Source organism: Citrobacter sp. UYEF32, assembly GCF_040546205.1.
Classification (GTDB): Bacteria; Pseudomonadota; Gammaproteobacteria; order Enterobacterales; family Enterobacteriaceae; genus Phytobacter; species Phytobacter diazotrophicus.
In genome coordinates, this window is sequence record NZ_JBEPNI010000001.1 from 56758 (window position 1) to 172100 (window position 115343).

Below are 115343 nucleotides of genomic sequence, written 5' to 3' on the forward strand. Positions count from 1 at the left end.
ATTAGGGTCTTCAAAGCCAAGCAGGAAGGCAATTTCGTAGCCGGACAGGTTGGTATTGCTCAGATAGTGTCGGGCCAGTTTTTCCCGACAGCGATTGATAAGGACGCGGAAATTTTCCCCTTCTTCTTCAAGCCTGCGTTGCAGAGTGCGCTTGCTCATCCCCAGACGTTCTGCCGTTTTCTCAATCGTGGCTTCGTTACCCGGCAGCAGTTCCAGAAGTACCGCACGCACACGTTCGGCAGTGGAAGCCGTTTCATCTAACTGGCTGAGACGGCGGCGCAATTCAGGCTCAAATACCTGCCACATCCCTTCATTTACCGTCAAAAAGGGTCGCAGGATATCCGTGGCGGAAAAACGAATGTACGGCTTTTCTCCATACTGCATGGCGATACCGAAAAAGCGCTCATAGTGGCGCGCCGAAACAGCTTCCGGGCGCTGTGGAATCGCCACGCTTAGTGCCTTAACCGGTTCGCGGGTTGCCAGTCGTAGCAGCCGGAGTAAAAAAGCAAGCTCGGCGACCTGCAACGATATGGGGATGTCTGTGGCGAACAACCACCCCGGAGACACGGTCAGGCTGCCGGTTTGATCCACGGTAGTCTCAAGGGCCATCGGGGCAATGAGCTGTTTATATCTGGCCAGTCGCTGCACGGCCTGCATCATATTTGCACTGCACAGCGCCGCGAAAAGAGGAGGGTCGAAGATTTCTGCAGAGACATGTTCAACCAGGCGCAAGGGAAAAGCCGCATCATTTGCTTCCCTCTCCAGTGCGCGCCAGAAACGAAAATAGTGGTCTGTATCGAGTCTACGATCTGGCCTGGAAAAGAGATCGTCAGGCAGGCCGGCTTTGCGCAGTATTTGTTCAGGCTGGAGACCTGCGTCTTTCAGAAGCGTTCTCCAGCCAATATCAAGAGAGAAAGTGCGGTTACGTGCCATTGTTAAATTTCCGAACGGGAATACTCATCAGGGTTTCGGATGACAGCATAACGTTTCAGTGCGGGCGAAGACATTCAAAAGGCGCCATCTTTGGCGTAAAGCGCGCCAGGTACGGAAATTTAGCCCTGAACCCGACAAATGTCCGCTGCCTGTTTTAACAACTGACCGGTAGGCAGGCCTGCCCCGTGTCTTTATCAGTGTCTGACACGACACGGGCATAATGCAGGTCTGCTATGGTGGTAAATTGGCGATCAACTGGCCTTTACAGGTGGAACGCTTCAACTTCTTTTAAGAGCGTACTGGCCTGCTGACTTAACGAGTTTGCCGCAGTGGCCATCTGCTCTACCATCGCCGCGTTCTGTTGCAGGTTACCTTCCATTTGGCTTACTGCAATATTGACCTGTTCGATGCCATAACTCTGCTCGCCGGAAGAGTGGTTTACCTGATTAATAAGCTGTGTCGTTTCATCCACCATTCCCAGCGCATTATTCATCTTCGTTGTCACACTTGCCGCATACACGACGCCTTTGTTGATATTTTTCAGCGCCTCTTCAATTAAGTCGCGAATATCGCGGGCAGCAACGGAGGAGCGCTGGGATAAAGAGCGCACTTCTCCTGCCACTACGGCGAACCCTTTACCCTGCTCACCGGCACGCGCGGCTTCAACCGCAGCATTGAGCGCAAGAATATTGGTTTGAAAAGCGATGCCGTCAATGATGGATGTAATTTCTGCAATCTTGCTTGAGGATAATGAAATATCGTCAATAGACCCTTTCAGCGCACCGAGTTCCTGGTGGCTTTCATTGACTATCGACTGGACCTGCCCAATATACGCATTCGCTTGTTTAGCGTTATCCATGTTGTGACTGACGGTAACTGACAACTCATTCATACTTGCCGCCGTCTCCTCCAGAGAAGAGGCCTGAGATTCAGTCCGTGAAGAGAGGTCGTCGTTACTGACCGCAATTTCATTCGCGGCGGTATCGACTTCTTTACTTGCATCTTTTACGCTTGATAATGCCCCTCTGATTTTTTCAACCAGCCCGTTAAAACTCTTTGCCGTAATACCCAGCTCATCGTTTTTATCAATATTTAATCGCAGGGTGAGATTCAGCGTATCGCTGATGGTTGCCATGCTTTCCTGAAGAGTACGTAACCCTTTTTTCAGATAGGTCAGGATTTGCCATGAGAAAAGGGCAATAAGTGCCACCGCAACAATAATGATGATGCTCAAAAACCACACTGTTTCGTGATATTGATTGTGGTTCTCTTCGGCATAATTAACAGCGATTTTATAGTTATATTCCAGCATTTCTTGTATCGCCGCGCTAAGCGCCACAGAAGCAGTGGCCGTAGTTCCTCCATCGGATACCATTAATCTCGCCGCATCAATACCTTCTTTCTCATAGACACTTTTCATGTCCATCACTTTTACTTTATAGTCTTCAAACGCGCGGATGGTTTTTTTAATTAATTCACCATCATGTTGGTCTGAAATCAGATTTGACTGGTATTCATTTAATATGCTTTGAACTTTATTTAATTCACTGGTTGCTGTACCTATGTGTTTTTCAAATACATCTATCTGGTTTACCAGCAACGACATGAGAATCTGACGCCTCGCCTCTTCCCTGTGTAGCAACCCCTCACTGAGTTTACTGATACTCGGCATACTATTGGTTGTCACATATTCGAATCTGTTTTGTGCGTTGTTGAGCGCTTTCAGACTAAGTCCACCCAGGGTGATCATTATCACAATTGAAAAAATAAATATTAAGGTCAGTTTTTTAAGAATGGTCATGTTCAGCCTCATCAGCGCATATACAGTTTTATTTTTATCGGCGCCGGTGGGCTTATCTTTATATCTGCAATAGATAAAATTTTAGTTAAGGAGCCCTTACTTAGCATTAAGCAAGGTTAAATAGTTTTGAATGTTATTTATTTTATAAAGAAAAAATCACATATAAAACAGGTTATTATCGCAAAGGGAGGCATTAAATAAATTATCGCCCGGTGAGCGAGCACAACAATCACAACGGGATAACAAAAATATATTATATAAATACTGCTTGCGGATTTAAGCAATCAAAAAGTGATATAGTAGCCATGCTACATCTTTTAGCGCGGCCACCACAGATATTGCATAGTCCGGTTATTCAGTCAAGGACGATATTTATCCCCTCACCTGACCCGGACTGCATTCTTTAAATTCACCAATAACGGGTGGCGTTATTTTCCCGCAAGTTCCCGGCGGATAATTTCCGCACCCGCACTTAATGCGTTGAGCTTACCATTGGCGACCCGACGCGATAACGGCGTCATGCCACAGTTAGTCGAAGGGTAAAGCTTATCGGCATCAACAAACTGGAGAGCTTTACGCAGCGTACTGGCGACCTCTTCAGGCGTTTCAATGGTCGAAGTCGCCACGTCAATCGCCCCTACCATCACTTTCTTACCGCGAATCAGTTCCAGCAGATCCATGGGAACACGCGAGTTATGGCATTCCAGTGAAATGATATCGATATTCGATGTTTGCAGTTTGGGAAACGCCTCTTCGTATTGCCGCCACTCAGAGCCCAGTGTCTTTTTCCAGTCGGTATTGGCCTTAATGCCGTAGCCGTAACAGATGTGTACCGCCGTTTCGCATTTCAGCCCTTCAATGGCTCTTTCTAATGCGGCAACACCCCAGTCGTTCACCTCGTCGAAGAAGACATTAAAAGCCGGTTCATCAAACTGGATAATATCAACACCCGCAGCCTCTAGTTCTTTGGCTTCCTGATTGAGAATTTTTGCAAATTCCCAGGCGAGTTTTTCACGGCTTTTGTAATGGGCATCATAGAGCGTATCGATCATCGTCATCGGCCCGGGCAACGCCCATTTAATGGGCTGTTTAGTCAGTTGCCGCAAAAATTTGGCATCGTCAACAAAAACCGGTTTTTGACGCGCCACCGCACCTACCACGGTCGGAACACTCGCATCGTAGCGATTGCGAATTCTGACGGTCTCGCGTTTTTCAAAATCAACGCCGCTGAGGTGTTCAATAAAGGTCGTGACAAAATGTTGGCGCGTTTGTTCGCCATCGCTGACAATATCAATCCCTGCCCGCAGTTGATCGTAGAGAGATAAACTCAGGGCATCTTTTTTCCCCTCAATTAACTCTTCATTTTGTAATTTCCAGGGCGACCACAGTTTTTCGGGCTCTGCAAGCCAGGACGGTTTGGGTAAACTGCCAGCCGTTGAGGTGGGAAGCAATGTTTTCATAATAAATGACCTTTTAATCCTGGTTAATTAAAGAGCGAAGTTAGCGGACCATTGTTCAAGAATATTTTTGTAGGGTTTAATAAAGTGTTCTTCAGTAAATTTGCCCTGCTCAATAGCCAACTGACTGCGCTCTTCACGGTCATACACAATTTTGGTTAATGAATGATCCTGGTGGTTCAGGTCTGGCTGATAAAAGTGACCGGCGACAGCGTTAGCATTATAGATTTCAGGTCGATAAATCTTCTGGAACGTCTCCATCGTACTGATGGTACTGATAAGCTCAAGACTGGTGTAATCGCGCAGCAAATCACCCGAGAAATAAAAAGCCAGCGGCGCAACGCTATTTTGCGGCATGAAATAGCGAACCTGCAGGCCCATTTTGTTGAAATACTGCTCCGTCAGCGACGTGCCGTTGGGCTGGTATTCAATGCCTAATACAGGGTGCTGATTGCCCGTGCGGTGATAGATATCTTTACTGGACACGCTCAGGCAGATCACCGGTGACTTTTTGAAGTTCTCTTTGTAGGCATGGGAATTGACGAAATGCTTAAATAACTTGCCATGCAAGTCGCCAAAATCATCCGGAATACTGAACGTCCCCTGGCCTTTGTTGTGCTCTAAGAGCAATACGCTAAAGTCATAATCCCGCACATAAGACGAGAAATTATTCCCGACAATGCCCTCTATGCGTTCGTTTGTTTCTTTATCAACGATATTCGTTTTCAATATTTCAATTGCCGGAAACACAATGTCATTGCCTTCATCGCCAATATTCAGTTCAGCGGAGATAATGTCAAGTTCAACAGAATAACGATTGGCGTGCGGGTTATCCCAATAGGCCAGGGCATTGAAGCGGTTATTAATCATCACTAGCGTATTACGCAGATTCTCCTGACGATTGTCGCCTCTGGCCAAATTAGCGAAGTTAGTGGTGATACGGGTATTTTCTGAGGGGTTATAATTTTCGTCGAAACGACTGCTTTTAATGGTAAATGTGAAATCTTTATTCATTGTAATTTTACACCCTGAGTTCTGACATAAAAACTGGCTTATTTTATTAAGCGACCGGGTGTCTCATTCCGCAGTTTTCATGTTATCAATAAGTTAATAATACATATTTATGCCAGAGCCTCTGGATGAGAGAAAGCGAGTTAATTTCATTGCAACATGAGACATCGTCATGTTCGGCTTAGCGTCCGCTCGGGGGCTGGCGCCGGGCGTAAAAGCCCGACACCCTGGCCGCGTGTTAATGGGTGTCGATGAGCAAATTGAGGTTTTGCACGGCAGCGCCCGATGCCCCTTTGCCCAGGTTATCGAAGACGGCAGTCAGCAGTATTTGTCCATTTTCGGGGTTTGAGAAAACGCCAAGCTCCATGTCATTAGTGCCGTTCAGGCGCTCCGGGTTGATGCGCTCTGCATCACCCGCTGTTATGTGGGGCAGCACCTTTACATATTGGCTATGGCTGTAATGCTCTGTAAGGCAGGCATGGATTGCCACGGCACTGGCATTTTTGGGCAGCAAGCGTTGCTGCAACGGCACACTCAGCACGATCCCCTGACGGTACGCGCCGTAGGCAGGCATAAAGACGGGCGGTACAGAGAGCCCTGCGTAGCGCGCAATCTCCGGAACATGTTTGTGCCTGAGCCCCAAACCATAGACCTGAAACGCGGGCGCCAAATCGGTCTGCTTGCCTTCGAACTGTTCTATCGCCGCCCTTCCCCCGCCCGAATAGCCGGAAACAGCATGGATAGAAAGGGGGTAATCGGCAGGCAACAGTCCGGCATTGACCAGCGGGAGCAGAAGACCAATCGCGCCCGTTGGGTAACAGCCAGGGTTCGTAATGCGCGTTGACGTCCGGATGCGTTCGGGCTGGTCGGCACTCATTTCAGGAAAACCATATGTCCAGCCGGGCGTAACCCTGTGGGCTGAACTGGCATCGATAATCCGCACGTGCGGGTTTTCCACCAGGGCCACCGCTTCGCGAGCGGCCTCATCGGGCAAACACAAAATTGCGATATCGCAGTTGTTGAGCATCCCGGCCCGCAGGCGTGTGTCTTTGCGATGCGAAACAGGCAGCGTCATCAGGGTAATGTCTGAGCGACCGCGCAGTCGGTCATGGATCTGTAAGCCTGTGGTGCCCTGCTCGCCATCGATAAATACGTTAGTCATTGTGTTTTCCCGGTCACGGATAAAATTTTATGACATTGATGTTGTGCCAGGTTTTAGTGTGGGTAAAGTTGAATTATCTTTACGTCAAATTCAGTTTTTCTGAGGTATGTTGATGCGTGAGATTAACCTTGATCAGTTACGCACACTGATAACGATTGCCGATACCCGCTCTTTCAATGAGGCTGCCGGACGACTGCACTTGTCGCCGCCAACGGTCAGCCTGCATATTTCCGAACTTGAAAACCGGGTGGGGGCGACATTGCTTTCCCGTACACGAGGCAACGTCAGGCCGACGGCGATTGGCGAAAAGCTGGTTACCCATGCGCGCCGCTTACTTGCTGATGCCGCGTATGTCCTTGACGATATCTCACGCCAGGCGCAGGGCCTGACCGGACAGGTAAGACTGGGGGCGTCTACAGGGGCTATCGCCAATCTGTTGCCACAGGCTATTGAAAAAATGGCGCGGCTTCATCCGAATATCGATGTACAGATTACCGTCCTCACATCTCAACAAACGCTTGAGCAACTGAAATCCGGTTCACTCGATATCGGTATTGTTGCGCTCCCACAACTGCGGGGTAATGGCCTGGAAATTGATGCCTGGCGGCGGGACCCTGTTGTCGCGTTTCTGCCTGCAAACTGGGATCTGCCGGATGTGGTGTCGCCTCAATGGTTGATTGAAAAACCGCTGATTTTGAATGGTTCCGGCACCCACTTATCACAACTGACAAATCAGTGGCTTGCAAAAACGGGACACCGGCCTGTACCGCGAATCAAACTTGATTACAACGATGCGATAAAAAGTCTGGTGGGCGCAGGTTATGGCGCCACGCTGTTGCCGCTTGAATCGGGCACGCCCGTCTCCGCTGATAAGCGTGTCGCGGTTCGTCCTTTAAAGCCTGCATTGTGGCGGGAGTTAGGATTAGCCTGGCGAGAGGGGGAAAATGAGATGTCGACCGCGCACCTGTTGTCAGTTTTGCGGGAATTAAAACAGGAGTGAGTGTGGGGATGGCGCGGTTTGTTCCCTCTCTCCTTTGGAGAGAGGGGGCCAGAACAGTGCGGTTTACTGCTATGCGTCTCCTTTAAGGAATAGGGCATAACGGCAGGTTACCCGCCGGGATAAATTTAGAAGGTTTCCCAGTTACCGTCGCCAACAGCAGGTGCGGTGGAAGCAACGGCCGTGCGCGGGGCGATGGTCGGTTTACCGGGTTTGCTTTGCAACAGCGCGCTGTGACCATTGACGCGGAAGACCGCGACGGCCTGACGCAGTTGTTCCGCCTGCTCTTCCAGTGCGGCTGAGGCCGCAGCGGACTCCTGCACCAGCGAGGCGTTCTGCTGGGTAACGCTGTCCATTTGCGATACCGCGAGGCTCACCTGCTCAATACCTTTGCTCTGCTCGTCCGAGGCAGATGCGATTTCGCCCATAATATCGGTTACGCGCGTTACGGCATTAACAATCTCTTGCATGGTATTACCCGCTTCGGCCACCAGCGAGGTGCCGGAGTTGACGCGGTTAACGGAGTTTTCAATCAGCGTTTTGATCTCTTTTGCCGCCTGCGCACTGCGGCTGGCCAGTGTGCGAACTTCCCCGGCAACCACGGCAAACCCACGCCCCTGCTCACCCGCACGCGCGGCTTCAACGGCGGCGTTCAGGGCGAGGATATTGGTCTGGAAAGCAATGGCGTCGATCACGCTGGTTATCTGGGCTATTTGCTGCGAACTGCTGGAGATCTCGCTCATGGTGCGTACCACATCGCTTACCACACGGCCACCGCGTGCTGCGGTATCGGAGGCATTTTTCGCCAGGTTAGAAGCCTGACGGGCGTTATCGGTGTTCTGTTTCACCGTTGCGGTCAACTGCTCCATACTGGCGGCGGTCTCTTCGAGTGACGAGGCCTGTTGTTCGGTGCGGGAAGAGAGATCGTTGTTGCCGGTAGAGATTTCACTCGCACCGGTATAAATCGAATCGGAGCTGTTACGCACCGCGCTCACGGTTTTGACCAGCGAGGATTGCATCTCGTGCAGGCCACCGGCCAATTGGCTCATCTCATTGCGGCCTTCGGCGGAGATCGGCTGTGTCAGGTCACCGTCGGCGATAGCGCGAATATGTCCCATCACGCTGTGCAGTGGTTTAAGCAGCAGATGTTGCAGCCCCAGCCAGATCACCGTCATGACCGCGATCACCACCAGCAGAATTACGCCCAGGGTCCATTGCATGCTGGTGAAGCTGCTCTGGTTTTCCTGTGCGGCGGCCTGCAGGAAGGTGTTGTTTTCTGTGCGCCATTTCGCATAGCTGGCGTCCATATCATCCTGCGCCTGTTGGGCATCCAGGTTGCCATAAGCTTCGTAGTTGTTTGCCTTCAGGAAGGTGATGGACTGCTGCAGTACGTCGTGCATTTTGGTGATGTTTTGCGAAACTTCATTCGCTAACCCGGCATCCTGCCCTGCGACACGCGGTGTATTTTTATAGTTATTAAAGTACCCCTCGGCTTTATTGAGGGATTCAGTGGCGGTAGTGAGTAGCTTATCGATACTGGCAAGCGATGCCGGATCGCGTTGATTTTTTAAAAAGCGGATCGCAACACGGGTAACGGTGACGCGTGTTTTAATAAGCGTATTGACGCTATCGCCAAGATTTTCCTGCTGTGCGCTAAGGATGCCCGTGTTCTGAAAGTTCACTCTGTCATTATTGACAGCAGAGTAGAAAAGCCCGCCGGTAACTAGCTGAAGCAGACAAAATACCGACAAGGCAATGATGATGCCGGTGATGACGCGTATATTTTTGAGCATATTATGGTCCAGGGAAGAGGCAAAGTTGCTCAATATATATCGACACAACAGGCATTAACTTTATGGTGGCGCACGCCAGACCTGTTAATTTTCGGGGTTGACAAGGGGGCTCATGCGTCTGGTTCCCCCTGCCCTTACCTACAATTTCACACTGACAGCGCCCTCTCTTGTCATGCTCCCTCAAGAGAGGCGATCTGCTGTAACGCATCGTCATGAAGATGTTGTAACTGCCCGTTGAGCGCGGGCGCATGGGCTTCGTATACCGTACCCGCCTCGTTACGCCGGTAAGCGGATCACATAGCGCGTGGGGCTGATAGACCCAGTGCCGATGATCGCTTTATTTTCTGCTCTTCCTACCCAGGCGAATAAGCCACTTGATCATTTCAAATGCCAGAAGTACTGTATATAAAAACAGTATTTTTAAAAGAGGCCAGATCATCATGTTCGCCCTTGTTGACGTGAACTCGTTCTACACCAGTTGTGAAACCGTCTGGCGGCCCGACCTGAGCGGTAAACCGGTGGTGGTGCTCTCAAATAACGATGGCTGTATTGTGTCCCGCTCAGCCGAAGCTAAAGCCCTGGGCATTGGTATGGCGGAGCCTTATTTCAAACAAAAAGATCTGTTGCAGCGGCATGGCGTGGCGGTATTCAGCAGCAATTACGCCTTATATGGCGATATGAGCCAGCGGGTAATGACGACGCTGGAGGAAATTTGCCCGCGGGTAGATCAGTACAGTATTGATGAAGCGTTTGTGGATCTTTCCGGTATTCCCAACCTCAAACGCTTCGGTAAATATATTCGCGATACCGTTTATCAACGCACCATGCTGACCGTCGGGGTGGGCATCGCACCGACAAAAACGCTGGCAAAACTGGCAAATTACGCGGCCAAAAGGTGGCCAGCGCAGAGCGGTGGCGTGGTGGATATCTCAACGCCCACCAGGCAACATCGGTTGATGGCAGCCATCCCCGTAGAAGAGGTCTGGGGCATTGGTCGACGGCTAACGAAAAAGCTGAACACCATGAATATCACCACCGTGCTGGATCTGGCGAAATGCGATTTATGGTTTATCCGCAAAAACTTCAGCGTGGTACTCGAAAGAACCGTTCGCGAACTGCGTGGCGAACCCTGTCTCGGTTTTCAGGAATTCTCTCCGGCAAAGCATGAAATTATTAGTTCGCGATCTTTTGGTCAGCGAATTAGCGATTATTCCTCAGTCCGTGAAGGTATCAGTACCTGGGCGGCCAGAGCAGCAGAAAAATTACGTGCCCAGCATCAATATTGCCGATATATCGGCGCGTTTATAAAAAGTAGTCCACACGATCCTGATGAACCTTATTACAGCAATAGCGCAGGAATTACGCTACTCACCCCCACCCAGGACACCAGAGATATTATTGCCGCAGCAACGCGTAGCCTGGATATTATCTGGAAGCAAGGTCCGCGATATCAAAAAGCGGGTGTTATATTAGGAGACTTCTTTAGTCAAGGCGTTGCACAACTTAATTTATTCGATGAGTATGCCCCCCGGCCAAATAGCCAGACACTGATGGGCGTAATGGATCTCATGAACAAGAAAGGTAATAAAATGTGGTTTGCCGGCCAGGGCGTGACCCCGGCCTGGTCAATGAAACGACACCTGCTCTCGCCAGCCTGGACCACCCGAATTGAGGATATCCCGCTGGCACAGTAGCCGCCAGTTAGCGGCTACGCTTGGCGTGGCGCTCCCAGTTTTCCTGCTTCGCCTCTGCCGATTTGCGTAATGACACATAGCATGCGCCGTTGCCGCCATGACGCGGTTGTGCGACGCAAAATGCCTGAACATCGTCAAATTCGGTTAACCAGCGGGCAAGGTAGCTGCGAATAATATTGGCATGGGCGTTATCGTCGCGCCCTTTCCCATGAATTATCAGGAGATTACGCAATCCGTCTTGCCGCGCCTGATGCACAAAGCGAAATAGCAGTTGTCGACACTGCTCCACGGGCTGGCGTAACAGGCTGAGGCTGGCCTGCTGGGAGTACTTGCCGGTACGAAGCTTATCAATCACCCCGGTTTGCAACCCCTCGCGGCGGAATTCCAGTGGTGTATCAAGGGGTAAGACATCAAGGAACCCGGTGGTCAGGAAGTTATCAAGTTGCAATGTATCGATATGCTGTGGTGCACGCGTGTTTCGGGCCGGATGCCAGTGAACATCGGCACAGCGCTTAAGTGGCTGGACATCCTCCATGGCGTCAAGAAACAGTGATTTGTCATCAGGGTTCATGGTTTTGTCCTCCCGCTACATCTGAGGGACTTACTATAGCGGGCGCGGCAGCCCGCCACAATGCCTGATATTCAATTAATGGCTGACAATTAGTGAGGTATTTGAAGCAATTATCGAAAATTAATTTCGCGTGCTATTTAACTCCACTTAACTACAAGTTTACTGCCATTAACCTCAAAAATTTCAGTTAAATTATCGTGAAACTAATCACCATTTCATACTGGAATTATCTGGCATGGGAACTATAACTATATTTACCGCGCAAGGATGAAGTTTAAAATAATTACCGAACGGACGCGTTGCTGTGTGTACTGTAGAGCCTGACGGATGTCGGCAGGCTCTATTTTTTTATTTCCGCAACAATAAAGAATATATCATCTATTCAGTGACCCAACATTTCCTATAGTGAAAACTATTCACCCCATGAATAATTAATAATCTTTCTCGATTCTCTTTGATTTATTGCGCCTCTAATGGGGTATAGAGTCACTTTCTTGATCGTGCTAGATTGCGCCACTCCCCCTGTGCTATTGCGATATTTGAGAAAGGATTGCCGATGCTTACGCTACTTGAGGATAAAATTGCCACTCCGCTGGGTCCACTGTGGGTACTGTGCGACGAAACATTTCATTTGCGCGCGGTTGAGTGGGAAGAACATAGTGAACGCATGAATGAACTGCTGGATATTCATTATCGCAAGGAAGGTTACACGCGCATTCCTGCCACGAATCCCGGTGGATTAAGCCGCAAGCTTCTGGACTATTTCGAGGGCGATCTGGCGGTGATAGATACTCTGCCAACCGCCACGGCGGGTACCCCCTTTCAACGTGAAGTCTGGAAAGCGTTACGTGAGATCCCGTGTGGCCACGTGATGCATTATGGTCAGTTAGCGGAGAGGCTCGGACGAATTGGTGCCGCGCGGGCGGTAGGTGCCGCGAACGGTTCAAATCCGGTCAGTATTGTGGTTCCCTGCCATCGGGTGATTGGCCGCAACGGCACCATGACCGGCTATGCAGGTGGCGTGCAACGTAAAGAGTGGTTGTTGCGGCACGAAGGCTACTTGCTATTGTGAAAAAAAGAGGCTCTTTGTGCTCTTTTTCGCGGCATTCTGTGGTAAAAGCCTTACTGAAACGATGGAATATCAATGAGATGGTCTTCTCCCCTGTTTCATCGTTTTTCACACCTGTTTTAATTCTACTGAATTGACGTTTCGCCAGGCTTACGTGTTCAAGAAAAAGATGATAAAATTGACTAAAATCAATTACGGCTTGAGCAGACCTATGATCCCGGAAAAGCGAATTATACGACGCATTCAGTCTGGCGGTTGTGCAATCCATTGCCAGGATTGCAGTATTAGCCAGCTCTGCATCCCCTTCACACTCAATGAACACGAGCTCGATCAGCTCGACAACATCATTGAGCGCAAAAAGCCCATCCAGAAAGGTCAAACTTTGTTCAAAGCTGGGGATGAACTGAAATCGCTTTACGCTATTCGTTCCGGCACGATCAAGAGCTACACCATTACTGAACAGGGTGACGAGCAAATCACCGGTTTCCATCTGGCGGGCGATCTGGTCGGCTTTGACGCCATCGGCACTGGCCACCACCCGAGCTTTGCTCAGGCGCTGGAAACGTCAATGGTTTGTGAAATCCCGTTCGAAACGCTGGATGACCTGTCAGGCAAAATGCCGAACCTGCGTCAGCAGATGATGCGCCTGATGAGCGGTGAAATCAAAGGCGATCAGGACATGATCCTGTTGCTGTCGAAAAAGAACGCCGAGGAGCGCCTGGCTGCGTTTATCTATAATCTGTCGCGTCGTTTCGCTCAGCGTGGTTTCTCTCCGCGTGAGTTCCGCCTGACCATGACACGTGGCGATATCGGTAACTATTTAGGCCTGACCGTAGAAACCATCAGCCGTCTGTTGGGTCGTTTCCAGAAGAGCGGTATGCTGGCGGTGAAAGGCAAATATATCACCATCGAGAACAGCGATATCCTGGCTCAGCTTGCCGGACATTCGCGTAACGTCGCCTGATTTTATCCCCCTCCTTTTGACCTTTTGCCGGACGCTTAAATTTTTCTGATTTATTGATCTGGCAAAAGGTTTTCCCTGTTTCATTCAGTACTTATAGGTTATCTTGTATTTACAGACTGTGGTGACAGATGTAAGGAGACCCTGTATGGCTAAGTATCAAAATATGCTGGTCGCCATCGATCCTAACCAGGACGATCAGCCCGCATTACGACGCGCCGTGTATTTACATCAACGGATTGGCGGCCGGATTAAAGCTTTCCTGCCGATCTATGATTTCTCTTACGAGATGACCACCCTTCTGTCCCCTGACGAACGCACAGCCATGAGACAAGGCGTGATCAGCCAGCGTACGGCCTGGATTCGTGAACAGGCAAAGTACTATATAGACGCTGGCGTCCCTATTGATATTAAAGTGGTGTGGCATAACCGTCCCTTCGAAGCCATCATTCAGGAAGTGATGTCCGGCGGCCACGACTTGCTGCTGAAAATGGCCCACCAGCATGACAAACTGGAATCCGTTATCTTCACCCCCACCGACTGGCATCTGCTGCGTAAATGCCCTTGCCCGGTCTGGATGGTCAAAGATCAGCCCTGGCCGGAAGGCGGGAAAGCGCTGGTGGCGGTCAATCTTGCCAGCGAAGAGCTCTATCACAACGCGCTGAACGAAAAGCTGGTGAAAGAGACGCTGCAACTGGCAGAACAGGTCAACCACACCGAAGTTCATCTGGTTGGCGCGTATCCGGTAACCCCGATTAACATTGCCATTGAACTGCCGGAATTTGACCCGAGCGTCTATAACGACGCGATTCGCGGCCAACATCTCATTGCCATGAAAGCCCTACGGCAGAAATTCGGTATTGATGAAAAAGTGACCCATGTGAATAAAGGCCTGCCGGAAGAGGTCATTCCGGATCTGGCGGAACATTTACAGGCCGGGATCGTCGTACTGGGCACCGTCGGGCGCACCGGGATTTCCGCCGCGTTCCTCGGAAATACCGCTGAACAGGTGATCGACCACCTGCGCTGCGATTTGCTGGTCATCAAACCGGACGACTACCAGAGCCCGATTGAACTGGATGACGAAGAAGACGATTAACCCCACACGTAGCAAAACGCCCGCCACTCGCGGGCGTTTTCTTTTTATTGCTGACCTCGCCAGTGCTGCAAATAGTGCCGCAGCCAGCTTCCGGCAACACCGGGCGGCTGTTTTTTATTCCACAACATGTCGACAGGGATGCTTTGCGGCCAGCCTGGTACATCGACACGCGTCAATTTTTTTGCCCCGGAAAACTCATCCACCAGCGCACAGGGTAATGCGCACCAGCCAAATCCCTGTTCCGCCATACTGAGCAACAGCAGATAGCTCGGCGCTGACCATACCGGGCCGCGCGCGGGCGTATTACGGTTTTCCAGATAGGTATTAAGCCGCAGCTCACGCCAGGTGCGTAATTGCTCTTCAGAGACACTCCCCTGCTGCGCCAGCGGATGCCCGTGCGCCACGTAGATATCCATCTGACTCTGCATTGGCAGGCGCATCGCGCTGATGTCCGTCGGATAGGCATTGCGGGCTTCCGTTAAGCCTAACTGCGCCCGCCCTTTTTGCAGGAGATCGATGACATCCTCGTTTTCGCCAATCAGACACTCAAATTCGGTATGGGGATAGCGTTTGTCGAACTCTCCCAACAGATCCGCCAGCGTATCCGGGTTCAACGTATCGGAAAGGATGAACGTCAGCCGCGTTTCCGTTTCCCCCGCCAGCCAGACCGCCAGCTCATCCAGTTTATCGCTGGCGGCGAGAATGGCCTGCACGTAGCTGAGCGCCCTCACACCTTCCGGTGTCAGCACCGGATGACGCGCTGAGCGATCAAAGAGCGCCACGCCCAAGTCTGCTTCCAGATTAGCGATGGCGGTACTGATGGTGGACTGGCTTTTACGCAGTTTCCGCGCAGCAGCAGAGAAGGAGCCAGAGGCAACGGTTTCAACAAAGGCAGTCAGAGCTTCAGGAGAGTAGCGCATGATGTATCTATTTTATCGATGGTATCTATCTTTAATTTATCTCATAAAACGATAAAAATCCTCTCAGCTAAGCCCGTCAAACGACAAAGAGGACCCAAAATCATGCAACAACCTGCCGTACAGCGCCGCACTCTGGCCGAGCGTATCTTTCACGCGGTGAGCTTCGAAGTGATCGCCACCGTCATTTGCGCCCCGGCCAGCGCCTGGATAATGCAGCGTCCGGTGCTGGAGATGGGCGGATTGACATTATTGCTGGCTACCGCGGCGATGATCTGGAACGTGATTTACAATGCGCTGTTTGACAGGCTTTGGCCGGTTCATCGCCTGGCGCGTACCGCGAAGGTCCGCGCCTGCCATGCGCTGGGGTTTGAAGGGGGGTTTATCGTGATTGGCGTGACCATAGCCTCGCTGACGCTTGGCTTCGGCCTGGTAGAAGCATTCTTACTGGAGATCGGCTTTTTCCTCTTCTTCCTTCCCTACACCATGGCGTTTAACTGGATCTACGACATAGTGCGCGCCCGGGTGGTTCACCGTCAGGCGGCGCGCATATGTCAGTAAGATGTTTCGGGTACGCCTGTTTTAACTGCGCGTTCCCGTCATCGTCTCTTGCTGGCTGTCGGCATCCGGCACGCCAGCGGGCCAGGGTCCTTTAACCACGGTAGTCGGCAGCGCCAGTTGCACGTCGTTCGCCGCCAGTTGCTCCATAATGCGGATATTAATCTCCTGCTGGATATCCATATATTTGTTGTAATCCGCGGTATTGACGATATGGACAACTTCAAAGTTGAGTCGATCGGTGCCGAAACCGAGAAAATGAGCGCGGTCGAATTTGGTTTCGCCGACGTCATTAATAATGGTTTTTATCATCTCGCCAATCTGACGGAGTTTATCCGGCGGGGTTGACAAGGCGACACCGAAAGTAAAAACGATACGCCGGGTTTGCATACGCTTATAGTTATGCAGCGTCTGCTGCAGAAGAATGGCGTTACCACAGACAATCTGCTCTCCGCTCAAACTGCGTATGCGCGTGGTTTTGAGGCCAATATGCTCAACCGTGCCGGCGACATCGTTAAACACCACGAAATCTCCAATTTCAAAAGGCTTATCAAAACCAATCGACAGCGAGGCAAAAACATCGCTGAGGATGGTCTGTACCGCCAGGGCGATGGCAATACCGCCGACGCCGAGGCTTGCCACCAGCGCGGTAATATTCACCCCGACATTCGCCAGAATTGACAGCAGCATCACGGTCCATACCAGCATCCGTAGCAGCAGTCCGGTGATGACCAGCGTCACCGGGTTTTTATGCATACCGGGTTCATAACGCAACTGATGCAGCCAGGAGATAATCCCCTGATCAAACCAGAGCGCCATTTGAATGGCGAGCACCAAAAACCAGGCATGACTGATTGTTGCGGAGAGATTTGTGGGGAGCTCAACAAAACGCAGGCTAAAAAGAAACGCGACGATAAAGAGCAGCACCTTGCTGGTTCTGACTAACATATCATTCAGCACCAGACGCATTTTCTGCGTGCTTTGATGCTTATCGCCCCAGCTCTGCACGCCTTTACCAACGATACGCAGTAAACGGTTAAGCAACCAGTAGGCCAATATCGTAATGATGACGACCGTGAAGACAGCAATCCAGAACGATGGCGTCATCATTAAAGATATCAAATCGAAACGTGATAAAAATTCCATTCTTTCCCTCATCAAAGCCGTGAAGAGAAAAAGTATAGACGCAGACAAAAAAAAACCGCTCCGAAGAGCGGTTGAGATACGCGCAGAGAATTACAGCGCTTTCAGAATCGCATCGACGCTGGCTTTGGCATCGCCAAACAGCATCTGGGTATTCTCTTTAAAGAACAGCGGGTTCTGTACGCCAGCATAGCCGGTATTCATAGAGCGCTTGAACACGATAACGTTTTGCGCTTTCCACACTTCCAGAACAGGCATACCTGCGATAGGACTCTTCGGATCGTCCTGCGCCGCTGGGTTAACGGTGTCATTCGCACCAATAACCAGTACGGTGTCGGTATCGGCGAAGTCATCGTTGATTTCGTCCATTTCCAGCACGATGTCATACGGTACTTTCGCTTCCGCCAGCAGGACGTTCATGTGGCCCGGCAAACGCCCCGCAACCGGGTGAATACCGAAGCGCACTTTCACGCCGCGCGCACGCAGTTTCTCGGTAATTTCAGCAACCGGATACTGCGCCTGTGCGACCGCCATGCCGTAGCCTGGGGTGATGATGACAGAGTGTGAGTTTTTCAGCATCTCAGCCGTCTCTTCGGCGTTGATCTCACGGTGCTCGCCCACTTCTTCATCGGACCCTGTAGAGGAACCGTCAGTACCGAAGCCGCCAGCGATAACGCTGATAAAGGAGCGGTTCATCGCCTTACACATGATGTAAGAGAGGATCGCACCGGAAGAACCCACCAGCGCACCGGTGACGATCAGCAGGTCGTTGCTCAGCATAAAGCCCGCCGCCGCTGCCGCCCAACCGGAATAGGAGTTCAGCATCGAGACCACAACCGGCATGTCAGCACCGCCGATAGAGGCCACCAGATGCCAGCCAAACACCAACGCAATCGCCGTCATCACCAGCAGCGCCAGCACCTGCAGGCCCACGCTTTCAGTACGAACAAAGATCACCAGCAGGACAAAAGAAACCACCAGCGCCGCAAGGTTCAATTTGTGACGGTTTGGCAGCATCAACGGTTTTGAGGAGATCTTGCCGCACAGCTTGCCGAACGCCACGATAGAACCGGTGAAGGTGACAGCGCCGATAAAGATGCCGAGGAACACTTCGGTCAGGTGAATATTGACCAGGATCGGTTCCATGCCCGGTTCGTGATAGAGGTAGCTGTTAAAGCCAACCAGCACCGCGGCCAGACCCACAAAGCTGTGCAGTACAGCAACCAGCTCAGGCATCTCGGTCATTTCAACTTTACGCGCCAGGCGAATACCGATAGCACCACCGATGATCATCGCAACGATAATCCACGCTACGTTGCCAGTGTCAGGCCCGAAAATCGTGGCAATCAGCGCAATCGCCATCCCGGCAACGCCGAAACGGTTACCCTGTTGGGACGTTTCATGTTTCGATAGCCCCGCCAGACTGAAAATAAACAGGATCGCGGCAACAATGTATGCAGCTGTAACTAATCCTCCAGACATGTGCTACCCCTTAGTTCTTCCGGAACATTTTCAGCATGCGCTGAGTGACGGTGAAACCACCAAAAATATTAATGCTGGCAATCAGTACAGCGATAAAGCTTAAGAAGCTGACCCAACCACCATGGCCGATTTGTAAGAGTGCGCCAACAACGATAATGCCGGAGATTGCGTTGGTAACCGACATCAACGGAGTATGCAAGGCGTGGGAGACGTTCCACACCACGTAGTAACCGACCACGCAGGCCAGCGCGAAGACGGTGAAGTGACCAAGAAACTCTTTAGGTGCAACGTCGGCCAGCCAGCCGAAGAGAATAATCACCAGCGCCATGATGCCGTATTTCAGCCATGGCGATGTGGGCTTAGCCTCTTCTTTCGCGGTGGCAGGTGCCGCTTTCGCCGCAGCCTGCGGTTGCGCGGAAACCTGAATCGGCGGAGCCGGCCAGGTTACTTCGCCCTCGCGAATGACGGTCACGCCGCGCACGACCACATCCTCGAAATCGACTGTCACATTGCCGTCCTTTTCTTTGCACAGCAATTTCAGCAGGTTGACCAGGTTGGTGCCGTAAAGTTGGGAAGACTGCGCGGCCAGACGGCCTGGCAGGTCGGTATAACCGATGATTTTCACGCCGTTTGGCGTAGTGACGACTTCGTTCGCCACGGTGTATTCGCAGTTACCGCCGTTTTGCGCCGCCAGGTCAACCACCACGCTGCCGGATTTCATGGAATCCACCATCTCGCGGGTGATCAGTTTCGGTGCCGGTTTACCCGGAATCAATGCGGTGGTGACGATGATATCAACGTCTTTCGCCTGGGCGGCAAAGAGTTCCATTTCCGCTTTGATAAACGCTTCGGACATCACTTTCGCGTAGCCGTCGCCGCTACCGGCCTCTTCTTTGAAATCCAGCTCAAGGAACTCAGCGCCCATACTCTGGACCTGTTCCTTCACTTCCGGACGGGTATCAAACGCGCGGACAATTGCCCCAAGGCTGTTGGCGGCACCAATAGCCGCCAGGCCGGCAACGCCTGCGCCAATGACCATCACTTTCGCCGGCGGGACTTTACCTGCGGCGGTGATCTGCCCGGTAAAGAAACGGCCAAATTCGTGGGCTGCTTCCACAATGGCGCGGTAGCCAGCAATGTTGGCCATTGAGCTCAATGCATCCAGCGCCTGGGCACGGGAAATACGCGGCACAGAGTCCATCGCCATGACGGTAATATTACGGGCAGCCAGTTTCTCCATCAGCGGCGCATTCTGCGCAGGCCAGATAAAGCTGACTAATGTCGTGCCCGGATTAAGCAAGGCGATTTCGTCATCCGTCGGTGCATTCACCTTGAGGATAACGTCAGAGTGCCAGACGTTATTTTTGTCCACCACGGTTGCGCCAGCCTGGGTAAACGCGTTGTCATCGAAGCTTGCCAGTTTGCCCGCGCCGCTTTCAATCGCGACGGTGAAACCCAATTTAAGCAATTGCTCTACCGTTTTCGGCGTCGCCGCAACGCGGGTTTCATTGGCCAACCGTTCTTTTGGTACACCAATACGCATAGTTTTCCCTTCCATCGATTTTAGATGATGGTTTGTCAGTGATGCCCGGGCATGATATTGCCTGCCAGAGATAAATAAACAGACTGCATCCCGGAAAATAAAACAGTAACAAACTTTCTATAACCTACTGAAAATAACGCCTGTGATCTACCGCCAGAAAACAGAAATTCTGTTTTTATCTGTGAAAACCGGGCGGGTAGCGGGGCTGACAGGGTTATTTCCCTTTAATTCATTTAAACAAGCCGATATTCCGCTCAGGCGAAGCGGCAAAACACGATTAATCTCCACTACACATTGCTCTTTTAACAATGTATTAACTTAAAAAACTCATATGCTTTATGACTTTTGCAGGTCAACAGCCTGTTTTTTCAACATATCACTAAACGTTATCGTAAAACGTCTGGCGTGTAGCACACTCAGTGAAAAATGACGCAGACAGTCGTGTTGATTAAATGCAATAATCAGCGACGTTTTTAAGTCAACAACAACACCAGTATCTGGTTTGCGCAAGGCGAAGGATCATTTTTATGAAGCTTAAGTACACCCTCCTGGCGTCAGCACTTTTGTCCGTTACGACCCTGTCAGTCAACGCAGCGACAGAGTTAACGCCGGAGCAAGCGTCAGCATTGAAGCCCTACGATCGCGTTGTTATCACCGGTCGCTTTAACTCTATTGGCGATGCCGTTAAAGCCGCTTCAAGCCGTGCTGATAAAGAAGGCGCGGCCTCGTTTTATGTTGTAGACACCTCCGATTATGGTGAGAGCGGCAACCAGCGTGTCACCACGGACCTGTATAAAGCCGATGCGCCGAAAGCCGATGCGCCAAAACTGCGCGTCATCAATGGCGTTACTGAGTTGCCGAAGACCGATGCTATTGAGCTGGAACCGTTCGATACCGTTACGGTACAGGGTTTCTATCGCTCACAGCCGGAAGTAAACGATGCCATCACCAAAGCCGCGAAAGCGAAAGGGGCTGCCTCTTTCTATATCGTGCGTCAGGTTGATGCCAACGAAGGTGGCAACCAGCGAATTACGGCATATATCTATAAAGCTGATGCCAAAAAACGCGTACTGCAGAGCCCGGATGCCATTCCACGCGATTCCGAAGCAGGCCGTGCTGCCTTAGCGAAAGGCGGTGAAGAGGCCAAGAAAGTAGAAATCCCGGGCGTTGCAACTACCGCTGCGCCGAGCGCTGAAGTGGGGCGTTTCTTTGAAACACAATCCTCCACCTCAAACCGTTACACTGTCACGTTACCTGATGGAAAAAAAATCGAAGAAGTGAATAAAATCACGGCTGCGCAGATGGTTCCGTTCGACAGCATCAAGTTCACCGGTAACTACGGCAACATGACCGAGATCTCTTATCAGGTTGCGAAACGTGCCGCGGCGAAAGGTGCCAAGTACTATCACATCACCCGCCAGTGGCAGGAAAATGGTAGCAACATCACCATCAGTGCCGACTTGTACAAATAAGTAACCCTTCATTTTAAAGGCGGCCCTGGGTCGCCTTTTCTATTTTTTTCGCGAAATTAAGCGTCACGCATTGCATGCCATTACGACTCTCCGTAAAATCCCGCGCCTCAGTGATATCCACCATTTTTATGCGCATAAGCAAAATAATTATTCTGGATTGAGCCCGTTCATAACAGGATACCCATGGAAAAGAAACTTGGCCTGAGCGCTTTAACTGCGCTGGTATTAAGCTCAATGCTCGGCGCGGGCGTTTTCAGCCTGCCGCAAAATATGGCGGAAATCGCCAGCCCCGCGGCCTTATTGATTGGTTGGGCGATTACCGGCGCGGGGATATTACTGCTCGCCTTCGCCATGCTTATCCTGACGCGTCTTCGCCCGGACCTGGATGGCGGTATTTTTACCTATGCCCGGGAAGGTTTTGGCGAACTTATCGGTTTTTGTTCGGCCTGGGGGTACTGGCTATGCGCCGTTATCGCCAACGTCTCCTACTTAGTGATTGTCTTCTCTGCGCTGAGTTTCTTTACCGATACGCCAGAACTGCGCTTTTTTGGCGACGGTAACACCTGGCAGGCGATGGTGGGTGCATCCCTGCTGCTGTGGTTTGTTCATGCATTAGTGCTGCGCGGCGTGCAGACGGCGGCGAGTATTAATCTCGCGGCGACGCTCGCCAAACTGGTGCCGCTTGGCCTGTTTATTGTGCTGGCGGCCATGGCCTTCCATTACGATACCTTTAGCCTGGATTTCTCCGGTATCGCCCTGGGTGTACCGGTATGGGAGCAGGTGAAAAACACCATGCTCATTACCCTGTGGGTGTTTATCGGGGTTGAAGGCGCTGTGGTCGTCTCCGCCCGCGCGCGCAACAAACACGATGTGGGACGCGCCACCCTGCTGGCAGTGCTGGCTGCCCTCGGCGTCTATTTGTTGGTTACACTGCTGTCGCTGGGAGTGGTGCCGCGTCCGGAACTGGCGGCGATGCGTAATCCGTCAATGGCAGGCCTGATGGTCAGGCTGATGGGCTCCTGGGGCGATGTGGTCATTGCCGCCGGGCTGATTGTCTCGGTCTGTGGCGCTTACCTGAGCTGGACGATCATGGCAGCGGAAGTGCCGCTACTGGCCGCCACCCATCAGGCGTTTCCACGTATTTTTGCCCGACAGAACAAGAATAATGCGCCCGCGGCGTCGCTGTGGTTAACCAATATCAGCGTGCAGGTCTCGCTGGTGCTGATCTGGCTCACAGGTTCCGATTACAATACGCTGTTGACCATTGCGTCAGAGATGATTCTGGTTCCTTATTTCCTTGTCGGGGCATTTTTACTGAAGATCTCTCGTCGTCCGTTGCACCGCGTCGTCGCTATCGGTGCCAGCCTCTATGGCTTATGGTTACTGTATGCATCCGGTCCGATGCATTTGCTGTTGTCGGTTGTGCTCTATGCGCCGGGGCTGCTGGTCTTTATCTACGCACGCCGCACGCATGACATAGCCAGTCTGCTTAAACGCCGGGAAAGAGTGCTGATTGGTCTGTTACTGATCGCCGCCGTTCCCGCCACGTGGAAGTTGATGGGGTAAGCAGCGCATGCGCCCCGTTGAGAAGGAGAACGCATTCGATGGGAAACTCGAAGACACGCCCGATATTGATTACCGGAGGAGGCCGTCGCATCGGTCTCGCCCTCGCCCACCATTTTCTCAGCCAACAGCAGCCGATTATCGTCAGTTACCGGACGCTCTATCCGGCGATTGAACAGTTAACCGCCGCGGGCGCGTTGTGCATTCAGGCAGACTTCAGCAGCGATGAAGGGGTGCTGGCCTTTGCCGATATCGTGAAGGAGAAAACCGAGGGGCTGCGGGCTATTATTCACAATGCGGGCGACTGGGCGGGTGAAAAACCCGGCGTTGCGCTGCCCGATGTGCTTTCACGGATGCTGCAGATCCACGTTCATGCCCCCTACTTACTTAACCATGCGCTGGAAAGATTATTGCGCGGATTCGGGCATGCCGCTGGCGATATTATTCACTTTACCGATTATGTTGTTGAGTGCGGAAGCGACAAACATATCGCCTATGCCGCCAGTAAAGCCGCGCTGGATAATATGACCCGCTCTTTTGCCAAAAAGCTCGCTCCAGAAGTGAAAGTCAACGCCATTGCCCCGGCGCTGATCCTGTTTAATGACGATGATGACGCGGAATACCGTCAGCAGGCACTCAATAAATCGCTGATGAAAATCGCCCCAGGCGAAAAAGAGATAATCGATCTGGTCGACTATCTGCTGACCAGTTGCTACGTCACGGGACGGACGTTTGGCGTCGATGGCGGCCGCCCGCTGCGCTAGTGGAGGCGGCTCCAGATAAAAATGAGCAGCCAGGCGCTGAGGCACCAGCAAAGTACCGCAGCGCCCAGCGCGTATCCCACCCGCATAAATCCGGTGAAGTACCACAGCGACAGCAGGTAAAGGAAATAAGGGATAATGGACCACATACCAAAAACGATGGTGGTGCGTAGCGCGTCCACGCCCCGCTCGGTCGCCACGATATAATGAGCGATTAAAGCAAAGGTCGGAAATAACGGTATTAGCCCGGCGATATAGTAATTTTTCGTTTTTGACAGCAATCCAATTAATAACACCACCAGCGCGCCAATTGTCGCTTTTATCACCAGCGCCATCACGTTCCCTTTCTCATAATGCCAACAAAGGCCTACAGCATAGCGGATGGGGAGCTTGTTTAGAAAAGATTAATGGCAGGATCAATAAAGGCAGTGTATGTTCATCTTTTTGACTCATCACGATGATATATGAATAAAATCGTTTTTGTGGAAGACGACCCGGAAGTGGGCGCACTTATTGCGGCATATCTGGGCAAACACGATATGGATGTGATAGTTGAACCGCGTGGTGACCGAGCAGAAGAGGTCATCGCCCGTGAAAAACCAGATCTGATTCTTCTGGATATCATGCTCCCCGGCAAAGATGGGATGACACTGTGCCGCGATTTACGCCAGCAGTGGACCGGCCCTATCGTCCTTCTCACCTCTCTTGATAGTGATATGAACCATATTCTGTCGCTGGAGATGGGCGCGAACGACTACATTCTTAAAACCACCCCACCTGCGGTTTTACTGGCGCGTCTGCGGCTGCATTTACGCCAGCAGGCCGGTGCCACACAGCAAGAATCCGCGCCGTCATCGCTAAAGCAGCATAAGACGCTGCAATTTGGCACGCTGACCATCGATCCGGTCAACAGGCAGGTGCTGCTGGCTGGCGAGCAGGTTGTTCTCTCAACCGCCGATTTCGATCTGCTGTGGGAACTGGCCACCCACGCAGGGCAAATTATGGACCGCGATGCGTTACTGAAAAATCTGCGCGGTGTGACCTATGACGGAATGGATCGCAGTGTTGATGTGGCCATTTCGCGCCTGCGCAAAAAATTGCTCGATAACGCCACCGAGCCTTTCCGTATTAAAACCGTGCGCAACAAAGGCTATCTTTTCGCCCCACACGCCTGGGATAACTGAGTCCGGTCCTCTTCGCGGGTGTCGCCATGAAAAAACTTTTCGTCCAGTTTTATCTGTTGCTGTTTGTCTGCTTTCTGGTGATGACCATGTTGGTCGGGCTGGTTTACAAATTCACCGCCGAGCGCGCAGGGCGACAGTCGCTGGACGATTTGATGAAAAGTTCGCTGTACCTGATGCGCAGCGAACTACGTGAAATCCCACCGCACCAGTGGAACAAAACGCTCAAAGAGCTGGACCTCAACCTGTCCTTTAACATGCGCGTGGAACCGATGAGCAAGTTCTCGCTGGAAGCCCCCGCGCAACAGCGGCTACAGGAAGGCGATATTGTCGCGCTGGATTCGCAATATACCTTTATCCAGCGTATTCCACGTAGCCACTATGTCCTGGCTGTCGGCCCTGTCCCCTACCTCTTTTATCTGCATGAAATGCGTCTGCTCGATATGGCGCTGATGGCCTTTATTGCTATCTCACTGGCCTTCCCGGTGTTTATCTGGATGCGTCCCCACTGGCAGGAGATGCTGCGGCTGGAATCCGCCGCCCAGCGCTTTGGCGAAGGTCATCTTGAAGAGCGCATTCATTTTGACAGCACCTCCAGCTTTGAACGGCTGGGGATTGCCTTTAACCAGATGGCGGATAACATCAACGCCCTGATCGCCAGTAAGAAAATGTTGATTGATGGCGTGGCCCACGAGCTGCGCACACCGCTGGTCAGGCTGCGTTATCGCCTGGAAATGAGCGACAACCTGAGCGATAGCGAACGTAGCGCGCTGAACCGCGATATCGGGCAACTCGAAGGACTCATTCAGGAGCTGCTCACCTACGCACGCCTTGACCGTCCGCAGACAGAACTGAAACTGACCACGCCCGATCTCAACGCATGGCTGGACGGTTATATGCTGGATGCCCGCAACGTCAATCCCGACCATCAGCTAGAACTCTATAATCAGCCCGGCGACTATGGTTCGCTGGATATGCGCCTGATGGAACGCGTGCTGGATAACCTCATCAATAATGCCCTGCGCTACTGCCAGAATACGGTAAAAGTGACATTACAGCTTGAAGGCTCGCAGGCAAGCCTGATTGTCGAAGATGACGGTCCGGGGATTGCCCCGGATGAGCGTAGCCGTGTGTTTGAGCCTTTTGTGCGCCTCGACCCCAGCAGAGACCGTGCGACGGGCGGTTGTGGCCTGGGGCTTGCCATCGTGCACTCCATCGCCCAGGCGATGAGTGGCGAAGTGAAGTGTGAAGAGAGCGATGCGGGCGGCGCCCGTTTTTGTTTTCAGTGGCCGGTCTGGCACGACACCTCCCTCACCTGAAAAGCGTGACGTGCACGGTGTTAAGGTGTGGAAGGTTGTGCTACAACATAAGTATGTTGTAACTAAATGAATGATAAAATGGCCGCATACGACCTGATAGAACGCCTTAACACCACTTTTCGCCAGCTCGAACAGGAACTGGCCGTCCTGAAAGGACAACTCTCCGATTGCCGTTTACTGGCGGGCCGCGTCTTCACCCTGCCGGACGTCGCCAAAGGCGCGGAGCATGAGCCGCTGCCCACCATTCAGGTAAAGCAGCGGGTGGGCAAGCGTGCCGCCGACGCGGCCCTGCGCCACTATACCCATCTGTTTATTCAGCAGCAGTCGGAAAACCGCAGCAGTAAAGCCGCAGTGCGTTTGCCAGGTGTCATTTGTTATCAGGCGGATATGGCGACCCGCGCCCGACTGGAGCAGACCATTAACACCATCAATGCCCTGAAAATGACCTTTGAACGCATCGTGACCGTCGACTCCGGGCTGGCACCGACCGCCCGCTTCGAGTGGGTGCATCGCCATTTACCCGGTCTGATTACCCTGAATGCCTACCGCACGTTAACCGCCATTCGCGATCCAGCCACCCTGCGCTTTGGCTGGGCTAACAAGCACATCATCAAGAATTTCACCCGCGATGAGGTGCTTGCACTGCTTGATAAAAGCCGTAAATCGCCGCGCGCCGTCGCGCCGTGGACCCGCGAGCAGTGGCAGGAGCGTCTTGAGCAAGAGTACGCCGCGATTGCCTCTTTGCCGCAGCAGGCTCGCCTGAAAATCAAACGTCCGGTAAAGGTGCAGCCGATTGCGCGCGTCTGGTATGCGGATTCGCAAAAGCAGGTGCAGTACGCCTGCCCGACGCCGCTGATTGCGCTGGTGAGTGAAGAACATGGCGGAAAAGTGCCGGACATCGGCGAGCTGTTGAATTACCAGGAGGATAATATCCAGCACCGTTTTAAACCGCAGGCACAGCCGTTGACGCTAATTATCCCCCGGCTGCACCTCTATCTTGCTGATTAAACGGGCTTCATGCTGCCCACCATCGATTCCGGGCGCACCCAGCTATCGAACTCGGCTTCCGTCAGGTAGCCGAGCGCCAGCGCCGAGGCCTTGAGCGTCAGCCCCTCTTTATGGGCTTTTTTGGCAATTTCTGCCGCTTTGTCATAGCCGATATGGGTATTCAGAGCGGTCACCAGCATCAGCGACTCATTGAGCAACTGGTCGATACGTTCACGGTTCGGCTCAATCCCCACCGCACAGTGCTCGTTAAAGCTTTCCATACCGTCGGCCAGCAGACGCACCGACTGCAGGAAGTTATGAATGACCATCGGGCGGAAGACATTGAGTTCAAAGTTGCCGGATGCGCCGCCCATATTGACCGCCACGTCGTTGCCTAACACCTGACAGCAGAGCATGGTCATGGCTTCACATTGGGTGGGGTTAACTTTACCCGGCATGATGGAGCTGCCCGGCTCATTTTCCGGAATAGAAATTTCGCCAATCCCACAACGCGGGCCGGAAGCCAGCCAACGCACATCATTAGCAATTTTCATCAGTGATGCCGCCAGCCCTTTCAGCGCACCGTGGGCGTGGACTAATGCATCACAGGTGGCCAGCGCCTCAAACTTGTTCGGTGCGGTAATAAACGGCTGCCGGGTAAAGGCGGCCAGTTCTTCTGCCACTCGTCTGGCATATTCCGGGTGGGTATTCAGCCCGGTGCCCACCGCCGTACCGCCGAGCGCCAGTTCACCCAGGTGCGGCAGGCTCAGTTCGATATGTTTGAGGTTATGTTCCAGCATCGCCACCCAGCCGGAAATCTCCTGGCCGAGCGTTAGCGGCGTGGCATCCTGCAGGTGAGTACGACCAATTTTGACAATATCGGCGAAGGCAATCGCTTTTTCGTTGAGCGTTTTTTTCAGTACCAGAAGCTGAGGCAGCAGGTGTTCGCGCACGGCAATCACCGCCGCCACGTGCATCGCCGTCGGGAAAACGTCATTCGAGCTTTGGCTCTTGTTGACGTCGTCGTTCGGGTGCACTTTACGCCCCATGCCACGCTCGCCGCCCAGCAGCTCACTGGCACGGTTCGCCAGCACCTCGTTCATGTTCATGTTGCTCTGGGTGCCGGAGCCTGTTTGCCAGATAGCCAGCGGGAATTCATCCGGGTGTTTTCCGGCAAGCACTTCATCCGCCGCCTCGATAATGGCCTGTGCTTTTTCCGCAGCCAGCAGCCCTAAATCCTGATTGACCTTTGCCGCCGCACGTTTGGTCAGTGCCAGTGCGTGGATAAGCGAGACCGGCATTTTTTCCGTCGAGATGCGGAAATGCTCAAGCGACCGTTGGGTTTGCGCCCCCCACAGCTTGTCTGCCGGGACGTCAATCGCGCCCATCGAATCTTTCTCACTACGATGCGTTGTCATTACTTTCTCCCTGTTACGAAGTGATGTTGAGTACCGACATTGCTCACCTGCAAACAAAGCTTAAGTATTGATGCTTGTTATGACGACGTTTATTGCTTCGTGCGCTTAACCGGCGCAAAAAAAACCGCCCCGAAGGGCGGCAGTTCTTATTTTACACAGCGTGCGCACTGGCCCGACTGGATTTGCTGGAAGAAATCGTTACCTTTGTCATCCACCAGGATAAAGGCCGGGAAATCTTCAACATCGATTTTCCAGATAGCCTCCATCCCCAGTTCCGGGTAGGCCACACATTCAAGGCTCTTGATACTGTTTTGCGCCAGAATCGCCGCCGGCCCGCCGATACTGCCAAGGTAAAAACCGCCGTGTTTATGGCAGGCATCGGTCACCTGCTGGCTGCGGTTGCCTTTTGCCAGCATGATCATGCTGCCACCTTGCGACTGCAACTGGTCAACGTACGAGTCCATACGCCCGGCGGTGGTGGGGCCTAGTGAACCCGAAGCATACCCCTCAGGGGTCTTCGCAGGTCCCGCGTAGTAGATGGGGTGATCTTTCACATACTGCGGCAGCGGCTTGCCTTCATCCATCAGCTCTTTGAGCTTCGCATGCGCAATATCACGCGCCACGATGATCGTCCCGGTCAGCGACAGGCGTGTGGAAACCGGATACTGTTTGAGCTGGCCGAGGATCTCTTCCATCGGACGGTTAAGGTTGACCTTCACCGCTTCGCCCTCACCGGCCTGGCGCAGCGATTCCGGAATGTATTTGCCGGGGTTCTGCTCCAGTTTTTCCAGCCAGATGCCTTCGCGGTTGATTTTGGCTTTGATGTTACGATCCGCCGAGCAGGAAACCCCCATCCCCACCGGACAAGAGGCACCGTGGCGCGGCAGACGAATCACGCGGATATCATGCGCAAAGTATTTGCCGCCGAACTGTGCGCCCAGGCCAAGCTGCTGGGCTTCGAGCAGCAGTTCCTTTTCCAGTTGCACATCACGGAACGCCTGGCCGTGCTCATTACCTTCGGTTGGCAGGCCGTCGTAATACTTCGTCGAGGCCAGTTTGACCGTTTTGAGCGTGGCCTCTGCGCTGGTACCGCCAATCACGAATGCGATGTGGTACGGCGGACAGGCAGCGGTGCCCAGGGTACGCATTTTCTCGACCAGATAACCTTTCAGTTTCGTCGGGGTGATCAGCGCTTTCGTTTCCTGATACAGATAGGTTTTGTTGGCGGAACCGCCCCCTTTGGCGATGCAAAGGAATTTATATTCGTCGCCGTCAACGCTATACAAATCGATCTGTGCCGGCAGGTTAGTCCCGGTATTGACCTCTTTGTACATATCCAGCGGGGCGTTTTGCGAATAACGCAGGTTATCTTCGATAAAGGTGTTATAGACGCCGCGCGCTAAGGCCGCCTCATCGCCGCCCCCCGTCCATACACGCTGCCCTTTTTTACCCATAATGATGGCCGTGCCGGTATCCTGGCAGGTGGGCAAAATACCTTTTGCGGCAATCTCGGAGTTACGCAGGAATTGCAGCGCGACATATTTGTCATTTTCGCTGGCATCCGGATCACTGAGGATATCGGCAACCTGTTGCTGATGCGCCGGGCGCAGCAGGAAGGAGGCATCGTGGAAGGCATGTTGCGCCAGAAGGGTCAGCGCCTGAGGATCGACTTTAAGCACTTCCTGACCATCAAAATCGGCGACGGAAACGTAATCGCTACTGAGTAAATAATATTCGGTCTCGTCCTTTTTCAGCGGAAAAGGCTCTTGATAATAAAAAGGTTTATTCGACATTGTTCTCTCACTTACAGCACGAACTGGTTATTGTTTCGGCAGGACATCCATCTGCCACAAAAAAGCGAGTCTGCATATCCTACACAATTATTTAACAAAAACTGAGACTAGTACGACTTTTTGCCTGCTCTGATTACTTCGAACAAATTTATTGCTTTAATACGTGCAATTAAGTTGAACATGATGAAGGGCGGGATAATGCAAAAACTCATTAACTCAGTGCAGCACTATGCCTGGGGAAGTAAAAACGCGTTAACGGAACTCTATGGCGTCGCGAACCCTGACAACCAGCCAATGGCCGAGTTGTGGATGGGCGCGCACCCCAGGAGCAGCTCAAAAGTGCAGGACGCGCAGGGTAACCTTCACTCGCTTCGCGAGGTGATTGAACAGGACAAAGCAGGCTTGCTGGGCAGCGCAGTCGCCGAACGTTTTGGCGAGTTGCCCTTTTTGTTTAAAGTGCTGTGTGCCGCCCAGCCGCTGTCCATTCAGGTGCATCCGAACAAACAGGCCTCTGAAATCGGTTTTGCGAAAGAGAACGCCGCCGGTATTCCACTCGATGCGGCCGAGCGTAACTACAAAGACCCGAACCATAAACCGGAACTGGTCTTTGCACTGACGCCCTTCCTGGCGATGAACGCCTTCCGTCCGTTCTCCGAAATCGTCTCTCTGCTACAACCGGTGGCGGGCGCCAACCAGGCTATTGCTCATTTTCTGCAAGAACCCGGCGCGGAACGCCTGAGCCAACTGTTCGCCAGCCTGTTGAATTTAAAGGGCGATGAAAAATCGCGGGCGCTGGCGGTGCTGAAAGCGGCACTCAATAGCCAGAGCCAGCAGGGCGAACCGTGGGAAACCATTCGTGTGATTTCCGAGTTTTATCCTGATGACAGCGGCCTGTTCTCCCCGCTGCTGCTCAATGTGGTGAAACTTAATCCCGGTGAAGCGATGTTCCTGTTCGCCGAAACCCCGCATGCCTATCTTCAGGGGGTAGCGCTGGAGGTCATGGCCAACTCTGATAACGTACTGCGCGCAGGGCTGACGCCGAAATACATCGACATTCCGGAACTGGTCGCAAATGTGAAATTCACCCCCAAACCTGCCAGTGAATTACTGACCCAACCCGTAAAACAGGCTTCCAGCCTGGAATTTCCGATCCCGGTTGATGATTTTGCATTTTCGCTGCATGACCTCTCTACCACCGGTAGCGATGTGGCGCAGCAGAGCGCGGCTATCCTGTTCTGCGTGGAAGGCGAAGCCGTGCTCAGCAAAGGGGAAGAGACACTGGTGCTCAAACCCGGCGAGTCGGCATTTATAAGTGCCAGCGAATCTCCTGTGACGGTAAGCGGCGTGGGTAGACTGGCGCGGGTCTACAATAAGCTCAACTAGTTACTGAACTTTTTAGCAAGGATTGCTAAGCTCTACAGAGCCTTTTCACATACCCAGGCGGATGATCCCGCCTGGTTTTATTTTTAGGGATAATAACGATGAAAAAAACGCTGGTTGCTGCCGGAGTTGTTATTGCGCTCGGGATCATCTGGACAGGTGGTGCCTGGTACACGGGGAAACAGCTTGAAAGCCGTCTGGGGGAGATGATCAGCCAGGCGAATGAACAGATTAAACGCACCGCGCCTGAGGCCAGCGTGGAGTTATCTTCTCAAAACTACCATCGGGGCCTGTTCAGCAGCCAGATGGAACTGGTGGTAAAACCGGTCGAGGGTAAGGAAAACCCATGGTTTAAACCGGGCCAGACCATCGTACTGCATGAAAATATTGATCATGGTCCTTTCCCACTGGCGCAACTTAAAAAGCTGAACGTCATCCCATCGATGGCATCGGTACATTCCACCCTCGTCAACAATGAGATGACGAAGCCGCTGTTTGATATCGCCAAAGGGCAATCGCCGTTCGTCGCAGAGACCCGCATCGCTTACAGTGGCGATACCCGTACGGATCTCACGCTGCACCCGCTTAACTCGGAAAAAGAGGGCGAGAAAGTGGCCTTTAGCGGGGGTGAATTCCGCATCAGTTCCGATAAAGACGGCAATGCGGTTACCGTCAGCGGCGAGGCGCAGAGCGCGCTGGTTGATACGGTTAACGAATACGGTCAGAAAATTCAGCTCTCCCTCAATAACCTGAAAACAGAAGGCTCGACCCAACTTGCCAGCTTTAACGAGCGCGTTGGCAGTCAGAAAGTGACGCTGGACAAGCTGGCCATCTCTATTGAAAACAAAGAGATGGCGGTCATTGAAGGGATGAATCTGAACGGCAAATCTGAGGTCGCGAAAGATAACAAAACCATTAATAGCCAGCTCGACTACACCATCCAGAGCCTGAAGATCCAGAATCAGGAGATGGGCAGTGGCAACCTGACGCTGAAGATTGGCCAGATTGACGGCGAAGCCTGGCACCAGTTTAGCCAGCAGTATAACGCTCAGACACAGGCGTTGATGGCACAGCCAGATGTCATGAAGGACCCGGCGCTCTATCAGCAAAAGGCGGCGGAAGCCTTCTTTAATGCCTTCCCGCTGCTGTTAAAAGGTGAGCCTGTCATCACCATTGCTCCGCTGAGCTGGAAGAACAGCAAAGGCGAAACGGCACTCAACCTCTCCCTGTTCCTGAAAAATCCTGCCGCCGATACGGCTGTTAGCGCGCCGCCGCAGACGCTGGCCCAGGAAGTGGACAAAAATGTGAAGTCGCTGGACAGCAAGCTAACTATCCCGATGGATATGGCCGTTGAGTTTATGACTCAGGTTGCGAAGCTGGAAGGCTATCAACAGGATGAAGCAGCCAAACTGGCAAGCCAGCAGGTAAAAGGCCTGGCGGCAATGGGGCAGATGTTCCGTATTACGACCCTCGAAAACAACACCATTGGCACCAGCCTGCAATACGCTAACGGTCAGGTGACACTGAACGGCGAGAAAATGCCGCTGGACGAATTTGTCGGCATGTTTGGCCTGCCCTCAATGCCACAGCAGGAAGATTCACCGGAAACGCCGGATGATCCGACCGCTCCTGTCGAACCTGCGGTGCCGCAGCAGTAACCCTAAAGCCCCTTACCCAAGGGGCTTTTTTTTCAGCTATATACGCCGCTCAACCGTTACGCTTGAAAAATAAAATCGATGCTACGACAAAAGTCGTAATTGTCCTTATTTACCTGGAACTGAAACCAATCACACACTTTTTTTGTGGCTAATGACATACTATTTAACCTGTATGAATTCATACAGGAGGTCTATATGTATCGCTCCATATTAGTACCCATCGACATTTCCGAAAGCGAACTGACCCGACAAGTCATCCCGTATGTTCAGGCACACGCCGTTATTAATATTGCGAAAGTCCATTTTTTGACGGTTATCCCTTCTCATCCTTATTATTCAACGCTGGGACTGGCATATTCAGCAGCATTACCAAAATTAAAAGACCTGCAAGAAGAGGCGTTATCGCGGCTGAATGAAATCGTCAAAGCATTTAAAATTCCAATGGAAAAAGTGCAGACGCATGCTGTTACCGGGACGCCTAAGGATCAGATCCTCAAACTCGCGGATACCATTCAAGCGGATCTCATCATCATTGCTTCACACCGGCCAGATATGACCACCTATTTGTTAGGTTCAAATGCCGCAGCGGTGGTCCGCCACGCAAAATGCCCGGTGCTTGTTGTTCGTTAGTCTGCTGAATGGATAGAAATATAACGTCATGACTCCCCCTGTAATCGTTGCAGGGGGAGGTAAAAAATAGTGCCAACAGTCCACGGCCATTCTGACGTTTCCACGCGTAAAACTTCATCATAAATTCAATCTATTACCACTAATGCTAATACGCTGCTGACATGTGGTATAATGTATCGCACTTTACTTAAAATAAGAGTGCGACCATGATTGATACCAACTTGCCATTAACTGATATTCATCGCCACCTGGACGGCAACATTCGGGCACAAACCATTCTCGATCTTGGCCGTGAGTTTAATCTTCCCCTTCCCGCGCAAACGCTTGAAACATTGCTGCCACACGTGCAGGTTACCGCCAACGAACCCGATCTGGTGAGTTTCCTTGCGAAGCTGGACTGGGGCGTAAAAGTGCTGGCCTCCCTTGATGCCTGCCGTCGCGTGGCTTATGAGAATATGGAAGACGCCGCGCGCCAGGGTCTGCATTACGTTGAGCTGCGTTTCTCCCCTGGCTACATGGCGATGACGCACAATCTGCCTGTCGCAGGCGTGGTTGAAGCGGTTATTGCCGGCGTGCGCGAAGGCAGCCAGGCGTTCGGTGTCGAGGCACGCCTGATTGGCATCATGAGCCGTACTTTTGGCGAAGCCGCGTGTTTACAGGAGCTTGAAGCATTGCTGGCTCATCGTGAGAGCATCACAGCGCTGGATCTGGCGGGTGATGAGCTGGGCTTTCCCGGTAGTCTGTTCCTGCCCCACTTTAACCGCGCGCGCGACGCAGGCTGGCATATCACCGTGCATGCGGGCGAAGCGGCTGGCCCGGAAAGCATCTGGCAGGCGATTCGCGAGCTGGGCGCAGAGCGTATTGGTCACGGGGTCAAAGCGATTGAAGATCCGGCACTGATGGCATTTCTGGCCGAACAACGTATCGGTATCGAATCCTGCCTGACGTCCAATATCCAGACCAGCACCGTGCCGTCACTGGCACGACATCCGCTGAAAACCTTCCTGGAGCATGGCGTGCTGGCCTCGATTAACACGGACGATCCGGCCGTGCAGGGTGTGGAGATTGGTCATGAGTATCAGGTTGCCGCCCCAGCCGCCGGGCTGAGCCGCGAACAGATTCGCCAGGCGCAAATCAACGGCCTGGAAATCGCGTTTCTCTCTGCGGCTGAGAAACAGGCTCTCAAAGATAAGGTGTTACAGGGGTAAAAAAAGCCGCTCATTTGAGCGGCTTTTTTATTCAGGTCAGATTGAGCGTTGAGCGATGTTTTGCCGACTCAATACCCAATTCAATAAGTTCCATTATCTGAATGGCCTGGCTTGCCGGAACCGGGTTTTCTCCCGCACCGTTTAACGCGTCACGAATAGCCGCATAATAGGCCGGATAGTTACCCGGCACCGTGAGCCAGGTTTCTTCAATACGGGCATCGCCATTGACTCGGGTTAAGACCCCGTCGCGCATATCGTATCCCCAGTCTTCCTGCGGCAGTTTTGCGCCCGATTTCAGGCGCTCTTCCTGCGGATCGAGGCCAAACTTCACGTAGCTACCACGGGTACCGTGCACGATATAACGCGCTGATTCCGCCGCGGCCAGCATCGTGCCATGCAGAATAACTCTGCGCTGCGGGTAAGAGAGCACCGCATGGAAATAATCTGTCGCCTGTGCGCCTGGACGCAGTTGCGCCAGATCCACCGTCAGCGAGACAGGCAGACCAAACAGATTGACGGCCTGATCCAGTAAATGCGGGGCCAGATCGTACCAGATACCGCTTCCCGGACCTGCCTGTTCACGCCAGCGGTTACGAATTTCCGGGCGATAACGGTCAAAGTGTGATTCGAAAAAGGTCACCTCGCCTAACGCGCCATCGGCCAGCAAGGCTTTCAGCGTCAGGAAGTCACTATCCCAGCGCCGGTTATGAAACACAGACAGCACGCGGCCACAGCTTTTCGCCAGCGCATCCAGCTCCCTTGCTTGTGACAACGTCACGGTGAAGGGTTTATCCACGACGACATGCTTGCCCGCTTCCAGCGCGGCTTTGGCGAGCGGAAAATGGGTGTCGTTAGGCGTGGGGATGACGATTAAGTCAATTTTCGGATCATTAAATAGATGTTTCGGTTCTGATACGACCGACACTGCCGGCCAGTCCGCCTTCACTTTCGACTCATCGCTACTGGAGATTGCCGCCAGCTCCATTCCCGGCGTGCCGTCAATCAACGGCGCATGAAAGGTTTTACTGGCATAGCCGTAACCAATTAGTCCGACACGGATATTGTCATTCATAAAGCGGCCTCTCGTTATTGGAACGTGTATTTCACACCATCTCTCTTTCAGGGACAACAGCGACATATGCGCTTAAGGAATTTAACCGTGAAAAGAGGGTTCCTCATGCAATTACTTTAATGATACGGAATTTTCCAAAAACAGGTGTTGGTCCCTTGTCGTCCGCTGTTCGCCCAGGTAACATCCCAAATCAGACCTGAGGGAGTTGTAGAGTTATGGCCACTATCATCAATCGGATTATTGAATTAACAGGCTGGGTTGTATTGGGTGTTTCGACCGTTCTTCTGGTGTTCGCCAGTCATATCGATAATTACCAGCCGCCGGAACAGAGTATCGTCGCGCAGAAAAAATAAAATGCGAAGCGAACGCGGGTATACCTAATTATGGTACTGCGTTGCGTATTGCCACGCGTGGCGAAGAGCGCTAATCTTCTTGACGGATGCCGTTCTGGCATCCATTTAACCTTAAAGAAAATTCCTAATTTCATGGCGATACATTCAGAGACAATTTACGTCCTGATAAGCCCGACTATTATTCGAACGAAATACCCGCGAATGTATTAATGCCTTTTTATAACATGGATAACGCTTAAAATGACCGTTCAGGATTATTTATTAAAATTCCGCAAAATCAGCTCACTTGAAAGTCTGGAAAAATTGTTCGATCACCTTAACTACACACTGACCGACAACGAAGAAATCATTAACATGTATCGCGCCGCGGATCATCGCCGGGCTGAGCTGGTTTCCGGTGGCCGCCTGTTCGATATAGGCCGTGTACCAAAGTCCGTGTGGCATTACGTGCAATAACGCCACTGGCATCTGGCGCATAATGCTTTATACTCCTCGGCCGATAAATCAGTGACCGCCTGTGAGGAACAAGCATGATAACGACACCTGCAGAAAGAATCGGCGGCTGGCTGCTTGCGCCTTTAGCCTGGTTGCTGGTCGCGTTATTGGGCCAGACGTTGCGTCTCCTGGATGTCGCTAAAACTCAGGTTCCGCTGGTCATTGCCGCCATCGGTGTACGGCCCCTGGCGGAACTGTTGACCTGGTTTGCCTCTTTTGCCCTGGCGGCAGGCGTCTGGTATTACACGCTATGGCTGATTATCGCCTTTTTTAAACGCCGCCGTAGCGTCCTGAAACATATGATTATCTGGTTACTGATTAGCGTGCTGCTGGCGCTAAAAGCTTTTGCCTTCTCCCCTGTTTCTGACGATGTGGCGGTACGCGGGCTTTTATCGGCATTACTCGCCGCCGCGCTGATCGTGCCCTATTTCAAGCGATCGCAGCGGGTCAAAGCGACCTTTGTGAACCCGTAATAACCTTACAGTTATCCTGTTGTCGCCCGGTGCTGTTTGACCGATAATAGGCGGCTTTTTTTATTTCAGGCCAAATAATGACAGACTATCTGCTGCTATTTATCGGAACCGTTCTGGTCAATAATTTCGTACTGGTGAAATTTCTTGGCCTGTGCCCGTTCATGGGGGTTTCGAAAAAGCTCGAAGCCGCGATGGGCATGGGGCTTGCTACAACCTTCGTTATTACGCTGGCGTCTATCTGCGCGTGGGTAATCGATACCTGGCTGCTCATTCCGCTGGATCTCATCTATCTGCGTACACTGGCGTTTATCCTGGTTATTGCCGTGGTGGTGCAGTTCACCGAAATGGTGGTGCGCAAAACCAGCCCGGCGCTGTATCGCCTGCTGGGGATTTTTCTGCCGCTTATCACCACTAACTGTGCGGTGCTGGGCGTGCCATTGCTGAATATCAACCTCGGGCATAATTTCCTGCAATCCGCGCTGTACGGATTTTCCGCCGCCGTCGGGTTTTCTCTGGTCATGGTGCTGTTTGCCGCCATCCGTGAACGTCTTGTCGTCGCCGATGTGCCCGCACCGTTTCGCGGTAATGCGATTGCCCTCATTACCGCCGGTTTGATGTCTCTGGCCTTTATGGGCTTTAGTGGTCTGGTGAAGTTGTAATGAATGCAATCTGGATTGCCATCGCGGCCCTGAGCGTACTCGGGTTGTTGTTTGGTGTCGTACTGGGATATGCCTCGCGTCGTTTCGCGGTGGAAGACGATCCCGTCGTTGAGAAAATTGACGATCTCTTGCCACAGAGCCAGTGTGGGCAGTGCGGTTACCCTGGATGTCGCCCTTATGCCGAGGCCGTTGGCCTGCAGGGCGAGAAAATTAACCGCTGCGCACCCGGCGGTGAAGCGGTGATGCTGAAAATCGCCGAAATGTTAAATGTGGAGCCGCAGCCTATCGACGGTGACGTCGTCGTGCCCGAACCGGTACGCATGCTCGCCATTATTGATGAAGCGAACTGCATCGGCTGCACCAAATGTATTCAGGCCTGTCCGGTCGACGCCATTGTCGGCGCGACCCGCGCCATGCACACGGTAATGAGTGATCTCTGTACCGGCTGTAACCTCTGTGTGGATCCCTGCCCGACGCAGTGTATTGAACTGCGTCCGGTGGAGACGACCACCGCCAGTTGGAAATGGGACCTACAGGCCATTCCCGTGCGCATCATTCCCGTGGAACAACATGCTTAAGTTATTTTCTGCTTTTCGCAAAGACAAACTGTGGGATTTCCACGGCGGTATCCATCCGCCGGAGATGAAAACACAGTCCAGTGGTACACCGCTGCGCCAGCTTCCGCTGGCGACGCGATTTGTTATACCGTTAAAACAGCATATCGGCGCTGAGGGTGAACTGTGCGTCAACGTGGGCGACAGCGTGCTACGTGGTCAACCGCTGACCCGTGGGCGCGGGCGGATGTTGCCAGTCCACGCGCCAACCTCCGGTAATATTGTCGCCATTGCCCCCCACTCTACCGCGCATCCCTCTGCCCTGCCCGAACTGAGCGTCATTATTGAGGCTGACGGAGAAGATCGCTGGATTGAACGTGACGGCTGGAGCGATTATCGCTCTCGCGATCGCGACGCGCTGATTGAGCGTATACACCAGTTTGGCGTTGCCGGGCTGGGCGGTGCGGGTTTCCCGACCGGCGCGAAGCTGAAAAGTGGCGGCGATCTTATCGAGACCTTGATTATCAATGCCGCCGAGTGCGAACCCTATATCACCGCTGATGACCGCCTGATGCAGGACTGCGCCGCACAGATAGTCGAAGGCGTGCGCATCCTGATGCATATTCTGCAACCGCGCCAGGTGCTGATCGGTATTGAAGATAACAAACCGCAGGCCATTTCCATGCTGCGTGCGGTGCTGGCTGGTTCTCATGACATCCAGCTACGCGTCATCCCGACCAAATACCCGTCCGGCGGTGCAAAACAACTGACACAGATTCTGACCGGCAAGCAGGTTCCGCACGGTGGTCGTTCATCCGATATTGGTGTGCTGATGCAAAACGTCGGCACCGCTTATGCCATTAAGCGGGCCATTATCGACGGCGAACCTCTCACCGAACGTGTAGTAACACTGACCGGGGAGAGCGTCAGCAAACCAGGAAACGTCTGGGCACGTCTGGGGACACCGGTGCGTCACTTGCTGGAACATGCCGGTTTTTGTCCCTCCGCTGAACAACTGGTCATCATGGGTGGGCCACTGATGGGCTTTACCCTGCCCTGGCTTGATGTTCCGGTGGTGAAAATTACCAACTGCCTGTTGGCGCCCTCGGCCAGTGAAATGGGTGAGCAGCAGGAAGAGAAAGGCTGTATTCGCTGTAGCGCCTGTGCCGATGCCTGCCCGGCGGATCTGCTGCCGCAGCAGCTTTACTGGTTCAGTAAAGGCCAGCAGCATGACAAAGCCACTGCGCACAATTTGTCCGATTGCATTGAGTGCGGTGCCTGTGCGTGGGTCTGCCCAAGTAATATCCCGCTGGTCCAGTATTTCCGTCAGGAAAAAGCCGAGATTTACGCCATTGCGCAGGAAGAAAAGCGCAACGCCGAAGCTAAAGCGCGCTTTGAGGCGCGTCAGGCGCGTCTGGAGCGGGAAAAAGCCGCTCGCGCTGAACGCCACAAAAAAGCCGCTGTCCAGCCTGCCGCAAAAGATCAGCAGGCAATTGACGCAGCCCTCGCCCGCGTGCGTGAAAAACAGGCCACCAGCGCGCAACCTATCGTGGTTCAGGCCGGAAGCGTACCGGATAATAGCGAGGTGATTGCCGCCCGCGAGGCGCGTAAGGCGCAGGCGCGCGCACGTCAGGCAGAAAAAGCGCAACAACAAGATGTGCCGGAAAGTAACGCTATCGCCAGCGAAGCTGTCGATCCGCGTAAAGCTGCCGTCGAAGCGGCGATCGCACGCGCTAAAGCCCGTAAAGCCGGAGCCACAGACACGCAAGCGGCTCCCGTCGCCGCTGAACCTGTCGACCCGCGCAAGGCAGCCGTCGAAGCCGCTATCGCACGGGCAAAAGCCAAAAAATTGCAGCAGCAAGCGGCCAGTGACGTCGTCGTGCCCGTGGAAGCCCCGGCCCCCGTCGCCGCTGAACCTGTCGACCCGCGTAAGGCAGCCGTCGAAGCCGCTATTGCGCGGGCAAAAGCCAAAAAATTGCAACAGCAAGGCACCAGCGACGTCATCGTGCCGGTGGAAACCCCGGCCCCCGTTGCCGCTGAACCTGTCGATCCGCGTAAGGCAGCCGTCGAAGCTGCCATCGCGCGGGCAAAAGCCAAAAAATTGCAGCAGCAGGCCGCACCAGCCCCTGCCGCCAATGACGATCCCCGAAAAGCGGCCGTAGCGGCAGCTATCGCCCGGGTTCAGGCAAAAAAAGCCGCACAGCAAGCAGTTAACGAGGATTAAATGGTTTTCAGAATTGCCAGTTCCCCTTATACCCATAATCAGCGCCAGACATCGCGCATTATGCTGCTGGTCGTGCTTGCGACCCTGCCCGGTATTGCAGCACAACTTTGGTTCTTCGGCTGGGGAACGTTGTTGCAGATTATCCTTGCCTGCGTGAGTGCGCTGGCGGCAGAAGCGCTGGTATTACGGCTGCGTAAACAACAAATCGGGGCCATCCTCGGGGACAACTCTGCCCTGTTGACCGGTTTACTGTTGGCGGTCAGCGTTCCGCCCTTTACCCCCTGGTGGATGGTGGTGCTGGGCACGGTGTTCGCGGTTATCATTGCTAAACAACTCTATGGCGGTCTTGGGCATAACCCGTTTAACCCGGCAATGATCGGCTATGTGGTCCTGCTGATCTCCTTCCCGGTACAGATGACCAGTTGGTTACCGCCTTTTGAGATAGCCAAAACGGTTCCAGGCCTGATGGATGCCGTACAAATCATCTTCACTGGACATGCAGCTACCGGCCATACGATGGATAGCCTGCGGATGGGGATTGATGGCATCAGCCAGGCAACACCGCTGGATACCTTTAAAACATCGCTTCATGCCGGGCATCCGGTCGATGAGATCCTCAAATCGGCCATTTACAGCGGCGTGCTGGCGGGCGCGGGCTGGCAGTGGGTCAATCTGGGGTATCTGCTGGGCGGTATCTTCCTGCTGTGGCAGAAAACCATTCGCTGGCATATCTCGGTAGCCTTCCTGGTTTCGCTGACTGTCTGTTCAACGCTGGGCTGGATTTTCTCACCACAAAGTCTGGCGTCGCCGCAACTGCATCTGCTCTCGGGTGCCACTATGTTGGGCGCGTTTTTTATTCTGACCGACCCGGTTACCGCCTCGACAACCAATAAAGGCCGCCTGATTTTCGGCGCCCTTGCGGGATTACTGGTCTGGCTTATCCGTAGTTTTGGCGGTTATCCGGACGGCGTGGCCTTCGCCGTGCTGCTGGCAAACATTACCGTGCCATTAATTGATTACTTCACACGCCCACGCGTGTACGGCCATCGTTAAGGAGTCGCCATGCTAGATACCATGCGTAAATACGGCATGACCTTGACGCTGTTCGCGGCGGCCTCAACCGGAATGACAGCAGCAATTCACCAGTTGACCAAATCGACCATTGCCGACCAGGCGGTGCAGCAGCAAAAGGCATTGTTTGGTCAGGTATTGCCTGGCGACATCTATAATAACGCCTTGCAGGAGAGCTGTTATCTGGTCGATGACCCGGCGCTGGGGAAAGGCAAACATAAAGTCTATATAGCCCGTAGAGACGATACGCCGGTCGCTGCGGTCATTGAAGCGACGGCACCCGACGGCTATTCCGGCGTTATTCAACTGCTGGTAGGCACCGATTTTAACGGTACCATTCTTGGCACCCGCGTGACCGAGCATCACGAAACGCCGGGGTTGGGCGATAAAATAGAGTTGCGTATTTCTGACTGGATCACCCATTTCACGGGCAAGAAAATCGCAGGGGCCAATGACCCGCACTGGGCAGTGAAGAAAGACGGCGGCGATTTTGATCAGTTCACCGGAGCGACCATCACCCCGCGAGCGGTGGTCAATGCGGTGAAACGCGCCGGATTGTACGCGCCGACGCTGCCCGCGCAACTTTCCAGTTTACCGACCTGTGGAGAGTAACCATGAGCGAAATTAAAGACATTATTGTCCAGGGGTTGTGGAAGAATAACTCCGCGCTGGTTCAGTTATTAGGTATGTGCCCGCTGTTGGCGGTGACCTCCACCGCGACCAATGCGCTGGGTCTTGGCCTTGCCACTACGCTTGTGCTGACGCTGACCAATTTTACGATTTCACTGGTACGTCACTGGACGCCGTCTGAAATCCGAATTCCTATTTACGTAATGATCATCGCCTCCGTGGTGAGCATCGTCCAGATGTTGATTAACGCCTATGCCTATGGTTTGTATCAGTCGCTCGGTATCTTTATTCCGCTGATCGTCACCAACTGTATCGTGGTGGGGCGCGCGGAGGCGTTTGCTGCCAAAAAAAGCCCGGGCTTGTCTGCCCTTGATGGCTTTGCCATCGGCATGGGGGCAACCTGCACCATGTTTACACTAGGGTCGATTCGTGAAATCCTCGGCAACGGAACCTTATTTGACGGCGCGGATGGCTTGCTGGGCAACTGGGCGAAAGTTTTGCGTATTGAAGTGTTTCATACGGACTCGTCCTTCCTGCTGGCCATGCTGCCGCCGGGGGCATTTATCGGCCTTGGCATGCTGCTGGCTATTAAATATCTGATTGACGAAAGAACGAAGAAACGTCGCGCAGCGACCGTTGCCGACGAAACTGCCCACACGGTGCCCGGGAAGGCCTGATGAACAAAACAAAGCGACGGGAGATCCTCACCCGCCTGCGGGATGCCAATCCGCACCCGACGACAGAGCTTAACTTCAACTCACCCTTTGAACTGCTGATTGCGGTCCTGCTTTCTGCGCAGGCAACCGACGTCAGCGTGAACAAGGCAACAGCCCTGCTCTACCCGGTTGCCAATACCCCGCACGCCATGCTGGAGCTGGGTGTCGAGGGCGTCAAATCCTATATTAAGACCATTGGTCTGTTTAATACCAAAGCGGAAAACGTCATTAAGACATGCCGTATTCTGGTGGAAAAACACGGCGGCGAGGTGCCCGAAGATCGTGCGGCGCTGGAAGCGCTACCGGGTGTCGGGCGGAAAACGGCTAATGTGGTACTGAATACGGCCTTTGGCTGGCCGACCATTGCTGTTGATACGCATATTTTTCGCGTCTGTAACCGCACCCACTTCGCGCCGGGGAAAAACGTTGAGCAGGTTGAAGAAAAGCTGCTGAGCGTCGTCCCGGCGGAATTTAAGGTCGATTGTCATCACTGGCTGATTTTACATGGCCGCTATACCTGCATCGCCCGTAAGCCACGCTGCGGCTCCTGCATTATCGAAGATTTATGCGAATTCGAGAGCAAAACCGAGCTCTGAATTCGCTTTACTCAGAACGGTCTAAAGACAACCAGCAAAATGATGACCGCCACGGCCACAATGACGATGGTCGTGGCGCGTGGCACCATCCCCGGCACCTTCGTGATTTCACCGCCAGCAAGCCGACGTAAAGTTGCGGATAACATTCCGTGAATACCTGACAGCAACACCACCAGCACCAGTTTGAGAATCAGCCACAGATGCGGCATCTGCCCGTGTGCCAGCACCATCGCCAGCCCCATCACCCACAGCACGATCATCGCCGGGGTGGTGACTTTACGACTCCAGTTGCGCACAAATGCCGCCAGCGCTGTCGCCGTCGGCGCATTTTTGCCCACCGCCTGTGCACACCAGGCCGCAGCCGTGGCCATGACAAAAATTCCACCAATCCAGATTATCGCCGCGATGATATGTAGTGCGTTAAGCCACGAATGCACGTTCATGAAATGACTCCAAAGAGTTACGAAAGAATGACTTTGACAGTATCGCGTAACACTGTCATCGACTTGCTCATTTAAAGGAAAAAATCCGTGAAAACATTGATCTACTGCATTCTGATGAACAAGGCAAGAGGCGTGAGTAATGGGTTCTGCTGTTCATACTTTGCTATAAGCAAAAATGCATACCTGTAATGTTTTCTTGTTAACGCGCTTTATACGGCATAACTCGCATTTTTATCATATTATCTGTTGCTTATTAGCTTTTAATCAGAGCCAATGTTTTTTTATGACAAAAAAATTCTACAGATGTGTGATTTTTATCACATTGATGCAAGCGTGTTAAAAAAAGGATCTTTAGCTGAACAAAAAGAAGGGCAGAGAGTGTCATGCAGGCTTTAAACCAACACATAAGACCATTAATTATAATCAGACCAGGCTGATAAACTGCCATTACCGCTTAACAGCAGAAGATATCACCTTTGACCAAATTTCACCGGCCTGCATTAGTGAAAAAAACTGCCATTAATTACCCTGCAAAATTTAACTCTGAATAACATTTCCACCGCTGGATTATAATATCGCTAAAGATAAATGTAACAGATCATTACAAAAGCCTTGCCTCGAATCCCAGGATCAGGAACATTACCCGCCGTTTTCCCTCCCGCAATAATTATAAGCGCGATGAATACTGGGCATCGCGTCTCGAATCACCCCATTAATATGGGATGTAAAAAAAGAGGTCTATGTGTCAACTGCAAACAAACCAACCGAAAGTGTGAGTCTGAACGCTTTCAAACAACCTAAAGCGTTCTATTTGATCTTCTCCATCGAGCTGTGGGAGCGTTTCGGCTTCTATGGTCTGCAGGGGATCATGGCTGTCTACCTGGTTAAACAACTGGGTATGTCCGAAGCGGACTCCATTACCCTGTTTTCCTCTTTTAGCGCGCTGGTTTACGGTCTTGTCGCTATTGGCGGCTGGCTGGGCGATAAAGTTCTGGGGACAAAGCGCGTTATCATGCTGGGGGCCATTGTGCTGGCCATCGGTTACGCACTGGTAGCGTGGTCTGGTCACGATGCCAGTATCGTATATATGGGTATGGCGGCGATCGCCGTCGGTAATGGTCTGTTTAAAGCCAACCCGTCTTCCCTGCTCTCCACCTGCTACGCAAAAGATGACCCGCGTCTCGACGGTGCATTCACCATGTATTACATGGCTGTTAACGTCGGTTCATTCTTCTCTATGCTGGCTACCCCGTGGCTGGCTGCAGAATTTGGCTGGAGCACCGCGTTTGCCCTGAGCGTCGTCGGTCTGCTGATCACCATCGTGAACTTCGCGTTCTGCAAGCGTTGGGTCAAAAACTACGGTTCTAAACCTGACTTCGAGCCGGTTCGTATGGGCTACCTGCTGGCTACCATCGTAGGCGTTGCTATCCTGATTACCATCGCCACATGGCTGCTGCATAACCAGGGCATCGCACGTATGGTGCTGGGTGTGGTTGCGCTGTGCATCGTGTGCCTTTTCGCAAAAGAGACATTTGCTCTGCAGGGCGCGGCGCGTCGTAAAATGATCGTCGCTTTCATTCTGATGCTGCAGGCCATTGTCTTCTTCGTCCTGTACAGCCAGATGCCGACATCGCTGAATTTCTTCGCCATTCGTAACGTTGAACATACGCTGCTGGGTATCACGTTCGAACCGGAGCAGTTCCAGGCGCTGAACCCGTTCTGGATTATCATTGGTAGCCCGATCCTGGCTGCTATCTATAACAAAATGGGCGATACCCTGCCGATGCCGTATAAGTTTGCCATCGGTATGGTGCTGTGTTCAGGTGCATTCCTGATCCTGCCGCTGGGTGCGAAGTTCGCCTCTGATGCCGGTATCGTCTCCGTAAACTGGCTGGTTGCGAGCTACGGGCTGCAGAGTATCGGTGAACTGATGATTTCCGGTCTGGGCCTCGCCATGGTGGCACAGCTCGTTCCACAGCGTCTGATGGGCTTTATCATGGGGAGCTGGTTCCTGACGACCGCCGGTGCGAACATCATCGCAGGCTACGTCGCAAACCAGATGGCTATCCCGGAAAACGTCACCGACCCACTGATGTCACTGGATGTCTACGGTCACGTCTTCCTGCAAATCGGTATTGTGACTGCTGTTATCGCTGCGCTGATGATCCTCGCCGCGCCGAAACTGAACCGCATGACCCAGAGTGATGATAGCGATAAAGCCGCGAAAGCGTCGGAAACCGCGACAGCATAAGACTGCGCAGAGTTTCAGCAGAAAGCCGTTAACGCACGTTAACGGCTTTTTTTTTATACCCGCAGGTAATAACCTATGCCCGAATTCAACCACCGGAGTGAAGAATGAAACTGTTTTATAAACCAGGCGCCTGCTCACTGGCTTCCCATATTGTTCTGCGTGAAGCAGGTAAAGAGTTTGAACTGGCACGCGTGGATTTAGCAAAAAAATGCCTGGAAAATGGTGATGACTTTTTGGCTATCAACCCGAAAGGACAAATCCCGGCACTGGCCATTAATGCCGATACCCTGTTAACCGAAGGCGTGGCGATTATGCAGTATGTGGCTGACAGCGCGCCGAAAAGTGACCTGCTGCCGCCGGTAGGTTTCCTGAGCCGTTACAAGACGCTGGAGTGGCTGAATTTCGTGGCAACTGAGCTGCATAAAGGGTTTACTCCCCTGTTTCGTCCGGATACGCCGGAAGCGTTCAAACCGACCGCTCGCGCTCTGCTGGAAAAGAAACTGGAGTATGTTGACGCGGCGCTGGCAGACCAGCAGTGGATTAACGGCGAGAACTTCTCCATTGCCGATGCATACCTGTTCACGGTACTGCGCTGGGCGGTAGCGGTGAAACTGAACTTCCCGCAGGCCGGGAATATTGCCAACTATATGCAACGCGTGGCCTCTCGTCCGGCGGTTGCCGCCGCTATGGCCGCAGAAGGGATTTAATCTTCCACGCTTTTGCCATAAAAAAAGGAGTGGTTTCCCACTCCTTTTTCATGTTTCGCGTATCTGGCGATTATTTCCAGCACACCAGACAGTAGTTCTTCTTACCGCGACGTAACAGCGTATAGCGACCGAAGAGAATGTCCGTTTCCTGGAAGAAATATTCCGGGTCAGACTGTTTCTCGCCGTTGATGGTGACCGCATTGGAGGCGATGGTTTTACGCGCCTGACCACGAGATGGCTGCAGCTCCGAGTCTACCAGCGCCTGCATCAGGTCTGCGCCTTTCTCCATTTCGATCATCGGTACGCCATCCTGCGCCAGTTGCTCGAAATCCGCCTCGCTGAGATCGCTCAGGTTGCCGTTAAAAAGGCTTTCGGTAATGCGTTTTGCCGCCACCAGCCCTTCTTCGCCATGAACCAGTTTGGTCACCTGCTCGGCCAGCACATACTGGGCACGCGGTGCTTTGCCGCTGTTCTTGTCTTCTTCTTCCAGGGCATTGATCTCTTCAATGTCCATAAAGGTGAAGAATTTCAGGAAGCGATAAACGTCAGCATCCGCGGTATTGATCCAGAACTGGTAGAATTTGTACGGGCTGGTTTTCTTCGGATCGAGCCAGACTGCGCCACCTTCGGTTTTGCCGAACTTCGTGCCGTCAGCTTTGGTGATCAGCGGAACGGTCAGGCCAAAGACCTGATTCTGGTGCAGGCGACGGGTCAGATCGATACCGGAGGTGATGTTCCCCCACTGGTCGGAACCGCCAATCTGCAGCGCCACACCGTGCAGTTTGTTCAGGCAGGCAAAGTCGTAACCCTGCAGCAGGTTGTAGGAAAACTCAGTAAACGAGATACCCTGATCGTCACGGTTCAGACGCTGCTTCACCGCTTCTTTGTTGATCATCTGGTTAACGGAGAAGTGCTTGCCGATATCGCGCAGGAAAGTCAGCACGTTCATATTGCCGAACCAGTCGTAGTTGTTGGCCGCAATCGCCGCGTTTTCACCACAGTTGAAGTCGAGGAACGGCGCAACCTGTTTGCGAATTTTATCCACCCACTCCTGCACCGTGTCTTCGGTATTCAGTTTACGCTCAGCGGCTTTGAAACTCGGGTCGCCAATCAGCCCCGTCGCGCCGCCCACCAGCGCGACAGGTTTGTGCCCGGCCTGCTGGAAGCGTTTCAGGCATAACAATGGAACAAGATGCCCCAAATGCAAGCTGTCGGCGGTAGGGTCGAAGCCGCAATAGAGCGCGATCGGGCCTTGCGCCAGTCGCTCTGCTAACGCTTCCTCGTCCGTCACCTGGGCTACCAGCCCGCGCTCTTGCAATTGTTTAATCAAGTTACTGCTTGCCATCAAATTCTCCATTTAAAACGACTGCACCTCTGCCGGTACACGACTTTTCGCCAGTTGCGAAAGTTACATAGAATAAAGCGCCGGATGCAGGAGCACCAGCGCTTAGCGCAACATTTTTCAGGGTTTACGGCGCGAGGCGATCAATTTTCCATGCGTCATTTTCACGCTGGTATAAAAAACGGTCGTGGAGACGATGCGCGCCTCCCTGCCAGAACTCCATTTGCTCAATACTGACGCGATAGCCGCCCCAGAAGCTGGGTAACGGCACTTCGCCCTGCTGGAACTTCTGCTTGAGTTCAAGGAATTTGCTTTCAAGAATGCCACGCGCGGAGATCCGGCTGGATTGCTGCGAGACCCACGCGCCAATCTGGCTGTCGCGTGGACGGCTGTGGAAATACTTCACCACTTCGAGGGTAGAAAGGCGCTCAGCTTTACCGATCACCATGACCTGGCGCTCCAGCATGTGCCACGGAAACAGCAGGCTGATAGCCGGGTTTTTCTCGATCTGGTGGGCTTTGCGGCTGCCCAGGTTGGTATAAAACACCAGGCCTTTCTCGTCATAGTGTTTGAGCAGCACAATGCGCTGGTAAGGTTGACCGGTTTCATCAACAGTCGCAACGACCATCGCGGTCGGGTCGGCGAGTTTGGCTTCACACGCCTGACCAAGCCAGCGCTCAAACAGCGGCAACGGTTCGGAGGGAAGATCGGCACGGCGCAAGCCGCCTTTGGTGTACTCACGGCGCAAATGCGCGATTTGCTGCAATTGATCGTTATCAGACATGGCGTTAGCAAGATGAATTATCAGGTGGGGCTATTGTGCCCCCCCCTTGCGAAAATCTCAACGCCGCGGATTTTGTAACTGGCAGTTATTCAGTACGATGCGATCGCGCTTGTAGACCGTGGCGCCATCACCCTTCGACCAGAAAACATAAATACCGTCAGTGTAGCGTGCCCCGGACGCCGACAGACCTTGCTTGAGGATCAGCGGCGTATTGTCATAAATAAAGCTCACTTCCTGGCGGGGATGGTTCAATTTCACCGTAAGCGGCTTTTCGTCACACTGATAGTTAAGCGTATCCGTATTCATGCGCTCAACAAACTGGTTGTAGTAACTACACCCGGCGAGAAGCGCGGGCAGGCAGGCGATTAACACTCTTTTCATTAGGTTTTCCCGAGACTGTCCTGGTCATGGAGGACGCGAATAACGTCCTCCGTAAACCCCGGAGTCTAACGGTACGCAGCCTGGGTGAAAGTCAGTTAACTCTGATTCTGTCGCGGATTAGCCGGATAGATAGCCCCCAGCACGCTGGCCTGCGATGCCCCCGTTACCGAAGGTAAGTTGCCGGGTAAACCGGCCAGCGTACGCCAGGCAAGCCAGGCAAAGGCCAGGGCTTCCATATCATCGCCGCTGATTCCCGCCTCATCCGTCTTGGTGACCTCAGTACCCGGCAGCAGCGCAGAAAGGCGCGCCATCAACAACGGATTACGGCTCCCCCCGCCACAGACCAGCAACCGTTCGCAGCCGCCGCACAACAATACCTGTTCGGAAATCGTCACCGCCGTCAGTTCTACCAGCGTGGTTTCGACATCGCGCGGATCCAGCGCCGGGAAAATAGCCAACTGACGCTCAAGCCAGCCATAGTTAAAATATTCACGTCCGGTGCTTTTCGGCGCGGGTGCAGCAAAATAGGGATCGCTGAGCATGTTTTGCAGCAGCGGCAGGACGACTTTCCCACCACTCGCCCACTGGGCGTCTTTATCGTAAGGCTTGCCAAGTTGACGCCAAATCCAGGCATCCATCAGCATATTTCCTGGCCCGGTGTCATAACCGCGGACCGGCTTGTCCGGGAAAAGTAGCGAGATATTGGCGATGCCGCCGATGTTCAGCACTATCCGGCGCTCGATGGGATGTGCCAGTAACGCATGATGAAACGCCGGGACCAGCGGTGCCCCCTGCCCGCCAAGGGCAATATCGCGGCGGCGGAAATCCCCGACCACGGTCACACCGGTTAACGCGGCGATTTGATTGTTATCGCCAATTTGCAGCGTATGAGGCGCATCGCCGGTGGGTTCATGCCAGATGGTTTGACCGTGGCAACCAATAGCCACGATATCTTTTGCACTGAGTTGTTCTTGCGCCATCAGAGCAAGGACAGCTTCGGCAAAGAGTTTGCCCAGACGCGTATCCAGTTGCCCCAGTTGCGACAGGGTGAGTGGTTGGCCCTGGCAAATGCTCAGAACAGCCTCTTTCAGCGCTATCGGCATCGGCCAGGTGAGACTGGCCTGTTGGGCGACCATCTTGTCATCAATAGCGGCAAGCACAACATCCACACCATCAAGGCTTGTTCCCGACATTACGCCAATATAGCGACCCGATTTCATACGCCTTCCTCGTTGCAGGGCTTTAGACGCTCACTCCACCATAAAGTGTTTTGTAAAGCTATCGATTACAAATACTTTTTAACAATCGAATCAGAGCTCACTGAAGGAAAAACAGCGGCAGACGCTTATAATCGGCTTGTTTAGGACCGGTTAAATCCATCATTGTTATTATTTTTGCTATGTTTTGGCAGAAGATGTGACCTGGTGTGACTAAATGCCATATAATTTAACCATGACGGATGCTCAACTGAGCATGTTTTGGTGAACAGGAGATTCATAGATGATGTTACGTGCACTGGCAGTTACGCTGGTTGGATTTACTCTGGCGGGTTGTGTTAATGACAGTACTCTTTCCGGAGATGTCTATTCCGCTTCAGAAGCCAAACAAGTACAAAATGTCACTTACGGCACCATTGTCAACGTTCGTCAGGTACAGATCCAGGGCGGTGACGACAGCAACGTTGTCGGCGCTTTGGGTGGCGCAGTTCTGGGTGGCTTCCTGGGCAACACCGTGGGCGGTGGCACCGGGCGTTCTCTTGCAACAGCGGCGGGTGCTGTGGCGGGTGGCGTAGCCGGTCAGAGCGTGCAGGGTGCGATGAATAAATCACAGGGTGTGGAGCTGGAAATTCGTAAAGACGATGGCAGCAGCATTATGGTTGTGCAGAAACAGGGCAACTCCCGTTTCGTCGCCGGCCAGCGTGTCGCACTGGCAAGCAATGGTCGCCAGGTTACCGTCTCCCCGCGTTAATGGCATCACTGCCTTCGCAGGCAACGACCTGAACGTAGCGATAAAAAAGCCTCGCAGATGCGAGGCTTTTTAATTACAACTGAGCATTAGTCTCGCGACTGCAACTCAATGATGTTCTGTTCCAGCCTGGCAATCAGGCTAATCAACAAATCCAGCTCTTCCGGTGAAATACCCGAAAGAATTTCGCCCCGCGTTTGCTTAATCACCGTTTCCATTTCTTCGATGATCGGGTCAGCTTTTTCTGTCAATTTGATCCGTTTTGCACGGCGGTCATTGGCACAGGTCTGGCGAGAAATAAGCCCTTTCTCTTCCAGTTGGTCCAACGTACGCACCAGCGAAGGCTGCTCGATGCCGATCGCTTTTGCCAGTTGAATTTGCGACTGATCGGGAGGCAGCTGATGGATGTTATGCAGCGTGACCCAATGCGTTTGCGTCAATTCCAGAGGTTTCAGGCGATGGTCAATCAGAGCACGCCAGATGCGCACTAAGCGTGCCAGATCAGAACCTAATGGCGATTCCAATTTCATCTCCTTATAATTAGCTTGCTAAGTTATTATACTCATTTTAGAATAGTGTGCAGCATTTATATTGCTAAAACAAATGCATTGCTGCCTTCACCGTGTTCGCCCATTCTTAATATCTCCGTCAGGCGGTCTTCGCCGTCAAAACGAACCGGTGAACCTTTCTGTAAAGGACTAACGCTTGTGACGCTGACAATTCGCTCCCCGGAATTTCCCCTGCAGGACCTGATCTTCGGCGCTTCGGTCTACTTTCCCCCTATCTTTAAAGCAGTACTGCTGGGGTTGATGGTGTGGCTGGTTTTGCATCGCTTACTGCGTGACTGGATGTACGCAGGGGATATCTGGCATCCCATCCTGATGGATCTCTCACTTTTCGTGATCGCAATCAGTCTGTCTCTCGGCTTTTTGATCATGTGGTAACTATGCGCCTGAAATCACTTAAATACTTTTCGACGTTACTGGTTCTGGCCGTGGCGCTCGCCGCCGGCTGGTGGTTATGGAATTTCTATATGCAGGCCCCCTGGACGCGCGACGGTAAAGTCCGCGCCGAGCAGGTCAGCATCACCCCGCAAGTGTCAGGAAGCATTACTGAGCTCAATATCAAAGACAACCAGTTGGTTAAAGCGGGCGATATTCTGTTCCGAATCGACGACACACCGTACAAAATCGCCGTGCTGAATGCCCAGGCGCAACTGGCGCGCGCGCAAACCGATCTCTCCAAAGCCAACAATGAAGCCAACCGTCGCCGCCATTTGTCGAAAAATTATATTTCAGCAGAAGATCTCGATACCGCGAATATCAATGTGAAGGCGATGCAGGCGAGCGTCAATGCGGCCGAGGCCGCCCTGCAACAGGCGCAATGGCAACTTTCACAAACGCAGGTAAAAGCCCCCGTAGACGGCTGGATAACCAATCTTTCCACCCGCACCGGCAACTACGCCACCGCCGGGCAACCGCTGTTTGCACTCATCGACAGCCACTCTTTTTATGTGGTGGGGTATTTCGAAGAGACAAAATTGCGTCATATTCGGGAAGGTGCTGCGGCGCAAATCGTTCTCTACAGCGGCAATTTCACGTTACAGGGTCACGTTTCCAGTATCGGTCGGGCAATTTATGATCAGAGCGTCGAGACCGACAGCGGTCTGGTGGCAGACATCAAGCCGAATGTGCCCTGGGTGCGTCTGGCCCAGCGCGTGCCTGTTCGGATTCAGTTCGATTCCCTGCCCGCCGATGTGACGCTGGTGTCCGGCACCACCTGCACGGTATCGATCGGCGGGGCGAAGTGAAAATCGCGATTCCCCTGCCCTGGCTTACCGCGACGCGCCCTCAGTGGCGGTACGCCATGCGCAACAGTATTGCGATGTGCCTGGCCCTGACCGTCGCCTATTATCTCAATCTGGATGAACCTTACTGGGCAATGACTTCTGCCGCCGTCGTGAGTTTTCCGACCGTGGGCGGGGTGATCAGCAAAAGTCTCGGTCGCGTCGCGGGCAGCCTGTTGGGAGCGATGGCGGCGATGATCATTGCCGGACATACGCTTAACGATCCGTGGTTGTTTCTGTTCGCTATGGCCGCATGGATAGGTTTTTGTACCTGGGCCTGTGCGCAGTTCAGTAATAACGTCGCTTACGCCTTCCAGCTTGCGGGGTACACCGCCGCGATTATTGCCTTTCCGGTGGTCAATATTACGGACACCACCGAACTGTGGGATATCGCCCAGGCGCGTGTTTGTGAGGTGCTGCTGGGGATTTGCTGTGGCGGCATGATGATGATGATCATGCCGAGCACGTCTGACGGTACCGCGTTGCTGAGCGCGCTGAAAAAGATGCACGCCCGCCTGCTCGAACATGCCAGCCTGCTCTGGCAACAGGAGATAACCGACGCCATCCGCACCGCCCATGAAAATGTGATTGGGCAGATATTGACCATGAATTTGCTGCGCATCCAGGCCTTCTGGAGCCACTATCGTTTTCGTCGTCAGAACCGGCTTCTCAACCACCTGCTCCATCAGCAATTACGTCTGACCAGCGTTATCTCCAGCCTGCGCCGCCTGCTATTGAACTGGCCGCATCCGCCTGAGAATACGCGAGCAATACTCGAAACGTTGCTGGCGGAGCTCGCCCGGCCCGGTGCGCACTTTTATACCGTAGCGCGCATTATTGCCCCTCTCGCGCCGGTGAATGACGACGACTATCGGCACCGCGCCTTCTGGCACCGCTTGCGCTATTTCTGCCGACTGTATCTTGCCAGCAGCCGGTGGCTGGCGCGCCTTGAAAATGCCACCCCGATAACCGAATTTACGCTGCCCAGAAGCCGTGCTCTGGCACGTTTTACCGATAACGCCGAGGCGCTATGGAGCGGGATACGTACTTTCTGTGCACTGAGTCTGGTGGGCGCATGGACGATCACCAGCCAGTGGGAGCACGGCGATGCGGCGCTGACCCTTGCCGCCATCAGTTGCGTACTCTATTCGGTTTCTCCCGCCCCGTTTAATTCATTGACGCTTCTTCTACGTACGCTCGCGTTGCTGACATTATTCAGTTTCGTCGTGAAGTTTGGTCTGATGGTACAGATCAGCGATTTATGGGTGTTCTTGTTATTTTTGCTGCCACTGTTGACCACAATGCAGTTGCTCAAGCTCCAAATGCCCAAACTGGCCGGGCTGTGGGGGCAATTGATCGTTTTTATGGGATCGTTTATTTCGGTGACCAATCCTCCGGTTTATGATCTCGCGGATTTTTTAAATGACGATCTGGCGAAAATTCTCGGCGTGGCGCTGGCGTGGCTCTCTTTTGCCGTTTTGCGCCCAGGGTCAGATGCACGCAAAAGCCGCCGTCATATTCGTGCGCTTCGACGAGGTTTTGTCGACCAGCTCAGCCGAATGCCGACGATGAGCGAGCATGAATTTGAGTCGGTGGTTTATCACCATATTAGTCAGTTGAGTAACAGCAAAGATGCGCTCGCCCGCCGCTGGTTATTACGCTGGGGAGTGGTTTTGCTCAACTGTTCGCATGTGGTCTGGCAACTGCGTGACTGGGAGGCTCGCTCAGATCCCTTGTCGAAAGTCAGGGATCTCTGTCTGAGCCTGTTACGCGATGTGATGAGTGAACGCGGCGTGCAACAGCGCCCACTGGCCGCAACGCTTAGCGAACTGCAACGGATTTGTGATGCGCTGGCACGCCATCATCAACCTGCCGCACGGGAACTGGCATCGCTTATCTGGCGATTGTATTGCTCGTTATCGCAACTGGAGCAAGCCCCGGCAGCAGGCACACTGGCCGATTCCGCTAGCGGATAACACCACAGGCGTAACGCGCCCCGCCACCGCCGAGCGGTTTCGGCGAATCAGACATGTTATCGCCGCCAACGTGAACCATCAGGGCTTTGTCTTTCACGTCACTGAGTTTTTTCAGGCGCGGCGCAACCACCGCATCGGTCGCCTTACCGTCGTTGTTAACCACCAGCACCGGTAAATCCCCTAAATGTCCCATCCCCTCGGGGCCTTCGTGTTTACCGGTTTTATCGGGGTCGAGGTGACCACCAGCCGCCTCGGCAGCAGAGGGTTTTCCGTCTTTCAACGCAGGCTCACACGATCCTTTTGCATGAACATGAAAGCCATGTTCACCGGGCGGGAGTCCTTTTAGATCGGGCGTAAATTTCAGCCCCTTATCGGTTTCGCTGATGTTCACCGTGCCGACGGACTGCCCCGTCCCCTCGGCAGTGACGAGGTTCATCTTCACTTCGGTACTGGCCGCCTGCGCACCGGCGCAGACGAACAGTGTCAACACTGCCAGACTAAAACGCTTCATATGACCTCCGTTTTTGGCTTTTGCCCTGTAAGTTTAAACCAGGGAAAAAGATTTGGCGGAAAGTCACCTTAGCGCTTATCAGGGAACATCGTAACCCAGGGCCGCTTTGCGGATGCGGAACCACTGCTGGCGGGTCATCTCAAGGCTTGCCGCTCCAAGCGCCGAACGGACGCGTTCAATTTTTCCGGAACCGATAATCGGCAGCGGCTGCGACGGCAGACGCATCACCCAGGCATATACCACCTGTTCAATACTCTGGGCATTCAACTCTTGCGCAACTTTCGCCAGTTCATCACGCAGTGGCTGGAACGCCTCGTCGTTGAACAGACGTCCACCGCCAAGGCAGGACCAGGCCATCGGGCGAATGCGCAATTGCTGGAGTTGATCGAGCGTACCGTCCAGTAATAGCGGCTGGTGAACCGGAGAAATCTCAACCTGGTTGGTCGCCAGGGTAAACGGCAGGCGCGACTGGAGCAGCGAGAACTGCGCCGGGGTGAAGTTCGACACGCCAAAATGGCTCACTTTGCCGCTCTGGTGCAGATGCAAAAACGCCTCAGCCACTTCATCGGCATCCATCAGCGGATCCGGGCGATGAATGAGCAGCAGGTCCAGACGTTCGGTCGCCAGATTCACCAATGACTGTTCGGCGCTGGCGATAATGTGATCGCGGCTGGTGATATAGTGGCCCAGCACATTCTCAGCACGGGCAGTGGTGGCGATGCCGCATTTAGAGACAATCTCCATGCGTTGACGCAGATGGGGAGCCAGCTTGAGCGCCTCGCCAAAAGCCGCTTCGCACTGATAACCACCGTAGATGTCCGCATGGTCGACGGTGGTGACACCGAGATCCAGGTGCTCCTCAATAAAACTCACCAACTGACGGGCAGACATATTCCAGTCCATCAGTCGCCAGTAACCCATCACAAAACGCGAGAACTCCGGTCCCTGCGGCGCAAGGGTAATTCTCTGAACCATAACCACTTCCTCAGCAATAATTTGCCGTGAGTATACGCAATTATGGCGTCAAAACAGTGAAGGTTGCTCAGGTTCTTCAGGCGGGAGGGCTTTATTCGCCCGTAATTTGCGCAGAAAACGCTGACGACACAGGCGCAGGACATCCTGTTTTTGGGCGTCGCTCATGGTTTGCCAGTTGAACCGTTCTTCGCGGCTGCGCATACAGCCACGGCAAAATCCCCGCTCATCTGACTGGCATATTCCCCGGCACGGGCTCTGGACGGGGAAAAACTCCAGTTGTTCTGGCACGCATCGCCTCCTGTAGTATTCGTCTCTCTTTATTGAAGACTGCGCGCGCGGAACCTGCAAGATTGAGATCGCATCTATTGCTACTTGCAATAGACCAATCGGTCTAGTAGATTGTGCCCATGAGCAGAAATACTGAACACGATACCCGCGAACACCTGCTGGAAACCGGCGAGCGCTTATGCATGCATCGCGGTTTTACGGGCATGGGGTTAAGCGAATTACTGAAAACAGCGGAAGTGCCGAAGGGCTCTTTCTACCACTATTTTCGCTCGAAAGAGGCGTTCGGGGTTGCGATGCTCGAACGTCATTATGCCGGGTATCACCAGCGTCTGATGGATCATTTTGCCACAGGCGCAGGAAACTATCGCGATCGCCTGCTCGCGTATTATCAGCAGACACTGATCCAGTTTTGTGATCAGGGGATTATCAGCGGCTGCCTGACCGTCAAGCTTTCTGCCGAGGTGTGTGACCTGTCAGAAACGATGCGTGAAGCCATGGACAAAGGTGCCAGTGGCATTATCACCTTACTGGCACAGGCGCTGGAAAGCGGCCGCCGTGATCAGTGTCTGACCTTTACTGGTGATGCGCTGACCCAGGCGCAGGTGCTCTATTCCCTGTGGCTGGGTGCCAATCTGCAGGCTAAGATTTCACGCAGTGCCGTGCCGCTGGAAAGTGCGCTGGCCCATGCGAAAACGATTATTGCAGCGCCTCTTTAACAGGCGTTTTTATTTACCACTTTACTAGTCGACCGGTCTATTCAGGAGAATTTATGTCCAGCAATTTGTTTACGCCGCTGAAAATTGGCGCGATTACCATCCCAAACCGTGTGCTGATGGCTCCGCTGACACGTCTGCGCAGCATTGAGCCTGGCGATATCCCGACTCCGCTGATGGGCGAATACTACCGCCAGCGCGCCAGCTCTGGCCTAATCATCAGTGAAGCGACCCAAATCTCTGCACAGGCGAAAGGCTATGCAGGCGCGCCGGGCCTTCACAGCCCGGAACAAATTGCCGCATGGAAAAAAATCACCGCTGGCGTACACGCTGAAAACGGTCATATGGCGGTTCAGCTCTGGCACACCGGACGCATTTCTCACACCAGCCTGCAGCCTGGCGGCCAGGCACCTGTTGCCCCTTCGGCGATCAGTTCCGGTACCCGTACCTCCCTGCGTGACGCTAACGGCAACGCAACCCGCGAAGACACGTCGATGCCGCGAGCGCTGGAAACCAGCGAAATTCCGGGCATCGTCAATGATTTCCGTCAGGCCGTCATCAACGCACGTGAAGCCGGTTTTGATTTAGTCGAACTGCACTCTGCCCACGGCTATCTGTTGCACCAGTTCCTGTCACCGTCTGCCAACCAGCGTACCGACCAGTATGGCGGCAGCATCGAAAACCGCGCCCGCCTGGTGCTGGAAGTTGTTGATGCCGTAAGCGCTGCCTGGAGTGCGGATCGCATCGGTATTCGCGTCTCCCCTATCGGTTCCTTCCAGAACACCGATAACGGCCCGAATGAAGAAGAAGACGCACTGTACTTTATTGAAGAACTGGGTAAACGCGGGATTGCCTATCTGCACATGTCCGAGCCGGACTGGGCAGGCGGTCAGCCGTACACCGAGGAGTTCCGTCGCAAAGTGCGTGAGCGTTTCCACGGCCCCATCATCGGTGCTGGCGCCTACACGGTAGAAAAAGCAGAAGATCTGATTGCGAAAGGCTTGATTGACGCCGTGGCCTTTGGTCGTGCTTACATCGCTAACCCGGATCTGGTTGAACGCCTGCAGCGCAAAGCAGAACTGAACCCGCAACGCCCGGAAAGCTTCTATGGCGGTGGCGCGGAAGGTTATACCGACTACCCTTCTTTATAATCACTTCGTTGATAGCGGCAGGGATCCGCCGCTATACTAAAACTCTGTTTCGAATGACAATTCATTGACGCTTAAGAGGACATTATGCGCTTACTTCACACCATGCTGCGCGTTGGCGACCTGCAACGCTCCATTGATTTCTACACCAAAGTGCTGGGCATGCAGTTGCTGCGTACCAGTGAAAACCCGGAATACAAATACTCACTGGCCTTTGTGGGTTATGGTCCGGAAACAGAAACGGCAGTTATCGAACTGACCTATAACTGGGGCGTAGATAAATATGACCTGGGCAGCGCTTACGGTCATATCGCGCTGGAAGTGGATAATGCGGCAGAAGCCTGTGAGCGTATTCGTCAAAATGGCGGCAACGTAACGCGTGAAGCCGGTCCGGTAAAAGGCGGCACAACCGTTATCGCTTTTATTGAAGATCCGGACGGCTATAAAGTCGAACTGATTGAAGCCAAAGACGCGGGACGCGGTTTGGGCAATTAATGCTTTACGGGCGCCTGTGGCGCCCGCTGTTTTACATCCCTTCGCAAAATTTGCCATAATGCGCTGCCATTTTCCCTTAGCAAGAGACTCCAATGTCCGATAACGCCCAACTTACCGGTCTGTGCGACCGTTTTCGCGGTTTTTACCCTGTCGTGATTGATGTTGAAACCGCCGGGTTTAACGCCAAAACCGATGCACTGCTGGAGGTCGCTGCCATCACACTGAAAATGGACGACCAGGGTTGGTTAATGCCTGACAGTACCCTGCATTTTCATGTTGAACCGTTTGAGGGAGCGAACCTGCAGCCGGAAGCACTGGCATTTAACGGTATCGACCCGAATAACCCGCTGCGGGGTGCCGTGAGCGAGCACGACGCGCTCCACGCTATTTTCAAGATGGTGCGCAAAGGTATTAAAGATCAGAACTGTAATCGCGCCATTATGGTGGCTCACAACGCCACCTTCGACCACAGCTTTATGATGGCTGCCGCTGAGCGCGCATCCCTTAAGCGTAATCCGTTCCATCCGTTCGTCACTTTCGACACCGCCTCGTTGAGCGGGCTGGCGCTGGGGCAAACGGTGCTCTCAAAAGCCTGCGCCACCGCCGGCATTAATTTCGACGCAACCCAGGCACACTCCGCGCTGTACGACACTGAGCAGACTGCGCTGTTGTTTTGCGAGATAGTTAACCGCTGGAAACGGCTGGGCGGCTGGCCGCTACCCATCGCAGATAGCGAGGCATAAAAAAAGCGACCCGAAGGTCGCTTTTTTATTGCGATGATTATTCCGCGTCCGGCTCTTCGGATTTGTACTTCGCCGCCGTCTCTTTGATCAGTTGCTGCAATTCGCCGCGCTGGTACATTTCGATTACGATGTCGCACCCGCCAACCAGCTCGCCATCAACCCACAGTTGCGGGAAGGTCGGCCAGTTTGCATATTTCGGCAGCTCGGCGCGAATGTCCGGGTTTTGCAGAATATCAACGTAAGCAAAACGTTCGCCACAGGCGGAGAGCGCTTGCACTGCCTGTGCGGAAAAGCCGCAGCTTGGCAGCTTCGGAGAGCCTTTCATATACAGGAGAATCGGGTTTTCAGCGATCTGACGCTGGATTTTTTCAAGGGTAGAGCTCATTGTCTTGCTTCCTTCAACTTCTTTTCGGCAGATAGTCGTCATTGTAACGGTTAAGGTGCGTAACCGAAAATAACATTTTGTTCACCACTCATTATTTTATCGTCTGTCGCGGTAAGTTGCTTTTAAAATATCACTTATCTTACGTTTCACCGCACGCCAATAGTTCAACATTTGAGCTTCTTCCAGAGCCAATTGGTGATTTTTTTTGCGCTTGCTAACGAAACACAGTTTTAGATGCAAAAACCCTATTAACTTTTGTGCTTTTTTTAGATTAGAATCGACGCGGTTCTAAATCATACGCAAGCATTATTGAATGCCTGCACTTATCAGGGGATTGCTCAGTGGCGCGAATTCATACAGCTTCGATCACGCTCTGTGCTTTGTTGTTCACCACGTTGACTTTCACGCCATTAGCGAATGCTTCCGAGCAGACGCGAGGTTCGGCCGTGCATAAGACAACGCATCTGGCGAAAGCATCCGAGAGTAAGAAAAAAACCACCACAGAAAAAACATCAAAGAAAAGCAGTCGCACCGAAACAAAAACAACGGCTAAAGCCGGAAATAAAAAAGTGGCAGTGACGAAAAAATCGTCAACCAGCAACAAAAATACCACCAGTAAGAATTCCTCCCGTCACAGTAAAACCAGCACGAAACCCATCGCCGCTACCGCTATGACGGAAAAATGCACAAAGCGTAAAGGCCATAAACCGCACTGTGTAAAAGTGAAAAACAGCAAACTTGTTGCGCTTTCCGATGCGCACAAAGTCCGCATCCAAAAAGTACAGAAAACTGCCATGTCCAAGCTGATGAATCAGATTGGCAAACCTTACCATTGGGGCGGCACCTCCCCGATGACCGGCTTTGATTGCAGTGGTCTGGTCTATTACGCCTATAAAGATCTGGTGAAATTCCGCATTCCCCGCACCGCGAACGAAATGTATCACCTGCGTGATGCCTCTCCGGTCAACGTTGCGGAACTGGAAAGCGGCGATCTGGTGTTCTTCCGTACACAGGGTCGTGGTACCGCGGATCACGTGGGTGTGTATGTCGGCAACGGCAAATTCATTCAGTCACCACGCAGCGGCCAGGATATTCAGATTACCTCATTAAGCGAAGATTACTGGCAGCGTCATTATGTGGGTGCCCGCAGAGTGGTTACGCCAAAAACCATCCGCTAATCTCCTGCCTGCCGCTAATGCGGCAGGTAACTCTCTCTTTTTTCTCCCCTTTCGATTTGCTACCCTATCCTTACACTCAATAAGGTTATTGAGTGCATTACAACAATAAGGAGTGAAGCAATGTCGTTCGAATTACCTGCATTACCGTATGCAAAAGACGCCCTGGCTCCGCACATTTCTGCGGAAACACTGGAGTACCATCACGGCAAACATCATCAGGCTTATGTCACCAACCTGAACAACCTGATTAAAGGCAGCCCGCTGGAAGGTAAAACGCTGGAAGAGATTATTCGTAGCTCTGAGGGCGGCGTGTTTAACAATGCAGCCCAGGTCTGGAACCACACCTTCTACTGGCATTGTCTGGCACCGAACGCAGGCGGTGAACCAACCGGTGCAGTGGCGGCTGCGATCACCGAGGCTTTTGGCAGCTTTGCTGAGTTTAAAGCGAAATTCACGGATGCCGCAGTAAAGAACTTTGGTTCAGGCTGGACGTGGCTTGTGAAAAACGCCGATGGCAAACTGGCCATTGTTTCGACATCAAATGCCGGAACACCGCTGACCACCGACGCCACGCCGCTGCTGACTGTGGATGTGTGGGAACACGCTTACTACATTGACTATCGTAACGCCCGTCCAAACTATCTGGAGCATTTCTGGGCGCTGGTCAACTGGGAGTTTGTCGCGAAGAACCTCGCCGCGTAATCATCAGGAGGGGAAACCCTCCTGTTTTTTTACTCCGCTGCTGTGCAGGTGCGTTCTGCGCTGGCTCTGCCGGAAAACAGCACCAACAGTAACGCCATCCCTGCAATAATCGCCCCGGTAACCGGCACAACGGTATACCCCAGGCCACCCGAAATCACCGCGCCCCCTGCCGCTGCCCCCAGCGCATTGCCCAGGTTAAACGCGCCAATATTGACAGACGACGACAATCCGGGTGCTTCATGTGCCACACGCATAACACGCATCTGCAACGGAGGCACTACCGCAAAGGTTGCCGCGCCCCAGATAACCATGCTGATTGCCGCACCGATCTCACTGCGCGCCAGCCAGGGGATCGCAACCATAATCACGATCAATAACAGCAAGAAGCCTTTCAGGGTCGCCGTGACCGAGCGGTCAGCCAGCTTGCCACCAAGGTAGTTGCCGATGGAGAATCCAACGCCCACCAGCACCAGCATCGCGGTGATAAAGGCCGGAGTGGCATCGGTAATACGGTGCAGGACCGGTGAAATGTAGGTGTAAAGCGTGAACATCGCCCCTGCCCCCAGTACCGTCGTCAGTAACGCGGAAACCACCTGAGGTCGCATCAAGACCGCTAACTCTTTGCGCACATCAGGACGTTCGCCGGCACTGCCTTTCGGCAAGGAAAAATAGAGACTGACCATGGCGATAACCCCCAGCCCCGCCGTAGCAAGGAACGACATGCGCCAGCCAATCGCCCCGCCCAGCCAGGTTGCTGCGGGCACACCGCCAATATTGGCGATAGTCAGCCCCATAAACATGGTCGCCACTGCGCTTGCCTGTTTTTCTTTTGCCACCACGCTTGCAGCCACCACAGAACCCAACCCAAAGAAAGCGCCATGGTTAAGGCTTGTAATAATGCGGGAGAGCATCAGTGTTGTGTAATCAGGTGAAAGTGCTGACAGCACATTGCCGAGGGTAAAAATCGCCATCAGGAATACCAGCGCATTACGTCGTGCCCGGTGTGAAAGCAGCAATGTCATTAACGGTGCTCCAACCATCACGCCAATGGCATAAGCGCTAATAAGCATACCCGCTGCCGGGATCGAGACATCCACGCCCTGGGCGATAACGGGCAGTAACCCCATGGGGGAAAATTCGGTCGTACCGATGCCGAAAGCGCCAATCGCCAGGGCAAGCAGTGGGAAATTAATCTTCATAAATAGACTCCGGAATTGCCGTGTCGACGCGCGACACCGTCACAGAAGTCAAAAGTATGACATTAATCACAAAAAACAGAAGTTAGCGAAATGGGAAAAGACTATTGCTAATTTGATGACAATCGGGGAGTGAAACGAGGGAGAGTGGCCTCTCCCACGGGATAGATCAATGCAGTGCGGCAGTCAGCCCGCCAGCAACAATCAGGGCGAGTACAATCACGGTAGTCACTAAAGAAAACTTCAGGTCGGTGCTCATCAATTTTTCTCCTTATTAATTCCCACACAGAAAGTGATGTAACGCATTTTTGCACAAATAAACGTAAAAATCTTGCAGGATTTAGGGTGATACACGTTTTAGCACTTCCCCTTTTGGTCAAGATCAGACAAAATTCGACGCTAAATTTATTAGCGTACCGGCCATTGACTCCCCTCCTGACGTCCAGTGTCTTTTTCCCGGCGTATTGCAATCCCTTCTTTGGGTACAGGGTGATGGAAGGCAAACGTTTACCTTATGTATTATCAGGAGTTTACGATATGGTCTGGAGTAAGATCTGATGGCAACGATTAAAGACGTAGCGAAGCGAGCAAACGTTTCCACCACAACCGTATCACACGTAATTAACAAGACGCGTTTCGTTGCAGAAGAGACGCGTAACGCCGTCTGGGCGGCGATTAAAGAATTACATTACTCCCCCAGCGCGGTTGCCCGCAGCCTGAAAGTCAATCACACAAAATCTATTGGCCTGCTGGCGACCAGTAGCGAGGCGGCTTATTTCGCTGAGATCATCGAGGCGGTTGAGAAAAATTGTTTCCAGAAAGGCTATACCCTTATTCTCGGTAACGCCTGGAATAACCTGGAAAAACAGCGCGCCTATCTGTCCATGATGGCGCAAAAACGTGTGGATGGCCTGCTGGTCATGTGTTCTGAATATCCGGAATCGTTACTCAGTATGCTGGAAGAGTATCGCCACATTCCCATGGTGGTCATGGACTGGGGCGAAGCAAAGGCCGATTTTACCGATACGGTGATCGATAATGCCTTTGCCGGCGGCTATATGGCTGGCCGTTACCTGATTGAACGCGGCCATCGCGAAATTGGCGTTATCCCAGGCCCCCTTGAGCGCAACACGGGCGCAGGCCGTCTGAGCGGGTTTATGAAAGCGATGGAAGAGGCCCATATCACCGTGCCAGAAAACTGGATCGTGCAGGGTGACTTTGAGCCGGAGTCTGGCTATCGCGCCATGCAACAGATCCTGACCCAGTCCTCTCGCCCGACCGCGGTGTTCTGCGGCGGCGATATTATGGCAATGGGCGCGTTGTGTGCGGCAGACGAAATGGGCCTGCGCGTGCCGCAGGATATTTCGGTGATCGGTTATGATAACGTGCGCAATTCGCGTTTCTTTACCCCTTCACTAACGACCATTCACCAGCCGAAAGACTCGCTGGGGGAAACCGCGTTTAACATGCTGCTTGACCGCATCGTGAACAAACGTGAAGAATCACAGTCGATTGAAGTGCATCCGCGCCTGATTGAACGCCGCTCGGTTGCCGATGGTCCGTTCCGCGACTATCGCCGTTAATCCTGCCGGGAGCAGTTCACTCCTGCTCCCGCAGCCATTCCCTGTTCAGCGTTTCGCTGTCGCCCAGATAACTCAGTAACCAACTCAGCGCCGGTGAGGCGTCATTCTGCTGCCAGGTCAGACAACATGCGGCGTCCGGGAAGGGGTTTTCCAGTGCCAGCGCAACCCACTCACCGCGATCGATCCACGGGCGGGCGAAATGTGCAGGCACCATCCCAATACACAACCCGGCAGACAAACAGGCCGCAGATGACTCCCAGTCCGGGGCGACAACCCGTTTCTGATTATCCAAAAGCCAGGTGATGCGTTTAGGCAGCGAGCGGGAGGTATCTTCGCGTACCAGTGAGGGCCAGTTGCGCAACGTATCATCACTGAGCGGTGATGCCATCGTTGCCAGAGGATGATGGCGGGCGACCACGCATTTCCAGCTCAGCATGCCCATATCGCGAAAGGTATATCGGCCCCCGACCGGAATCGCCTGGGTCGCGCCGATAGCCAGTTCGACACGCCCGTCGGCCAGCGCATCCCACACACCGTTAAACACCTCCTGGGAGACCAGCAGTTCGACATCGCTAAAATGGCGATAAAAATCGACAATCATCTGGCGCGTACGTTCCGGTTTGACGATGTTATCGACCGCGATAGATAGCTGCCCCCGCCAGCCGTTGGCGATTTGCTGGCATTGTTGACGGGTGATCTGCATTTTTTTGATAACAGAACGCCCCTCTTTCAAAAACCACACGCCAGCCGGCGTCAACTCCACATCCCGGTGACGACGTTCAAACAACGGCACCGCCAGCCACTCTTCAAGCTGACGCACGGTATAGCTGACCGCAGAAGGCACGCGGTGTAACTCCTGCGCCGCACCGCTAAAGCTGCCGTTTCGCGCCACGGCATCAACCACTTCGAGAGAATATTCTGACCACATAATCTGCCTGCAAAAATTTTGAAATCAATGCGCAAATATTAGCGTTTCACAAGCCGACTTGCACTCCTTAGACTCTGGAGCCCTGTTAACCTGCCATAAAAAAGAGATCTGCCATGCAACCTGGAAAAGGATTTTTAGTCTGGCTCGCGGGCTTAAGCGTACTGGGCTTTCTGGCCACCGATATGTACCTGCCGGCGTTCGCCGATATTCAGCAAGATTTAAATACGTCTGCCGCAGCGGTCAGCGCGACGCTGAGCCTGTTCCTTGCGGGCTTTGCCGTTGCCCAACTGGTCTGGGGACCGCTGTCGGATCGCTATGGCCGTAAACCCATTTTGCTAAGCGGCCTGGCCATTTTCGCCGTCGGCTGCCTTGGTATGCTGTGGGTTCAGGATGCTGTCTGGTTGCTGGTGTTGCGTTTTGTCCAGGCGGTAGGTGTCTGTGCTGCTGCCGTGACCTGGCAGGCGCTGGTAACAGATCACTATCCGGCGCAGCGTACAAACCGCATTTTTGCCACCATCATGCCGCTGGTGGGGTTATCGCCTGCCCTTGCGCCGCTGCTTGGTAGCTGGATTCTGGCGCACTTCTCCTGGCAGGCGATCTTCGCCACATTATTTGTTATCACCGTCATATTGATGCTTCCGGCACTGCGTCTGCGTCCTGGCGCGCAGAAACCGGCAAAAACCGCACAGGCGCTGACCTTCGCCGCGCTGTTGCGCGATAAAGCCTATCGCGGCAACGTGCTGATTTATGCCGCCTGCTCAGCCAGCTTTTTTGCCTGGCTTACCGGTTCACCGTTTATTCTTCATGAAATGGGCTACGGCCCGGCGGTTATCGGCCTGAGTTATGTGCCGCAAACCATCGCCTTTCTGGTCGGTGGCTACGGCTGTCGCGCCGCCTTGCAGAAATGGTCTGGTGCCCGTTTATTACCGTGGTTGCTGCTGGCCTTCGCATTGAGCGTTGCGGCAACCTGGGGCGTGGGGTTAATGCCTGGCGCCTCACTGACCGCCCTGCTGATCCCCTTCTGTCTGATGGCGATGGCAAATGGCGCAATCTATCCGATTGTCGTGGCTCAGGCGTTGCGCCCCTTCCCGCAGGCTACCGGACGGGCGGCCGCCTTGCAGAATACACTGCAGTTAGGGCTGTGTTTTGTCGCAAGTCTGGTGGTATCGGCTCTGATTACCCATCCGCTGCTCGCCACCACCAGCGTGATGCTGTCAACGGTCGTTTTGGTCGCTTTTGGCTACCGTATGCAGCGCCAGGAAAGTGAGAGTTATCAAGCGGATGAAGCCAGTGAGTCATCCTCGCACGCGTAATTTCATGAGCGACTATGTTACAGTTTAGTGATTAGCTTGCTAACAGTTTTCTGTTGTATCAACGGATTTTGAGGCCTATACTCTTTTCCGGCTAGTTACAAATACGATAAATATTAAGTATTAACGGGAGCCGGAGCGCTCCCGTTTGTCCATGGAAGGCCTTTCTGGCAAGGGTCATCTCCCTTCCTCTGTTCTACGTCGGATATCAGCCTCACGGCGCAAACCGTGAGATTTCTCACATACCTCAAAAAGCGTCTACGCTCTTTTAAGGTTCTGATCACTTGCTGGTGGTGGAGAAGTTATGAGTTCATCGTGTATAGAAGAGGTTAGCGTACGGGATGATAACTGGTTCCGTATCGCAAACGAGTTGCTGAGCCGCGCCGGTATCCAGGTTAATGGACCGTCGGCATCTGATATTCAGGTTAAAAACCCTGATTTTTTTAAACGTGTTTTGCAGGAGGGGTCGCTCGGACTGGGGGAAAGTTATATGGACGGCTGGTGGGAATGTGACCGGCTGGATGTGTTTTTTACGAAAGTCTTGCGTGCCGGGTTGGAAAAACAGCTTCCGCACCATTTGAAAGATACCCTTCGTATCGCCGGGGCAAGATTATTTAATCTGCAATCCAAAAAACGCGCATGGATCGTCGGGAAAGAGCATTACGATCTGGGTAACGATCTTTTTACCCGCATGCTGGACCCGCAGATGCAATACTCTTGCGCCTACTGGAAAGATGCTGAGCGCCTTGAAGACGCGCAGATCGCCAAATTACGCCTGATTTGCGAAAAACTTCAGCTCAAGCCAGGGATGCGCGTGCTGGACATTGGCTGCGGTTGGGGCGGTCTGGCGCAATTTATGGCGCAAAACTACGCGGTCAGCGTCGTGGGTGTTACTATTTCTGCCGAGCAACAAAAACACGCGCAACAGCGTTGTCTGGGGCTGGATGTCGATATTCGCCTGCAGGATTATCGCGACCTGAACGATCAGTTCGACCGCATCGTCTCTGTCGGTATGTTCGAACATGTCGGTCCTAAAAATTACGACACCTACTTTACCGTCGTTGATCGTAACCTCAAACCGGATGGTCTTTTCCTGCTACATACCATCGGTTCACGGCGAACCGATCATAATGTGGATCCCTGGATTGACCGTTATATCTTCCCCAATGGCTGCCTTCCGTCAGTGCGGCAGATAGCGAATGCCAGTGAGTCCCATTTCGTGATGGAAGACTGGCATAATTTCGGCGCAGATTACGATAAAACATTAATGGCCTGGTATGAACGATTCCTCGCCAGTTGGCCAGAAATCGCCGATAACTATTCCGAACGGTTTAAACGCATGTTCAGTTACTACCTGAACGCCTGCGCAGGCGCTTTCCGTGCGCGGGATATTCAACTCTGGCAGGTGGTATTCAGCCGGGGTATTGAACACGGACTTCGCGTAGCACGCTAACAGCCCACCCCGCTTTTGCGGGGTTTTTTCTTTCTGTCAGACAGTGCAGCTTGTCAACCAACGCCTCTTTTCTGCTGGCATAAAAAAGGAGAATACTTTTCATATTCTCCCTTATTAGTTCACTCTTTTTCGCGGGATTATTCGTCGTTACTGACAACAGCAGCCGCTGCCTCTTTGGCCGCCAGAACGCGTTCAACCGTGTCGACAACCGCCTGCGTTTGCGGATCAATTTCGATGTTCACGCGATGACCCAATTTTTTACTGCCAAGCGTGGTGCGCTGCAACGTTTCCGGGATCAAATGCACGCAAAAACGGGTTGGCGTCACTTCGCCCACCGTCAGGCTGATGCCATCAATCCCGATAAAGCCTTTATAAAGGATATATTTCATCAGCGCCGGATCCTGTACCTTGAACCAGATCTGACGGTTATTTTCGGAGGTCAGGATTTTAACGATTTCCGCAGTAGTCATAATATGGCCCGACATTAAATGCCCGCCAATTTCATCGCTGAATTTTGCCGCGCGCTCAACGTTTACCGCATCGCCGACCGCCAACTCACCCAGATTAGTGATGCGCAGCGTCTCTTTCATCAAATCAAAACTGATATGGCTGCCATTAATCTCCGTGACCGTCAGGCAGCAACCGTTGTTTGCCACCGACGCCCCGGTTTCAAGCCCTTCCAGCATATGATCCGGTAGCTCGACGACGTGAGTTCGGAAATTGGGCTTATCATCGATGGACACCAGTTTTGCCGTGCCCTGTACAATACCAGTAAACATGCCTACCACTCCTGTATGTCATTTACGGCACCGCCGTTTTCTAAAACGCACAATAACAGGAGGAAAATCATGTTGCCAGCCTCGCGGGGCGGATGATGGCAAGGGAGGTATAAAACCACACGATAATCTCAATTCACCTTCTTACACAGCCAGATAGAGTGATAACCGCACTCCGGATCCTCAAACTGTACATCAACAAAGGTGAACCCGTGCTGTGTCAGGATCTTCCGGTACTCCTCAGGCGCAAGACTCGCGTGATACAGCGGCTCGCCGGCGAATGTCCCCATCGCTGTGCCATTCGACGTACCGCTGGTAAACATTAATGCGCTGCCCGGGTGGCTAAGTGCTGCAAAAAGGGGAAACATGGCGCGTTGATCGTTCTGTGTCAGATGAAAAAAGCTGTCCCAGGCTATCAGACCATCAAAGGTCTCATCCATCGCCAGATGGCGCATATCATGATGGATCCAGCGTTGCGTCGGGAAATCCGCCTGCGCCTGCGCAATCATCGCCGCTGAACCGTCCACGCCCGTGAGCGTAAAGCCGCTGCCAATAAAATACTCAGCAATGGGTTTTCCGTTTCCGCAGCCGATATCCAGAATATGCCCGCCCGGCCGGAGTAGCTGTAAAAATTTGTCGAGCCATTTTTTTTCAAATAGCTGACGAGAGCGCTGCCTGGCGAACTCCTCAGCATGCTTTTCGTAGAGCGAAAGTATTTGCTTCGCCGCGTCAGATTCCATGATGTTCAGCCTCTCTTTTTTAATGTCAGACACTAAGGTAAGGGAACTGACGTACAATGCTCACCTGCCAAAAACAGTGGGACTGATAACGTTCACTTATCGTTAACGTGGCAAAAATGTGCAACAAGCTGTAAGATTTGCCTGTAACTCTGATAATAGAATAAAGAAACAACCGCTTCGCGTTAACATCCCGGCACTGACGGGAGACGACGATACTTTTTCGGGCACGCGTTACCGTACCCCGACGCTTTTTTCGTGCTGGTTTTCCCCGGCGCCTTTCCTTTATTCACAACCGACCCGATGGGCATGATCGCCTGACTGGTTTACTCAAACTGAAAAGCAAGATGAACAAGGATTTGATCGCAATGCTTAATGCTATGCTGGATTTCTGACCATCCCCGCAGTGTCCCGGACCAGAAGACACATCTATATTTTTAATGAATTAAACATTCATCGCATATAACAACTATACCAAGGTGTTTTCAGTGCAGAAGTACTTTACAGAAGCGCGCCAGTTGCTCGCCCTGGCTATCCCGGTGATCCTCGCGCAGGTCGCCCAAACCGCAATGGGGTTCGTTGATACGGTTATGGCTGGCGGTTACAGCGCCACCGATATGGCTGCTGTCGCCATTGGCACCTCTATCTGGCTGCCCGCTATCCTTTTTGGTCATGGACTGTTGTTGGCACTGACCCCGACGGTGGCGCAACTTAACGGCTCCGGGCGTCGCGAGCGTATTGCGCATCAGGTACGTCAGGGCTTCTGGCTGGCCGCGACGGTATCGATTCTGATAATGATCGTGCTGTGGAATGCCGGTTATATTATTCACGCCATGCATGACATCGATCCGCAACTGGCGGATAAAGCCGTGGGCTATTTACGCGCCCTGCTGTGGGGAGCGCCGGGCTACCTGTTCTTTCAGGTTGCACGTAATCAGTGCGAGGGGCTGGCGAAAACCAAACCCGGCATGGTGATGGGTTTCCTCGGCCTGCTGGTGAACATTCCCATTAACTACATCTTTATTTATGGTCATTTCGGCATGCCGGAGCTGGGCGGTGTGGGTTGCGGCGTGGCAACGGCATCGGTCTACTGGGTGATGTTTGTCGCCATGCTCTCGTACGTTAAACGGGCGGGGTCCATGCGTGACATTCGCAATGAAACGCATTCTGGCAAACCGGATCTGGGCGTTCTGAAACGTCTGGTACAGCTTGGTCTGCCTATCGCGCTGGCGCTCTTTTTTGAAGTGACCCTGTTTGCCGTTGTGGCCCTGCTGGTATCGCCGCTGGGCATTGTGGATGTCGCAGGTCATCAGATCGCCCTGAATTTTAGTTCGCTGATGTTCGTGTTGCCGATGTCGCTTGCCGCCGCCGTTACAATCCGTGTCGGCTTCCGCCTGGGGCAAGGGTCTACGCTTGACGCGCAAACAGCCGCACATACCGGTCTTGGCGTGGGAGTGTGCATGGCGGTACTGACCGCTATCTTTACCGTTGCGCTGCGTGAACATATTGCGCTGCTTTATAACGACAATCCTGAGGTCGTCACGCTGGCCTCGCAATTAATGCTGCTGGCCGGTTTGTACCAGATTTCCGATTCGATTCAGGTTATCGGCAGCGGGATTCTGCGTGGTTATAAAGATACACGTTCTATCTTCTTTATTACCTTTACCGCCTACTGGGTACTGGGTTTACCGGCAGGTTATATACTGGCGTTAACCGACCTGGTGGTTGATCGGATGGGCCCGGCTGGATTCTGGATGGGCTTTATCATTGGGCTGACGTCGGCAGCTATTCTGATGATGCTCAGAATGCGTTTCCTCCAGCGCCAGCCGTCGTCCATCATTTTACAGCGCGCCGCGCGTTAATATCGGCGTAGCCGTCATCGGGCGGTTACGTTTCCTTGCCAGGCGACCGGCTTTCAATGCGCGAAGATATGCAAAACATCCTGGTGAAACGAGAGAAATTCAGCAAAAGGAGTGCCTGATGGCTGGCATTGTTGCGTTAGTTTACTTTGTTGTAGGTTTCGTGGCTTTCACGCGAAAAATCAAGCTCTTTACCATTGCCTCCACTCTGCTTCTGTTTGTCGCCCTGAAGATGATTGCCGTCAGCCAGCCACTCACACTCGTCTTCATCGCGCTACTGGTCAGCGCATTTGTGGTGTTGCTCGTCATGAAAAGCGAACGTGACAATAAAAGCGTCTTTTATTTCTCGCTTCCCTGCTGGCTGCTGATTGGCGCGGTGCTGATTCATCTGTTTTATCTCACCTGATTTTTTGTCACACAATTGTCTTGCGACAGCCCCCGGCCGTCGCATGCTTTTGTGCAGCATGCGGATCATTCTCAGGCTATATATCTCCCGCAGATTCCTGAATGCGTTAACCCTCCCCTTGAAGTCAGTTGAGTATACGAAGGCACCGTTATGTCGACCCTTTTCTTGTTACGATTGAACTTGCATCAGAGCACCTTTCCCGGCTTGCGGCCGCGTGCTTTGAAATACACTATGCCCCCACAGCGTCGGATCGCGTGAAGGTTGTAGAACACGACGGCGAGCGCATCCGCACCGTCCTCACCAACGGTTCGACCGGCCTCAATGCCTCACAGCACTCCCGAAACTCGACATCATCTGCGCGCTGGGTGCCGGGTATGAAAATATCGATGTATCGGCTGCAAAAGCGCGAAATATCACCATCACCCATGGACCGGGGACCAATGATACCTCCGTCGCCGATCATGCGATGGCACTGCTGATGGCAATCGCGCGGGGTATTCAAGTTAGTGTTAGATAACCTGCAGGACTATTTTACAGGTCAACCGGTGCTTACCCCTGTCCGTTAAGCGAAGGTTATGGCGCATTGCGGTTTTTTGCGCCATAAAATGCAGGCCAGAGGGAAGACGCAAAATCACGTACTGTGCGGATAATCGTCAAAGCAATGCTTCGGAAATGCATTCTGCTCAATCATTATCCTTTAACATCAGTGAAATATGCCGTTCATGTATAAAAGTTCCGCAGTCGGGCGCATTCCGGTAGAAAATAGCGATTTTCTTCTTGCCACATTACAAGGCTGCCGCTAATATTCGTCCCCGTTGTCAGGCACAACAATGCGTTCATAGCTCAGTTGGTTAGAGCACCACCTTGACATGGTGGGGGTCGTTGGTTCGAGTCCAATTGAACGCACCATCTCTTTAGTGCGTCCGTAGCTCAGTTGGTTAGAGCACCACCTTGACATGGTGGGGGTCGGTGGTTCGAGTCCACTCGGACGCACCATTCAAGCGTTTCTTCTGTTTTTTCTTCTCTCTTATTTATCAGCCTTCAAAAAAGGCCCCGGCGTTGACCGAAGCCTTTAGTATGACCTTATTCCACCAGCGTCTGCATATCGATCACGAAGCGGTATTTCACATCGCTTTTCAGCAAACGTTCAAAGGCATCGTTGATCTGGTCCATGCGAATCACCTCTGAATCCGCCGTGATATTGTGCTTACCGCAGAAATCGAGCATCTCCTGCGTTTCGGCAATACCGCCGATACACGAACCGGATACAGAACGACGCCCCAGAATCATCGGTAATGTACTGACCGCCGGTTCAATATCGCCTAACAGACCAACGAACACCAGTGTGCCGTCCAGCGTCAGTGTTGGCATATACGGATTGATATCATGAGCATAAGGTACGGTGTCGATAATCAGCTCAAACTGCCCTTTCACGGCGTCCATCTGTTGCGGATCGGTCGAGAGCACCACGTGTTGCGCACCCAGTTGCCGCGCATCCGCCTCTTTACCCGGTGAGCGGGTGAACAACGTGACTTCCGCCCCCATCGCATGCGCCAGTTTCAGCGCCATATGCCCTAACCCGCCCAGACCAATGACGGCGACCTTGCTGCCAGCTTTTACGCCCCAACGACGCAGCGGCGACCAGGTGGTAATGCCCGCGCAAAGTAACGGCGCAACGGCTTGTACATCAAGGTTTTCCGGGATGCGCAACACGAAATCTTCACTACAGATAATAGAGCGCGAATAACCGCCGTAGGTCGGCATGTGGTCATGGCGGTCAATGCCGTTGTACGTCTGAATGTTGCCCTCTTCGCAATATTGTTCAAGCCCCTGCTTACAGGAGGAACACTCACGGCAGGAATCCACCATGCAACCGATCCCCACTAAATCTCCGGCCTTAAATTTACTCACGCCCGGACCTACACGGGTGACGCGGCCGACGATCTCATGCCCCGGCACCAGCGGGTACTGGCTAAACCCCCAGTCGTTGCGCGCCTGGTGTAAGTCTGAGTGGCACACGCCGCAATACAGAATATCGATAACCACATCATCCGCTCTGGGATCCCTACGCTCAAAATAGTGCGGAGCAAGGGGAGCCTTACTCGATTGTGCGGCATAGCCAAGTACTTTTATCGTCATCTTTATCACTCCGGGTTCTGACATAATTGACTAGGATTCGTCCTGAGACGGTACATACGTCCACGACGTCTGGTGTTTGAGTATCCATTGTCTGTATGTCCTGCGCTTTGCACTTTCTGTCATCCGGTAACGGTGAGACCGTAAGAACCGACACGCTCGATCATGTTCACTTTATTTCGAGCAACTTCTTGATTCTATTAATTGCGCAACAAACTCATCAGAATCATTTGAAGAAAAATCAATAAAAATGCACAATCGAGCAATAACGAGCATGGAAGACTGACGCTAATTTCGTTGATGAGGACTCAATCATGAACCACGCTGTACCCGACATCGCTTTTTTGCATGAACTTGCTGATGCGGCAGACAAACAGACATTGCCGCGTTTTCGCTCGCAGTTAAATCTGCATGTAGACACAAAACCGAAAGAGGGTTATCGCTTTGATCCTGTGACCGATGCGGACCGCGAAGCTGAACGCGCCATTCGCGCCATCATTGACGCCCGCTATCCTGACCATTCAATTATGGGCGAAGAATTCGGGATCACCGGAAGCGGGCCGTTGCAGTGGGTGCTGGATCCCGTTGACGGTACCCGGCCGTTCCTGTGTGGTATTCCGGTATGGGGAACGCTCATTGGCCTGACCGTCGAAGGCCGTGGGCATCTGGGCATGATGAGCCAACCGTTTACCGGTGAACGTTTTTGGGCAGATGGCAGGCAATCCTGGCGCAGTGGCCCACAGGGAACCGCTCCACTGAACACCCGAAAAGGACTCTCTGTGGACCAGGCGATTTTGCACATCACCTCGCCTGAACCGGTTTCCCGTTTCCCGGAGGTTAATTTTGCTGCGCTGGATGACGCCGCGCTCATGACACGTTACGGCGGGGAGTGCTATGCCATGGCGATGCTGGCTGCCGGACAGATTGATCTCTGTCTGGAATATTCCCTGCAACCCTATGATATTGTGGCGTTAATCCCCATCATTGAGCAGGCAGGCGGCGTTGTAACCACTTTAAGCGGTGGTCGTCCTGAGGCGGGCGGGCATGTTCTGGCGGCGGGTTGCCCCGAGGTTCATGCTCACGCGCTGAAACTGCTTCATAGCTAAATCGGTTAAGCTGTGGCCATCGTATGCCGAACGCCTGAGTATTTGTTTCAAATTTGTTAGCATAAATCGATAGTTGCTTTATCCGTATCCCTTACTGAACCTTTGCCTTTTTGTGGGCAAAGGTTTTAGTTTCACGTCAACAAGGCAAATTCAATTTTGTGATAACTTAACACGTTGATAACACTTCGTTGTGAAACTGCCCAGATGATTTTTGAAACAGCGTTTTCATTTTCCTTTTGCCCGATTTTCATCGTATAATGGCATTCTATTCACTCTTGAATGGTTTCAGCTCATTGAACTGTAAAACTCAACCATTACATTATGACTTTCCCGGCTGGGCTGAAACACAGGCACACATTACTCTGCACGCTTTTTTGATGTCACCTATCCTTAGGCTGTGGCATCGCAACTTTCGTAACACAGGTTTGACTCCGAAGCTTCGCACTAACCGGAGCGTGATTTCCATATCCTTCTCAACTTAAAGACTAAGACTGTCATGAAAAAGACCAAAATTGTTTGCACCATCGGTCCGAAAACCGAATCCGAAGAGATGTTAGCAAAAATGCTGGACGCAGGAATGAACGTAATGCGTCTGAACTTCTCTCACGGTGACTATGCTGAGCACGGCCAGCGCATCCAGAACTTGCGCAACGTAATGAGCAAAACCGGTAAAAAAGCGGCGATTCTGCTGGACACTAAAGGTCCGGAAATCCGCACAATCAAACTCGAAGGCGGTAATGATGTTTCGCTGAAAGCGGGCCAGACTTTCACCTTCACCACCGACAAAACGGTTATCGGCAACACGGAAACCGTTGCAGTAACCTACGAAGGTTTCACCAGCGATCTGCAGGTTGGTAACACGGTACTGGTTGACGACGGCCTGATCGGCATGGAAGTCACCGCCATCGAAGGCAACAAAGTCATCTGTAAAGTACTGAACAACGGTGACCTGGGCGAAAACAAAGGCGTTAACCTGCCAGGCGTATCCATCGCTCTGCCAGCGCTGGCTGAAAAAGATAAACAAGACCTGATCTTCGGTTGCGAACAAGGCGTTGACTTTGTTGCTGCCTCTTTCATCCGTAAGCGTTCTGATGTGGAAGAAATTCGTCAGCACCTGAAAGCGCACGGCGGCGAGAATATCCAGATCATCTCCAAAATCGAAAACCAGGAAGGTCTGAATAACTTCGACGAAATCCTCGAAGCCTCTGACGGTATCATGGTTGCGCGTGGTGACCTGGGCGTAGAAATTCCGGTTGAAGAAGTGATCTTCGCGCAGAAGATGATGATCGAGAAATGTATCCGCGCGCGTAAAGTGGTTATCACCGCGACCCAGATGCTGGACTCTATGATCAAGAACCCGCGTCCGACCCGTGCGGAAGCAGGTGACGTGGCGAACGCCATCCTCGACGGCACCGACGCAGTCATGCTGTCTGGTGAATCCGCAAAAGGTAAGTACCCGCTGGAAGCAGTGACCATCATGGCGACCATCTGCGAACGTACCGATCGCGTCATGACCAGCCGTCTGGATTTCAACAACGACAGCCGCAAACTGCGTATCACCGAAGCGGTGTGCCGTGGTGCGGTTGAAACGGCTGAAAAACTGGATGCCCCGCTGATCGTGGTTGCAACCCAGGGCGGTAAATCTGCACGTGCAGTACGTAAATACTTCCCGGATGCCACCATCCTGGCGCTGACCACTAACGAAACCACCGCTCGTCAGCTGGTACTGAGCAAAGGCGTTGTCGCGCAACTGGTTGAAGAAATCGCCTCTACGGATGATTTCTACCGCCTGGGCAAAGAGCTGGCCGTACAGAGCGGTCTGGCGCAGAAAGGCGATGTTGTGGTCATGGTTTCCGGCGCACTGGTCTCCAGCGGCACCACCAACACGGCATCTGTACACGTCCTGTAATAATACCCGGACGAATATTCGTGTTTAAAAAAGCGCCTTCGGGCGCTTTTTTTATATATCAGAAGTCACCCCGAATAAAAAAGCAAATCGGATTTCACTATTTAAACTGCTTATTATCTAAGATGAATCCGATGGAAGCTTGCTGTTTTATCACACTTTTTTTAACGTTTTATACAAAGTCGGTGTTTCTTTGAGCGAACGATCAAATTTAAGTGGATTCCCATCAAAAAAATATTCTCAACATAAAAAACTTTGTGTAATACTTGTAACGCTACATGGAGATTAACTCAATCTAGAGGGTATTTATAATGAATCGTACTAAACTGGTACTGGGCGCGGTAATCCTGGGTTCTACTCTGCTGGCTGGTTGCTCCAGCAACGCTAAAATCGATCAGCTGTCTTCTGACGTTCAGACTCTGAACGCTAAAGTTGACCAGCTGAGCAACGACGTGAACGCAATCCGTTCCGACGTTCAGGCTGCTAAAGACGACGCAGCTCGCGCTAACCAGCGTCTGGATAACCAGGCTCATTCTTACCGTAAGTAAGAGTACCTGTGATGAAATGGCGCACATTGTGCGCCATTTTTTTGTCTGCGATTTTCCCTTCCCTGTTTTTACTGCGTCACGGTCTTCCCGCTCTCTTCCGTATTCACATCTGCACTGGCATCACGATTCTGTGCCGATACAACGCTTTCCGTTGTTACCTTGCCGCTTTTGTTCGCAGGAATGGCCACGGGATAACCCGCACGTCGGTATAACGCTTTGTCTATCAGCGCCCTGTCACCACCACCCTGCTCTATGGTGCTCGCCAGGCCTGCCGGGAACGAGATAGGCAGCGTCTGTGTATTCTCCCCGACGTTCTGCGACAGAGGTCGATGTACCTCTATATAGTGGCGTCCATCGGGTTCTACGGCGTATTTGACCGGCTCGTTAAGGATGGTGACCCGCGTACCGGTATTCACCTGTGAGAACAGAGACTGAATATCCGCAGCGTTCATCCGCATGCACCCTGAACTGACACGCAGCCCTACGCTGTCAGGCGCGCTGGTACCATGGATGAGGTATTCGCCGTTGCCTATCCCCAGACGCAGCGCATAGCGCCCCAGCGGGTTATTTGGCCCGGCGGGTACCACAGCGGGCAATTCAATGCCTTGCGCCAGCGAACGCGCGCGGATGCCTGCGGTAGGCGTCCAGGTCGGGTTGGGGATCTTCTGGCTGATACGGGTGGTTGTGACCGGCGTTTCAAGCCCCTGCTGACCAATCCCCAGCGGGAAGACCTGAACGATATCTTTGCCGGGTGGATAATAATACAACCGCAATTCAGCAAGGTTAACAACGATCCCGTCCCGTGGCGTATCCGGTAGCAGCATTTGCGACGGAATGGTGACGACCGTACCCGCTCTGGGTACCGGTGCGATAGTGTTATTGGCTTCGATAATCAGCATTGCCGCCGTATCAAAGTGCCGGGCGATGGCCTGCAGATTTTTATCGCTCTCCTGAACGGTATAAGTCTGGTTTTGACCGATAAGACGACTTCCGGCCGGTGGGAGCGGATAATCCACAGCCCAGGCCATCTGAATAGCGCTAAAAGCGCCAATAAGAGACAATGTTATAGTAGACGCGCGTTTCATGCTGGATGTCCTGTATCACGGCAGAGGCCGAAAGCTGAATAACCAACGAGGCGCGGATGCACCTCGCGTAACAGGATGAAAGCTGTCTATTTAGTTTAGCTAATGTTGGCGGCTTTGGAGCGAATTGCGCGAATCATCGCTTCCAGCCCCTGAGAACGGGACGGGGTAAGGTGTTGAGTCAAAGACATCTTTTCAAACCACGGGCGCACATCGAACGCCAGGATGTCCTGCGCGGTCATCTGCTGGTAAAGAATGAACACAATGGCAATAAGCCCTTTGACGATGGCTGCATCGCTATCGCCCGCCAGCTCAATCATGCCTTCGTCATTACGGTGCATGATAATCCAGACCTGGCTCTGGCAACCCTGAATAATGTTTTCCGGATTGTGCGCCTCGTCGCTGAGCGCAGGCAACCGCTGCCCCAGCTCAATGATGTACAGATACTTCTCTTCCCAGTTGGCACAGCGCCCAAAATTGCGCAGTAGTTTGTCTCTGTCGGGTAAAACGGCCATGTATGCCTCTCTGTTAGCCCAGCAACTGATGAATACGTTTCAGGCCAGCCACCAGACGATCCACCTCTTCTTGCGTGTTATACATCACCAGTGACGCACGACACATTGCCGGAACATTATAAAAAGCCATCAGCGGCATGGCGCAATGATGCCCTGTTCGCACGGCCACACCATAATTATCAAGGAAGCTCCCCACATCATAGGCATGATGTTTGCCGAGGTTAAAGGCAATGACCCCCAGACGATCCTGCGGGCCATAGAGCGTTAAATCGGGCACATCCGCCAGCGCATTCAGGGCATAGCGCATCAGCGTCTGCTCATATTGAGCAATCGCATCCAGCCCAAGACCGCTGACATAATCGATTGCGGCACCCAGACCAATAATACCCCCGGTATTGGGTGTACCCGCTTCGAAACGCCACGGCGCTTTGGCATAGGTTGTCCCTTCGGTCAGACTCACGGTGGCAATCATAGAGCCGCCACCTTCCCACGGCGGCATGGCCTGTAAGATGTCCTCTTTGGCATACAGCACGCCAATCCCCGTCGGGCCGTAGAGCTTATGGCCTGAGAAAACGTAGAAATCGCAATCCAGCGCCTGCACATCGACCGTGTGATGCATGATGGCCTGCGCGCCATCAATCAGCACCTTCGCGCCATGTTGATGGGCCAGCGCTATCATTTCCGCTACCGGATTTTCAGTTCCCAGCACATTGGAGACCTGTGTGACCGCCAACAGCCGCGTACGCGCATCAAACAAGCCAGGCAGCGCCTCACGTTGTAATGTTCCGTCGATATTGAGCGGTATGACGCGCAGCTCAGCACCGACGCGCTCACACAGCATCTGCCACGGCACGATATTCGCGTGATGCTCCATGGCGCTGATGATGATATTGTCGCCCGCCCGCACCTGACTGTTGCCCCAACTGTTGGCTACCAGATTGATGCCTTCGGTGGTGCCACGCACGAAAACCAACTCTTCTGGTAACCGGGCGTTCAGGAAACCGGCGACTTGCGTGCGAACCTGTTCCATGCGCTGCGTGGCTTCAGCGCTCAGGGTATGGATCCCTCTGTGCACCGCCGCATAGCCGTGGCGAAAAAACTCGGCTTCGGCATCAATAACCTGATTCGGTTTTTGCGCGCTGGCTGCACTGTCCAGATACGCCAGCGGCACCCCGTTAACTTCACGCGTCAGGACCGGGAAATCGGCGCGTACGCTGTGAACGGAAAAACTCATGCTAAGCCTCCCGCAAGGCGTTGGCCAATGCGCGCCAGCACCTGCTGCCTGAGCGCTTCGTCGCTGATCGCTTCGGTGAGCTCAGCGGCGAAGGCGTAAATGATCATCTTCTGTGCCGCCTGCTGGTCAATGCCACGCGAGCGCAGATAAAACATCTGTTCATCGTCAATACGACCGACCGTTGCACCGTGGCTACATTTCACGTCATCAGCATAGATTTCCAGCTGCGGTTTGGTATCCACTTCCGCCAGTCGTCCCAGCAACAGGTTGTTGTTGGTCATCTGTCCATCAGTTTTGATGGCGTGTTGCGCAACATTGATCAGCCCGTTGAACACCGCGCGACCTTTGTCGCTGACAATGGTTTTGTGCAACTGGCGACTGTTGCAATAACCTTTATTGTGCTCAAGCCAGGTGCGGGTATCACACACTTCTGATTTCACCGGCATCGCCAGGCTGTTCATACGCAGCGTGGTATTTTCACCGTTGAGTTGAGTACTGGTATTGTGGCGTAACACCGCGCCGCCCAGCAGGAAGCTATGACTGTGCGCCGCTGCATCCGCGCCAAGACGCATGTCGTTATGCGCAAAGTGGTAGCTTTCCGGGTTTTCAAAAGCCAGTTTGACATGATGCAGTTGGGCGTTCGCCGCCACGTCCATGGTCAGCCGCGCGCCGGTGAAATGGCGATGCGTATTCAGACTGACATAATGTTCGTAGACCGTCGCTTCGGCCCCTTCGGCCAGTGAGATATGGTGGCGGTAATGAGCCGTATTCATCTCAGCCCCGCCCAGCCCCTGGGTGATATGCATCAGCAGAAGCGGCCTGGTCGCCCGCTGATTACGACCAACGCTAATATGAGTGATGCTTTGCGCCAGGCTTTCTGTTAAGTGTAAAAACACCTCCGGCTGCACCGGGGCCTGCAAAGTCTGACGGTCATCGTTAATGGTCACGGTGAAGCCAGAACCGGCTATATCATCACTGAGCGTCGCGTTGTAATACCCATCCACAAACACCAGGCGTAGGGCATCAACCGGCAATGCGAGTGCATCACACTCTTGTGCGCTCAACGCACCCGCCGTGGTGACAAACTGGCTATTTAGTAAACCGTCGAGCGGTGTGTATTTCCAGTTTTCGTGTTTGCGCGTCGGCAGCCCTAAACGCAGCATTTGTTGCAGATGCTGTTGCGCCTGCTCTGAGCGCGCCCCACCCTGTTGCTCAAACAGATGATGCCACTGTTGCAGCGCGTTACTGCTGTTCTGTAAGCCAGCCATAACCTTGCTCCTCCAGTTGCTTAACCAGTGTGAAATCACCGGATTTCACAATGCGCCCCTGATACAGCACGTGGACATAGTCCGGCTTGATGTAATCCAGGATCCGCTGATAGTGCGTCACAATAATGAAAGAGCGCTTATCATCACGCAGCGCGTTAACGCCATCGGCAACGATTTTTAGCGCGTCAATATCAAGCCCGGAGTCGGTTTCATCGAGGATGCACAAATCAGGCTCCAGCACCGCCATCTGCAGGATATCGTTACGCTTCTTCTCGCCACCGGAGAAACCAACGTTAACCGAGCGCGTCAGCAGGTCTTCCGGCATTTTGAGCAACTTGATTTTGTCTTCCATCAGGTCCTGAAAATCAAAGCGGTCCAGCTCGTCCTGCTCACGGTATTTGCGCACGGCGTTAAGCGCCGTTTGCAGGAAGAACTGATTACTGACGCCAGGAATTTCTACCGGATACTGGAAAGCCATAAACACCCCTTCTCCGGCGCGATCTTCCGGGGAGAGTTCGAGCAAATCCTTACCTTTGTACTCGACGCTGCCGCCGGTAACTTCATAATCTTCACGTCCTGCCAGCGTTGCGGATAGCGTACTTTTGCCGGAACCGTTGGGTCCCATAATCGCGTGCACTTCCCCCGGACGCACATCCAGGCTCAGGCCACGCAGAATCTCTTTATCTTCAACGCTTACCTGCAGGTCTTTAATACTTAACATGTGTATTCCTTAATTCTTAACCGACGCTGTGTTCAAGACTAATAGCCAGCAATTTTTGTGCTTCAACGGCAAACTCCAGCGGCAACTCGGAGAACACGTCTTTACAGAATCCATTGACGATCATTGAAATGGCATCATCTTCGCTGATACCGCGCTGCAGGCAGTAGAACAGCTGATCTTCCCCAATCCGTGAAGTGGTGGCTTCATGCTCCAGTTGCGCACTGTTATTGCGGCACTCCACATACGGGAAAGTATGCGCCCCACAATCCGGGCCAATCAGCATGGAGTCGCACTGGGTGAAGTTACGGGCGTTGGTGGCGCTCGGCATGATCTTCACCAGCCCGCGATAGCTGTTCTGGCTATGACCGGCAGAGATCCCTTTCGAGATAATGGTCGATTTGGTGTTTTTGCCGATGTGAATCATCTTGGTGCCCGTGTCCGCCTGCTGGTGGCCACTGGTCAGCGCCACAGAGAAGAACTCACCGATGGAGTTATCGCCGCGCAGGATGCAACTGGGGTATTTCCAGGTGATAGCTGAACCGGTCTCCGACTGTGTCCAGGACATTTTGCTGTTCTCGCCTTCGCACAGCGCACGCTTGGTCACGAAGTTGAGGATACCGCCAGTGTTGTTATCGCCGGGGAACCAGTTCTGCACAGTAGAATATTTCACTTCTGCATCTTTATGGATGATGACCTCTACCACGGCCGCATGAAGCTGGTAACTGTCGCGCACGGGTGCGGAGCAACCTTCGATATAGCTCACGTAACTGCCTTCATCCGCGATCAGAATGGTGCGTTCGAACTGCCCGGTTTTTTCAGCATTGATGCGAAAATAGGTCGACAATTCCATCGGGCAGCGCACCCCTTTCGGGATGTAGATAAACGTACCGTCAGAGGCGACCGCCGCATTCAACGCCGCAAAGAAGTTGTCATTGGAGGGCACGACGGTACCCAGGTATTTTTTCACCAGCTCAGGATGGTCATGAATGGCCTCACCAAACGAGCAAAAAATAATACCCTGTTCGGAGAGTTTTTCCCGGTAAGTGGTGGCAACAGAAACGGAGTCAAAAATGGCATCGACCGCCACTTCGCGCCCTTCACGGACCGGCACGCCCAGTTGGTTAAATGCCGCTTCCACTTCGTCCGTCAGGAAAGAATTTGCGCCAGTTTGCTGAACGGCCCCCGGCTGCGAAGCACAGGTATCATCACAACTTCCGCAGGAAGGCGCAGAATAGTAGCTGTAATCCTGATAATCGAGTTTCGCGTAATGGGCTTTCAGCCAGTGCGGCTCCTCCATCTCGAGCCAGGCGCGAAATGCGCTCAGGCGAAACTCCAGCATCCATTCCGGTTCGTTACGTTTGGCTGAGATCGCCCGCACGACATCTTCATTAATGCCTTTCGCCAGTTCGTCAGTGGTTAGCCGGGTAAAAAACCCCTCTTTATAGTTGAGGTTCCCGGTCCAGGTTTTGACATCATCTGTTGCTTCAGTATTACGAGACATAGTACCGCCTATACCCCAAAGCTTTCGCCACAGCCACATTCATTCTGGGCTTTCGGGTTATGAAATTTGAATAACTGGTTTAAACCTTCGCGCACATAGTCCACTTCGGTGCCGTCAATAAATGGCATCGCCGCGAGCGGCACGTACAGTCGTGCACCCTCATTTTCAAAAAGCAGGTCGTCTTTATCCGGCTGCGTGACGGTGTCCAGCACATAACCAAAACCTGCGCACCCGGTCTGTTTAATGCCCAGCCGGACACCCAGCAGGTCGGGTTGCTTACGGGTTAATCCGCGAATATGTTCTGCGGCGGCGGGTGTCATGGTTAGCCCACGCCAGGAAAAGTCTGCCGGGTCGAACGTCTCTGATTGCAATTCCATAGTTCTACCTCACGTCATAAATCATGAAGGACATAACACTATGTTAGTGATAATGATTATCACTTCAACCTCTATTCCGAAGGGTTATTCGTGTACTGCCCGTTTTTTAAGCTCATGGTATAAGCATAGACTCTGTGCGAAGGCTTTACAGATAAGTGAAAAATTGTTTAATGATTTGATAAATAATAGCTATTTTCAGCAGCAAGGAAGGTCTGTCTGCGTCAGTAAAAGATGTATAGGTAATACCTATTTTTGAGATAGGGAGCTAAAAAAGGGATCTACGAAAACTTTTCCTGATATCAGAAAGTTAACTGCATCACAAAACGCATAATCAACGAGATACGGCACATTTAACCGCCAGCAGAACAAATGCTCATTGCCTACTTCGGGAAAAAAGATGGGTCGATATGCCCCATTTCTCTACGGTGAGCCCTTTTTCCGGGCAGGTCAGAATTGAATAAGCGCCATTTAAATGCGCGTACCGCTCAAAATGGTCGGCATTATTCCCCACCAGGGTATTGATAACTGACTGGATAACGTGGCCGTGGGAAACAACGCACACATTGCCTTGCCGGGCTGAGAAGCCTGACAGCGCGCCAAGGACTCTTTGAGTGGCATCCTGTAGTGCTTCGCCATTTTGCGGCCCGATAGCCAAACTGCCGGAAAGCATCGCCTCAGCCTGCGCGCGCTCTTTCTCTGTCAGTTCGCTAATGCGTTTGCCTTCTAAGTCGCCGAAATGACGTTCGACAAGGGCAGGATTAAAGTGCAACGGGCAATCTAAGTGCGAGGCAATTTGCCCGGCTGCGGCCACTGAACGGCCCAAAGGTGAAGCGATAATAGAGGTAATGGATTTGTCTGCCAGATCCTGACACAGTGCAGAGATCTGCCTGATACCGACCTCCGTAACCGGGCTATCAAGGTGCCCCTGAATTCTGTTTTCAACATTCCAGACGGTTTCACCGTGGCGGACCAGATAGATTTTCATCACACACCACAAAAAGTGAGGGTTGGGGAAACGATGTTATTTAATCAATGCTCGCAGTCAATGCAGCAATGATGAAATTCAGTATGTTTTTTAAAACTGCTGTTGTTGTACACAGCAAAAAAGCATCGGGACGACGCGCCAGATAGCAAAAATTCGACGCAGAACAGTGATGCGCCGACGACAGGTCAACGGTTTACCCTTGCGTATTGCGAAATAACAAGACACAGTTATGCATAGTTTTCATACGCGAAATGAATGCATTACATAAGTCTTATAATGATAAGATGACCGAACACTGTCTCTACCCAAAGTGGCCGTCATCATGCGTTGGTTCCTGGGCATTCTTGCCATTGTCATTATCTTTGCTGTCCTCGTTATCCGCTCCCGATTAAAAGATACCGATGACGACTATTAATCCTGACCCTGGCATCAAAAAAAGTGGAATCGGGAGCCTGCATGGACATTGCAATAAAGCCCGTTAAACACAGGCCTTAATGCTATTCAGGATTGCAGCGTTGCCAGCCGGGCGGCAAAACCGACAAAAATAAGACCAATTAATGAGTTGCCGAGTTTTGCGAGACGTTTTTTCGTTTTCACAAACTGAGTCACATAGGACCCGGAGATAATCAGGAAGCTGAAATAACAGACGCTAATTAATTCCAGCGTACTGGCCAGAATAAAGAACGCCATTCCCGTGTTGGTATAATGGATGTCGATAAACTGCACAAAAAAAGACACATAAAACAAAATCGCTTTCGGGTTGGTCAGGCTCAGTACCAGCGAACGCTTGAAGATATCGCCCTTATGTACCTCATGCTCACTCACGCTTTTGCCCTTACGAGAAAGCGCACTGTAGAGCATTTTCACCCCAAGCCAGAGCAGGTAAAACGCGCCAAGATAACGGACCAGATTGAACAATACTGGCGTTGTTTTGATAAGCGTTGCCACCCCCATATAGGCGAGGAACATCAACACCGCATCGCCGATAAACACGCCCGCAGCGGCGACATAGCCATTTTTCAGCCCACCCGCCACGCTGGTTTTGAGCACAAAGAAGGTATTCGGACCAGGCACTAAGATAATGAAAATCGCCCCGATAAAATAAGACCAAAAACTAATAACACCATATTCGGCAAACACTTTGCCTCCTGCAAATACCGTTAAAGCCGATGAGCGGCCTATGCTACAAGAGCCGGCGGAGAAACTAAAGCGCAGGAAGACACAAAAGGCCCGCCGAAGCGGGCACAGATTTTCCATTAATGGTGAAGCATCTCATCAACAATCTGATCTTTTTTAAGCTGATAAGGGTAATAAGTTGGCCAGTTGTCCATCTCTTTTAGCAGCGCCTCCTGAGAGGTATCACCCATAAAGATATGGAAATGCGTGGAAGTGCGCGGTGCAATAATGTGATCGCTAAACTGCACAAACTTTGGCGCCTTACTGCTGGCATCTTTACATTCGAACAGGTAACGCACGCCCTTCTTGCCGGAGGTATACGTCAGGATTTTATGCCCGGCGTAATCATATTTACAGGCACTCACCTTGTCGCCGACATGGAATTCCATTACCCCATTTTCAATACCGATTGTATCGATATCGGTGGCGTATCCCTTGCGGTAGTACGCTTTCAGTTCATCGAACGATTTACGCTTGTCTTTCTCTGCCTTTTTCCGCAACACCGGATCCAGATCGCCGCTTTGCAGATAAGGATAGAGAGACTGCCACATACCGTCCCAGTCGGTCAGCTTTCTGTCCCTGACATCGCTATCGTTAAATTCACCGTTCGCCGCTTTTTCCTCAATTTCACTCAACGGTTTTCCGTGCGAATGGTGGCCATGAGAAAAGGCATTCGCGCTTACTAAAAGCGTCCCCAGAACTATCGTTGTTTTTGCAAAATGGCTGACCAAAATCCGTCCCTCGGTTTACGAAAAGAAGAAATGTTATGTTATAATATAACATTATTCAAGATGTAAAATTTCCCTGTTAACGTTACGTGCTGCCCCCTGCTTATCAGATGGAAATTTCGCCATTGCCTGCTATAAACCAATGGTCAGGTTTTAACCACTTCGTCATCACTTCTGAGGTTCTTTTATCATGTCGATAGCCAAAGCACACAGCTTAAAGCAAGTTTATCAGATGCTTAACTCAGGGAAGTACAGTGAAATCGAACTGGCGTTCGATGTTGACGCGGATGCGTTTTTTCAACTCTCAACCGAATATTGTGACGACGGCGCGAAAATTACCCGTCATGAAAATCACTTCGTCATTAAGCTCAAAAAAGTGGCGATTCCGGAGCTCGATTAATACGCTATCGCCGCGAAAATTTGACGTTTCGCGAAAGGCGCAGTGTGCTGCTCCGTAAGCAATATTGGCAGATCCATCGTGGGTGGATGGGGGACGATATCGTTTTTTGTCAGGAGAAAAACCGGCGGAGTCCGTTCTTGCGAACCAGTAACCGGCCGGCTGTGCGCCGACCGGGGGTAGGAATTACAGGTACAGCGAAGCTTCTCCTGGCGGGCGGGTTTTGAAGCGACGATGGATCCACAGATACTGTTCCGGCGCGCGCAGAATCTCACGTTCAATGACTTTATTGATATAGCTTGCGGCTTCGTGTTCATCTTTCGCTGGGTAATCGGTCATCGCCTTGCCGATATGCAGCGAATAACCTGAGCGATCAGCCTTACGCACCATGGTCACCGTTAACATTGAAGCTCCGGAAAGACGGGATAACACATAAGTACCGTTGGTGGTTGCCGCGTTTTCGACAGAGAAAAATGGCGCGAAGGTGCTGCCCTTGCTGCCGTAATCCTGATCGGGGGCAAACCAGACGGCCTCGCCTTTTTTCAGTTCGCTCACCAGACCTTTCAGATTACGTCTGTCGATCATCGATTTATTGGAACGCATACGGCCTCGCGTCTGCACCCACTCCATCAACTCACTGTTATGTGGACGGTAGGTCGCCATCATCGGTTGGCACAGCCCCATCACGCGGCCACCGAGCTCCAGCGACATAAAATGGACACCGACGACCATCACGCCACGCTGGCTTGCCTGTGCGGCAACAAGGTTCTGGTAACCTTCAACGTCGAACCAGCGGCGCACCCGGCTATCAGACCAGAACCAGGCCATACCGGTTTCAAACAGCGCCATGCCGAGCGACATGAAGTTTTTCTCAATCATTGCTTCGCGGAGTTCATCGCTCATATTTGGAAAGCAAAGTTCCAGATTGCGGCGGGCAATACGTTCGCGACGTTTAAGAAAAGGACGGGCTAATTTCCCGAGGGTTTCTCCCAGACGGGAGAGAAGAGGATAAGGCAGTTGAACGAGCAACCAAAGCAGGCCAAGCCCTGCCCATGTGCCCCAGTGGCGTGGATGTAAAAACGCCCGTTTAAATGATGAATGCATTATTGTTACCTGTAAGCCTGTAGGGAGTAGCGCTTAAGGAAACAACGAATCACTTCATTAGGTCTTTATGCGTTACAGCGTCTGGCTTCGATGGCCATCGAAGCGGTTTTCAAACCCGCCCAATATAGCACGAATGGACAAGTCTGAATGTGAAAATGAATGAAGAAAATATGAATTTTTGCGACAGGTTTCCCTGTCGCAAATTTATCTCAGATGACCGCAGTGGTGAGGCGCGAAGTGCAGCATAATTTATCTTGCTCATCGTAAATATCAATTTGCCATACCTGATGGCGGCTACCGGTATGCAGTGCACGACAGACGCCACGCACACGCCCGCTCCGTACGGAACGAATATGGTTGGCATTCACCTCTATACCAACCACTTTCTTCTCACCTTCGGTACATAAATATCCGGCAACGGAACCCAGCGACTCCGCCAGCACCACAGAAGCGCCGCCATGCAGCAAACCAAACGGCTGATGTGTGCGGCTATCAACCGGCATTGTTGCTTCCAGCGAGTCGTCATGAATTGCAATAAAACGGATATCGAGCAGTCCTACCATATTGCCCTCGCCCATCGCATTGAGCGCGTCAAGGGTTACCTCACGTTTCCAGATCATCCTATTATCTCCAGTAGCGCCTGCAACGGATGGCGTACGCCATTTCCTTCCACGCGTTTCACCTGGCTGCGACAGGAGTAGCCTGTCGCCAGACAGCGGCTACGGGGTAAACGTTGTAGCGCCTGATGCCAGGACAACTCGTAAATCCCCAATGAGTTAGCGTGGTTCTTGACTTCATGTCCATAGGTTCCTGCCATGCCGCAGCACCCTACGCTAACGTTTTCCAGCTTCGCGCCCAGACGGGCAAAAATGGACGTCCATTGCGAAACGGAAGCAGGCAGCGCTGTCACCTCAGTACAATGGCCAAACAGGTACCAGGATTCACCGCTGATAGCGCGATTCTCACGCCCTTCCAGTGCAGAAGGCAACCATTCGTGTACCAGCATGACGTGAAAATCGCCACGCTTCTCACCGAGCGTCTGCTTGTATTCATCCCGGTAGCAGAGCACCAGCGCCGGGTCGACTCCCACCATCGGCATGCCCAGTTGCGCAACTCGGTTGAGAAAATCCGAAGTTTTCTGTGCGGTTTTCGCAAAACGCTGCAGGAAGCCTTTGATATGCTGCGCTTTGCCATTCGGCGAAAAGGGCAGGACAACGGGCTGGTAGCCCAGTTTTTCCACCAGACGAACGAAATCGGCCACCACTTGCGCATCGTAGTAACTGGTGAATGGATCCTGCACCACCAGCACCGTAGTCGCTTTTTCCGCATCGCTCAATGTTTCAAGCTGTTCCAGCGTCAGGTTCGCCGAACGGTGGCCGATCATCTGCCGTTGTAATGAGGGAACAGACAACAGTGGCAGATCCACCATGCCAATATGTTTTTGTGAAAGCGAACGCACCCACGGCTGGCTCATAAAGAAATTGAACGTTTTCGGCGCACGGGCCATCAACGGCGCGTAGCTTTCCACGGTCGCAACCAGGTGATCGCGCACCGGACGCAGATAGCGTGTGTGGTAAAGTTGCAGGAAGCGCGAGCGGAACTCCGGCACGTCTATCTTGATCGGGCACTGGGTCGAACAGGCCTTACAGGCCAGACAACCCGACATAGCCTCTTTCACCTCATGCGAAAAATCATACTCGCCGTGACGCGCATGCCAGCTATTGCGGGTACGCTCAATCAGCGAACGCAGGCTGGCGCGTTTTTCCGGCATCTCTTTTTCCAGCTTCACCGGGTCGATACCGCGATCGGCCAGCAGACGCAGCCACTCGCGCACCAGCGTGGCGCGACCTTTCGGCGAATGGATACGATCGCCGGAAATTTTCATCGACGGGCACATAGGGCTTTTGGCGTCGAAGTTGAAGCACAGGCCGTTGCCGTTGCACTCCATCGCCCCACGCCAGGATGAGCGCACGGCAATCGGGATTTGCCGGTCGAAGCTACCGCGCTTCACGTCATCTACCTGCTTCATCGGCGCATCAATCCCCTCAGGGGGACAAATTTTACCCGGGTTGAGACGGTTTGCCGGGTCAAATGCAGCCTTCACTTTGCGCAGCTCTGCGTACAGTTCCGCACCAAAGAACGCCGGGCTGTATTCGGCGCGGAAACCTTTACCGTGCTCACCCCACAGCAAGCCACCGTATTTGGCCGTTAACGCCACCACATCATCGGAGATTTTCTTCATCAAAACCTCTTGTTGCGGGTCACACATGTCGAGCGCCGGACGCACATGCAATACGCCCGCATCCACATGACCGAACATGCCATAGCTCAAGCCATGGCTGTCAAGCAATGCGCGAAACTCGACGATGTAGTCCGCAAGGTGTTCCGGTGGCACACAGGTATCTTCTGCGAACGGGATCGGTTTTGCCGCCCCTTTCGCATTGCCCAGCAGGCCGACAGCTTTTTTACGCATCGCGTAGATACGCTCAATGCCCGCCAGGTCGTCACAAATCTGCCAGCCAATCACCCCGCCCGCCCCTTCCGCCATCAGGGAATCCAGGCGAGCGCACAGAGAGGTAACCTGCTCATTAATTAACGCCTCATCATCACCGGCAAACTCGACAATGTTCAGACCTAGCATGGTCTTATCCGGCACATCGGTGATGAGTTCATTTACGGAGTGCCAGATGATGTCTTCACGCGCCAGATTGAGGACTTTTGAATCGACCGTTTCAACCGACAGTGCGCGCGCTTCCACCATAAACGGGGCATTACGCAGCGCGGAGTCGAACGAATCGTATTTCACATTTACCAGACGGCGCACTTTCGGCAGACGGGTGATATCCAGCCGCGCTTCGGTAATGAATGCCAGCGTTCCCTCCGAGCCCGTCAACACTCGGGTCAGGTCAAACTCGGTCATCTCATCATTGAAGACATGGCGCAGGTCGTACCCCGTGAGGAAACGGTTGAGTTTGGGGAATTTATCGATAATCAGTTGACGGTTGTCCCGGCAACGTTCGAACACGGTGCGGTAAATGCGCCCCACTGCGGTATTTGCTTTACCCAACGTCTGCGCCAGTTCAACGGGCACCGGTTGGGTGTCCAGAATATCGCCGCCAAGCAATACGGCCCGCACGCCGAGGACATGGTCGGACGTTTTTCCGTAGACCAGCGATCCCTGACCGGAAGCATCGGTATTGATCATGCCACCCAACGTCGCACGGTTACTGGTGGACAGTTCCGGCGCGAAGAAATAGCCGTAGGGTTTAAGAAACTGGTTGAGTTGATCTTTGATGACGCCCGCTTCAACCCGCACCCATCCTTCCTCAGGATTAATCTCCATAATGCGGTTCATATAGCGGGACATATCAACGATGATGCCCTGGTTCAGCGCCTGACCGTTTGTGCCAGTGCCGCCGCCGCGCGGTGTGAACACCAGCGACTGAAAACGCGCTTCCGCCGCGATGCGTGAAATTAAGGCGACATCAGAAGTAGAACGGGGAAAGACAACGGCATCGGGTAACAATTGGTAGATACTGTTGTCGGTCGCCATGGTCAGCCTGTCGGCATAACTTGTGGCGGTATCGCCGGTAAAACCTTGTTGCTCCAGTGCCTGTAAAAAATTCAGCACCAATTGAACGACACCCGGTGCCTGAGAAATCTGTGGGATCATTACTCTTGACCCTGCCTGACTGTTAGTAGTTGTGAATAGTTAATCGTTTGCTTGCAGCATCCATCGTTGTATCACATTTTTTTCTTATGCGCCCACCAGAATTACGGGCAGAATCAGACTGTCAAAAACCGCTGAAATCATTAATCATTATCTTTACTGATTTCGCATCCTCTCACTTAAGGTGATTACGTTTTATGGCCTTTCAATCGCAGTCCCGGGATGTGCCGCAGGTGATGCTGTCGGTACTGTTTTTAGCCCTTATGATCATCGCCTGTTTGTGGATCGTTCAGCCTTTTATTCTTGGTTTCGCCTGGGCGGGTACCGTGGTTATTGCCACCTGGCCGGTGCTTCTGCGCGTACAGCGCGCGCTGTTTGGTCGCCGTTCACTGGCTGTCATCGTGATGACATTGTTATTAATTCTGCTGTTTATTCTTCCGGTCGCGCTACTGGTTAATAGCCTGGTGGATAACAGCGGTCCGGTCATTCAGGCCATTACATCGGGTGAAATGACTCCGCCGACCCTGGAGTGGCTGAACAGTATTCCGCTGATCGGTGACAAGCTGTATAGCGGCTGGCACAACCTGCTGGATATGGGCGGCAGCGCGATACTTGCCAAAGTACGCCCTTATGTCGGCACGACCACCACATGGTTTGTCGGTCAGGCGGCACATATCGGTCGCTTTATGCTGCATTGTGCCCTGATGTTGCTATTTAGCGCCCTGCTGTACTGGCGCGGCGAGCAGGTCGCACAGGGGATTCGCCATTTTGCCTATCGTCTGGCGGCCAGACGCGGCGATGCTGCGGTTCTGCTGGCCGGGCAGGCCATCCGTGCTGTCGCGCTTGGCGTGGTTGTCACCGCGCTGGTACAGGCGGTTCTGGGAGGAATTGGCCTGGCGGTGACAGGAGTGCCATACGCCACGCTGTTCACGGTCATTATGTTGATGACGTGTCTGGTACAACTGGGCCCGTTGGTTGTGCTGGTGCCTGCGATTATCTGGCTCTACTGGAGCGGCGACTCAACATGGGGCACGGTGTTACTGGTCTGGAGTTGCGTGGTCGGCACGCTGGATAACTTTATTCGTCCCATGCTGATTCGTATGGGGGCCGATCTGCCGATGATACTGATTCTTTCCGGCGTTATTGGCGGCCTGGTGGCATTTGGGATGATCGGGCTGTTTATTGGTCCTGTGTTACTGGCTGTTTCATGGCGACTCTTTTCCGCCTGGGTTAACGAAGCGCCCATGCCAGGGCCGGAGGAAAATGACGCGCTGGAAGAGATACACGATGCAGATGACACCCGCATCTGATACGCCAGCTTCGATGATTATGAAGCACTGCTAATCATTTATTTACTGTCCCTCCCGTGCGCAAGCCTCCTGACCGGAGGTTTGCGCAGTTTTCCCCGCAAAATCTTAACCGCCGTTTAACTAATGAGACGAATCTGATCGACGCTAAAATCCCGGATGGCCTACTATAAGGTCACGGTTATAAATCAACACCTTGATTTATAAGCATGGAAATCCCCTGAGTGAAACAACGAATTGCTGTGTGTAGTCTTTGCCCATCTCCCACGATGGGCTTTTTTTTATCCCTCAAACAGGCGGTGAGGCAGGTTAACCTGCGGGGAAGAACTCTGTGACGCGGTTACGTCTGTCGCGCCTCATCGGGGGGCATCCTGAATCGTCCATACGGCAAATAGTAAGAAGCCGATAATGATAAGCCACCTCATACATTAACGCCTGTCATGACAGCACAGTCTACGGCGGGGCTGGTGTAGTCAAAATGCATGATGCCTTCCCCTTTGCTGTCCTGGATATAGATGTTGTACGCCTTCCCGTCATATTTAAAATGGACAAATTCGACGGCATCCAATGTGCTGTCCCAATGGTCAAAGACATTCAGGCCTTTTATCGTACGAACCGTTTTGCCATTCACTGCTATATCCAGTGTGGTATTGGCTAATTCAGCATGGTTGTAATCATATTTTATTACACTCATACCGTTAATACAGATAACGGATTCCTTCGTCAGCCAATTCCCATTAACCGGACCAGCCATAACTGCGCAGGAATAAATACAGGCGGTTAACAATAATAACAATCGCGTCATAGTTCTACCTTAATTGCCGCCAGTGTTGAACCACATTCAGACATAAAAGTGTTATACGCATCTTCGCTATGTATTCTGAGGGCCTTTTCTCCCTCATCACATAACTGCGCCAGCGTATTTTCATAAGCATGGTATTCGCGGGTAAGCTCTTTCAGGCGTGCAATGACAGCCGCTAACGTATCCGTTTGATAGAAATTCATTTTGCGCCATCCGTGTTGCTAAAGTGCGCACCGTTGCCGGTAACAGCACAGGTTCCGTTATCAAGTAGCGCGCCAATCGGCAGATAATCAAAGGCCAGATGCGCGGTACTCACATCCTCTCCGTCGCACGCTTTAATATGATCGTTATACGATGCGCAGCCGTTAAGCGCGATGCAGGAGAGCACGGTCGCAATCAGCAATAAACGTTTCATGGCATTTACCTTAATTGAGATGAGATCATTGGGATGCGTGAATAAAAGACTCACGCATCTCGATATAAATAACCTGACAGAGTTTTCTGACTGACCGATAGCAAAATGTATCCGTAACCATCAGCAGGCAGGCTGTCGTTATTTTTTTGCAGTTCTGGTAGCCAACTAAAATAAAAGCGCAAGGTGTGAGCATGGCAATGCAGCCACATTCATACAGCTTTACGCGGTCGCGCAGATTCCCTGAAAAAACGAAAAGAAAAATATATCTGACGCAGCACATGCGATCAGAGGCATCTGCAAAGGATGGGTTGGAGTATTTGAATCGTGCAGATGTGTTAAAACGAGGCCAGTGTAATTCGATTGCTGACACATCTCTAAGGTAAGCGTGCGCAAACACATTTTGTTTCAGCTAAGAATTTACTTATTCCAGCCGGATTTCCGCCATAAAAAAACCTCACTTCGGAAGAAGTGAGGTTTTATCGTAAGGGAGTAATGGATTATTTGTTCAGTTCAGCCAGTGTCAGCCAGGTTTGAACCACGGTGTCCGGGTTCAGGGAGAGGCTATCAATCCCCTCTTCCATCAGCCAGGCCGCGAAGTCTTCATGGTCCGACGGGCCCTGCCCACAGATACCGACATATTTGCCGTGTTTTTTGGCAGCGCGAATGGCCATCGACAACAGGGCTTTCACCGCATCATTACGCTCATCAAACAGCTCAGAGACAACACCGGAGTCGCGGTCCAGCCCCAACGCCAGTTGCGTCATGTCGTTTGAACCGATAGAGAAGCCGTCAAAGTGCTCCAGGAACTGGTCAGCGAGCAGCGCATTCGACGGGATCTCGCACATCATGATGATCTTGAGTCCGTTTTCACCACGTTTGAGCCCCTGACGTGCCAGCTCTTCCACCACCGCTTTCGCCTGCTCAACGGTACGGACAAACGGGACCATGATTTCCACGTTGGTCAGCCCCATTTCGTTGCGCACACGCTTCACCGCCTCACATTCCAGCGCGAAACAGTCACGGAAGCTGTCGGAGACATAGCGACCGGCACCACGGAAGCCGAGCATCGGGTTCTCTTCGTCCGGTTCGTAACGTTCACCGCCGACGAGGTTGGCATACTCGTTGGATTTAAAGTCTGACAGACGCACAATCACCCGTTTTGGATAGAATGCCGCCCCCAGCGTTGCGATGCCTTCGGTCAGACGTCCAACATAAAACTCTTTCGGCGAATCATAACCTTTCATGATTTCGCGGATTTCGTTTTGCAGCTTCACGTCCTGATCGTCAAACTCCAGCAATGCACGCGGGTGCACGCCGATCATACGGTTGATAATAAATTCCAGGCGCGCCAGGCCGACACCTTCATTCGGCAGACAGGCAAAATCAAACGCTCTGTCCGGGTTGCCCACGTTCATCATGATTTTGAGCGGCAGCGCAGGCATTTCATCAATGCTTGAGCTTTTCACGCTAAAGTCGAGCATCTCGGCGTACACATAGCCCGTGTCGCCTTCGGCGCAGGAGACGGTCACTTTATCGCCATCTTTCATGCGCTCCGTTGCATCGCCACAACCGACGACTGCCGGGATCCCCAGCTCACGAGCGATGATGGCCGCATGGCAGGTACGACCGCCACGGTTGGTGACAATCGCTGCCGCTTTTTTCATGATCGGTTCCCAGTCCGGGTCGGTCATGTCAGTCACCAGCACATCACCCGCTTCGATGCGATTCATTTCACTGATATCGTGAATCACTTTCACCGGGCCTGCGCCAATGCGCTGGCCAATCGCACGCCCTTCAGCGATGATTTTGCCCTGCGCATGCAGCGTATAACGCTCCATCACTTTACCGCGAGAGCGCACGGTCTCCGGGCGCGCCTGCACAATAAATAGTTTGCCAGTATGGCCGTCTTTCGCCCATTCAATGTCCATCGGCCGGCCATAGTGTTTTTCAATCTGCACAGCCTGTTTCGCCAGCTCCTGCACTTCCTCGTTGGTCAGCGAGAAACGATCGCGATTAGCCTGTTCGACATCTTCGATACGCACCTGTTTGCCATGCTCCTGGGTTGGTGCATAGACCATGCGAATTTTCTTCGACCCCATCGTGCGGCGCACGATAGCCGGACGCCCAGCCGCCAGTGTTGGCTTATGAACATAAAATTCATCCGGGTTGACTGCACCCTGTACCACCATTTCACCCAGCCCCCAGGCCGCGGTGACAAATACCACCTGATCAAAGCCGGATTCCGTGTCGATAGAGAACATCACGCCGGAAGAACCGATGTCTGAGCGCACCATCCGTTGCACCCCGGCAGAGAGCGCAACACCGCGATGATCGTAACCCTGATGCACACGGTAAGAGATCGCACGGTCATTAAACAGGGAGGCGAAGACGTGCTTCACCGCCACCAGCACGGCGTCATACCCCTGCACGTTCAGGAAGGTTTCCTGTTGGCCCGCAAAGGAGGCGTCTGGCATATCTTCTGCCGTTGCGGAAGAACGCACCGCAAAGGATGCCTGCTCGTCATCAGCAGACAGTTTGGCATATGCCTGATGGATCGCATCTTCGAACGCCGGCTGGAACGGGGTATCGACTATCCACTGGCGAATCTGCGCGCCAGCTTTCGCCAGCTCGGAAACGTCGTCAATGTCCGTTTTATCCAGCAGGTCATAGATGCGCTGATTCAGGCCACTTTGATCGAGAAACTGGTTAAACGCATCGGCAGTGGTAGCAAACCCATTGGGTACGCTTACGCCCATACCGGACAGATTAGTAATCATCTCACCAAGGGAGGCATTTTTGCCCCCAACTCTGTCTACATCATTCATGCCGAGTTGGTCATACCAAAGCACCAGCGGAGACGAGCCATTGTTGGACATCTAAACAATCCTTTTGTGATATTTGAATGGGGTAATAAAGCATTTACTACCTTTTCATCCTGGCATAATTATTCCGGCTGAAAAAACGGTGAATCGTTCAAGCAATTTAAATTTTTGTCTTTTCGGACACTTTCCCGTCAACGATTCCGTATTCGATAATCGGAAAATCCTCAAAGTCATTCTTTTTTTAGGCGCATAATAAAAATGAACCATACTTTTCATTAAAAACAAAAATACCGTTTCATTTTAAAAATTCAGAAAAGACGCTACGCAGATGGGTGACTTTAATTTATGCTTTCAGATAATTACGCATGACAATCAGGAAGGGTAAAATGGACAGCGCTGTGGATCGCCAGGTTTTTTATATTTCCGATGGTACCGCTATCACCGCAGAGGTATTAGGCCATGCGGTGATGTCGCAATTCCCTGTTGCCATCAATAGCATCACGCTGCCGTTCGTGGAGAATGAAAGCCGCGCCAGAGCAGTGAAGGACCAGATTGACGCTATCTATCAGCAGACAGGCGTACGTCCATTAGTGTTTTATTCCATCGTATTGCCTGAAATCCGCACCATTATTTTACAAAGCGAAGGATTCTGTCAGGACATTGTTCAGGCACTGGTGGCACCATTACAGCAAGAATTAAAACTCGACCCGACACCTATTGCGCATCGTACCCATGGGTTAAATCCAGGCAACCTGACGAAATATGATGCGCGGATTGCCGCTATTGATTACACGCTGGCTCATGATGACGGTATTTCGTTGCGCAACCTGGATCAGGCCCAGGTGATTTTGTTAGGTGTTTCCCGTTGCGGCAAAACGCCAACCAGCCTTTATCTGGCAATGCAATTCGGTATCCGTGCAGCTAATTATCCTTTTATTGCCGATGACATGGATAATCTCGTTCTGCCTGTTTCATTGAAGCCGCTCCAGCATAAATTATTTGGTCTGACCATTAATCCTGAGCGCCTGGCCGCCATTCGCGAAGAGCGTCGTGAAAATAGCCGTTACGCTTCATTACGCCAGTGCCGCATGGAAGTGGCAGAGGTGGAAGCGCTTTACCGTAAAAATCAGATCCCCTGGTTAAACAGTACCAACTATTCGGTAGAAGAGATCGCCACCAAAATTCTCGACATGATGGGGCTTAACCGCCGCATGTACTAAGACACTAGTACGTGGATGACAATTTTGCTATCATGCTGGCCTTCGATGTGATGCGCATCACAACCTGCTATTGAATTAAGCAAGGATTGGTTTAAGGTGTGCGCATCGCCTCCGGCATTTGGCCGTTTGAGCACAAAATTTTGAGAATTCTGATGAACAAAACCGATGAACTTCGCACTGCGCGCATCGAGAGTCTGGTCACTCCGGCAGAGCTCGCGCAGCGGCATCCCGTTTCCCTTGCAGTTGCGGAACATGTCACACAATCCCGTCGCCGTATCGAGAAAATCCTCAACGGTGAAGATAAACGGCTATTAGTGATTATTGGCCCCTGCTCCATTCACGATCTGGACGCAGCAATGGATTATGCCCGTCGCCTGCAGGGGTTAAGGCAAAAGCACAGTGCGCAACTGGAAATTGTGATGCGCACCTATTTTGAAAAGCCGCGAACCGTAGTGGGCTGGAAAGGGTTGATTTCCGATCCCGACCTGAACGGCAGCTACCGCGTTAACCACGGCATCGAACTGGCACGCAAACTCCTTCTCGCAGTGAATGAGCTGGGCGTACCGACAGCAACCGAATTTCTGGATATGGTGACAGGACAATTTATTGCTGATCTGATCAGTTGGGGGGCGATTGGCGCGCGTACCACAGAAAGCCAGATCCACCGCGAGATGGCGTCGGCGCTCTCCTGTCCGGTAGGCTTTAAAAACGGTACTGACGGTAACACCCGAATTGCGGTAGACGCGATTCGCGCTTCGCGAACCAGCCATATGTTCCTCTCGCCGGACAAAACCGGACAGATGACCATTTACCAGACCAGCGGTAACCCTTACGGGCATATCATTATGCGTGGCGGAAAAAAACCGAATTTCTACGCCGACGATATTGCCGCCGCCTGCGCAACTCTGCGTGAGTTTGATCTGCCGGAGCAACTGGTCGTCGATTTCAGTCACGGCAACTGCCAGAAACAGCATCGTCGCCAGCTTGAAGTCTGCGATGACATCTGTCAGCAGATTCGTGATGGCTCCACGGCAATTGCGGGGGTGATGGCGGAGAGTTTCCTGCAAGAGGGTACGCAAAAGATCGTCAGCGGCCAGCCGCTGGTATACGGGCAGTCTATCACTGACCCGTGCCTGAGTTGGGAAGACAGCGAAGTATTGCTCGATAAACTCGCTGCGGCAGTCTCCTCTCGTTTGTAATCCTTTTACCCGTCGGGTCTCCCGGCGGGACGCGTCCCCCTACCCCAAATGATTGGTTTTCCAAATATTACTTGCAGCCCGCACAGCAGGTATTAATAATAATTATCATTGTCATATCCAAACAGTTAGCGTGAAATGTCGAACAAGGATAAGCCGACCCCTCCGGCAGAGAAACTGCCTGCCAGCCCAGCCACTATTCATCCTGAGGATCGCCGCATCAGCAGCAAAACCCTGTTGGGGGATTCGGCGCGCGTTGTCATTGAACATCAGGGACAAGAATATCTGTTGCGACAGACGCACGCCGGGAAACTGATACTAACGAAATAGAGGCTCAGCTCGAACAGCTAACCTCCAGTCTTTTACCCCAGTCCGGTGGGCGACGGCTATAGTCATCGTTGCGCTCTGCATAAGGCTCCCGCAAGACGGCATGCAGACGCTCCAGCTCTTCGGTATTTCCCTGCTCTGCCTGTTCAATCGCCCGCTGTGCGAGCCAGTTACGCAGCACAACCGCAGGGTTTACGTTTTGCATCTGCTGCTGACGTTGCGCATCCGCAATAGTCTCCTGCGCCAGACGCGCACGGTAGCGGCTAAACCAACTGTCAAACGCTTCGCGATCGATAAACTCGTCACGTAGCGCGCTGCTGGCGCTCATCTGCTCAGTATGACTTAACATGCGGAAAGTGCGGGTATAGTCGCTGCCTTCACGTTCCATCAGAGCGAAGAGCTCGCTTAACAACACATTGTCATCCTTTTGCTGGCTAAAAAAGCCCAGTTTCTGGCGCATCAATATGCCATATTCGCTCAGCAATACCGGCTGATAACTGTCCAGCGCCGCATTGAGCACATCGGCACTCATAAACGGCGACAGAGTTTGCGCCAGCCGTTGCAGATTCCACAGGGCAATTGTTGGCTGGTTATCGAAGCTATAACGTCCCTGGTAGTCCGAGTGATTGCAGATAAAACCGGGCTGGTAGTCATCAAGAAAACCGTAGGGGCCGTAATCAATCGTCAGTCCCAGAATCGACATGTTGTCCGTATTCATGACCCCATGGGCGAAGCCGACCGCCTGCCAGCGAGCCATCAGCGCAGCGGTACGGGCAATGACATCCCGGAACCAGACTTCATATTTGTTGGCATCATCCTGCAGATGCGGCCAGTAATGGCGAATCACAAAATCCGCCAGTTGGCGTACCTTTTCGGGTTCGCGCCGATAATAGAAGTGCTCGAAGTGGCCAAAACGGATATGACTTTGCGCAATGCGCATCATCATCGCCCCCTGCTCAACGCTTTCGCGGTAAACAGGCGTGTCACTGGTGACAATAGAAAGCGCACGTGTCGTCGCAATCCCCAGATGGTGCATGGCCTCAGAGGCCAGGCTTTCACGAATGGTTGAGCGCAGCACCGCACGGCCATCACCCATACGGGAATACGGCGTAAGCCCGGCACCTTTCAGGTGCCAGTCCAGCGTTGTACCATCAGGCAGTCGCTGTTCGCCGAGCAGGATACCGCGCCCGTCGCCCAGTTGCCCCGCCCAGACGCCAAACTGATGTCCGCTGTAGACCTGCGAAAGCGGTGACATTCCGGGAAGCAGCGTTTCGCCCCCCCACACGCCAGCCCCCTCGTTCGGCGCAAACAGGGCGGGATCGATGCCCATGGTTTTCGCCAGAGGGGCATTATGCCAAAGCAAGCGGGCATTACTCAGCGGTGTCGGGGAAAGGGCAGTATAAAAACCAGGCAGCTCATCGCGCCAGCGGGTAATAAAAGACAGGGTCATAGTACCTCCTGTCTTTATTGTAGTGGGTTTAGAGGATGTTAAACACGGGTTAAAGGCAAGGTTATCCCTGAACCAGGCTGGTGATCTGAGCGGCGGGGACCGCTGGCCATAAATTCCCCTGCATGGCACTGAACTGATACGGCTTCACCCGCTTTAAGGTTTTTTCATCGTCAATACCGTCAATCATTACCGAACGGCAATAGGGGGAAATTTGTGAGACGATCGCGCGCATAAAGGGTTCGAACGAACGCGAGGCCAGCCGCTGATGGATAAAGTTTTTATCCAACACCACCCGCTTAAACAGCCCGTCAAAAATGGCGCGAGTGGAAGCCGCCCCGGCACCAAAATTTCCCAGGATTAAAGGATACCGTTCGCTAAACAAGACGAGAGAATTATTTTCATTACCTTTCGTCAGGTTGGGATAATTCTCATTCACAGTAAATTCGAGAAAAGGATATTTCGCTACCGTTTCGGCAAGTTCAGCATTAGAGATCAATGCATCGACAATAAGCGGTGAAATATGTATCCAGGCGAGAAGTTGATGCTGAATAAAGAATAGCTTACAGGATTCGAGTAATTCTAATTGCTCAGTAAAAAGCGTCAGCGTTTCGTCTGGGCTCAGGCGTGGCACTATCCGCTCTGCAGATGCCCGTACAGAACCCGCCCCAACGAAATTGACCACGATTTCAATCCCGACAAGCGTGCCGTAACCGTTGCGCGCAGGTTGTAGTAAAAACTCTGAGCGATAGGTGTCATCAAACGATACGATCATGGCGCCAACCCCGCATTAAGGTTGATATCCTGCATCGAAAAACCAATGCGCACATGCATCAACGTAGTTGAACTTAACAAAACTGACTTCATCATTTCCCATTATATTGTCGAAAATTCCTTATTTTCGTGCGCAAGCTTATCCTGGTTAAATTGCTCACACCAGCGTATGCCACGATACTGACAGCCCTTTAAGGTAACGAATAGTTAAATAATAAATATTGAAGGAAAAATGAATGAACGGTGAGGAAAATAACAAAATTTGCGTTTAGTTCACAAAAGCAGCGAACCGGTTAGCTATTCGCTGCTTGTTATGGGAAGGGGGATTAGATACGACGCGCCTGCCAGAAATTCTTGCGCCAGTAGACATTGTTTAACGAAGAACGCACGACTCCCTGGCTGGTGGATGCATGGATAAAGGCATTATCGGTGTCATAGATGCCCACATGCAGACCGTTATCACCGGAGCCTGTTTTGAAGAACACCAGATCGCCTGGCAGCAATTCATCCTTATCGATTTTCGTTCCCACTTCCGCCTGTTTACGCGTATCGCGGGGAAGCTCTAGGTTAAATTTATCGCGGAAGGTCATCATCACGAATGCCGAACAATCAACGCCATTACGGCTCATGCCGCCATAGCGGTAAGGCGTACCGCGCCAGTCGCGCAGTTGATCATTAAGCCCCGCAATGACGGTGATGGAATCAGAAAGGCGTGCGTTAGGTGGCGGTGCCCGATGACTGCTGCACCCTGAAAGAATTAATGCCGCCAGAAGAAACCAGATGCGCATCCAGCAAAACCTCTATTTTTGTTATGCTGGAATAATTTAGCGTGTGAATTGCAATTCTTGCAAGTTCCGTTTACTGCTATACCTCGGGAATGAGCATCCTGTGACCAGCCAGGTCGAGGCGACGAAATGGCATACCGTATGCGGTCGCCAGATTTTGCGGCGTTAACACCTCATCACGTGGGCCACTGGCAATCAGTTTACCCTGGCGTAATAGCCACACCTGATGCGCGCGACGCAGCGAATGGTTGAGATCGTGGCTGCTCATCACAACGGTGATCCCTGCCGCCACCAGCTCGCTTAACATGCCATCCAGCGCGGCCTGCTGGGCGACATCGAGACTGTTCATCGGCTCGTCTAACAACAGGAGTTGCCCATCCGCATTCGCTTCCGGATGAATTTGCGCAATCACCGCTGCCAGCCGCACCCGCTGCCATTCGCCACCGGAGAGGTGATTGACAGTGCGCCCCAGCTTATCCGCCAGCCCAAGTTTATGCGTAATCTCTTCAACCACGTTGTCGTTGGGATGGTGATGCTGATGCAGTGCCAGATAATGCCATACCGGCATGGCGAAGGGTGGTGTCTGCTGCTGGGACAGGTAAGCGCGATGACGAGCCAGTTGCGGCGCATGCCATTGCTCAAGCGGGCGACCATTTAACTGCACACTGCCCTTTCCCTGCGTCAAACCGGCGAGACGTGCCAGAAGCGTGCTTTTCCCGGCACCATTCGGCCCGACGAGATGCAGCATTTGCGCTTTGTCGACCAGGGCCGTAATTGGCCCCAGTCTGCCTGCATCCTCAAGGTCATGAAGTTGCAGCAACGGCATTATTTTGCCAGCGCCAGCTTAATCGCTTCCATCAGGATAGGATCTTCGGGTGTCATATCCGGTGAGAAACGCTGAACAACCTGACCATCACGACCAATCAGGAATTTTTCAAAGTTCCACAGGATATCATCCGGATAAAGCGGTGCCCGCCCTTTGCTGGCCATGCGCTCATAAAAACCGCTTTCCTCCGGGGCGACAGCCTTTGGTGCCGCGGCAATCAATTTGCGATACAAAGGATGGCGGTTTTCACCGTTAACATCGACTTTGGCTGCCATTGGGAAAGTCACCCCGTAGGTCGTGCTGCAGAAGGTTTTGATCTCTTCTTCACTGCCCGGCTCCTGCCCGGCAAACTGATTACACGGGAAGCCGAGAACGATAAACCCGTCTTTCTCCCAGGCTTTCTGAATGTTTTCCAGTTGTTCATACTGTGGCGTCAGGCCACATTTTGAGGCCACATTCACTACCAGAATAACCTTGCCCTGGTATTTTTCCAGCGTGATATGTTCGCCATCAATTGTTGTAATCTCGGTGTTCAAAATATCCTGGTGCATAGCATCCCCTTAGTCGGTTCATTCGTACGCCGGATCTCTCGCCCGGCCAGTCATTAATAATAGCCAGATAATGCGCGATAATCCTTTTCCTGTCATTTACCAAAAAAAGGCATAAAACCAAAGAATTAGGTAATTTTTCTTTTTTTGATGTGCTGTTGTTACACACTTTTACGTAATTATTGTCTGCGGGTGAATACGGGCATTGCGTCCTCCGGCCTTTTAGCGTCTTGCCGTTAGCAAGAGCCAGATGAACACCGGTGCCCCCAGTGTTGCCGTCACGACACCGATAGGTAATTCCGCGGCGCTCAGTGCCATTCGGGCAACGATATCGGCAAAAAGCAGTGCCGTCGCCCCCGCAAGCGCGCAGGCGGGCAGAAGCACGCGATGGTCGGTGAGGCCGCAAAGACGCAGAATATGGGGGATAACCAGCCCTATAAAGCCAATGGAACCAGCCAGCGCGACGCTGACGCCCACCATCCAGCCGGTTGCCACCACCAGCACATTGCGCCAGAACCATAGGGGTAGCCCAAGTTGACGGGCCGATGTCTCCCCCAGCGCCAGTACGTTAAGTGGCTGCGACTGAAAGCAGGTCCAGCCCATAACCGGTAACAGTGCGACCATCAGCCAGCTTTGTTGCCAGTCTACGCCGCCAAAACCGCCCATCATCCAGTACATAAGCTGGCGCAGGTCGAATGAAGTGGAAAAATAGATGGCCCAGGTCATCAGCGCGCTACAAATGATCCCTAAAGCGACGCCGGCTAACAGCAGACGACTGGTCGACATATGCCGTCGGGCAAAGCGCAGCAGAATAAGCGTGATGACCAGCGCCCCGGCGATGGCGCATAACCCTAACGCCCAGCCAGGCAACAGACCTTTTCCCAGCAGTACGGCGGCTATTAACCCGACACCCGCACCGTTAGACACGCCCAGAAGCCCCGGCTCGGCCAGTGGGTTTTCAAACAACGCCTGCATAATCGCGCCGCTTAATGCCAGCGCCGCCCCCACCAGCAAAACCGCTAACGTACGGGGTAGACGTATTTGCCAGACAAAAAGTTGCCCACGGGCATCAAGCCAGTTTGCAGGACCAATCCACTGATCGCCCGCGCACAGGCTAATAAACAGCGCGATCAGCAAAAGCAGCGCAAGGCCGCAGAGCCACTGACCATTACGACGCTGTTGGAGTTTTGCGTAATTCAGCATGCAGTTCAATTGATGCGTTATTGAGTGAGTTGATTTTAAAGATGATATTCAGTATTGAAAGAAAAAGGCCGCAATTGCGGCCTTTTTAATTAGTCCAGATTACTCTGCTTTGGGCGAAGCGTTTTCGACGCGGCTTTTTAACTTCTGGCCGGGTCTGAAGGTCACCACGCGCCGGGCTGTAATGGGAATATCTTCGCCCGTTTTCGGGTTACGTCCCGGACGTTGATTCTTATCACGCAGATCGAAATTGCCAAAGCCGGAGAGTTTTACCTGCTCACCATTTTCCAAAGCACGACGGATCTCTTCGAAAAACAGCTCTACCAGCTCTTTAGCATCTCGCTTGCTAAGCCCAAGCTTATCAAACAGATATTCGGACATTTCAGCTTTTGTAAGCGCCATAGGTTCAATCCCTCAATGATGCCTGGAATCGCTCTTTTAATGCCTCTACACATTTGGCGACGGTAGCGGCAATCTCCTCTTCTTCGAGTGTACGGCTGGTATCCTGAAGGATCAGGCTAATGGCGAGGCTTTTATACCCCTCCGCAACACCCTTACCGCGGTACACGTCAAATAAGTTTACGCCAACTACCTGATTTACGCCAACTTTCTTACATTCGGCTAAAATATCTGCCGCAGCCACGTTTTCAGCGACGACGACAGCGATGTCGCGACGGTTCGCCGGGAAGCGTGAAATCTCCTGCGCCTGAGGAACCACGCGGTCTGCGACCTTGTTCCACTCCAGTTCAAACACCAGCGTACGACCATTTAGATCGAGCTTACGTTCCAACTCCGGATGCACGACGCCAATGAAACCAACGTATTCATCTTTCAGATAAATCGCTGCGGATTGCCCAGGATGCAGCGCCGGATTCGCCTCTGCGCGGAACTCAATCGCGGACAATTTGCCGGTCAGGTCGAGTAAGGATTCCAGATCGCCTTTCAGGTCGAAGAAATCAACGCTGCCTTTAGCCAGATCCCAATGCTCTTCATAGCGGTTACCGCAGATGGCGCCCGCCAGCATCAGATCCTGACGAATACCTAAAGGCGCCTGGGTGTCCGGTACGAAGCGCAGACCGGTTTCGAAGATACGCACACGGCTCTGCTGACGGTTCTGGTTATAGACGATAGTCCCGAGCAGGCCGGTCAGCAGTGACAGACGCATCGCTGACATTTCGCTGGAGATCGGGCTTGGCAGAATCAGCGCTTCTTCACCCGGATGGATCAACTGCTGTACTTTCGGATCAACGAAACTGTAGGTGATCACTTCCTGATAGCCTTTGTCATTGAGCAGCGTTTTCACGCGCTTGAGCGACAGATTGGCTTCGCGGTGTGGCCCCATCACCAGCCCGGCTTGTACCGGTGCATTCGGGATGTTGTTGTAACCGTACAGGCGCGCAACCTCTTCTACCAGGTCTTCTTCGATTTCCATATCGAAACGCCAGCTCGGCGCAACGGCCAGCCACTCATCCTGCCCTTCGGTGACTTCGCACCCCAGGCGTTTAAGGATGTCAGTAACCTGTTCATCCGCAATATGATGACCAATCAAACGATCCAGCTTGCTGCGGCGCAGACGGATGGTCGCCCGTTTCGGCAGCGTGGCTTCATTGGTGATATCAACAACCGGACCGGCTTCACCACCGCAGATATCAATCAGCAGACGGGTCGCACGCTCCATGGCTTTGTACTGCAACGCCGGATCAACGCCACGCTCATAGCGATGGGAAGCATCCGTGTGCAGACCATGACGACGCGCACGGCCAGTGATGGACAGTGGGCTAAAGAACGCGGATTCCAGCAGAACGTTCTGTGTTTCGCCGTTCACGCCAGAGTGTTCACCACCAAAAATGCCGCCCATAGCCAGCGCTTTATTGTGGTCAGCAATCACCAGCGTGTCGGTTGCCAGTTTGGCTTCGCTACCGTCGAGCAGTACCAGCGTTTCGTTCTCTTTCGCCATACGTACGACGATACCACCGTCGATACGATCCATATCGAAAGCATGCATCGGCTGACCCAGTTCCAGCAGAACATAGTTGGTCACGTCCACAACCGCATCGATAGAACGCACACCGCAGCGACGCAGTTTTTCTTTCATCCACAGCGGGGTCGGCGCTTTTACGTTAATACCTTTAACCACACGCCCCAGATAACGCGGACAGGCATCAGCGGCGTCAACGGTGATTGGCAGCGTATCGTTAATGGTGGCGGCAACCGGGGTGATTTCCGGTTCAACCAGCGGTGCTTTGTTCAGTGCGGCGACATCGCGCGCGACACCCATGATCCCTAAGCAATCAGCACGGTTCGGCGTCACACTGATTTCAATAGTGTTGTCATCAAGTTTAAGGTAGTCGCGAATATCGGTACCAATCGTGGCGTCCAGCGGCAGTTCGATAATGCCGCTGTGGTCATCGGAAATACCCAGCTCAGAGAACGAACACAGCATGCCTTCTGACGGTTCACCGCGCAGTTTGGCCGCTTTAATTTTGAAGTCACCCGGCAGTACTGCGCCGATGGTGGCAACAGCCACTTTCAGCCCCTGGCGGCAGTTCGGCGCGCCACAGACAATATCCAGCAGGCGTTCACCGCCCACATTCACTTTTGTAACGCGCAGTTTGTCTGCATTCGGGTGCTGACCGCACTCCACAACTTCACCCACAACCACGCCGTTAAATGCGTCCGCCACAGGCTCGACGCCGTCAACTTCCAGGCCAGCCATGGTGATTTGATCGGAAAGCGCTTCACTGTCGACTGCCGGGTTAACCCACTCGCGTAACCACAGTTCACTGAATTTCATTATTTGTCCTGCCCTTATTTAAACTGTTTGAGGAAACGCAAATCGTTTTCGAAGAATGCTCGCAGATCGGTCACACCGTAACGCAGCATGGTCAGGCGCTCCATCCCCATCCCAAACGCGAAGCCAGAATAGATTTCCGGGTCAATGCCCACATTGCGCAGTACGTTCGGATGCACCATGCCGCAACCCAACACTTCCAGCCATTTGCCGTTTTTACCCATCACATCCACCTCTGCAGACGGTTCAGTGAACGGGAAGTAAGATGGACGGAAACGTACCTGCAGATCTTCCTCAAAGAAGTTGTTCAGGAAATCGTGCAGCGTACCTTTCAGGTTGGTAAAGCTGATGTTGGTATCAACAATCAGACCTTCCATCTGATGGAACATCGGGGTATGCGTCTGGTCGTAGTCGTTACGGTACACGCGGCCCGGCGCGATAATACGAATCGGCGGCTGCTGTTCTTTCATGGTGCGAATCTGCACGCCAGATGTCTGCGTACGCAGCAGGCGGGTGGCATCAAACCAGAAAGTGTCGTGGTCAGCGCGTGCCGGATGATGGCCTGGAATATTCAATGCATCGAAGTTGTGATAATCATCTTCGATTTCCGGGCCCGTCGCCACGGTAAAGCCAAGCTCACCGAAGAAACTCTCAATGCGGTCGATAGTACGGGTGACCGGATGCAGGCCGCCGTTTTCGATACGGCGCCCCGGCAGGGATACGTCGATGGTCTCAGCCGCCAGGCGCGCGTTCAGTGCAGCATTTTCCAGATCGTATTTACGCGCGTTCAGCGCCTGCTGGACCTGTTCTTTTGCTTCGTTAATCACCGCCCCGGCAGCCGGGCGCTCTTCTGGCGGCAGCTCACGCAGGGTGGTCATCTGAAGGGTCAGATGCCCTTTCTTACCCAGATATTCAACGCGTACGTTATCTAACGCGGCAACATCTGAGGCATCATTAATGGCTGCCCGTGCACTGGCAACCAGCTCTGCGAGATGTGACATAATTTTCCTCGTTATGTCCTTGTTGTTGGACTTTTTACTTAAAATTCAGACACAAAAAAAGCCTCCTGTTGGAGGCTTTTGGCGTTAATTTTCCGTTTCTTCTTTCACGCGCTAGCCTCCCGGAGTCAGGTGCTAAAGTAAAAAAAGAAGCGGAAAATAGCAGCATTCATGCTTGCGTTACCTTGTGTGGTAAAAAGCGGATTACCTTATTGAAAGGGCTCACCGGAAAAAAGTCAATCTTCTGATGGTGTTATACCCTAAATAATTCGCGTTGCAAAACAGCGGCGAGAGAGTGAAACCACAGGAGCTTACTTAAGTAAGTGACCGGGTGAAAACCTCAGCCTACGCGCATGCAATGCGAGACATGACGGGTATAAACGAAAAGAGGGAGCATCGCTCCCTCTTCCACTGACTTATTAAGCCAGAGCTGCTTTCGCTTTTTCGACCAGAGCGGTAAACGCTACTTTGTCGAATACTGCGATATCAGCCAGGATCTTACGGTCGATTTCAACAGAGGCTTTTTTCAGGCCGTTGATGAATTTGCTGTAAGAAATACCGTTCTGACGTGCTGCTGCGTTGATACGCGCAATCCACAGTTGACGGAACTGACGCTTTTTCTGACGACGGTCACGATAAGCGTACTGACCTGCTTTGATAACAGCCTGGAAGGCAACGCGGTAAACGCGTGAACGCGCACCGTAGTAGCCTTTAGCTTGTTTCAAAATTTTCTTGTGACGTGCGCGTGCAATTACACCACGTTTTACGCGAGCCATGTTGCTCTCCTGTATCTATATTCTGAGTGCCCTTCTCCCGTCGCATTTATCATGCAAACGGACAGGGGCATAAAAAAGTTAATAAAAAGGTTAACGACTTATGCGTACGGCAGGCACGCGATTACCAGGCCCAGATCGCCTTTGGAAACCATGGCTTTCGGACGCAGGTGACGTTTACGCTTGGTAGCTTTTTTGGTCAGAATATGACGCAGGTTAGCGTGCTTGTGCTTAAAACCACCTTTACCGGTTTTTTTGAAGCGCTTAGCAGCACCGCGTACGGTCTTGATTTTTGGCATTTTAATAACTTCCACTTCGCATTGTTAATAAACGAAACCCAGGCGAACAAAACCTGTGAAGCCCAAAGGCGCCACAGGAATTGCTACTTGAAGGCCTTACTGTTTCTTCTTAGGAGCGAGCACCATGATCATCTGGCGGCCTTCGATCTTCGTAGGGAAGGATTCGACTACTGCCAGTTCACTCAGATCGTCACGGACGCGGTTAAGCACTTCCATACCGATCTGTTGGTGGGCCATCTCACGACCGCGGAAACGCAGTGTGATCTTGGCCTTATCGCCATCTTCCAGAAAGCGAACCAGGCTGCGGAGTTTTACCTGGTAGTCGCCATCATCGGTGCCAGGTCGGAATTTGATTTCCTTGACCTGAATAACTTTTTGCTTTTTCTTCTGTTCCTTAGAAGACTTACTCTTTTCATAAAGGAACTTGCCGTAGTCCATGATACGACAAACTGGCGGTTCGGCGTTAGGGCTGATCTCAACTAAATCTACTCCAGCTTCTTCAGCCTTTTCGATAGCTTCTCTCAGACTCACAATACCCAGTTGCTCACCTTCCAGACCAGTTAAGCGAACTTCCTGGGCGCGAATCTCGCCATTGATACGATTCGGACGTGCCGTTTGAACTCGTTTTCCGCCTTTAATACCTTATTCCTCCAGTTGTTGAAGACTGCGGCTGCGAATCTCTTGTTGCAGCTTCTCAATCACTTCACTTACGTCCAGGCTGCCCAGGTCTTTACCGCGGCGGGTGCGAACGGCCACTTTGCCTGCTTCCACCTCTTTATCACCACAGACCAACATATAAGGGACACGACGTAAAGTGTGCTCGCGGATTTTAAAGCCAATCTTCTCGTTTCTCAAGTCCGCTTTTACACGAATGCCCGCATTTTGCAATTTACGGGTCAATTCGTTGACATATTCAGCTTGAGAATCAGTGATATTCATCACCACAACCTGAACAGGGGCCAGCCAGGTCGGGAAGAAACCGGCAAATTCTTCGGTCAGGATGCCGATAAAGCGCTCCAGTGACCCCAGAATTGCGCGGTGAATCATCACCGGAACCTGACGCTCGTTGTTTTCGCCAACATAAGAGGCGCTTAAACGAGCCGGTAACGAGAAGTCCAGCTGGACTGTACCGCACTGCCATGCGCGATCGAGGCAGTCATATAATGTAAATTCAATTTTCGGACCGTAGAATGCGCCCTCACCCAGTTGATATTCAAACGGGATGTTGTTTTCTTCCAGCGCAACTGCGAGATCCGCCTCAGCACGATCCCACATCTCATCGCTACCGATACGTTTTTCCGGGCGAGTAGACAGTTTGACGACGATTTTCTCGAAGCCAAAGGTGCTGTACATATCATAGACCAGTCGAATACAGGCGTTGACTTCATCACGCACTTGTTCTTCGGTACAGAAGATATGCGCGTCATCCTGCGTAAAGCCGCGAACACGCATCAGGCCATGCAGCGCGCCTGATGGCTCGTTACGATGGCAGCTACCGAACTCTGCCATACGCAGCGGCAGATCGCGGTAGGATTTCAGACCCTGGTTAAAGATCTGCACGTGGCCCGGGCAGTTCATCGGCTTGATGCAATATTCACGGTTCTCGGAAGAGGTAGTGAACATCGCATCTTTGTAGTTGTCCCAGTGGCCAGTTTTTTCCCACAGCACGCGGTCCATCATGAATGGGCCTTTTACTTCCTGATACTGATACTCTTTCAGTTTGGAACGTACAAAGGTTTCCAGTTCACGGAAGATAGTCCAGCCGTCATTGTGCCAGAACACCATGCCAGGCGCTTCTTCCTGCATGTGGTACAAGTCGAGTTGTTTACCGATTTTACGGTGATCGCGTTTTGCGGCCTCTTCCAGACGCTGCAGGTAGGCGTTGAGCGCTTTTTTATCTGCCCACGCAGTACCGTAAATACGCTGCAACATCTTGTTGTTGCTGTCGCCACGCCAGTAAGCGCCGGCGATTTTCATCAATTTGAAATGATGACAGAAACGCATGTTCGGCACGTGCGGACCACGGCACATATCGACATATTCTTCATGATGGTACAGGCCTGGCTTGTCATCATGGGCAATGTTTTCATCAAGAATGGAGACTTTGTAGCTCTCGCCACGCTTCACGAAGGTTTCACGCGCTTCGTGCCAGCTCACTTTTTTCTTAATGACGTCATAGTTGGTTTCGGCGAGCTCGTGCATACGTTTTTCGAGCGCGTCGATATCTTCCTGGGTCAGGGTATGGTCAAGATCAACGTCGTAATAGAAGCCGTTATCGATAACCGGGCCAATCGCCATTTTGGTGTTCGGCCACAGTTGCTTGATAGCGTGACCTAACAGGTGCGCACAGGAGTGGCGGATGATTTCCAGACCGTCTTCGTCTTTGGCGGTGATGATAGAGAGCGTTGCGTCATTTTCAATCAGATCGGACGCATCAACCAGCTCACCGTTCACACGACCGGCAATGGTCGCTTTCGCAAGACCCGGACCAATGTCCAGAGCCACATCCATTGGACTCACAGCACGATCGAAATGGCGTTGACTGCCATCAGGAAGAGTAATTACAGGCATTTCATATCCTTAATTCGCAGTGGTGACCCACACGAAAGATCACATACGAAGTAAATATTTGTTTAGTCGAAATAAATTACGCCGCCATCTAACCAACAATCGCTAAATTGGCGCGTAATCTGTTACGTCAATGAAGGCCATCATGGCTCACACTTTTCATTGCGTCAGAGGATGGTAACACTAAAAAAAGGGGGAATGTACCTCTTGTTTGATATTGGTTCCCTTGACTATTTTCTGTGTCCTACTGCTGGCTCACAAAAATAGAATCTCAGGAAGCCTCAAAACCCAGCGCGCGGATTACTT

Annotated in this window: 116 protein-coding genes, 2 tRNA genes, 1 other RNA gene and 1 other annotated feature (2 of these 120 only partly in view); of the genes, 56 read left to right on the top strand and 63 right to left on the bottom strand. The window is 52.6% G+C overall.

The features are described 5' to 3' along the window. The 5 genes from ABIB59_RS00280 to argC form a co-directional block, all read right to left on the bottom strand. Window positions 1-933: the 5' portion of an AraC family transcriptional regulator gene (locus ABIB59_RS00280; RefSeq protein WP_354033605.1), read on the bottom strand. It extends 75 nt beyond the left edge of the window; 933 of the gene's 1008 nt are visible here — the first part of the coding sequence; it begins with the start codon at window positions 931-933; the stop codon falls past the left edge of the window. 262 nt (window positions 934-1195) lie between these two features. Next, the gene (locus ABIB59_RS00285) at window positions 1196-2734 is read right to left on the bottom strand and encodes a methyl-accepting chemotaxis protein (RefSeq protein ID WP_222556866.1); all 1539 of its coding nucleotides are present in this window, start codon (window positions 2732-2734) and stop codon (window positions 1196-1198) included. A gap of 428 nt (window positions 2735-3162) precedes the next feature. Beyond that, window positions 3163-4194 (bottom strand): methionine synthase, encoded by a 1032-nt coding sequence (locus ABIB59_RS00290; protein WP_071195310.1) that lies wholly within the window; start codon window positions 4192-4194, stop codon window positions 3163-3165. 27 nt (window positions 4195-4221) lie between these two features. Next, on the bottom strand, window positions 4222-5205 hold the full coding sequence (locus tag ABIB59_RS00295; RefSeq protein ID WP_354033608.1) for a DUF1852 domain-containing protein: 984 nt from the start codon (window positions 5203-5205) through the stop codon (window positions 4222-4224). Between the two features lie 235 nt (window positions 5206-5440). Beyond that, window positions 5441-6364, bottom strand: a complete 924-nt coding sequence (argC, locus tag ABIB59_RS00300) for an N-acetyl-gamma-glutamyl-phosphate reductase (RefSeq protein WP_354033610.1) — start codon at window positions 6362-6364, stop codon at window positions 5441-5443. Between the two features lie 112 nt (window positions 6365-6476). Between argC and ABIB59_RS00305 the strand changes: the two genes are divergently transcribed. Continuing rightward, complete coding sequence (locus ABIB59_RS00305) at window positions 6477-7364, top strand: LysR family transcriptional regulator (RefSeq protein ID WP_041851507.1); 888 nt, start codon at window positions 6477-6479, stop codon at window positions 7362-7364. A gap of 125 nt (window positions 7365-7489) precedes the next feature. On the opposite strand, the gene tcp is transcribed toward ABIB59_RS00305, so the two are convergent. Then, window positions 7490-9154 carry a methyl-accepting chemotaxis citrate transducer gene (gene tcp, locus ABIB59_RS00310; RefSeq protein WP_041851508.1) on the bottom strand — a complete coding sequence of 555 codons (1665 nt, stop codon included), beginning with the start codon at window positions 9152-9154 and terminating at the stop codon, window positions 7490-7492. Between the two features lie 440 nt (window positions 9155-9594). Between tcp and umuC the strand changes: the two genes are divergently transcribed. Further along, window positions 9595-10848 (top strand): translesion error-prone DNA polymerase V subunit UmuC, encoded by a 1254-nt coding sequence (umuC, locus tag ABIB59_RS00315; protein WP_071195314.1) that lies wholly within the window; start codon window positions 9595-9597, stop codon window positions 10846-10848. A gap of 7 nt (window positions 10849-10855) precedes the next feature. Here umuC and smrA read toward each other — a convergent pair whose 3' ends face one another. Continuing rightward, window positions 10856-11419, bottom strand: a complete 564-nt coding sequence (gene smrA, locus ABIB59_RS00320; RefSeq protein WP_079498056.1) for a DNA endonuclease SmrA — start codon at window positions 11417-11419, stop codon at window positions 10856-10858. A 556-nt stretch (window positions 11420-11975) separates the two neighbouring features. Here smrA and ogt point away from each other — a divergent pair. The 3 genes from ogt (at window position 11976) to uspE (ending at window position 14548) form a co-directional block, all read left to right on the top strand. Then, on the top strand, window positions 11976-12491 hold the full coding sequence (gene ogt / locus ABIB59_RS00325) for a methylated-DNA--[protein]-cysteine S-methyltransferase (protein WP_041851510.1): 516 nt from the start codon (window positions 11976-11978) through the stop codon (window positions 12489-12491). A gap of 208 nt (window positions 12492-12699) precedes the next feature. Further along, a complete protein-coding gene (gene fnr / locus ABIB59_RS00330; RefSeq protein WP_061495443.1) occupies window positions 12700-13452 on the top strand; it encodes a fumarate/nitrate reduction transcriptional regulator Fnr in 753 nt (250 codons plus the stop codon). Window positions 13453-13597: 145 nt separating this feature from the next. Further along, window positions 13598-14548 carry a universal stress protein UspE gene (uspE, locus tag ABIB59_RS00335; protein WP_071195317.1) on the top strand — a complete coding sequence of 317 codons (951 nt, stop codon included), beginning with the start codon at window positions 13598-13600 and terminating at the stop codon, window positions 14546-14548. Window positions 14549-14592: 44 nt separating this feature from the next. On the opposite strand, the gene ABIB59_RS00340 is transcribed toward uspE, so the two are convergent. After that, on the bottom strand, window positions 14593-15468 hold the full coding sequence (locus ABIB59_RS00340; protein ID WP_041851513.1) for a LysR family transcriptional regulator: 876 nt from the start codon (window positions 15466-15468) through the stop codon (window positions 14593-14595). Between the two features lie 102 nt (window positions 15469-15570). Between ABIB59_RS00340 and ABIB59_RS00345 the strand changes: the two genes are divergently transcribed. Continuing rightward, window positions 15571-16026 (top strand): multidrug/biocide efflux PACE transporter, encoded by a 456-nt coding sequence (locus tag ABIB59_RS00345; RefSeq protein ID WP_354033613.1) that lies wholly within the window; start codon window positions 15571-15573, stop codon window positions 16024-16026. Window positions 16027-16047: 21 nt separating this feature from the next. Here ABIB59_RS00345 and ABIB59_RS00350 read toward each other — a convergent pair whose 3' ends face one another. The 3 genes from ABIB59_RS00350 to pntA form a co-directional block, all read right to left on the bottom strand. Then, window positions 16048-17169: a mechanosensitive ion channel family protein gene (locus tag ABIB59_RS00350; protein WP_041851515.1), complete on the bottom strand. Its 1122-nt coding sequence runs from the start codon at window positions 17167-17169 to the stop codon at window positions 16048-16050. A 90-nt stretch (window positions 17170-17259) separates the two neighbouring features. Continuing rightward, window positions 17260-18648 (bottom strand): Re/Si-specific NAD(P)(+) transhydrogenase subunit beta, encoded by a 1389-nt coding sequence (gene pntB / locus ABIB59_RS00355; RefSeq protein ID WP_079498059.1) that lies wholly within the window; start codon window positions 18646-18648, stop codon window positions 17260-17262. 10 nt (window positions 18649-18658) lie between these two features. Then, window positions 18659-20191, bottom strand: a complete 1533-nt coding sequence (pntA, locus tag ABIB59_RS00360) for a Re/Si-specific NAD(P)(+) transhydrogenase subunit alpha (RefSeq protein ID WP_354033616.1) — start codon at window positions 20189-20191, stop codon at window positions 18659-18661. A 527-nt stretch (window positions 20192-20718) separates the two neighbouring features. Between pntA and ydgH the strand changes: the two genes are divergently transcribed. The 3 genes from ydgH (at window position 20719) to folM (ending at window position 23990) form a co-directional block, all read left to right on the top strand. Beyond that, a complete protein-coding gene (gene ydgH / locus ABIB59_RS00365) occupies window positions 20719-21663 on the top strand; it encodes a DUF1471 family protein YdgH (RefSeq protein WP_041851518.1) in 945 nt (314 codons plus the stop codon). A gap of 183 nt (window positions 21664-21846) precedes the next feature. After that, the gene (locus ABIB59_RS00370) at window positions 21847-23229 is read left to right on the top strand and encodes an amino acid permease (protein WP_041851519.1); all 1383 of its coding nucleotides are present in this window, start codon (window positions 21847-21849) and stop codon (window positions 23227-23229) included. A 38-nt stretch (window positions 23230-23267) separates the two neighbouring features. After that, window positions 23268-23990 carry a dihydromonapterin reductase gene (gene folM / locus ABIB59_RS00375; RefSeq protein WP_079498064.1) on the top strand — a complete coding sequence of 241 codons (723 nt, stop codon included), beginning with the start codon at window positions 23268-23270 and terminating at the stop codon, window positions 23988-23990. Here the strand turns inward: folM and ABIB59_RS00380 are convergent. Next, window positions 23987-24322, bottom strand: coding sequence for a GlpM family protein (locus tag ABIB59_RS00380; RefSeq protein WP_041851521.1), 336 nt, complete (start codon window positions 24320-24322; stop codon window positions 23987-23989). The genes folM and ABIB59_RS00380 overlap by 4 nt on opposite strands. Before the next feature lie 129 nt (window positions 24323-24451). On the opposite strand from ABIB59_RS00380, the gene rstA reads away from it, so the two are divergent. The 3 genes from rstA (at window position 24452) to tus (ending at window position 27495) form a co-directional block, all read left to right on the top strand. Further along, window positions 24452-25171 carry a two-component system response regulator RstA gene (rstA, locus tag ABIB59_RS00385; protein ID WP_071195325.1) on the top strand — a complete coding sequence of 240 codons (720 nt, stop codon included), beginning with the start codon at window positions 24452-24454 and terminating at the stop codon, window positions 25169-25171. 26 nt (window positions 25172-25197) lie between these two features. Beyond that, entirely contained in the window at window positions 25198-26487 is a 1290-nt protein-coding gene (gene rstB, locus ABIB59_RS00390) for a two-component system sensor histidine kinase RstB (RefSeq protein ID WP_354033619.1), read from the top strand. Between the two features lie 78 nt (window positions 26488-26565). Next, on the top strand, window positions 26566-27495 hold the full coding sequence (gene tus / locus ABIB59_RS00395; protein WP_110295490.1) for a DNA replication terminus site-binding protein: 930 nt from the start codon (window positions 26566-26568) through the stop codon (window positions 27493-27495). Here the strand turns inward: tus and fumC are convergent. Further along, window positions 27492-28892, bottom strand: a complete 1401-nt coding sequence (fumC, locus tag ABIB59_RS00400) for a class II fumarate hydratase (RefSeq protein WP_079498068.1) — start codon at window positions 28890-28892, stop codon at window positions 27492-27494. The two genes, tus and fumC, sit on opposite strands and share 4 nt — an antisense overlap. A 146-nt stretch (window positions 28893-29038) precedes the next feature. After that, window positions 29039-30685: a class I fumarate hydratase FumA gene (fumA, locus tag ABIB59_RS00405; protein WP_354033621.1), complete on the bottom strand. Its 1647-nt coding sequence runs from the start codon at window positions 30683-30685 to the stop codon at window positions 29039-29041. A 198-nt stretch (window positions 30686-30883) separates the two neighbouring features. Here fumA and manA point away from each other — a divergent pair, with 198 nt between their 5' ends. The 4 genes from manA (at window position 30884) to add (ending at window position 35561) form a co-directional block, all read left to right on the top strand. After that, window positions 30884-32068 carry a mannose-6-phosphate isomerase gene (gene manA / locus ABIB59_RS00410; RefSeq protein ID WP_354033623.1) on the top strand — a complete coding sequence of 395 codons (1185 nt, stop codon included), beginning with the start codon at window positions 30884-30886 and terminating at the stop codon, window positions 32066-32068. A gap of 98 nt (window positions 32069-32166) precedes the next feature. Then, a complete protein-coding gene (locus ABIB59_RS00415) occupies window positions 32167-33723 on the top strand; it encodes a YdgA family protein (protein WP_041851528.1) in 1557 nt (518 codons plus the stop codon). 195 nt (window positions 33724-33918) lie between these two features. Then, window positions 33919-34353, top strand: coding sequence for a universal stress protein UspF (uspF, locus tag ABIB59_RS00420; RefSeq protein WP_041851529.1), 435 nt, complete (start codon window positions 33919-33921; stop codon window positions 34351-34353). 206 nt (window positions 34354-34559) lie between these two features. Continuing rightward, window positions 34560-35561 carry an adenosine deaminase gene (gene add / locus ABIB59_RS00425; RefSeq protein ID WP_041851530.1) on the top strand — a complete coding sequence of 334 codons (1002 nt, stop codon included), beginning with the start codon at window positions 34560-34562 and terminating at the stop codon, window positions 35559-35561. A 31-nt stretch (window positions 35562-35592) separates the two neighbouring features. On the opposite strand, the gene ABIB59_RS00430 is transcribed toward add, so the two are convergent. Continuing rightward, window positions 35593-36633, bottom strand: a complete 1041-nt coding sequence (locus tag ABIB59_RS00430; protein WP_041851531.1) for an oxidoreductase — start codon at window positions 36631-36633, stop codon at window positions 35593-35595. Window positions 36634-36848: 215 nt separating this feature from the next. On the opposite strand from ABIB59_RS00430, the gene blr reads away from it, so the two are divergent. The 10 genes from blr (at window position 36849) to nth (ending at window position 44404) form a co-directional block, all read left to right on the top strand. Continuing rightward, a complete protein-coding gene (blr, locus tag ABIB59_RS00435; RefSeq protein ID WP_041851532.1) occupies window positions 36849-36986 on the top strand; it encodes a division septum protein Blr in 138 nt (45 codons plus the stop codon). Window positions 36987-37226: 240 nt separating this feature from the next. Beyond that, on the top strand, window positions 37227-37442 hold the full coding sequence (gene ydgT / locus ABIB59_RS00440; protein ID WP_041851533.1) for a transcription modulator YdgT: 216 nt from the start codon (window positions 37227-37229) through the stop codon (window positions 37440-37442). Window positions 37443-37516: 74 nt separating this feature from the next. Next, window positions 37517-37954: a DUF2569 domain-containing protein gene (locus ABIB59_RS00445; RefSeq protein WP_041851534.1), complete on the top strand. Its 438-nt coding sequence runs from the start codon at window positions 37517-37519 to the stop codon at window positions 37952-37954. 77 nt (window positions 37955-38031) lie between these two features. After that, complete coding sequence (gene rsxA / locus ABIB59_RS00450; RefSeq protein WP_079498076.1) at window positions 38032-38613, top strand: electron transport complex subunit RsxA; 582 nt, start codon at window positions 38032-38034, stop codon at window positions 38611-38613. Continuing rightward, a complete protein-coding gene (gene rsxB / locus ABIB59_RS00455; RefSeq protein ID WP_041851536.1) occupies window positions 38613-39191 on the top strand; it encodes an electron transport complex subunit RsxB in 579 nt (192 codons plus the stop codon). Before rsxA ends, rsxB begins: the two co-directional genes overlap by 1 nt. After that, entirely contained in the window at window positions 39184-41391 is a 2208-nt protein-coding gene (gene rsxC, locus ABIB59_RS00460) for an electron transport complex subunit RsxC (RefSeq protein ID WP_079498077.1), read from the top strand. The genes rsxB and rsxC overlap by 8 nt, the downstream gene beginning before the upstream one ends. Next, on the top strand, window positions 41392-42444 hold the full coding sequence (gene rsxD / locus ABIB59_RS00465; RefSeq protein ID WP_354033627.1) for an electron transport complex subunit RsxD: 1053 nt from the start codon (window positions 41392-41394) through the stop codon (window positions 42442-42444). A 9-nt stretch (window positions 42445-42453) separates the two neighbouring features. After that, window positions 42454-43074 carry an electron transport complex subunit RsxG gene (gene rsxG, locus ABIB59_RS00470; RefSeq protein WP_169039229.1) on the top strand — a complete coding sequence of 207 codons (621 nt, stop codon included), beginning with the start codon at window positions 42454-42456 and terminating at the stop codon, window positions 43072-43074. Between the two features lie 2 nt (window positions 43075-43076). Beyond that, complete coding sequence (locus tag ABIB59_RS00475; protein ID WP_041851540.1) at window positions 43077-43769, top strand: electron transport complex subunit E; 693 nt, start codon at window positions 43077-43079, stop codon at window positions 43767-43769. After that, entirely contained in the window at window positions 43769-44404 is a 636-nt protein-coding gene (gene nth, locus ABIB59_RS00480) for an endonuclease III (RefSeq protein WP_041851541.1), read from the top strand. The genes ABIB59_RS00475 and nth overlap by 1 nt, the downstream gene beginning before the upstream one ends. Window positions 44405-44415: 11 nt before the next feature. Here nth and ABIB59_RS00485 read toward each other — a convergent pair whose 3' ends face one another. Further along, a complete protein-coding gene (locus tag ABIB59_RS00485; RefSeq protein WP_041851542.1) occupies window positions 44416-44847 on the bottom strand; it encodes a HemJ family protein in 432 nt (143 codons plus the stop codon). A 742-nt stretch (window positions 44848-45589) separates the two neighbouring features. Between ABIB59_RS00485 and dtpA the strand changes: the two genes are divergently transcribed. Next, window positions 45590-47098, top strand: a complete 1509-nt coding sequence (gene dtpA / locus ABIB59_RS00490; protein WP_041851543.1) for a dipeptide/tripeptide permease DtpA — start codon at window positions 45590-45592, stop codon at window positions 47096-47098. Between the two features lie 104 nt (window positions 47099-47202). Beyond that, window positions 47203-47805: a glutathione transferase GstA gene (gene gstA / locus ABIB59_RS00495; RefSeq protein ID WP_041851544.1), complete on the top strand. Its 603-nt coding sequence runs from the start codon at window positions 47203-47205 to the stop codon at window positions 47803-47805. A 70-nt stretch (window positions 47806-47875) separates the two neighbouring features. Here the strand turns inward: gstA and tyrS are convergent, their stop codons facing one another. The 4 genes from tyrS to anmK all read right to left on the bottom strand — a co-directional run bounded on the left by tyrS (window position 47876) and on the right by anmK (window position 51532). Further along, the gene (tyrS, locus tag ABIB59_RS00500) at window positions 47876-49150 is read right to left on the bottom strand and encodes a tyrosine--tRNA ligase (protein ID WP_041851545.1); all 1275 of its coding nucleotides are present in this window, start codon (window positions 49148-49150) and stop codon (window positions 47876-47878) included. A gap of 124 nt (window positions 49151-49274) precedes the next feature. Further along, the gene (gene pdxH / locus ABIB59_RS00505; protein WP_041851546.1) at window positions 49275-49931 is read right to left on the bottom strand and encodes a pyridoxamine 5'-phosphate oxidase; all 657 of its coding nucleotides are present in this window, start codon (window positions 49929-49931) and stop codon (window positions 49275-49277) included. Window positions 49932-49988: 57 nt separating this feature from the next. Then, a complete protein-coding gene (mliC, locus tag ABIB59_RS00510; RefSeq protein WP_041851547.1) occupies window positions 49989-50312 on the bottom strand; it encodes a C-type lysozyme inhibitor in 324 nt (107 codons plus the stop codon). Between the two features lie 95 nt (window positions 50313-50407). Continuing rightward, window positions 50408-51532 carry an anhydro-N-acetylmuramic acid kinase gene (gene anmK / locus ABIB59_RS00515; protein WP_071195337.1) on the bottom strand — a complete coding sequence of 375 codons (1125 nt, stop codon included), beginning with the start codon at window positions 51530-51532 and terminating at the stop codon, window positions 50408-50410. 280 nt (window positions 51533-51812) lie between these two features. Between anmK and slyB the strand changes: the two genes are divergently transcribed. Then, entirely contained in the window at window positions 51813-52280 is a 468-nt protein-coding gene (gene slyB, locus ABIB59_RS00520; RefSeq protein ID WP_071195338.1) for an outer membrane lipoprotein SlyB, read from the top strand. A gap of 86 nt (window positions 52281-52366) precedes the next feature. On the opposite strand, the gene slyA is transcribed toward slyB, so the two are convergent. After that, a complete protein-coding gene (slyA, locus tag ABIB59_RS00525) occupies window positions 52367-52807 on the bottom strand; it encodes a transcriptional regulator SlyA (protein ID WP_041851550.1) in 441 nt (146 codons plus the stop codon). A 177-nt stretch (window positions 52808-52984) separates the two neighbouring features. On the opposite strand from slyA, the gene ABIB59_RS00530 reads away from it, so the two are divergent. From ABIB59_RS00530 to ABIB59_RS00540, 3 genes are read left to right on the top strand one after another with little or no spacing between them, the layout of a single operon-like run. Then, window positions 52985-53221 (top strand): DUF1656 domain-containing protein, encoded by a 237-nt coding sequence (locus ABIB59_RS00530; RefSeq protein WP_071195339.1) that lies wholly within the window; start codon window positions 52985-52987, stop codon window positions 53219-53221. 2 nt (window positions 53222-53223) lie between these two features. Continuing rightward, window positions 53224-54087 carry an efflux RND transporter periplasmic adaptor subunit gene (locus ABIB59_RS00535; protein WP_041851552.1) on the top strand — a complete coding sequence of 288 codons (864 nt, stop codon included), beginning with the start codon at window positions 53224-53226 and terminating at the stop codon, window positions 54085-54087. Next, window positions 54084-56099, top strand: a complete 2016-nt coding sequence (locus ABIB59_RS00540; protein ID WP_418904027.1) for an FUSC family protein — start codon at window positions 54084-54086, stop codon at window positions 56097-56099. The genes ABIB59_RS00535 and ABIB59_RS00540 overlap by 4 nt, the downstream gene beginning before the upstream one ends. On the opposite strand, the gene sodC is transcribed toward ABIB59_RS00540, so the two are convergent. The 3 genes from sodC to ABIB59_RS00555 form a co-directional block, all read right to left on the bottom strand. Further along, a complete protein-coding gene (gene sodC, locus ABIB59_RS00545; RefSeq protein WP_079498088.1) occupies window positions 56089-56610 on the bottom strand; it encodes a superoxide dismutase [Cu-Zn] SodC in 522 nt (173 codons plus the stop codon). The genes ABIB59_RS00540 and sodC overlap by 11 nt on opposite strands. 78 nt (window positions 56611-56688) lie before the next feature. After that, window positions 56689-57585, bottom strand: coding sequence for an aldo/keto reductase (locus ABIB59_RS00550; protein WP_079498089.1), 897 nt, complete (start codon window positions 57583-57585; stop codon window positions 56689-56691). A 48-nt stretch (window positions 57586-57633) separates the two neighbouring features. Beyond that, entirely contained in the window at window positions 57634-57873 is a 240-nt protein-coding gene (locus tag ABIB59_RS00555; protein ID WP_041851556.1) for a DUF1289 domain-containing protein, read from the bottom strand. Window positions 57874-57992: 119 nt separating this feature from the next. Between ABIB59_RS00555 and ABIB59_RS00560 the strand changes: the two genes are divergently transcribed. The 4 genes from ABIB59_RS00560 (at window position 57993) to rnt (ending at window position 60972) form a co-directional block, all read left to right on the top strand. Then, window positions 57993-58589 carry a TetR/AcrR family transcriptional regulator gene (locus ABIB59_RS00560; protein WP_354033633.1) on the top strand — a complete coding sequence of 199 codons (597 nt, stop codon included), beginning with the start codon at window positions 57993-57995 and terminating at the stop codon, window positions 58587-58589. 53 nt (window positions 58590-58642) lie between these two features. Continuing rightward, window positions 58643-59737, top strand: a complete 1095-nt coding sequence (locus ABIB59_RS00565; RefSeq protein ID WP_041851558.1) for an alkene reductase — start codon at window positions 58643-58645, stop codon at window positions 59735-59737. Between the two features lie 84 nt (window positions 59738-59821). Next, the gene (gene gloA, locus ABIB59_RS00570; protein ID WP_041851559.1) at window positions 59822-60229 is read left to right on the top strand and encodes a lactoylglutathione lyase; all 408 of its coding nucleotides are present in this window, start codon (window positions 59822-59824) and stop codon (window positions 60227-60229) included. Between the two features lie 92 nt (window positions 60230-60321). Continuing rightward, window positions 60322-60972 carry a ribonuclease T gene (gene rnt / locus ABIB59_RS00575; RefSeq protein WP_041851560.1) on the top strand — a complete coding sequence of 217 codons (651 nt, stop codon included), beginning with the start codon at window positions 60322-60324 and terminating at the stop codon, window positions 60970-60972. Between the two features lie 37 nt (window positions 60973-61009). On the opposite strand, the gene grxD is transcribed toward rnt, so the two are convergent. Continuing rightward, window positions 61010-61357, bottom strand: coding sequence for a monothiol glutaredoxin 4 (gene grxD, locus ABIB59_RS00580; protein WP_041851561.1), 348 nt, complete (start codon window positions 61355-61357; stop codon window positions 61010-61012). Window positions 61358-61698: 341 nt separating this feature from the next. On the opposite strand from grxD, the gene ABIB59_RS00585 reads away from it, so the two are divergent. Beyond that, on the top strand, window positions 61699-62535 hold the full coding sequence (locus ABIB59_RS00585) for a C40 family peptidase (protein WP_354033636.1): 837 nt from the start codon (window positions 61699-61701) through the stop codon (window positions 62533-62535). A gap of 120 nt (window positions 62536-62655) precedes the next feature. Beyond that, the gene (gene sodB, locus ABIB59_RS00590; RefSeq protein ID WP_079498092.1) at window positions 62656-63237 is read left to right on the top strand and encodes a superoxide dismutase [Fe]; all 582 of its coding nucleotides are present in this window, start codon (window positions 62656-62658) and stop codon (window positions 63235-63237) included. A gap of 29 nt (window positions 63238-63266) precedes the next feature. Here the strand turns inward: sodB and ABIB59_RS00595 are convergent, their stop codons facing one another. Together ABIB59_RS00595 and cydH are read right to left on the bottom strand one after the other, a co-directional pair. Continuing rightward, a complete protein-coding gene (locus tag ABIB59_RS00595; RefSeq protein ID WP_071195344.1) occupies window positions 63267-64436 on the bottom strand; it encodes an MFS transporter in 1170 nt (389 codons plus the stop codon). 166 nt (window positions 64437-64602) lie between these two features. Next, window positions 64603-64692, bottom strand: coding sequence for a cytochrome bd-I oxidase subunit CydH (gene cydH, locus ABIB59_RS00600; protein WP_090086635.1), 90 nt, complete (start codon window positions 64690-64692; stop codon window positions 64603-64605). A 298-nt stretch (window positions 64693-64990) separates the two neighbouring features. On the opposite strand from cydH, the gene purR reads away from it, so the two are divergent. Beyond that, complete coding sequence (gene purR, locus ABIB59_RS00605; RefSeq protein WP_041851565.1) at window positions 64991-66016, top strand: HTH-type transcriptional repressor PurR; 1026 nt, start codon at window positions 64991-64993, stop codon at window positions 66014-66016. Between the two features lie 16 nt (window positions 66017-66032). On the opposite strand, the gene punR is transcribed toward purR, so the two are convergent. Continuing rightward, window positions 66033-66944 (bottom strand): DNA-binding transcriptional activator PunR, encoded by a 912-nt coding sequence (gene punR, locus ABIB59_RS00610; RefSeq protein WP_041851566.1) that lies wholly within the window; start codon window positions 66942-66944, stop codon window positions 66033-66035. Window positions 66945-67057: 113 nt separating this feature from the next. Here punR and punC point away from each other — a divergent pair, with 113 nt between their 5' ends. Beyond that, window positions 67058-68257 carry a purine nucleoside transporter PunC gene (gene punC / locus ABIB59_RS00615; RefSeq protein WP_041851567.1) on the top strand — a complete coding sequence of 400 codons (1200 nt, stop codon included), beginning with the start codon at window positions 67058-67060 and terminating at the stop codon, window positions 68255-68257. A 301-nt stretch (window positions 68258-68558) separates the two neighbouring features. Beyond that, window positions 68559-69707, top strand: coding sequence for a cyclopropane fatty acyl phospholipid synthase (cfa, locus tag ABIB59_RS00620; protein WP_354033639.1), 1149 nt, complete (start codon window positions 68559-68561; stop codon window positions 69705-69707). Window positions 69708-69844: 137 nt separating this feature from the next. Here the strand turns inward: cfa and ABIB59_RS00625 are convergent, their stop codons facing one another. Beyond that, entirely contained in the window at window positions 69845-70486 is a 642-nt protein-coding gene (locus ABIB59_RS00625) for a riboflavin synthase (protein ID WP_041851569.1), read from the bottom strand. Between the two features lie 128 nt (window positions 70487-70614). Next, window positions 70615-71223 carry a class I SAM-dependent DNA methyltransferase gene (locus ABIB59_RS00630; RefSeq protein WP_354033642.1) on the bottom strand — a complete coding sequence of 203 codons (609 nt, stop codon included), beginning with the start codon at window positions 71221-71223 and terminating at the stop codon, window positions 70615-70617. 485 nt (window positions 71224-71708) lie between these two features. Here ABIB59_RS00630 and mdtK point away from each other — a divergent pair, with 485 nt between their 5' ends. The 5 genes from mdtK (at window position 71709) to ABIB59_RS00655 (ending at window position 74481) form a co-directional block, all read left to right on the top strand. Next, window positions 71709-73082: an MdtK family multidrug efflux MATE transporter gene (gene mdtK, locus ABIB59_RS00635; RefSeq protein ID WP_317077339.1), complete on the top strand. Its 1374-nt coding sequence runs from the start codon at window positions 71709-71711 to the stop codon at window positions 73080-73082. 118 nt (window positions 73083-73200) lie between these two features. Beyond that, window positions 73201-73485, top strand: coding sequence for a hypothetical protein (locus ABIB59_RS00640; protein ID WP_079498100.1), 285 nt, complete (start codon window positions 73201-73203; stop codon window positions 73483-73485). Between the two features lie 361 nt (window positions 73486-73846). Then, the gene (locus ABIB59_RS00645; RefSeq protein WP_354034133.1) at window positions 73847-74002 is read left to right on the top strand and encodes a hypothetical protein; all 156 of its coding nucleotides are present in this window, start codon (window positions 73847-73849) and stop codon (window positions 74000-74002) included. A 315-nt stretch (window positions 74003-74317) separates the two neighbouring features. After that, window positions 74318-74394: transfer RNA gene (locus ABIB59_RS00650), tRNA-Val, on the top strand. Window positions 74395-74404: 10 nt separating this feature from the next. After that, window positions 74405-74481 (top strand) — tRNA-Val (locus tag ABIB59_RS00655). A gap of 87 nt (window positions 74482-74568) precedes the next feature. On the opposite strand, the gene ABIB59_RS00660 is transcribed toward ABIB59_RS00655, so the two are convergent. Then, window positions 74569-75624 carry an NAD(P)-dependent alcohol dehydrogenase gene (locus tag ABIB59_RS00660; protein WP_041851573.1) on the bottom strand — a complete coding sequence of 352 codons (1056 nt, stop codon included), beginning with the start codon at window positions 75622-75624 and terminating at the stop codon, window positions 74569-74571. Window positions 75625-75935: 311 nt separating this feature from the next. On the opposite strand from ABIB59_RS00660, the gene ABIB59_RS00665 reads away from it, so the two are divergent. The 4 genes from ABIB59_RS00665 (at window position 75936) to ABIB59_RS00675 (ending at window position 79181) form a co-directional block, all read left to right on the top strand. Next, the gene (locus ABIB59_RS00665) at window positions 75936-76727 is read left to right on the top strand and encodes an inositol monophosphatase family protein (RefSeq protein WP_041851574.1); all 792 of its coding nucleotides are present in this window, start codon (window positions 75936-75938) and stop codon (window positions 76725-76727) included. Window positions 76728-76984: 257 nt separating this feature from the next. Continuing rightward, entirely contained in the window at window positions 76985-77209 is a 225-nt protein-coding gene (ynhH, locus tag ABIB59_RS26325; protein ID WP_418904026.1) for a protein YnhH, read from the top strand. 14 nt (window positions 77210-77223) lie between these two features. Continuing rightward, window positions 77224-78636: a pyruvate kinase PykF gene (gene pykF / locus ABIB59_RS00670; RefSeq protein ID WP_041851575.1), complete on the top strand. Its 1413-nt coding sequence runs from the start codon at window positions 77224-77226 to the stop codon at window positions 78634-78636. Between the two features lie 308 nt (window positions 78637-78944). Continuing rightward, on the top strand, window positions 78945-79181 hold the full coding sequence (locus ABIB59_RS00675) for a major outer membrane lipoprotein (protein WP_007374746.1): 237 nt from the start codon (window positions 78945-78947) through the stop codon (window positions 79179-79181). A gap of 68 nt (window positions 79182-79249) precedes the next feature. Here the strand turns inward: ABIB59_RS00675 and ldtE are convergent, their stop codons facing one another. The 10 genes from ldtE to zinT all read right to left on the bottom strand — a co-directional run bounded on the left by ldtE (window position 79250) and on the right by zinT (window position 88771). After that, window positions 79250-80266, bottom strand: coding sequence for a L,D-transpeptidase LdtE (gene ldtE, locus ABIB59_RS00680; RefSeq protein WP_041851576.1), 1017 nt, complete (start codon window positions 80264-80266; stop codon window positions 79250-79252). Between the two features lie 95 nt (window positions 80267-80361). Beyond that, entirely contained in the window at window positions 80362-80778 is a 417-nt protein-coding gene (gene sufE, locus ABIB59_RS00685) for a cysteine desulfuration protein SufE (protein WP_041851577.1), read from the bottom strand. A 13-nt stretch (window positions 80779-80791) separates the two neighbouring features. Continuing rightward, window positions 80792-82012 carry a cysteine desulfurase SufS gene (gene sufS, locus ABIB59_RS00690; RefSeq protein ID WP_107223167.1) on the bottom strand — a complete coding sequence of 407 codons (1221 nt, stop codon included), beginning with the start codon at window positions 82010-82012 and terminating at the stop codon, window positions 80792-80794. Continuing rightward, window positions 82009-83280, bottom strand: coding sequence for a Fe-S cluster assembly protein SufD (gene sufD, locus ABIB59_RS00695; protein WP_110295474.1), 1272 nt, complete (start codon window positions 83278-83280; stop codon window positions 82009-82011). The genes sufS and sufD overlap by 4 nt, the downstream gene beginning before the upstream one ends. Beyond that, window positions 83255-84001, bottom strand: coding sequence for a Fe-S cluster assembly ATPase SufC (gene sufC, locus ABIB59_RS00700; RefSeq protein WP_041851580.1), 747 nt, complete (start codon window positions 83999-84001; stop codon window positions 83255-83257). The genes sufD and sufC overlap by 26 nt, the downstream gene beginning before the upstream one ends. Window positions 84002-84017: 16 nt before the next feature. Next, the gene (gene sufB / locus ABIB59_RS00705) at window positions 84018-85502 is read right to left on the bottom strand and encodes a Fe-S cluster assembly protein SufB (RefSeq protein WP_041851581.1); all 1485 of its coding nucleotides are present in this window, start codon (window positions 85500-85502) and stop codon (window positions 84018-84020) included. Window positions 85503-85510: 8 nt separating this feature from the next. Further along, the gene (sufA, locus tag ABIB59_RS00710; protein ID WP_041851582.1) at window positions 85511-85879 is read right to left on the bottom strand and encodes a Fe-S cluster assembly scaffold SufA; all 369 of its coding nucleotides are present in this window, start codon (window positions 85877-85879) and stop codon (window positions 85511-85513) included. A gap of 373 nt (window positions 85880-86252) precedes the next feature. Beyond that, entirely contained in the window at window positions 86253-86864 is a 612-nt protein-coding gene (locus ABIB59_RS00715) for a histidine phosphatase family protein (protein WP_079498106.1), read from the bottom strand. Window positions 86865-87365: 501 nt separating this feature from the next. Further along, window positions 87366-88004: a leucine efflux protein LeuE gene (gene leuE, locus ABIB59_RS00720; protein WP_079498107.1), complete on the bottom strand. Its 639-nt coding sequence runs from the start codon at window positions 88002-88004 to the stop codon at window positions 87366-87368. A gap of 116 nt (window positions 88005-88120) precedes the next feature. After that, a complete protein-coding gene (zinT, locus tag ABIB59_RS00725; protein ID WP_354033650.1) occupies window positions 88121-88771 on the bottom strand; it encodes a metal-binding protein ZinT in 651 nt (216 codons plus the stop codon). Between the two features lie 187 nt (window positions 88772-88958). Between zinT and ABIB59_RS00730 the strand changes: the two genes are divergently transcribed. Beyond that, complete coding sequence (locus ABIB59_RS00730) at window positions 88959-89168, top strand: hypothetical protein (RefSeq protein ID WP_041851586.1); 210 nt, start codon at window positions 88959-88961, stop codon at window positions 89166-89168. Between the two features lie 183 nt (window positions 89169-89351). On the opposite strand, the gene lpxP is transcribed toward ABIB59_RS00730, so the two are convergent. The 3 genes from lpxP to ydiJ form a co-directional block, all read right to left on the bottom strand. Continuing rightward, window positions 89352-90269, bottom strand: a complete 918-nt coding sequence (lpxP, locus tag ABIB59_RS00735; protein WP_041851587.1) for a kdo(2)-lipid IV(A) palmitoleoyltransferase — start codon at window positions 90267-90269, stop codon at window positions 89352-89354. Between the two features lie 209 nt (window positions 90270-90478). Beyond that, complete coding sequence (menI, locus tag ABIB59_RS00740; protein ID WP_354033653.1) at window positions 90479-90889, bottom strand: 1,4-dihydroxy-2-naphthoyl-CoA hydrolase; 411 nt, start codon at window positions 90887-90889, stop codon at window positions 90479-90481. Then, window positions 90886-93942, bottom strand: coding sequence for a D-2-hydroxyglutarate dehydrogenase YdiJ (gene ydiJ, locus ABIB59_RS00745; RefSeq protein ID WP_107223169.1), 3057 nt, complete (start codon window positions 93940-93942; stop codon window positions 90886-90888). Before ydiJ ends, menI begins: the two co-directional genes overlap by 4 nt. Window positions 93943-94136: 194 nt before the next feature. On the opposite strand from ydiJ, the gene ydiK reads away from it, so the two are divergent. After that, complete coding sequence (gene ydiK / locus ABIB59_RS00750) at window positions 94137-95249, top strand: AI-2E family transporter YdiK (protein ID WP_041851590.1); 1113 nt, start codon at window positions 94137-94139, stop codon at window positions 95247-95249. Window positions 95250-95423: 174 nt separating this feature from the next. After that, window positions 95424-95531, top strand: an RNA gene (gene rprA / locus ABIB59_RS00755) — antisense sRNA RprA. A gap of 136 nt (window positions 95532-95667) precedes the next feature. Here the strand turns inward: rprA and ABIB59_RS00760 are convergent. From ABIB59_RS00760 to ppsA, 4 genes are all read right to left on the bottom strand, one after another. Then, window positions 95668-96051, bottom strand: coding sequence for a hypothetical protein (locus tag ABIB59_RS00760; RefSeq protein ID WP_041851591.1), 384 nt, complete (start codon window positions 96049-96051; stop codon window positions 95668-95670). Continuing rightward, complete coding sequence (locus ABIB59_RS00765) at window positions 96048-96251, bottom strand: hypothetical protein (RefSeq protein WP_041851592.1); 204 nt, start codon at window positions 96249-96251, stop codon at window positions 96048-96050. The genes ABIB59_RS00760 and ABIB59_RS00765 overlap by 4 nt, the downstream gene beginning before the upstream one ends. After that, window positions 96248-96463, bottom strand: a complete 216-nt coding sequence (locus tag ABIB59_RS00770; RefSeq protein WP_041851593.1) for a hypothetical protein — start codon at window positions 96461-96463, stop codon at window positions 96248-96250. Before ABIB59_RS00770 ends, ABIB59_RS00765 begins: the two co-directional genes overlap by 4 nt. Window positions 96464-96960: 497 nt before the next feature. Further along, window positions 96961-99339, bottom strand: a complete 2379-nt coding sequence (ppsA, locus tag ABIB59_RS00775; RefSeq protein WP_041851594.1) for a phosphoenolpyruvate synthase — start codon at window positions 99337-99339, stop codon at window positions 96961-96963. A 332-nt stretch (window positions 99340-99671) separates the two neighbouring features. On the opposite strand from ppsA, the gene ppsR reads away from it, so the two are divergent. From ppsR to hemP, 3 genes are all read left to right on the top strand, one after another. Next, entirely contained in the window at window positions 99672-100505 is an 834-nt protein-coding gene (ppsR, locus tag ABIB59_RS00780; protein ID WP_041851595.1) for a posphoenolpyruvate synthetase regulatory kinase/phosphorylase PpsR, read from the top strand. A 152-nt stretch (window positions 100506-100657) separates the two neighbouring features. Beyond that, window positions 100658-101704 carry a 3-deoxy-7-phosphoheptulonate synthase AroH gene (gene aroH / locus ABIB59_RS00785; RefSeq protein ID WP_041851790.1) on the top strand — a complete coding sequence of 349 codons (1047 nt, stop codon included), beginning with the start codon at window positions 100658-100660 and terminating at the stop codon, window positions 101702-101704. 135 nt (window positions 101705-101839) lie between these two features. Further along, window positions 101840-102031 (top strand): hemin uptake protein HemP, encoded by a 192-nt coding sequence (gene hemP / locus ABIB59_RS00790; protein WP_354033657.1) that lies wholly within the window; start codon window positions 101840-101842, stop codon window positions 102029-102031. A 4-nt stretch (window positions 102032-102035) separates the two neighbouring features. Here the strand turns inward: hemP and selO are convergent, their stop codons facing one another. From selO to fumD, 15 genes are all read right to left on the bottom strand, one after another. After that, the gene (gene selO, locus ABIB59_RS00795; RefSeq protein ID WP_079498114.1) at window positions 102036-103478 is read right to left on the bottom strand and encodes a protein adenylyltransferase SelO; all 1443 of its coding nucleotides are present in this window, start codon (window positions 103476-103478) and stop codon (window positions 102036-102038) included. A gap of 61 nt (window positions 103479-103539) precedes the next feature. Beyond that, window positions 103540-104250 (bottom strand): EAL domain-containing protein, encoded by a 711-nt coding sequence (locus ABIB59_RS00800; protein ID WP_041851598.1) that lies wholly within the window; start codon window positions 104248-104250, stop codon window positions 103540-103542. 325 nt (window positions 104251-104575) lie between these two features. Then, entirely contained in the window at window positions 104576-105037 is a 462-nt protein-coding gene (locus tag ABIB59_RS00805; RefSeq protein WP_071195364.1) for a C40 family peptidase, read from the bottom strand. A gap of 76 nt (window positions 105038-105113) precedes the next feature. Beyond that, the gene (gene btuD, locus ABIB59_RS00810) at window positions 105114-105860 is read right to left on the bottom strand and encodes a vitamin B12 ABC transporter ATP-binding protein BtuD (protein WP_233473483.1); all 747 of its coding nucleotides are present in this window, start codon (window positions 105858-105860) and stop codon (window positions 105114-105116) included. Continuing rightward, the gene (locus ABIB59_RS00815; protein WP_041851601.1) at window positions 105860-106411 is read right to left on the bottom strand and encodes a glutathione peroxidase; all 552 of its coding nucleotides are present in this window, start codon (window positions 106409-106411) and stop codon (window positions 105860-105862) included. Before ABIB59_RS00815 ends, btuD begins: the two co-directional genes overlap by 1 nt. A gap of 219 nt (window positions 106412-106630) precedes the next feature. Further along, window positions 106631-107611, bottom strand: a complete 981-nt coding sequence (gene btuC, locus ABIB59_RS00820) for a vitamin B12 ABC transporter permease BtuC (RefSeq protein ID WP_041851602.1) — start codon at window positions 107609-107611, stop codon at window positions 106631-106633. A 99-nt stretch (window positions 107612-107710) separates the two neighbouring features. Then, complete coding sequence (gene ihfA, locus ABIB59_RS00825; protein WP_006820203.1) at window positions 107711-108010, bottom strand: integration host factor subunit alpha; 300 nt, start codon at window positions 108008-108010, stop codon at window positions 107711-107713. A gap of 4 nt (window positions 108011-108014) precedes the next feature. After that, window positions 108015-110402, bottom strand: a complete 2388-nt coding sequence (pheT, locus tag ABIB59_RS00830; RefSeq protein WP_354033660.1) for a phenylalanine--tRNA ligase subunit beta — start codon at window positions 110400-110402, stop codon at window positions 108015-108017. A 14-nt stretch (window positions 110403-110416) separates the two neighbouring features. Further along, a complete protein-coding gene (gene pheS / locus ABIB59_RS00835; RefSeq protein ID WP_041851604.1) occupies window positions 110417-111400 on the bottom strand; it encodes a phenylalanine--tRNA ligase subunit alpha in 984 nt (327 codons plus the stop codon). Between the two features lie 51 nt (window positions 111401-111451). Further along, window positions 111452-111575, bottom strand: a sequence feature (Phe leader region). After that, window positions 111526-111570, bottom strand: coding sequence for a pheST operon leader peptide PheM (pheM, locus tag ABIB59_RS00840; RefSeq protein ID WP_001386830.1), 45 nt, complete (start codon window positions 111568-111570; stop codon window positions 111526-111528). Its footprint overlaps the feature before it by 45 nt. Window positions 111576-111816: 241 nt before the next feature. Beyond that, window positions 111817-112173 (bottom strand): 50S ribosomal protein L20, encoded by a 357-nt coding sequence (rplT, locus tag ABIB59_RS00845; RefSeq protein ID WP_013366084.1) that lies wholly within the window; start codon window positions 112171-112173, stop codon window positions 111817-111819. A gap of 98 nt (window positions 112174-112271) precedes the next feature. Then, entirely contained in the window at window positions 112272-112469 is a 198-nt protein-coding gene (gene rpmI, locus ABIB59_RS00850; RefSeq protein WP_001124225.1) for a 50S ribosomal protein L35, read from the bottom strand. 96 nt (window positions 112470-112565) lie between these two features. Then, window positions 112566-113108 carry a translation initiation factor IF-3 gene (gene infC / locus ABIB59_RS00855; RefSeq protein ID WP_071845866.1) on the bottom strand — a complete coding sequence of 181 codons (543 nt, stop codon included), beginning with the start codon at window positions 113106-113108 and terminating at the stop codon, window positions 112566-112568. 3 nt (window positions 113109-113111) lie between these two features. Then, entirely contained in the window at window positions 113112-115040 is a 1929-nt protein-coding gene (gene thrS / locus ABIB59_RS00860; protein WP_041851605.1) for a threonine--tRNA ligase, read from the bottom strand. A gap of 268 nt (window positions 115041-115308) precedes the next feature. Then, window positions 115309-115343, bottom strand: the final stretch of a protein-coding gene (gene fumD / locus ABIB59_RS00865; RefSeq protein ID WP_041851606.1) for a fumarate hydratase FumD. Its footprint extends 181 nt past the window's final position; 35 of the gene's 216 nt are visible here — the last part of the coding sequence; the start codon falls outside the window, past its right edge — the gene reads right to left on this strand; it ends in the stop codon at window positions 115309-115311.

Coding starts and splice junctions, on each gene's coding strand:
- ABIB59_RS00285 (WP_222556866.1), bottom strand. CDS start 2,734: ATGACCATTCTTAAAAAACTGACCTTAATATTTATTTTTTCAATTGTG.
- ABIB59_RS00290 (WP_071195310.1), bottom strand. CDS start 4,194: ATGAAAACATTGCTTCCCACCTCAACGGCTGGCAGTTTACCCAAACCG.
- ABIB59_RS00295 (WP_354033608.1), bottom strand. CDS start 5,205: ATGAATAAAGATTTCACATTTACCATTAAAAGCAGTCGTTTCGACGAA.
- argC (WP_354033610.1), bottom strand. CDS start 6,364: ATGACTAACGTATTTATCGATGGCGAGCAGGGCACCACAGGCTTACAG.
- ABIB59_RS00305 (WP_041851507.1), top strand. CDS start 6,477: ATGCGTGAGATTAACCTTGATCAGTTACGCACACTGATAACGATTGCC.
- tcp (WP_041851508.1), bottom strand. CDS start 9,154: ATGCTCAAAAATATACGCGTCATCACCGGCATCATCATTGCCTTGTCG.
- umuC (WP_071195314.1), top strand. CDS start 9,595: ATGTTCGCCCTTGTTGACGTGAACTCGTTCTACACCAGTTGTGAAACC.
- smrA (WP_079498056.1), bottom strand. CDS start 11,419: ATGAACCCTGATGACAAATCACTGTTTCTTGACGCCATGGAGGATGTC.
- ogt (WP_041851510.1), top strand. CDS start 11,976: ATGCTTACGCTACTTGAGGATAAAATTGCCACTCCGCTGGGTCCACTG.
- fnr (WP_061495443.1), top strand. CDS start 12,700: ATGATCCCGGAAAAGCGAATTATACGACGCATTCAGTCTGGCGGTTGT.
- uspE (WP_071195317.1), top strand. CDS start 13,598: ATGGCTAAGTATCAAAATATGCTGGTCGCCATCGATCCTAACCAGGAC.
- ABIB59_RS00340 (WP_041851513.1), bottom strand. CDS start 15,468: ATGCGCTACTCTCCTGAAGCTCTGACTGCCTTTGTTGAAACCGTTGCC.
- ABIB59_RS00345 (WP_354033613.1), top strand. CDS start 15,571: ATGCAACAACCTGCCGTACAGCGCCGCACTCTGGCCGAGCGTATCTTT.
- ABIB59_RS00350 (WP_041851515.1), bottom strand. CDS start 17,169: ATGGAATTTTTATCACGTTTCGATTTGATATCTTTAATGATGACGCCA.
- pntB (WP_079498059.1), bottom strand. CDS start 18,648: ATGTCTGGAGGATTAGTTACAGCTGCATACATTGTTGCCGCGATCCTG.
- pntA (WP_354033616.1), bottom strand. CDS start 20,191: ATGCGTATTGGTGTACCAAAAGAACGGTTGGCCAATGAAACCCGCGTT.
- ydgH (WP_041851518.1), top strand. CDS start 20,719: ATGAAGCTTAAGTACACCCTCCTGGCGTCAGCACTTTTGTCCGTTACG.
- ABIB59_RS00370 (WP_041851519.1), top strand. CDS start 21,847: ATGGAAAAGAAACTTGGCCTGAGCGCTTTAACTGCGCTGGTATTAAGC.
- folM (WP_079498064.1), top strand. CDS start 23,268: ATGGGAAACTCGAAGACACGCCCGATATTGATTACCGGAGGAGGCCGT.
- ABIB59_RS00380 (WP_041851521.1), bottom strand. CDS start 24,322: ATGGCGCTGGTGATAAAAGCGACAATTGGCGCGCTGGTGGTGTTATTA.
- rstA (WP_071195325.1), top strand. CDS start 24,452: ATGAATAAAATCGTTTTTGTGGAAGACGACCCGGAAGTGGGCGCACTT.
- rstB (WP_354033619.1), top strand. CDS start 25,198: ATGAAAAAACTTTTCGTCCAGTTTTATCTGTTGCTGTTTGTCTGCTTT.
- tus (WP_110295490.1), top strand. CDS start 26,566: ATGGCCGCATACGACCTGATAGAACGCCTTAACACCACTTTTCGCCAG.
- fumC (WP_079498068.1), bottom strand. CDS start 28,892: ATGACAACGCATCGTAGTGAGAAAGATTCGATGGGCGCGATTGACGTC.
- fumA (WP_354033621.1), bottom strand. CDS start 30,685: ATGTCGAATAAACCTTTTTATTATCAAGAGCCTTTTCCGCTGAAAAAG.
- manA (WP_354033623.1), top strand. CDS start 30,884: ATGCAAAAACTCATTAACTCAGTGCAGCACTATGCCTGGGGAAGTAAA.
- ABIB59_RS00415 (WP_041851528.1), top strand. CDS start 32,167: ATGAAAAAAACGCTGGTTGCTGCCGGAGTTGTTATTGCGCTCGGGATC.
- uspF (WP_041851529.1), top strand. CDS start 33,919: ATGTATCGCTCCATATTAGTACCCATCGACATTTCCGAAAGCGAACTG.
- add (WP_041851530.1), top strand. CDS start 34,560: ATGATTGATACCAACTTGCCATTAACTGATATTCATCGCCACCTGGAC.
- ABIB59_RS00430 (WP_041851531.1), bottom strand. CDS start 36,633: ATGAATGACAATATCCGTGTCGGACTAATTGGTTACGGCTATGCCAGT.
- blr (WP_041851532.1), top strand. CDS start 36,849: ATGGCCACTATCATCAATCGGATTATTGAATTAACAGGCTGGGTTGTA.
- ydgT (WP_041851533.1), top strand. CDS start 37,227: ATGACCGTTCAGGATTATTTATTAAAATTCCGCAAAATCAGCTCACTT.
- ABIB59_RS00445 (WP_041851534.1), top strand. CDS start 37,517: ATGATAACGACACCTGCAGAAAGAATCGGCGGCTGGCTGCTTGCGCCT.
- rsxA (WP_079498076.1), top strand. CDS start 38,032: ATGACAGACTATCTGCTGCTATTTATCGGAACCGTTCTGGTCAATAAT.
- rsxB (WP_041851536.1), top strand. CDS start 38,613: ATGAATGCAATCTGGATTGCCATCGCGGCCCTGAGCGTACTCGGGTTG.
- rsxC (WP_079498077.1), top strand. CDS start 39,184: ATGCTTAAGTTATTTTCTGCTTTTCGCAAAGACAAACTGTGGGATTTC.
- rsxD (WP_354033627.1), top strand. CDS start 41,392: ATGGTTTTCAGAATTGCCAGTTCCCCTTATACCCATAATCAGCGCCAG.
- rsxG (WP_169039229.1), top strand. CDS start 42,454: ATGCTAGATACCATGCGTAAATACGGCATGACCTTGACGCTGTTCGCG.
- ABIB59_RS00475 (WP_041851540.1), top strand. CDS start 43,077: ATGAGCGAAATTAAAGACATTATTGTCCAGGGGTTGTGGAAGAATAAC.
- nth (WP_041851541.1), top strand. CDS start 43,769: ATGAACAAAACAAAGCGACGGGAGATCCTCACCCGCCTGCGGGATGCC.
- ABIB59_RS00485 (WP_041851542.1), bottom strand. CDS start 44,847: ATGAACGTGCATTCGTGGCTTAACGCACTACATATCATCGCGGCGATA.
- gstA (WP_041851544.1), top strand. CDS start 47,203: ATGAAACTGTTTTATAAACCAGGCGCCTGCTCACTGGCTTCCCATATT.
- tyrS (WP_041851545.1), bottom strand. CDS start 49,150: ATGGCAAGCAGTAACTTGATTAAACAATTGCAAGAGCGCGGGCTGGTA.
- pdxH (WP_041851546.1), bottom strand. CDS start 49,931: ATGTCTGATAACGATCAATTGCAGCAAATCGCGCATTTGCGCCGTGAG.
- mliC (WP_041851547.1), bottom strand. CDS start 50,312: ATGAAAAGAGTGTTAATCGCCTGCCTGCCCGCGCTTCTCGCCGGGTGT.
- anmK (WP_071195337.1), bottom strand. CDS start 51,532: ATGAAATCGGGTCGCTATATTGGCGTAATGTCGGGAACAAGCCTTGAT.
- slyB (WP_071195338.1), top strand. CDS start 51,813: ATGATGTTACGTGCACTGGCAGTTACGCTGGTTGGATTTACTCTGGCG.
- slyA (WP_041851550.1), bottom strand. CDS start 52,807: ATGAAATTGGAATCGCCATTAGGTTCTGATCTGGCACGCTTAGTGCGC.
- ABIB59_RS00535 (WP_041851552.1), top strand. CDS start 53,224: ATGCGCCTGAAATCACTTAAATACTTTTCGACGTTACTGGTTCTGGCC.
- sodC (WP_079498088.1), bottom strand. CDS start 56,610: ATGAAGCGTTTTAGTCTGGCAGTGTTGACACTGTTCGTCTGCGCCGGT.
- ABIB59_RS00550 (WP_079498089.1), bottom strand. CDS start 57,585: ATGGTTCAGAGAATTACCCTTGCGCCGCAGGGACCGGAGTTCTCGCGT.
- ABIB59_RS00560 (WP_354033633.1), top strand. CDS start 57,993: ATGAGCAGAAATACTGAACACGATACCCGCGAACACCTGCTGGAAACC.
- ABIB59_RS00565 (WP_041851558.1), top strand. CDS start 58,643: ATGTCCAGCAATTTGTTTACGCCGCTGAAAATTGGCGCGATTACCATC.
- gloA (WP_041851559.1), top strand. CDS start 59,822: ATGCGCTTACTTCACACCATGCTGCGCGTTGGCGACCTGCAACGCTCC.
- rnt (WP_041851560.1), top strand. CDS start 60,322: ATGTCCGATAACGCCCAACTTACCGGTCTGTGCGACCGTTTTCGCGGT.
- grxD (WP_041851561.1), bottom strand. CDS start 61,357: ATGAGCTCTACCCTTGAAAAAATCCAGCGTCAGATCGCTGAAAACCCG.
- sodB (WP_079498092.1), top strand. CDS start 62,656: ATGTCGTTCGAATTACCTGCATTACCGTATGCAAAAGACGCCCTGGCT.
- ABIB59_RS00595 (WP_071195344.1), bottom strand. CDS start 64,436: ATGAAGATTAATTTCCCACTGCTTGCCCTGGCGATTGGCGCTTTCGGC.
- cydH (WP_090086635.1), bottom strand. CDS start 64,692: ATGAGCACCGACCTGAAGTTTTCTTTAGTGACTACCGTGATTGTACTC.
- purR (WP_041851565.1), top strand. CDS start 64,991: ATGGCAACGATTAAAGACGTAGCGAAGCGAGCAAACGTTTCCACCACA.
- punR (WP_041851566.1), bottom strand. CDS start 66,944: ATGTGGTCAGAATATTCTCTCGAAGTGGTTGATGCCGTGGCGCGAAAC.
- punC (WP_041851567.1), top strand. CDS start 67,058: ATGCAACCTGGAAAAGGATTTTTAGTCTGGCTCGCGGGCTTAAGCGTA.
- cfa (WP_354033639.1), top strand. CDS start 68,559: ATGAGTTCATCGTGTATAGAAGAGGTTAGCGTACGGGATGATAACTGG.
- ABIB59_RS00625 (WP_041851569.1), bottom strand. CDS start 70,486: ATGTTTACTGGTATTGTACAGGGCACGGCAAAACTGGTGTCCATCGAT.
- ABIB59_RS00630 (WP_354033642.1), bottom strand. CDS start 71,223: ATGGAATCTGACGCGGCGAAGCAAATACTTTCGCTCTACGAAAAGCAT.
- ABIB59_RS00640 (WP_079498100.1), top strand. CDS start 73,201: ATGGCTGGCATTGTTGCGTTAGTTTACTTTGTTGTAGGTTTCGTGGCT.
- ABIB59_RS00660 (WP_041851573.1), bottom strand. CDS start 75,624: ATGACGATAAAAGTACTTGGCTATGCCGCACAATCGAGTAAGGCTCCC.
- ABIB59_RS00665 (WP_041851574.1), top strand. CDS start 75,936: ATGAACCACGCTGTACCCGACATCGCTTTTTTGCATGAACTTGCTGAT.
- ynhH (WP_418904026.1), top strand. CDS start 76,985: ATGGCATTCTATTCACTCTTGAATGGTTTCAGCTCATTGAACTGTAAA.
- pykF (WP_041851575.1), top strand. CDS start 77,224: ATGAAAAAGACCAAAATTGTTTGCACCATCGGTCCGAAAACCGAATCC.
- ABIB59_RS00675 (WP_007374746.1), top strand. CDS start 78,945: ATGAATCGTACTAAACTGGTACTGGGCGCGGTAATCCTGGGTTCTACT.
- ldtE (WP_041851576.1), bottom strand. CDS start 80,266: ATGAAACGCGCGTCTACTATAACATTGTCTCTTATTGGCGCTTTTAGC.
- sufE (WP_041851577.1), bottom strand. CDS start 80,778: ATGGCCGTTTTACCCGACAGAGACAAACTACTGCGCAATTTTGGGCGC.
- sufS (WP_107223167.1), bottom strand. CDS start 82,012: ATGAGTTTTTCCGTTCACAGCGTACGCGCCGATTTCCCGGTCCTGACG.
- sufD (WP_110295474.1), bottom strand. CDS start 83,280: ATGGCTGGCTTACAGAACAGCAGTAACGCGCTGCAACAGTGGCATCAT.
- sufC (WP_041851580.1), bottom strand. CDS start 84,001: ATGTTAAGTATTAAAGACCTGCAGGTAAGCGTTGAAGATAAAGAGATT.
- sufB (WP_041851581.1), bottom strand. CDS start 85,502: ATGTCTCGTAATACTGAAGCAACAGATGATGTCAAAACCTGGACCGGG.
- sufA (WP_041851582.1), bottom strand. CDS start 85,879: ATGGAATTGCAATCAGAGACGTTCGACCCGGCAGACTTTTCCTGGCGT.
- ABIB59_RS00715 (WP_079498106.1), bottom strand. CDS start 86,864: ATGAAAATCTATCTGGTCCGCCACGGTGAAACCGTCTGGAATGTTGAA.
- ABIB59_RS00730 (WP_041851586.1), top strand. CDS start 88,959: ATGTCGATAGCCAAAGCACACAGCTTAAAGCAAGTTTATCAGATGCTT.
- lpxP (WP_041851587.1), bottom strand. CDS start 90,269: ATGCATTCATCATTTAAACGGGCGTTTTTACATCCACGCCACTGGGGC.
- menI (WP_354033653.1), bottom strand. CDS start 90,889: ATGATCTGGAAACGTGAGGTAACCCTTGACGCGCTCAATGCGATGGGC.
- ydiJ (WP_107223169.1), bottom strand. CDS start 93,942: ATGATCCCACAGATTTCTCAGGCACCGGGTGTCGTTCAATTGGTGCTG.
- ydiK (WP_041851590.1), top strand. CDS start 94,137: ATGGCCTTTCAATCGCAGTCCCGGGATGTGCCGCAGGTGATGCTGTCG.
- ABIB59_RS00760 (WP_041851591.1), bottom strand. CDS start 96,051: ATGACGCGATTGTTATTATTGTTAACCGCCTGTATTTATTCCTGCGCA.
- ABIB59_RS00765 (WP_041851592.1), bottom strand. CDS start 96,251: ATGAATTTCTATCAAACGGATACGTTAGCGGCTGTCATTGCACGCCTG.
- ABIB59_RS00770 (WP_041851593.1), bottom strand. CDS start 96,463: ATGAAACGTTTATTGCTGATTGCGACCGTGCTCTCCTGCATCGCGCTT.
- ppsA (WP_041851594.1), bottom strand. CDS start 99,339: ATGTCCAACAATGGCTCGTCTCCGCTGGTGCTTTGGTATGACCAACTC.
- ppsR (WP_041851595.1), top strand. CDS start 99,672: ATGGACAGCGCTGTGGATCGCCAGGTTTTTTATATTTCCGATGGTACC.
- aroH (WP_041851790.1), top strand. CDS start 100,658: ATGAACAAAACCGATGAACTTCGCACTGCGCGCATCGAGAGTCTGGTC.
- hemP (WP_354033657.1), top strand. CDS start 101,840: ATGTCGAACAAGGATAAGCCGACCCCTCCGGCAGAGAAACTGCCTGCC.
- selO (WP_079498114.1), bottom strand. CDS start 103,478: ATGACCCTGTCTTTTATTACCCGCTGGCGCGATGAGCTGCCTGGTTTT.
- ABIB59_RS00800 (WP_041851598.1), bottom strand. CDS start 104,250: ATGATCGTATCGTTTGATGACACCTATCGCTCAGAGTTTTTACTACAA.
- ABIB59_RS00805 (WP_071195364.1), bottom strand. CDS start 105,037: ATGCGCATCTGGTTTCTTCTGGCGGCATTAATTCTTTCAGGGTGCAGC.
- btuD (WP_233473483.1), bottom strand. CDS start 105,860: ATGCCGTTGCTGCAACTTCATGACCTTGAGGATGCAGGCAGACTGGGG.
- ABIB59_RS00815 (WP_041851601.1), bottom strand. CDS start 106,411: ATGCACCAGGATATTTTGAACACCGAGATTACAACAATTGATGGCGAA.
- btuC (WP_041851602.1), bottom strand. CDS start 107,611: ATGCTGAATTACGCAAAACTCCAACAGCGTCGTAATGGTCAGTGGCTC.
- ihfA (WP_006820203.1), bottom strand. CDS start 108,010: ATGGCGCTTACAAAAGCTGAAATGTCCGAATATCTGTTTGATAAGCTT.
- pheT (WP_354033660.1), bottom strand. CDS start 110,402: ATGAAATTCAGTGAACTGTGGTTACGCGAGTGGGTTAACCCGGCAGTC.
- pheS (WP_041851604.1), bottom strand. CDS start 111,400: ATGTCACATCTCGCAGAGCTGGTTGCCAGTGCACGGGCAGCCATTAAT.
- rplT (WP_013366084.1), bottom strand. CDS start 112,173: ATGGCTCGCGTAAAACGTGGTGTAATTGCACGCGCACGTCACAAGAAA.
- rpmI (WP_001124225.1), bottom strand. CDS start 112,469: ATGCCAAAAATCAAGACCGTACGCGGTGCTGCTAAGCGCTTCAAAAAA.
- thrS (WP_041851605.1), bottom strand. CDS start 115,040: ATGCCTGTAATTACTCTTCCTGATGGCAGTCAACGCCATTTCGATCGT.